Genomic DNA, 80,902 nt, shown 5'->3' with positions numbered 1-80,902 from the left:
AAAAAAAATGAAAAAAATTTTAAAAGAGGTAAAAAAACATAAATAGTACTCACTTTTGAACACTAAAAAAACCACAGAAATGCTAAGTGTGAAAGCATTTCTGTGGTTTTAACTGTCAAACATGAGATTATATCACAATGGAAAATGCAGGGGTATCATTTATTCAAAAGGATTGCAAACGTCTAGAATTTGTGTTAAGAATAATGAATAGCATAAAATTTGTTATACGATGAAAGAATGAAGTAGTTAATCAAATCCCTTTCTAAGAGAGCCGGTGGTGGTGTGAATCGGTAAATATTTGATGACGAATTACGTTCCGGAGTATTCCTTACGTTATTGATAGCGTAAGGACGGTGGCGACCGCCATCGTTATCAATACCAAGTGGCAATTGTATAATTGCAACAAGGGTGGTACCACGTGTATTCAAACTCGTCCCTTTTTTAGAGGGAGGAGTTTTTTGTATTTTTATAGCTTTTATTAACGATGAAGAAAGGAAAATGAAAATGGGTAGGATGGATATTTTACAAGATTTAGAAAACCGAGGTCTGATCCAGCAAACGACGGATCGTGAGGGTTTAGAGCAGCATTTAGCGAATCATCAAGTAACACTTTATTGTGGATTTGATCCAACGGCAGATAGTTTGCATATTGGACATCTGGTACCTTTGACCATGTTAAAACGATTTCAACAGGCAGGGCATCGACCAATAGCACTTGTCGGTGGGGGAACTGGTATGATTGGTGACCCAAGTGGGCGATCAAGTGAACGCTCTTTAAATGAGACCTCTGTCGTGCATGGATATGCGGAATCGATACGAAAACAGATTGATAAGCTGCTTCCTTTTGATGAAGATGAAAATCCGGTCGTGTCTAGAAATAACCATGATTGGTTAGCAAGTATGACGATAATTGATTTTTTACGTGATACTGGTAAGCATTTTGGAATCAATTACATGTTAGCAAAAGAATCTGTTTCGGCACGAATCGAACAGGGGATTACGTATACGGAATTTAGCTACATGATTTTGCAATCCTTGGACTACCTGAAATTATATGAGGAAGAAGGCTGTACCCTGCAAATTGGTGGTAGTGACCAGTGGGGAAATATCACAGCTGGCATGGAATTAATCCGTCGTTCACGCGGGGATGAATCGGAAGAAATCAAAGTATTTGGCTTAACTGTACCATTGATTACGAAAGCAGATGGAACTAAATTTGGTAAAACTGCAGGTGGTGCTGTTTGGCTTGATCCGAAGAAAACAACTCCATATGAATTTTATCAATTTTGGATTAATACAGATGATCGTGATGTCATGAAGTTTATTCGTTACTTTACGTTCCTATCTGATGAAGAAATGGAAGCTTTAGAGGTGGAGGTTGCTGAAAGGCCAGAGCAGCGCAAAGCGCAAAAACGATTAGCTGAAGAAATGGTTCGAACTGTCCACAGTGAAGCGGCATTACAACAAGCCCAAAAAATTACACAGGCCTTATTTAGCGGGGATATAGCCGCATTATCAGCAACAGAAATTGAACAGGGCTTTAAAGATGTTCCAACATTCACATTAGCAAAAGAAGACATCAGCTTGGTTGATTTGCTCGTTTCTGCCAAGATTTCTTCATCCAAGCGGCAGGCAAGGGAAGATATTCAAAATGGCGCGATTTATGTGAATGGGAACAGAAATCAAGAACTGGCACATGTGATAGGAGCAGAAGATCGGATGGATGATCGTTTTACCATCATTCGCCGCGGTAAAAAGAAATACTTCATGATTAAGTATGAATAAACACAAATAGATGATGCAATTCTAAAAACCGGTTTGGCGAATAGGCCTTATCGGTTTTTTGCATAATATTTTTAGGTTACTGCGAAATATTTACAACAAAAAAACCATCTTTGGTATGATGTATACCAAAGATGGTTTCGGATTCCCGCGTATCAACTACTTACGGGAGTAGAATTCAACGATAAGCTGTTCGTTAATTTCTGCTGGTAATTCAGAACGTTCTGGTAGGCGTGTGAATACACCTTCCACTTTGTCAGCATCAAATGTTAGATATTCAGGAATGAAGTTATTCACTTCAATTGCTTCTTTAACAATATCTAAGTTTCTTGCTTTTTCACGAAGACCAATAGTTTGGCCAGCTTTTAAACGGAAAGATGGGATATCTACGCGAGAACCATCAACCGTTACATGACCGTGGTTCACAAGCTGACGAGCTTGTCTGCGTGTACGAGCCAAGCCAAGGCGATAGACGATGTTGTCCAAACGTGATTCTAAAAGAACCATGAAGTTTTCACCGTGAACACCTTTCATTTTACCTGCTGTGTTGAACAAGTTACGGAATTGACGCTCGTTCAAACCATACATGTAACGAAGTTTTTGCTTTTCCTGAAGCTGTAAACCATATTCAGAAATCTTTCTGCGTTGGTTTGCTCCATGTTGCCCAGGAGCATAAGGGCGTTTATCTAGCTCTTTACCAGTGCCAGTTAGTGAAATGCCAAGACGACGTGATTTTTTCCAAACGGATCCAGTATAACGTGACATAAGACATTTCCTCCTTTTATTTTATTTGCATAAAATAAATCAACCGTGATTCCATACGTAGCACATTATGTCTTCCTGTACCATCGCTCCAGTAGCAGAGAGTTACACGATACACCTCTTGAAAGGCAATTTGCCCCAGCGAGGAACATACTGTTTACCAACGTAAGAAGCACATAGGCCACTTTCTATTATTTTACACAAAGAATAGTATATAATTTTTAACGACGAAAGTCAATGAATTGTTGAATAAAAGTAGATTTTAGATGCGTGAAATGAAGGTAGGGTATATGCTTATGTAATAGACCCCTGCGGTTTTGTTCATTAGCACCGCAGGGTTTGTCCATTATAGATGGGAGATAAGCATGTCGACAAATTGCTCTAAGTACTGCTGATCAACCTGATCAAATCTTTCCAGGCTGGGGCTGTCGATATCTAACACACCGAATGGTTTGCCTTGCACAATAATCGGTACAACGATTTCTGATCTACTGGCACTATCACAAGCGATATGTCCAGGAAAAGCTTGAACATCTGGAACGAGCTGTGTTTTTCGTTCCTTGATAGCTGTACCACAAACACCTCTTCCATTGGGGATACGTATACATGCAGGTAATCCTTGAAAGGGGCCTAATACAAGTTGTTCTTCTTTCCAAATATAGAATCCAACCCAGTTAACGTCTGTTAAGAAGGAATTCAGTAGTGCTGATGCATTGGATAGATTGGCAATAACATCTGTTTCACCATCTAATAAGGCATGAAGCTGCTTTAGCATGATTGGATAATCCTGTTCACGGTTCCCCGTATATGAAATGGTTTGAAACAAAATAATACATCCTTTCGTGAAATATGATTCGACAAAACATCGGTATTTGTCGACCGAATGATGCAGGAAATAAAGGTTCCATGTCGTATTTGTGATTATAGAAGGAGATGACATGTCATGACAATAAGTCCGACTAAACAAAAAGTAATGGATGCTGCATCATCCTTGTTCTATCAAAAAGGATTTCATGGTACTTCTGTTCGCGATATTGCTGAAAAGGCAGATGTCAATGTATCCTTGATAAGCTATTATTTTAAAGGAAAACAAGGTCTGCTGGAATTCGCGGTAACGAGTTACTATGAAGCTTATTTGAAAGAACTGGAAGATACTTGGAACGAATCCGTTGGTCAAACTGCATTTGAACAATTAAAAAAAATAATTTTCACTATTATACATTATAAGGCAAGTAACCACCAATTTTCTTGTTTCATTCATCGGGAGCTATCGTTGGATTCTATTTTTGTGAGAGAAATGGCGGTTACTTATTTGGCGAAGGAACACCACATTATTAGTAATGCATTCTTTCAAGCATTACGTGAAGCAAATCACGGGAACACAGATTACGACATTCTATTGCTACAGTTGAAAGGTATGATTGCAGCTCCATATATATTGGAAGATAATAGAAAGAACCAGCCATTTGATGACTATGGCAGAAATCAATTTGTTAACCGATATGTCAAAACAATTCACGACTGGCTAGGCTATTTAGTTAACCAGCAGATTACAATCTAAATAGGAAATGGTTGGCTGATTTTCCATTAAATATTACAGGTTTTTGAAAAGCTTATGAATCGCGCCATGACAGGAATCTATAAAATTGCATATTTCGTCATTTTTTTTATTAATTTTAGCAAAAATGGTGATGAACATGGTATCATAAGTATAATAATGAGGGAATTGTTCACATGGTATGCATATGCAAGTTGGTCGGCATACATGGAACACATGAAAGATAAAGAACCTCTTTCCGGAAAATCAGTTAGGAGGCAAAACATGACAGCATATATTATCGGATTTATTCTACTTATTATCACATTAATTATTATCGGACTCCTTTTACGGAAACGTATCTATGATCAGGTGGACCGCCTTGAAAATTGGAAAATGGAAATAATGAGTCGTAATATCGCTTCTGAATTATCACGAATCAAAGTATTGAACTTATCGGGTGAAACACAGGAAAAATTTGAATCATGGAAAGGCCGTTGGGACTTTATTCTCACGAAAGAGCTTCCAGATATCGAGGAATACTTATTTGATGCGGAGGACGCAGCAGACCATTATCGCATTCCGACAGCAAAAAAGACGCTGCAGACTATAAATGTGAAGTTAGAAACAGTAGAGAAGGACTTGGAAAAGATACTGTCTGAGTTAGAAGAATTGATTCACTCGGAAGAAACAAGCCGTAAAGAAATTGCTGAACTGCAACCGAACATAAAAGGATTGCGAAAACAAATTTCCCAAAATAGATATCAATATGGAAAAGCTGATGTTCGTTTTGAAGTGGAATTGGATGAGCTGGATCAAAAGCTTAATCGATACTTTGAATTAACGGAATCAGGGAACTACATAGAAGCTAAACATTTAGTTGATGAATTGAAAGAAAATCTCGATGAAACGAAAGTACATATCGAAGAATTTCCCGGCTTACTGAAATCTTGTAAGCATGAATTACCAGCACAGCTAGATGATTTATCTTCTGGGATGAAAACGATGAAAGAAGACGGATATCGAATTGAACATTTAGGCTTCGAAAATGAAATCAGTGGCTATCAACAGCGCCTTTTGGACTGTATTACAGCACTTGAAAAGGGTGAAGTGGAAACAGCGAAAGAAACAATTGAGGAAATTGACCACCGAACCGCTGAAATGTATGAGTTATTGGAAAAAGAGGCAGTTGCAAAAGGGTACATTGAATCCAATATGGCAAATTATGAACGTACATTGGATGAAATTGCGTCTACTTTTCAGGAAACAAAGGTGGAAGTGGAGACACTTCGTAAAACATATTATGTGGATGACCAGGATACGGAAAAGTATATTTCCTTAGAAAAAGAGATTAACTCCTTAAGGAAACAGCTGGAGGAATTAAAGGAGAAGCTGGAAGATTCGGATACCGCACATTCTGAATTACGTTCTATGGTAGAAAACGGTCTGGACCAGATGAAAGAAATCACCAAAAATCATGATGCCTTTAAAGATCGGATGTTAAATCTACGTAAGGATGAAATGGAAGCGAAGGAACGCGTGGCAAATATGCAGGATGAAATCAATGCGATTCATCGTCGTTTGCAAAAAAGTAATATTCCAGGTGTTCCAAGCTTCATATGGAATGCAATGGACGAAGCAATGGATAAAAACAATCGAGTCCTTGCTGCACTGGACAAGCAACCATTGGATATGGCAGAAGTCCAGCAGGCATTACGAGATGGTGCAGCTTCCATTGAACAGCTATCAGAGCAAACGGATATGATGTTAGATCAAGCATATTTAACAGAGCAAGTTATTCAATATGCGAATCGGTATCGGAGTAAATTCCCTTTACTCGCTGCAAAGCTTGAGGAATCAGAGCGTTTATTCCGCTCTTATGAATACGAACTTTCCTTGGAACATGCTGCAAAAGCAATTGAAGAGGTAGAACCAGGTGCATTGAAGCGAATTGAAGAATATCAGTTAGCATCTAGTGAAGGATAAGAATGGGAAGGGCTGTCTGGAGAAAAGATACATGTCATCTTTTCAAAGGTCAGCCTTTATTATTTGTATGAAATCCTTCTACGAAAGCCAAATACGATAGGTTTTGTCCCTGAGACATGGGCAGGTGAAGCTTTTAGAAGAAATAATGTAAGTGGGTTTGTTGCTTGCACATTTTTATAGGATTTATTATGATACAGGAATGAAATGAAACAGAACTGAAACGTATAATAATTAATTAGATAGATAACGTACAATCGGGTACGAATAAGGGGTTAAAGGTAATGATTTATTTAGATAATAGTGCTACAACTAAACCACATCCAGATGTGTTGAAAAGCTATGTCCAGGCATCAGAGCAATTTTTTGCTAATCCTTCATCTATCCATCAACTTGGTGGACAGGCGGAAAGGCTTCTGCTGCGAGCAAGACAGCAAGCTGCGGATATATTGCACGTACATGAGGATGAGATTATTTTTACCTCAGGCGGAACCGAAGGAAATAATATGGCAATCATGGGAGTGGCTATGCAGCATCAGAGAAGGGGAAAGCATATCATCACATCGGAAATAGAACATCCTTCCGTTTATGATGCATGTAAAGGGTTGGAACAGCTTGGATTTGAGATAACGGCTTTACCTGTCGATGCAAATGGCCAAGTAAGTGTAGAAGAAGTAAAAAAGTCTATTCGTAACGACACCATCCTAATCAGTATTATGCATGTGAATAATGAAATAGGCAGTATTCAACCCATTCAAGAGATTGCAGAAATTGCTGCTACACATCCCAAATTATTTTTTCATGTAGATGCTGTACAAGGATTAGGGAAGATTTCCTTAAATCTTTATCATCCAGGGATAGATATATGTACGCTATCGGGTCATAAAATACATGGAGTAAGAGGAACTGGTATGGTCTATGTAGCGCGGTCGACGAAGCTATTTCCCTTGTTACAGGGCGGTGGGCAGGAATACGGCAGACGATCTGGAACGGAAAATTTAGCCGGAAGTGTATCCATGGTGAAAGCCCTGCGCTTGATGATGGACCGTGAGAAAACAGACCTTGAACATCTTCGCATGCTTTATCAACAACTACGAACAAAACTAGAGCAAATCGATGGCGTGATGATTAACTCACCGATTGATGGCGCGCCACATATTTTGAATTGCTCCATTCCAGGACTGAAGCCGGAAGTCGTCATTCATGCTTTAGGTAAAAGAGATATTTATATTTCTACCAAATCAGCTTGTTCTTCTAAGCAATCGGATATTAGCAGGGTACTCGCAGCATGTGGATATTCAAGAGAGCGTGCATCCTCTGGGCTACGTATCAGTCTGTCTTATGACACAACAACGGAAGAAATTACGACTTTTATTGAAGCATTAAAGGAAGTTATTCAACATTTAAAAGAGATATTGGAGTAGATAACATGGAATTTGATCATTTATTAATTCGTTATGGGGAAATAGCCTTAAAAGGAAAAAATCAAAAAAAGTTTTTGGTAAGACTTCAAGAAAATATTCAGCATGCATTAAAAGATTATTCAGCAGTAAAAGTAAAGCGTACTCAAGGTAGAATGTTTGTACTATTGAATGGTCAGGATCCAGAACCGATTATGGAGCGATGTCAGCATATTTTTGGTATACACAGCTTTAGTCTTGCGATTAAGGTTGAAAATGATTTGAACCGAATCAAGGAAGCCGCATTATATGCTTTAAAGAATGCAAATCATCCAAACACCTTTAAGGTGACGGTAAGAAGGGTTAATAAAGGCTTCCCATACCGTTCACAGGAGCTATTACAGGAATTAGGTGCACATCTCCTGATGCATACGGACAATATAAAGGTAGATGTCCATCATCCAGATGTAGAAGTAAAGGTGGAAATCCGTGCAGAAGGAACATATATTACTTCAGGTCTAACATTTGGATTGGGCGGATTGCCAGTTCGTACAGGAGGTAAAACCCTGCTATTGCTTTCAGGTGGAATTGACAGTCCTGTTGCAGGATTTTTAGCGATGAAACGTGGTGTGGAAGTAGAAGCTGTTCACTTTCACTCTCCACCTTTTACAAGCGAGCGTGCAAAACAAAAGGTGATTGATTTGGCAGAAAAACTAACATACTATGGCTATCCGATTAAAATCCACCTCGTGCCATTTACAAAGCTACAGCAAAAAATATACCAAGAGATACCGGAAAGCTATGCGATTACCGTGATGCGTCGCATGATGATGCGTATTAGTGAAGCAATCTGTCGCAACCAGGATATACTGTCCATTACAACAGGTGAAAGTCTAGGACAAGTGGCAAGTCAGACGATGGAAAGCATGAATACGATTAATGAGGTTACGAATTATCCAATTTTACGGCCATTGATTGCCATGGATAAGGATGATATTATTCGGATTTCCAAGCAAATTGACACCTATGATATATCCATTCGTCCATTTGAGGATTGTTGTACGATTTTTGTTCCGAAAGCACCAAAGACAAACCCAAAGCGGAGTAAAGTGAATTATTTTGAAGATAAATTTGATTTTACCGATTTGTTGGAAGAGACCATGCAAGGGATTGAAACGATTGAGGCTGGTACAGATAAACAAGAAGAGGCTTTCCGGGACTTGCTTTAATAAGCAATGACCGTTATTCCAAACAAGCACCAAAAAAGACAACACTTACCAGTTATAATTCCCTTCCTTCTACACATTCTAAGTGTACCAAGGAGGTGATGAACATGGCTAATAACAACTCAAACCAAATCTTGGTTTCTGGAGCCGAGCAGGCTATCAACCAAATGAAGACAGAGATTGCTTCTGAATTTGGTGTACAACTTGGTGCCGATACGACCTCCCGTGCAAATGGTTCTGTTGGAGGAGAAATTACAAAACGTCTTGTTCACATGGCTATGCAAGGCATGCAAGGTCATCAATAATCTAAATAACAAATGGAAAAGGACTATTCCGGAAACGGAGTAGTCCTTTCATTCTATAGAAATGTGCGGCGTACACGATCCCAATATGAATTGTTTTTCAGTTTAACGGTTTTTACAATTTTATCACTTAATGTAACGGTGATATTCTTAATATTGCGGATAGAATATGCCTCATTATCTAAACCAATAATCGGATAATCATTCCCATCCTGAATCACATCAAGCTCTAATTTTCTACCTTTGCTTAAAATAAATGATGATCCCAATGTACGATATCGATTATTATTTAATGAAGCCAGCTCCGTAACCTGGAAACAGGGCAGTAATGGATCGATGACAGCTCCGCGGGTAGACTTATTGTATCCAGTACTACCAGTTGGCGTCGCAACAATTAAACCGTCCCCACGAAACGTTTCAAAAAACATATCATCAATTAATACGTCCATGACAATGGTTTTAATAATGACAGATCGAATACTTACTTCGTTTAAACAAGGATAGGTCATACCGCCATTTACCTGTACATCAATCACGGGAAACCTTCTGACTTCAAGCTCCTCATGTTGCATTGTATACAGCATTGAATCAAAGTTATCCAATTCAAAATCACAGTAGAGCCCAGACTCATCGGCTCTTGTAATACCTACATAGATGCAATCCTGCCGAAAACCGGTTTTTCGAACAGCCTGCAAAAACGCACCATCTCCGCCAATACTAATAACAATGGATGCATCATCCGAATGTTCAACAATGTTAAAATCATTCGTTTTCGCAGCATCAAATAAAGGGACAAGCTTTTTTTCCAATGCTTCATCTGGCTGATAGTAAAAATAAATATTTTTACGATTTGGCATACCGTCCCGCCTCCAATTATATAATCTTGACTTCATCGTACCATTATTCGAAGGGCATTCTCAATGATTAGCATATCGTTCTTCCATTGTTTTGTATGAAGTCCATGAATTCGTCACAAACTAGAAAACAAAATCATAATGGAGCGATAGGAGATGCTAATACTAATTGCAGGCTGCCTCTTGGTTATTTTGATGCTAATGATATTCTGCATGCTTTGGACGTCTGTTGATATTGAAATATCAATTACATTTGATCAAAACGAGCAGCAAGCTATAGTACATATCCGTTGGCTGGCTTTTTGTATTATGAAGAAACATTTTAGTTTAAAGGAAAAACAATCAAATCCAATTCAAGAACTAGCTTATTTGGTAGAGTCCAATCACCTACAGGATGTGAAGACAACAATCAATCATATACAGAAAAAAATATCGAATTGGTGGTCTTTAGCAATTCATTTGCAAAAAAACCTGACCATTCGTCATTTACATTGGTTCACCTATGCTGGTACAGGAGAAGGGTTATCCACAGGTATCCTCTGCGGATTGATTTGGTCTGTGATTGGTCCCATTCAAGCAGGGATGAAAACTTACAGAAATATCACCTGTAAACCGGAAATATCCTGTACACCTATTTTTCAAGCGCCTGTATTTGCGACGAAAATGGATTGTATGTTATCGATTCAAACAGCACAAGCTATACGTACAGCTTTTCAGTGGAGGAGTTGGATTAAAAAGCATCTTCGTTCTCCTGAGAGCGAATAAATTATAATGAGGAGGAGTCTAATGGAAGAACAAGAACATCCGATACAAGGGTTAATGACAACTGCAATGGAAAATATTAAAAGTATGGTAGAAGTGAATACAATAGTAGGGGAACCGGTGGAATCGCCTGATGGAAGTATGATTATTCCAGTCTCCAAAGTAGGGTTTGGATTCGCAGCAGGCGGAAGCGAATTCCAATCTCAGTCAACCCAGGAAGGCGACCAAGAATCTATCCTGCCGTTTGGTGGAGGAAGTGGTGGAGGTGTATCCATCACTCCAGTTGCATTTTTAATTGTTAATGACAAAGGTGTCAAGATGGTTCATTTAAATGAAAATACACATATATACGAAAAAATGCTGCACCTTGCTCCAAAGGCAATGGATAAGATACAGGAATTAATGAAAGAATCGAATACAAAGCAACCAACATCACGGAAGGATAGACATCAACATTTGGATAAATCAGATGATAATGAAGCGTTGAACTATGATATATAAGGGGTTAGATGATGGAGTCAAAAAAATGTCACACATAATGAATGTGGATTATTGGACATGTTTGTCTTTAAAATTCATAATAAAGATTGAAGACAATATGTATTGGGAGGAATGATCCAATGGTTCAAGTAACATTTCAAGAAAAACCTGTAACCTTGCTTGGTGAAGAAATTAAAGTTGGTGATCAAGCACCTGACTTCACTGTTCTTAGCAATGATTTGTCTGAGAAATCTCTTAAGGATTATGAGGGAAAAGTAAAACTCATTAGTGTAGTTCCTTCACTTGATACTGGAGTTTGTTCCGCACAAACAAAACGCTTTAATGAAGAGGCAGACAAACTTGATAACGTGCATGTATTAACCATTAGTATGGACTTGCCTTTTGCTCAAACGCGTTGGTGTGCAGCAAATGGTATTAAGAAATTGGATACACTTTCCGATCATCGAGATGCTGATTTCGGTGAAAAATATGGTGTATTAATTAAAGAACTTCGTTTACTAGCAAGAGCTATTTTTGTTGTTGATTCCAATAACAAAGTAACTTATGTAGAGTATGTAAAAGAAGTTACAACCCATCCAGATTATGATAAGGCGCTTGATGCAGCAGCTAAAGCTGAATAAATCTTACTATTCTCTCTTCTGATATTCGGAAGAGGGATTTTTCTTGAATTTTATTTTCAATTTGCAAGTACTTTACATGTTTAATTGTATGGCTAATCTAACTTTTTTGAATTGCAGTTTTACGTCATATATTATTCACATAATTGGTTAGCTATATTTTGTACACCTGCAGCTTGTTTTTGTTACAATAGAAGCGTTCATGGAGATTGGAGGAACGTTATGGAAAAAATGAAAGTGGATGTTTTATTTACTTGGTTAGATGAAACCACACAGCTTATTCAACAGCATATGGAAGAAACATACCTTGATAGTTTATCGATTACGCTTGAAACGTTATTTTTTCAGCAGGCTGCTGAAGATATGGATGATATACTGACCCATAAATTAGAATCAGCCTTAAAGAATATCCAATTAGATACGTACGAAAAGTTTGAAATACGAAAGGCCATTCAACTGGCAATATTAAAAGGGATGAAGGATTCCACGCAACAGCAACATTTAATGACACCGGAAACGATAGCAATGCTTATTGGCTATCTTACCAATAAATTAACAGCTAAAATGGATTCTATCCGATTGTTTGATCCAGCAAGCGGAACTGGAAATTTATTAACCATTGTCATGGAACAATTAGAACAACCAGTGCAGGCATTTGGTAGTGAAGTTGATCCTACATTAATACAATTGGCCGTATGGAATGCCAATCTCCAAAAAACTTCCATTGAATTCTTTCATCAAGATAGTTTAAGACCGTTTTTATTAGATCCGGTCGACGTTGTAGTAGCTGATCTTCCAGTTGGATATTATCCGGATGATGTGCGTGCGAGTGATTTTGAACTGAAAGCAGACGAAGGCCATTCCTATGCACATCATTTATTTATCGAGCAGAGCATGAATTATACGAAGGATGGTGGCTATCTTCTCTTTATCGCCCCTAACTTTTTATTTGATGATGATCAATCTGCGAAGCTTCATAAGTATATTCAAAAGCATGCTTATATTTCAGGGGTGTTACAGCTGCCGGAAACAGCATTTAAAGCTAAGGAAAATGCAAAGTGCATCGTAATATTGCAGAAAAAAGGGGAGCAAGTACAGGCACCAAAGCAACCGCTCCTTGTTCAGCTGCCTTCATTAAGTAATGCGCACGCAATGGAGGATATTTTAAGTAAAATGAATGACTGGTTTAACGAAAATACGAACAATTAAGGGAGTTGGAACAGCATGAGTTATGTATTGGCTATAAATGCAGGCAGCTCTTCCCTCAAATATCAGTTGATTGAGATGCCTAATGAAACAGTATTGGCTAAAGGTCTAATTGAACGGATTGGGCTTCCGGAATCCATCATTACATTGGAAATAGATGAGCAAAAAGATAAAAGAACGATAGATATACCGAATCATGAGGTTGCTGTTCAGTTGCTTCTTGATGATTTAACAAAGTCTGGCGTAATTGAAAGCCTAGATATGATTGACGCGGTTGGGCATCGTGTTGTCCATGGTGGCGAAATGTTTAGTGATTCTGTGAAAATTGATGATGAAGTAATGGAGCAGATTGATATCTTATCAGAGCTTGCCCCATTGCATAATCCAGCAAATTTAACTGGAATTAAAGCATTTAAAGAAATTTTACCGAATGTACCAATGGTTGCTGTGTTTGATACAGCATTTCACCAAACCATGCCAGAAGTATCTTATCTCTATAGTTTGCCAAGATCATATTATGAAAAATACGGGATTCGTAAATATGGATTTCATGGTACTTCCCATAAATATGTATCGCAGCGTGCATCAGAATTGCTTGGTATTCCATTGGAACAGCTGCGTTTGATCTCCTGCCATCTTGGAAATGGGGCAAGTGTAACAGCGATTGAAGGCGGAAAATCCATTGATACGTCTATGGGATTCACACCCCTTGCAGGTGTAACAATGGGTACGCGCTCTGGAAACATTGACCCTGCTTTAATTCCATATATTATGGAGAAGACCGGAAAAACTGCGGATGAAGTATTAGATGTATTGAATAAAGAAAGTGGTATGCTTGCATTATCTGGTTTCTCAAGTGATTTACGAGATATAGAGCAGCAGGCAGATCAAAATGAACGTGCAGATTTAGCGCTTAATGTGTTTGCCGCACGAATCCATAAATATCTCGGCTCCTATGCTGCAAGAATGTCAGGTTTGGATGCCATTATATTCACTGCAGGTGTTGGAGAAAATAGTGACACCATTCGCGCAAAAGTATTAAATGGTCTGGAATTTATGGGAGTATACTGGGACCCAGTTTTAAATAAAACACGTGGGAAAGAAGCATTCATTAACTATCCACATTCACCAGTAAAGGTCTTAATTATCCCGACGAATGAAGAAGTCATGATCGCTAGAGATACAATGCGTTTAATTTAATATGACGCGATGGGAGGGAGCTTCTATTGTCATATCAAACTCATAAAAACAAGCTGGACCATGTTTCCTGTCTCGTTATTACGGTTAGTGACACCCGTACTGTGGAAAATGATCGAAGTGGTCAATTAATGGTTTCCTTGTTGAAAAAAGCAGGTCACACCATCTATGATAAAAAGATTATTCCTGATGAGCAAGAAGCCATTCAGCAAGCAATCGAAACAGGATGTCAAAATTCCGAAATAGAAGTAATCTTAACCAATGGTGGCACCGGCGTAGCAAAACGGGATGTAACGATAGAGACTATGCGTCCATTATTGGATAAAGAAATCCCTGGTTTTGGAGAATTATTTAGATGGTTAAGCTACCGGGAGGATATCGGAACAGGAGCAATCATGTCACGAGCTGCAGCGGGAGTACGTGATGTGACGACCATTTTTTCACTACCAGGATCTACCGGTGCTGTAAGATTAGGGATGGAACGATTAATCCTTCCTGAAATTACACATATTGTATACGAAGCAAAGAAGCACTTGCTAAACTAACTGTATGATATAAAAAAACAAGCCTTTTCCAAATTCTTGGAAAAGGCTTGATTCATGTCTAACGTACAACCAATACATCACAATTGGCATAACGGGTAATACTTTCTGATACACTACCGATTAAAAAACGTTCCACTGCATTCATGCCAGTAGCTCCACAAATGATGAGATCGGCCTCAAAGGTCGTTGCAATGTTTTTAGCTATTTTTACTTTAGGAGAACCATATTCAACACACCGGACGATATTTTCTACTCCGGCTTCTTTTGCATTTTCTACAAAGCTGTCGACCAATTCTTTCGCGTGTTCCTCAGCACGTTCTGCGAGGGTACGGTCATAAGCCTCTACGGTAGCAAACGTACGAGAATCAACTACATGAGCGATGATAAGACGAGCCTGATTTCGTTTTGCGATGCTCAATGATTTGTTAAAAGCTTTTTCAGATGCTTCTGATCCATCAACTGCGATAACAATATTTTTGTATTCAAATGCATTCATTCGTCTCCACTCCTTTTTGATTCATCACTATTCTCTACCCTTTTATTATACATCATAATCCGTTTGAATTGGAAAAAGAAAACAGTCTGAAATACTGCACGTATACACAAACTAAGACAAGGAGGTGAACGTAATGGATCCGAAAAAAAGGCAACAAAAAGAGCTCATTGAAGATGAATCAGGCATTGCGGCAGTGCAAAATCAGCTCCTCGAAAGCTATCAAAGTGGTGTAGCTGAAGATCAGCTGCATCCAAATAAAGGTATCCATCATTTTAATAACATGAAAAAGTAATCAAGGCATTCCACATTCAAAAAATTGGATGTGGAGTGCTACATCATTTTGCAACTTGGAGAGATTTTGATACAATAGACATACTTTATCGTGCTAAATGGTTAAGCTAACCAAAGTGGAGGGGTTCTCAAATGAAAATTGGTGTGCCAAAGGAAATTTTAAACAATGAAAACAGAGTAGCAATGACTCCAGCAGGGGTGTTATCATTCCGAAATGCAAATCATGACATTTATGTAGAAACTGGCGCAGGACTTGGTGCAGGTTTTACGGATGAACAATATGAAGAAGTCGGTGCGATAATAGTTGATACACCAGAGGAAGCATGGAAGCAAGATATGGTGTTAAAGGTGAAAGAGCCATTACCAGAAGAATATCATTATTTTAGAGAAGGGCTTATTCTATTTACATATCTGCATCTTGCAGCTGAGCCAGAACTCACAAAAGTATTATTGGAAAAGAATGTTATATCGATTGCGTATGAAACCGTACAGTTGGATCAAGGTACCTTACCATTGCTTATTCCAATGAGTGAGGTTGCCGGTCGTATGGCGCCCCAAATTGGAGCACAGTTCTTGGAAAAACATTATGGTGGTAAAGGTGTGTTATTAGCTGGTATCCCTGGCGTGAAACGTGTAAAAATCACGATTATCGGTGGTGGGATTGTTGGGATGAATGCTGCAAAAATTGCAGTCGGTCTAGGTGCAGATGTTACCATTATTGATTTAAATCCAGAAAGACTTCGTCAGCTCGATGATATTTTTGGTTCGTCGTTGAGTACAATGATTTCCAACCCATTAAATATTGCAGAGGCTGTTGCAGCATCTGATCTTGTCATAGGGGCTGTGCTTATCCCTGGCGCTAAAGCACCAAAATTAGTAACAGAAGAAATGGTCAAAAGTATGTCTGAAGGATCTGTTGTCATCGATGTTGCAATTGATCAGGGGGGTATCTTTGAAACAAGTGACCGAATCACTACCCATGATGAACCGACACATGTGAAGCATGGCGTATTACATTATTCTGTGCCTAACATGCCTGGTGCCGTTCCACGAACAGCAACAATCGGATTAACCAATGCTACGGTACCTTATGCTTTGCAAATTGCTAACAAAGGATTTGAGCAAGCCTGTCAGGATAATCAAGCATTACAAAAGGGTATTAATACCATGCGTGGAAAAGTAACCAATCGTGGTGTTGCAGAAGCACATGGATTAACCTTTACTTCTGCAGAAGAATTATTATCATAAATACTTTTTATCGAAAGAGTCTGGGACAAAACCCAGTGAAATACAACAAAAAGAGTTTCAGTAAATTAATTTTTACTGGGACTCTTTTTCATTTTTTTAATCAGCTTCGTCACCCCATAAATCTACCGCCTTCCATGGGCCGGCCTCAAACAACAACCCCGTCTTTAGTCTGATTGCACAACTTTCGAAATAATCTATTTGCCTATTGTAAGTTATTTGAATAGGTGCTATAATTTATTCAATTTTCAATTCTGAGTAAACAACTAGGAATACTTAAATATAAAATGGAAGGGTGGATGTTTATGATCAGCGTATCAAATATACGGAAGAGCTATAAAGATACGGAAGTTTTAAAAGGCATCAGTTTCCAGGTAAATGATGGGGAAGTGGTAGCCATTATTGGTCCATCGGGATCTGGAAAATCGACACTTCTTCGTTGCTTGAATTTTTTGGAACAACCTGATTCTGGATATATCAAAATTGGTGAAGCAGCAGTGCATGCGAAACAATCCAATCGAACTACAGTAAATCAACTGCGATTACAAACGTCTATGGTGTTCCAGCATTACAATTTATTTAAAAATAAAACAGTGCTAGAAAATGTGACACATGGCTTAATTGTATCCAAGAAAATAAAGAAAGAGGCTGCAGAAAAGAAAGGAAGAGAATTACTAAAACAAGTCGGAGTCTTAGAAAAAGAAAATCAATATCCTATTGCCCTGTCTGGTGGACAACAGCAAAGGGTAGGAATTGCAAGAGCACTTGCTGTAAACCCGTATGCCATTCTTTTTGATGAACCAACCTCCTCACTGGACCCCGAGTGGGTTGGGGAAGTATTGCGAGTTATTACTAAGATTGCAAATAATAATAAAACGATGCTTATTGTGACACATGAAATGAATTTTGCTCGTGAGATTGCTGATCAAGTCATTTTTATGGCAGATGGCGTGATTGTCGAAAAAGGAACACCAGAAGAAATTTTTGATTTCCCAAAACAGGAGAGAACGAAGCAGTTTTTAAGGGAGTTTCATAGAAATACCTCTGAGCGAATGGATGCAGTCTATCCAATGGATTATATAAAGGAATTGGTACAGTAAAAAGCATGTAAATAAGGAGGGAATGATTGTGGGATACCAATTAGGAATATTGGATCAAAGTCCAATATTTGCAGGAAAGTCGGCAGAAGATGCTTTGCAAAGTACCATTCATTTGGCACAAAAAGCGGAGCAGTGGGGTTATGAACGTTTTTGGGTGGCAGAACATCATCAATCCCAGAATCTTGCTGGTACATCACCAGAAGTACTAATCTCTCATTTATTAGCAAAAACCACCACCATTAAGCTTGGCTCTGGTGGTGTGATGCTTCAGCATTATAGTCCATACAAGGTAACAGAAGATTTTCAACAGCTAACATTACTTTCACCTGGGAGAGTTGAACTTGGAATAGGAAAAGCGCCAGGTGGTTTTTCCTATTCAACAAGAGCATTACGTTATGGGGTCGGCAGTGATATTGAATTTGCTGAGCGATTTGCAGTACTCAATCAGCTGATACTGGATACATTGCCGGAACACCATCCATTATACGGGGCAAAAGCATTACCAAGACCAAAGGAAGAACTTCCAGTATTTTTATTGGGTGCCAGTCCAAATAGCGCACGGCTTGCAGCAGAACAGAAAACGAATTTCGTCTATGCATATTTCTTAAACAGTCAAAAGGATCATCTTCAGAAAACGTTGCAGGAATATCGAGTGATTTATCCAGCGGGCAAGTTTATGATTGCAATAGCAGTTTTTGCAGCTCCAACGCAGGAAGAAGCTGAACAGGAAGCGGCAGATTATAAAATATATAAAATCCATACCGAAAGTGGGCGTTCGATATCGGTCCAGTCTGTAAAACAAATCGAAATATATCGTGACCAGACAAATGAATCCTTTAAAGTCGAGGAACAGACAGTTGAGATGATTGCGGGCAGCTTAGAATCTGTGAAAACGAAGATCGATTATTTAGCAGCTACCCACCAAATAGATGAATTTATCATTCACACACCAATACGAAATGAAGCAAAGCGTCTTCAATCTTTTGCGTTATTAAGTAAGCTAACCAAAAAGGGTAAGGTCAGAAACTGATTACCTATTAAGAGAGGAGGAATTTCCTTGGATATTGATTTTCGTTACGTACTGCAAATTATCCCGGAATTACTACATTATGTGCCTATCACTTTATATTTAACAGTTGTTTCGATGGGGATTGCGATCATAATTGGCGTTATGCTATCTATCATTCTAGTAAATAAAGTACCTGTCTTACTTTCATTAGCAAAAGTATACATTTCATTTTTTAGAGGGACACCGGTGCTTGTACAACTGTTAATGATTTATTTTGGGCTTCCACAAATCTTTCCAGTATTGAATGAAGTCGGGGCAGGAGTAGCGGCAATTATTGCTTTTAGCCTAAATACCTCATCCTATTTAGCTGAAATATTTCGGGCAGGATTGGAGTCTGTGGATAAGGGTCAGGCAGAAGCAGCCACATCTGTCGGTATGAGTTATGCCCAAGCAATGAGAGGAATTGTTTTACCGCAAGCAGTTCGAAACGCACTGCCAGCAACAGGAAATATGTTTATCGGTTTAATCAAAAATTCTTCCCTAGCTTTTACGATTGGTGTTACGGAATTGTTGGCACAAGGGAAGATGATGGCATCTGCAAATTTGCGCTTTTTTGAAGCCTATCTAGCGGTGGGATTAATTTATTGGGTCATCACTTTTTTATATAGTCAACTGCAAGGATGGTATGAACAACGAATAAGTAAAGCCTATGTTACGTAGGGTTTTGAAAAATAAGGAGGAAAAAAATGAAAAAGCTGTTGTTATTTCTCATTGTATTATTGTTAGGCTTTGCTGCTGGTTGTGGTGAGAATGGAAAGGATAAAGATGTTGCTGGTGCTTCCGGGAAGAAGATTATCAGAGTAGGAGCAACACCAGATGGTTTTCCCACGTCTTATAAGGAAGACGGTGAAATGAAAGGATTTAGTGCAGATATCATTAAAGCGATTATTAAGGAAGCAGGTTATGAAATAGAATGGGTGCTAACGGATTGGAATGGCGTGTTAGCAAATTTACAATCTGGAAAAATAGATACAGCTTCCAATTTTGCTGCAACTGCTGAAAGAGGAAAGGATTATCAATTTACAGATCCTTACTACAGTTCTAAAGCGGTGATAGCTACGGCAGAAAATAACACGACGCTAAAAACAATTGAAGATACAAATGGAAAACAAATCGCTAGCATCATGGGCACAAATTTTGAAAATGTATTAAAGGAACATTATCCAGATGTAGAATACGAGCTTATAACGTATGAATCGAGTGATGTCGTCTACACGGACGTAGCATCAGGTAAAGTGGAAGGATTTGTATTTGGCAGAGAGCAGATCATGGCACAAATTAGCAAGAAAGGTCTTCCTTTACGCATTGTTGCAGAACCATTTGGCAGCCAGCCGGTGGCAATGCCATTTAAAAAAACAAAAGAAAATGATGTTTTAATCTCAGATCTCAATCAGGCAGCAAAAGCTTTGAAAAAAAACGGGAGGTTCTCAGAGATTTCTATGGAGTATTTCGGGGTGGATTTACTGGAGGATGAAGAATAATACAGAAAAGGAAGTGAAAAAATGTCAAAGAAAATGAAGCTGGGCATTCTCATTCAAGGGCCAGGCGGTCATATGAATTCCTGGAAATCAGAAGATGTGCCTGCAGATGGCAGTATTAATCTAGGCCATTATATCAATATAACCCAAAAAGCTGAACAGGCGGGACTGGATTTTGTGTTTATTGCAGATGGACTTCATATTAACGAGCAATCGATTCCCCACTTTTTAAATCGTTTTGAACCAATCACATTGTTATCAGCACTTGCAACTGTGTCCCAAAAGATAGGATTGGTCGGAACTGTATCCACCACCTATAGTGAGCCTTTTAATATTGCACGTCAATTCGCTTCATTAGATCATATATCAAATGGGCGTGCGGGCTGGAATGTCGTCACATCTCCACTTGAAGGAAGTGCGGCAAACTTTAATAAAGGGAATCATCCAGCACATGCCTTACGATATCAAATGGCGGACGAATATGTAGAGGTAGCAAAAGGATTATGGGATTCCTGGGAGGATGATGCATTTGTCCGAAATCGTGAAACAGGGGAGTTTTTTTCTGTTGATAAAATGCATCGTTTAAATCATCGGGGAGAGTTTTTTAATGTACAAGGGCCGTTAAATATTGCACGTTCCATTCAAGGCCAGCCCGTTATTTTTCAGGCAGGTGCATCTAAGACAGGAATCCGTTTTGCTGCCAAACACGGGGAAGCAATTTTCACTAATAAAACGACTTTAGCAGAGGCTCAAGAATATTACCGCTCCGTAAAGACCCAAGCTGCTAAACATGGCAGGAGCAGAGAAGAAATAGTAATATTGCCTGCATTATCTCCAATAATTGGGGCAACAGAAGAAGAAGCTCAAGCAACATATCAAGAAATAAAACATTTGATTCATATAAAGGAAGCATTACATTATTTAGGACGTTACTTTGATCATTTTGATTTTACACCATTTCCACTTGATGAACCATTTCCCGATATAGGGGAAGTTGGCAGGAACAGCTTTCAGTCGACTACGGATGAAATTAAACGGCTGGCAAGAGAGGAAGGTTTAACGCTTAGAGAAGTTGCTTTACGTGTGGCAACACCAAAAAGTGAATTTTTTGGTACGTATGAACAAGTTGCAGACAAAATGATGGAATGGATAGATAAAGAAGCGGCCGATGGATTTGTGATTAGTATGCATGTTTTAGGTCAACAATACGATGACTTCCTCCAACATGTGATACCAATCTTAATAGAAAAGGGTTATGTTGATCCAAGCTACCAAAAAGGCACATTGCGTGGTAACTTAGGGCTTTCATTTAAAGAAAATCGTTACCAGAAAAAAACAAAGCCTTCTCTTTGAATTGAACAGTTTTAAAAGAGAAATATAATGAAGCGAGGGATAAGGTTGGAAAGTAAACAGGAAATAATCGTCTGGTCAAAAGTAGGTTGCAGCTACTGTGATGAAATTAGATCATATCTAGAAGAAAAGGGCTTATCGTATCAAATCATTGATGTAACGCATCATGATGATCGAAGGGATATATTAGCAATAAAATATGGCATCCGGCATGTTCCAGTCGTTGAGATAGGTCAAAATAATGTGTATAAAGCAGTTACTGAAGTGGGCATTGAATATGTTGAAAAGGCATTAGCCGTAGTATTGAACAACTAAATAAGCTGGAAAGGGGGAAAGCAATGAAGTACATTGTGATTTTTTCGGGAAGTCCTTCCGCTTTATCAAGAACGGAACAAATGCTTTACTATTTGGGAAGAAGGGCTGAACAACAAGGATTTGCCGTAAAACACTTATCTGTTAAAGACGTGGAGGCAGAAGTATTACTTTCTGCCAACTTTAACCATGATAAAATAAAAGCAATTGCAACAGAATTAGAAGCAGCGGATGGTGTTATTATTGGATCACCAGTATATAAAGCTTCCTATTCTGGTGTGCTAAAAGCACTATTTGATCTATTGCCACCAGATATTTTAAAAGATACCTATGTCTTACCAGTCATGACAGGTGGAAGCACATCACATTTACTTGCATTGGAATATGCTTTAAAACCATTAATAGCTACTGTAAAAGGACATAATTTGAAAGGACTATACTTCCAGGATAGTGATATAGATAAAACAGCGGATAAATTGATAGTAAACGAAAACTTGCGACAGCGAACAGAGAGACAACTAGCATACTTTTTAGGAAAAATACAAGGACATCAAGATGAACCAATAAAAGTGGGACACAGGGCTAAACCCTGATTGTCCCACTTTTTTAATATTCATAATTTATTTTTATTCATGTTAGGACTAGCATTTCACCAAGCAAAATGTTTATAATCGATAATGTCCGCAATAAAGTCTAAAAATATACAATTCAACAAAGTTTCTCAATATTCAACCTTGTTGAATAATTAGCTTGAAAAAGAAGACAATGCTTATATTTCATGAAAAACCATTATTAAGTCTAACACAGAAAGGGCAATTGGGACAAACCCCAAACAGTTTGAAGGAGGTACGGATGCAACATGACAGAAGAAAAGATAGATCATGACAAAAATAGGACTTATGTGGAAGTAATAGGTGACACGGTTTATGGTAAGCATTTAATCATGACGATTACGATAAGTGTGTCTTTTAGTTTAATCGGATATTTTATTGGTAAACAAGTTTTCCCTTCAATCGCGCCAGCGGAAATGGTGAAATCCTATGCTTTATTATTAGGGATAGCGGGCAGCTTAATTGCTTTATTTATAAATACGCTGCTATTTAAGCCAAAGCGAACCTTAAATGAAGTTCCAAATACAAGTGATGAACTGGAAAATGTGTATAAACAACTTCATTTCGATATAGAGGAAGAACGGCAATCGATATTGGATGACCCAGTAATTGCGCAAGAGATGAAGGAACAGGGAATTTACAATATGTTTATGAAAGAAGAGGAGGATAAGCAAAAATGAGTGTTACCGTCATTGCGATTCTCCTGGCAGTATTGGCAGGAATCATCTTTACATTAATTGGGCTTGTCTCTGGTTCAGATGAGACTGCCATTCTCGTACCATCGACATTAATTGTTGTTTTACTTGGTGCGCCACCTGAAGCTGTTTTCGCATTTTTTATGTCGGCTATATTAGCCAAGCATTTAACCCACGCGATACCGACAGCATTAATGGGAGTACCCGGTGATACAACAGCTGCTCCAATGCTTGATCATGCTAACTTTATGAGACGAATTGGCTTGCCGCATATTGCACTTCGGAAAATGATTTCGGGCGGAATTATTGGTGCCTTTATCGCACTGCCGATTTCCCTGTTATTTGCTGTTTTCTTAAGCCAGTTTGGAGAATTTTTTCAAGAGAATGCAGGGATTATATTCACAGCTGCTGCTGTATTGATTGGTTATTTCTCAAAAGGTCGCTGGGCAAGCATTCTATTAATTGTACCATTGGCTATGGTCATTCAAGGACTTAACCTAGTAAGTACAACCATTTTAGGTAATAGTTTATCGATCAGCTTCTTTTTAGGAATTGCTATTGGACCAATGCTTACGGCTATCTTAATAGCAACATCTGATAGCGCTAGACCGATGATTGCGAGGAATAAACCGAACGAATATAAACTTGCCCCAGAGCAGAAGTCATGGTCTGGTTATTTTCCTAATCCATTTAAGGTGCTGACGAAAAAACAGACAGCATCAGTAGGTGGCACGTCGTTTATTTCTTCGTTGACCTTTGCACTCAGCCCAGTTGGAATGACATCTTTAATGGGCGAAATGGTCGGTTCCAGAGTAAAAGGCCAATATAAAAAAGCTACAACCAGTTTATCTACGATGAATGCTGTAACAGAGTCAACTTATGTAGCGGAAACGTTAATTCCTTTAATTGCTTTCGGAATTCCTCTTAGTCCAGTGGCAATCGGTCCAGCACAGGCCTTGTTTAATGCGCCACCTATTTTTACAACAGAGCCTGTCCATAATCTACATACGATGCTATCACCAGTAGATTTCCTAATTTATGGATTGATTGGATTAATTATTGCAGCGGTAATTGCATATCCGTTTTCAATGAATTATGCACGCAAAGCTACTGTCATTATATTAAAATATATCAATCAAGAAGCAATTATTGGTATGTTTATCGGCATTGTTAGCTTACTAGCATTTTATAAAGGTGGATTAGTTGGAATTGTTGTTACTTTTTCGATGGCGATGGTAGGCGGTTTGCTCAATCGTTTTCTAGGGGTTGGGGTAGGCGTGCAGTTCATGATATTTTATGGATCTGGATGGCTGATTTCCACCTTGTTAGGATTGTAAATATAAAAGAATAATATATTATTGCATATGAAGCAGGGTAGGGATGGGAACTGTAAAATGTTTTCAACTCTATCCTGCTTTCGCATCTATCACCTACAGTAGCCAAATCGTAATTGACACTAAATCCATCTGTCAATCTATTTTTTATAAGTGTCACAAATTAGAAAAAAATGTTTGACAAAAGTGTGAACGAGGTAAATAATATATGTAGGGAGGTCGTTTCAAATGAAATCACATGCAACCTTATTACAATTTATTAAATATATTTGTGGCACATTGGTACTATTGGGTATCGGTATATTTTCTTATGGGATTTACGTAAGCGATTACCAAGCATTAGTTGGTATAGGTGTAGGGGCAATTATGAGTGCTACATTTATTTGGATTATGGGGATTTTCCTTGCAGCAACGGAAGAAATGATCGGAAAAGGGAATAGAAGCATATCTTCATGAATGAAAATATGAAAAAAGCGAGTGGCCAAATGGTCACTCGCTTTTATATTAAAAGCAGCATATTTTAATTGAACATCTTACATCATATCCCAAACCATGGTAAGTAATGATCCAAATATCGTTACTAGTGCAATGAGAGCACTATAATATAAGGTGGTAAAAATGGTTCGCTTATCTTCACTCTCGCCTGCATGCATAAATAACACAAATTGCACGATTGCCTGAATAAAAGCAGTGATGAGCAATATGGTCATGCCTACTTTAAACGACATATCCATGAAGTAGACGCTTAGTGCTATAACGGTAAGCAGCAACGAGAAAATAAAGCCATTGACTTGCTTTATTGGAAATAGTTCCTTCATGTTACATCATTCCTTTCAAGTAGATAAAGCTGAAAATGAATATCCACATCACATCGAGAAAATGCCAGTACAAGGAATAAATAAAAGATTTATTGGCAGTTTCTAATGTTAAACCACGTTTTTTAATTTGCAGGAAGATGGCAATTCCCCAGAACAATCCAAAGGTAACATGCGCACCATGTGTTCCAAGTGTCGTTAACAAAATACCAGTAAAACCGCTTGTTTGCAGTGTTACGCCAATATGGTAGTAGTGAATAAACTCATAGATCTCCACACTTAAGAAGGTTGCACCAAGAACTAATGTAATAGCTAGGAACCAAAGTGTTGCTTTCGTTCGGTTCAAACGCATCGCATTAATTGCAAGTCCTATTGTAAAGCTACTTGTTAACAGTACAATGGTTTCAATTAGTACAGGTGTTATTTCGAAGATTTCTGCACCGCTTGGTCCACTACCAATCCGATTTTCATAAATAAAATAGGAGGTGAATAAGGTTGCGAATAGCATAATCTCTGCACCAAGGAAAATCCAAAAGCCTAATATATTCATTTCATTTTTATGTGTTCCATATTCGAGAGGCTTTGTTTGATCGATATTCACTTCGAATCACCTCCAAATTTTGCTTCCGTTTCTTTTATTTCTTGTTCTGAAATATAACGTCCCTGATCATTTTCAAACGAGCTGTATATCATACAAGCGAAGAACGCAACTGCCGCAATGATAACTGCTGGCCAAATGCTAAAGACAAATGAAAATCCGAAAACAAACAGAATACCGGCCATAATAATCGGAATGCCACTATTATTCGGCATGTGTATTTTACTTATTTTACCTTTAAATAGGTTGTGTTTCTTCTGTTTATGATCCCAGAACGCTTGGCTTGATTCCACTTCAGGTTCAATTGCGAAATTGTATGCTGGTACTGGATTATGTGTTGCCCATTCAAGTGACCGGCCATTCCATGGATCGTCGCCAATATTTCTAGGTGAATGCTTGAAACTATAGAACACGTTATAGGCAATTAGAATAAAGGCAATTGCAAATAGACCTGCGCCAACAAAGGCAATCATATTCATTGGGCCGAAACCAGTTGACTCGGAATATGTGTACATCCGACGAGCTTGCCCATCTAATCCAGTGAGATACATTGGGAAGAAAGCCAAGACGAAACCAATTACGTTAAACCAGAATGCCCATTTCCCAATTCTTTCATTTAATTTAAAGCCAAACATTTTTGGCCACCAATATGTGAGTCCCGCGAGCATCGCATAAACAACACCAGGAATAATCGTATTGTGGAAGTGTGCGACCAAGAACATTGTATTATGGTACTGATAGTCTGCACTTGCCATTGCAAGCATCACACCAGTAACACCACCAACTGTAAATAGTGGAATAAATGCTACGGAATAAAGCATTGGTACGGTAAACCTAATCTTTCCTTTCCACATCGTTAACAGCCAGTTAAATATTTTAATCCCGGTTGGAATGGCAATTGCCATCGTTGTAATAGAAAAAATACTGTTGGTTAATGCGCCCTGTCCCATCGTAAAGAAATGGTGTACCCATACGAAGAAGGAGAGAAGCGAAATTAATACCATCGAGCCTACCATAGATTTATATCCGTATAAATTACGCTGTGAGAAGGTTGAAATAATCTCACTATAAATTCCGAAAGCAGGCAGAATTAAGATGTAAACCTCCGGGTGTCCCCATACCCAAAATAGGTTAGCCCAGTACATATCCATTCCGCCACTCCCAGTCGTAAATAAAGCAGTACCGAATTGGCGGTCAAGTGTACCCATTAATAGTGCAACCGTCAAAACAGGGAAGGCAAAGATAATAATAACGTTTGTGATAAGAGCTGACCAAGTAAACATCGGCATCTTCATTAGCTTCATGCCAGGAGCTCTCATTTTAAAAATGGTCACAAGGAAGTTAATCCCTGTCATCAATGTACCAAGTCCAGATATTTGTAATGCCCACATATAATAGTTCACTCCGACAGTAGGGCTGAACTCATTACCTGCAAGTGGGAAATAATTCGTCCACCCAGCATCTGGTGAGCCACCAACGACAAATGAAATGTTAAATAACATCGCGCCGGCGAAGAACATCCAAAAACTAAGTGCATTTAGTCTTGGAAAAGCAACATCTCTTGCTCCAATTTGCAGTGGCACAATATAGTTCATTAAACCAATAACAAACGGCATTGCCATAAAGAAGATCATAACAACTCCGTGAGTCGTAAACACTTCATTATAATGTTGGGCGTTCAAAAACTCCATTTCCGGACTGGAAAGCTGTATACGCATCATCACTGCGTCTGCTCCCCCACGGAATAACATTAACAAAGCTGAAATTAAATACATGATCCCGATTCGTTTATGGTCTGTAGTAGTCAACCATTCATTCCATAAATAACCCCATTTTTTAAAATAGGTTAGACCAGCAACAATAGCGATGGAAACAACAACGATTGCAACCATGGATGCATATATCATTGGATCTGGATGGGGAAGGGCGAATCTCTCAAAAAATTCCATGTTTTATTACTCCTTTCGAGTAGCTTACGTGCAAAATAAAAGTAAGTGGTCTTGTCTTTATCTATTAATAAATATCGATTTTACTTAGATGATTTGTCTTTATTATTTTGTTCGTGTTCACTATGGTTTTTATCACTAGAATCGCCATGCTGATGGCCAGCATGTTCTCCTTCAGGTGCAGGCGAGAAATCTAAATGTGTACCTGTGAACGATAATTGACCAAGGTGTCCTGGTTGTAACAATTCATTAAATTTTTCTTCAGTGATAGGATCTTCTGTTTTTTTAATATCTTCTACCCATTTATCAAAGTCTTCCTGTGACAATGCGGTAGCATTAAATGTGTTCTCTGCAAAACCTTCACCACTAAAGTTTGCGTTTCTACCCATAAATTCTCCAGGAGCATCAGCTGCTAAATTAATTTTCGTAACCATATCTCCCATTGCGTATTTTTGACCTGCAAGTTGTGGAATCCAAAAACTAGTTATCGGTCCATAAGAATACAGTTTAAATTGTATGGAACGATTTGCAGGGAAAAATACATAGTTAACTGTTTCAATGTCCTGCTCCGGATAACTGAAATGCCATTTCCAGTTTGATGAGGAGGCATAAATGACAAGTGGCTCTTCGTCTTCATAACCTGCTGGTGTAGATTCAACTTGATAGGACGATATAACGGATACAACCGAGAGGAAAATGACGATTAATATAGGTATACCGATAATTGTACCTTCGACTACAGGATGACCTTCGATATGAGGTGGCTCATAATCCGCCGGCTGTTTGGATGCGCGATACTTGGAAAGAATAATAACAAGCAGCACGAGGACAGTAATCACAATAAATGACATAGAAATGATGGATATCCAGATAACATTAGAAGTTGTTTCTGCCTGTGGTCCTTTTGGATCCAAAACAAGTAAAGGCTCACAACCTGTTAGCACTGTGAAAATAGTGAAAACTAATGTTAAAAAGGCCCATTTTGCTTTCATGTAAATTCCCCTTTCTGTTTTAAATATCTGTATTTGGGTTAAAAAACTACAAAGTGGTTCAAATATCTTTCTATATTAATACCTGAAAAACAGAAATGCACATGTTTGAGAAACACTTCACAAAACGTTCAATAGTTTATGTAGATTTCGTGTATGAAGTTGCAATTTTATATTCGTTTATGAAAAATGGCTATTTTGGAGAATGGAGATTGGACTCTTGTTTACAGGCGAAAATAAAAAAAGTATTTTTCAGTCCATATGAAACCTTAGGGGAAGGACATTCGTACTACAGTAGAATAGAAAATAAATAAAAGCAGTTATAAGGAGGCTAAACAGATGTTTCAACTTTTTAAACGAGTAAAAACAATAGTCAGCTCCGAATTAAATGCCATGTTGGATAAGGCAGAAGATCCAGTTCATATGCTGGAACAATTTATGCGTAATATGGGAGAAGATATCCGGGATGCAGAAGCAGCTGTCGCAAAACAGATTGCTAGTGAAAAGATGTTGAAGCGAAAAGCGGATGATGCACAGGCAATGGTTGATAAAAGACAAAGCCAGGCAGAAAAAGCAATTGATGCCGGCAATGATGATTTAGCCAGACGTGCATTACAGGAAAAGAAGGATTATGAAAAACAAGCATTGATGTTAAAGGAGTCATGGGAGGAAGCAACCAAGGATTCTGAAACATTAAAGAATAAGCTATCTGAAATGAAAAAGGAATACCAGCAAATGCAGCTGAAAAAAGATTCCCTAAAAGCTCGTGCTGAAACAGCTAAAACACGCACTAAAATTAACCGTGCGATGTCTTCCATTGGTAGTGATGATTCGAAACAAGGCTTTGAGCGAATGGAAGAAAAAGTGCTTCGTTTTGAAGCAGAGGCAGATACAAGTGAAGAATTATCAGAGGCAAGTCGTTCCCTAGATGATGAAATTGCTAAATTAGATACGGATGTCGATGATGAAATTGTTGCATTAAAGAAAAAAATGGGTAAAGAATAAACCATGCAAATAGGGCATTCCTATGCTGCGCTTCCACCACTTTCTATCATGTAGTTGGAGCGCTGGTGTAGGATGTCTTTTTTAAATTTATAATGAACATATAATCCGCAAATCGCTTGTTTCAAGGATGATAGAAAACCTGGAAATTTGCATGAAAAAACCAGGTTATCCTGAAAGCTGAAATGGAGTAAGTTAGAGCATATTAATAAAATACACTGACGTGAAAAAGCATGTTCATTTCTCACAGATTAACTGGCTGTAAGATCCCCACATCAAGAATTTTTGTTGAAAAGGAGAATTGTAAGTGGGGTATCAACAGCCAGTAAAGGCCTGATTGGTTCAACTAACAATCAGTGGGAGAAGTGCGAAAAACCCCACTGATTGAAGTTTCACTTTATCACAGATTAACTGGCTGTAAGATCCCCACATCAAGAATTTTTGTTGAAAAGGAGAATTGTAAGTGGGGTATCAACAGCCAGTAAAGGCCTGATTGGTTCAACTAACAATCAGTGGGAGAAGTGCGAAAAACCCCACTGATTGAAGTTTCACTTTATCACAGATTAACTGGCTGTAAGATCCCCACATCAAGAATTTTTGTTGAAAAGGAGAATTGTAAGTGGGGTATCAACAGCCAGTAAAGACCTGATTGGTTCAACTAACAATCGGTGGGGGAAGAGCGAAAAACTCCCACAGATTGAAGTTTCACTTTATCACAGATTAACTGGCTGTAAGATCCCCACATCAAGAGTTTTTCTTGATAAATAGAATTGTAAGTGGGGTATCAACAGCCAGTAAAGGCCTGATTGGTTCAACTAACAATCAGTGGGGGAAGAGCGAAACCGCCCCACAGATTGAAGTTTCACTTTATACTTCCTTATGTTATAGCATTTCATTTTAAAAAAGAGGAATATAATCGTTCGTGTCGAACATTGTAATATGCACTTTTTTAGATGGAGGAATAAAGTGCTCCCAACTGACTCATCAATTGGTTGGATAATCAACAAATGAAAGGAATGAAGATTCTTGAAGGTTTCTTACCATGGACATTCTGTTGTAGCAATTGAAACAAATCAAATGAATCTGCTCATTGATCCGTTCTTATCAGGAAATGAAGCATGTGACTTGGACCCGGCGTCTGTCAAAGCGGATGTTATTTTATTAACGCATGGTCATAATGATCACGTTGGGGATACGGTGGAAATTGCGAAACGTAATCATTCGCTTGTGATTGCATTAAATGAGCTAGCCGTTTATTTAGGTCAACAAGGTTTAAAGACGCACGGAATGAATATCGGCGGAGCATATACTTTTGATTTTGGTACGGTTAAATTTACACAAGCATTTCATAGTTCATCATATGAAGAACCAGATGGAACTTTTGTATACACAGGGATGCCTGGAGGAATTTTGCTGACAATAGAGGGAAAAACGATTTATCATGTTGGTGATACAGGACTATTTTCTGACTTGAAATTAATTGGCGAACAAAATGATATTGATTTGGCATTTGTTCCAATTGGTGACAACTTCACAATGGGACCAGAAGATGCATTAATCGCTGCAGATTGGATTGGTGCAAAAATGGTTGTTCCTGTCCATTACAATACATTCCCAGTTATTAAACAGGATCCGGAAGCCTTTGCCAGTCGGGTGAAGACAGGTGAAGGAAAAGTGATGAAAATAGGTGATACGTTAGAATTATAACGATTGGTTGATGTATTGAACGACACCCGGTTGCAGTTTCCGGGTGTCGGTTATGATATGTTGATTGGAGCTGATGCGATGGATTGGTATTTCTTGTATAGTTTTATTTATGGATTATTATTTGGTTCTTTTTTTCTTGTTGTTGGTTTCCGTTTACCCCTGAGAAAACCCTTCCTTTGGGAACGATCTGCCTGTTGCCACTGTCACACCCCTTTGAAATTCTATGAGTTACTCCCAGTTCTTTCCTATATTATACAACGGGGAAGAAGCCGTTGCTGTAAAACCCACATCTCTGTACTATATCCATTCATGGAATTACTTACAGGTTCATTATATGCCTTTTGTTATATCAACATTGGAATCAAATGGGAATTGTTAGGTGCATTATTGCTCGTTTCGTTGTTAATGATTGTGCTTGTATCAGACCTGAAATTTATGGTTATCCCCAATCAACTGCTTCTATTTTTTTTACCATTTATAATACTGGTTGATAACATTATACTTAAAAAGCCATTTATGGACTCTTTCATTGGTGCTGCTGCAGGCTTTGGAGTAGTAGGCATGATGATTTTGATTAGTAATGGTGGAATGGGAGCGGGAGATATGAAGTTATTTGGCTTACTTGGATGGATGCTCGGGATGAAGCTCGTTCTTATGACCTTGTTTTTGGCATGTACCTTTGGTGCTGTAATTGGTGGGCTGCTATTATTAACAAGGAGGATAGATCGTCGTCAACCAGTTCCATTCGTACCTTATATCGCAATTGCCACAATCATCTCCTATTTTTACGGAAATCCATTATACATGTGGTATGCCTCCTTTTATTGATGCATGTAAGGATTTTCATTCCAGCTTTGTGTTGGGTTCTACAATTCCTATTTATTCATATAATTTTTAAGAAGGAGGTTGATTTTTATGCGGCATTATGCGGTATTACGCTTGTTATTGGCAGGATTTTTTCTTTATTTTGCTTGGCCATTCATTCCTTATGCAGCTACAGGAATTGAAAAAATATTTTGGGGCTGCTGGATTGGTTTATTCCTGCTCGTCGTCGGTGGAAATTTGGCAACGCTTTTACAAATGACGAACCCGCCAGTTATGGAACAGGAATATGAAAAGGAAAGAGAATCATATAATCTTTGAGTTCGTGATAAATCAACTGTATAATAAAATTTAAAATAATAACTAGTACAGTTGAAGGTCGGTGATTTTTGTGACGACAAAGCATGAACTGATTATCCAACATATTATTTCGCTTGAGGTCGGCAGCAAAATTTCTGTTCGACAAATTGCACGTACATTACATGTTAGTGAGGGCACAGCTTACCGTGCAATAAAAGAAGCAGAAAACCAAGGCTTAGTTAGTACGATTGAAAGAGTAGGCACGATACGAATTGAACGTAAGAAAAAAGAGAACTTTGAACGCCTTACCTTTGCTGAGGTAGTCAATATTATTGATGGACAAGTTCTCGGAGGTAGAGAAGGGCTTCATAAAACGCTAAATAAATTTCTAATCGGAGCAATGGAATTAGATGCAATGATGCGCTACACAGAAGCTGATTCTTTATTGATTGTTGGGAATCGCCTGGAGGCCCAAGAGTTAGCTTTAAACGAAGGTGCAGCTGTTTTAATTACTGGGGGCTTTGACACAGAGGATCATATTAAACAACTTGCAGATGAAAAAAAGTTGCCAATCATTTCTACAAGCTATGATACGTTTACAGTGGCAGCTATGATTAATCGGGCAATTTATGATCAGTTGATCAAAAAAGAAATTGTTTTTGTTGGTGATATTTTTACACCATTTCAACAGACGTATTATTTAAGAAAGAATGATCATGTTAGGGCTTGGTATGAGTTAAATGCAGATAGCAAGCATACAAGATATCCAGTAATAGATGATCATAATCGAATTGTTGGTATGGTTACTTCCAAAGATATTATTGGTGTGAGAGAAGATGCAATAATTGATTCCATTATGACGAAGAATCCGTTGGTCGTACAACAAAAAACTTCATTGGCTTATGTAGCACATATGATGGTTTGGGAGGGCATAGAGCTTGTCCCAGTTGTAGATCAGTCCAATACCCTGCGAGGTGTTATTTCTCGGCAGGACGTTATTAAAGCTTTACAGCAAATACAGCGTCAGCCACAAATCGGTGATACAATTGATGACATTGTTGCCAGTAATATGAAAGTAGAAGATGGAGAAGAAACGGTCTACCGAACAAAAGTTATTCCACAGATGACCAATCAGTTGGGTACGCTCTCCAATGGTGTTTTTACAGCTTTAATTACGGAAGCCAGCAGTCGTTTGTTATTGTATTTAAATAAGGGCGACTTTGTCGTAGAGAATTTAACAATCTACTTTATTAAACCGGTACCTATTGATAGTCAACTGGTAATTAAACCCGTTCTGTTAGAAGCTGGTAGGATTTATGCGAAGGTAGATGTAGAGGTATGGAATGATAGGAAGCTAGTTGGAAAAGGATTGATTATGGGTCAAATTATCGATCGATAGCGTGCTTAATCAAAACCAAATGTCGTAACCAGCAAATCACGACATTTGTGAAGCAGTAATAGTCCCCGATAATAAATAGAAAAAAGCTGGCGACAAGCCAGCTTTTGACGCGAATTATGGGTTTAATCGTTTCCACTCATTGCGGTAATGTTTTGTTTCTTTGAAGCCAAGATTGGCCTGCATACCACCTAGAATAAGGAATATGATACCAACTATTAAGGAGAATTTTGTTTCATAAAAGAAATATTGATTGATACCAAATATAAGTACAAACAATCCAAGACAAATACGTGATTTTGCATTGAAATATTTTTGTTCTAGTCCATCCTTTGTTCGTAGGATTGCAACCTTATAGTACACGAATAATACTAAAAAAAGTACAATTAAGATAGGAAATATGATAGTCATAGAATCTACTCCTGCTTATGTATAGTAAATGCTCCCTGTATATTGTAGCGTGTATGAACCCAATTTACCAGAATGTAATGCGTGAAGGAGTTAAGAATTTGCTTAGCTATTAACGATATCCGCTAATTAAAACAATTTTTTAGACGTAGAGGAGTTATGAAATGATACAAGAACAGATAATTGAAGAAATACGGAAACATCAAACGATTATTATTCATCGTCACGTTCGACCTGATCCAGATGCATTAGGATCGCAAGCTGGGTTAAAGGAATTAATTGTACAAGCATTTCCTGACAAAAATGTATTCTGTGTTGGCACCGAAGATCCGTCTCTATCTTTTTTAACACAAATGGATCATATCGACAATCAAGTATATCAGGATGCCCTTGTCATTGTTTGTGATACAGCGAATACAGATCGAATTGATGACACACGTTACACGCTTGGGGCCAAAATAATAAAAATTGACCATCATCCAAATGTAGATGTATATGGTGATATACAATGGGTAGATACAAATGCGAGTTCAACAAGTGAGATGATTTATGATTTGTATTTGTATGGAAAAGACACATACTTTCAGATGAATGAAACCATTGCCAGATTAATTTATGCTGGAATTGTTGGGGATACGGGACGATTTCTTTTCCCTAGTACAACGAAAAAAACATTTGAATATGCTGCAGGCTTAGTAGAATATCATTTTGATCGATCAGAAATTTATGATGGTATTTATAATGTAAAGCCCGAGATAGCCCGGCTAAAGGGGTATATTTTACAAAACTTTAAACTTTCTCCTGCTGGTGTCAGTTCGATTAAACTGACGAAAGCAAAGTTGGACGAGCTAGGAATAAATCCGTTAGAGACAGGTCATATCGTTGGTGTATTTGGAGATATTGAGGGTGTAAAGGCATGGGCGGTTTTTGTCGAGGAGGAAAATCTCATTCGGGTTCGTTTACGCTCTAAAGGTCCTGTGATTAATACCATTGCTGCTAAGTATAATGGTGGCGGACACCCGCTTGCTGCAGGTGCATCCATTTATGATTGGAAGGATTATGAGGCCATCATGCAGGAACTTGAAAATGCTTGTATACAAGAAAAATAAGAGCGATGCAGATTGACGAATCTGCATCGCTCTTTCTGTCATACGATTAACTTGATTTAGATGTGGGCAGGGGAATAAACCAGCAACCCTCCGGTGTTTCATCAAGTTGAACCTGTAAATCATATTTCACAATATCACGTTTCATTAAACGAATGAGCTCTTTGGACTCAGCATATGCTGAAATGCCATTTTTCAATTGTTCAATTTTTTGATCGCGAATGGTTCGATCATTTAATACAAACATGAAATCCACCCCTTTCCAAAGACATTCGATGAATTGGTATAGGCTTTTACCCTTTCAATAGGAATGCTCTACATACAGTGTATGCAATATGGGGGATAAATACAGCAGATTTTATAAAATTTCAATAAATGTTCACATTAGTTTGAAATTTTTGCGATAGCTTTCAATTTTATTTCTTTTGTGATTGCTAAGCGATTAATGGTTAAAGTATATGAAAAGTCATCGATACGATAGGTTTTATTTTCAATGGCTGCAATAATTAATTCATCACTTTCGGCAACAGTTTGCACATCCTGACCAATCAGATGGTCAATTTCTTCTTTTATCATTTCCTCGAGCTGGTAGATAATAAAGGTATCAAGGCGCAGACTTTCTGCATTTGATATAGATAGCGTTATACGTTTTATGGTTTCAGTTTTTTTTGATAACTCATCCAAATCCTCATTTGCCTTTAATAGGGCAGTATTTTGCTTCTTTGCGTCGGATAATTCTGTTCGTAGTCTCATATTATTAGCTAATAGATCTTCATACATTTTCCCATACATGAAAATGAGAACGCCATATGCAATTAAACTTCCAAAGAAGATTCCAATGATTATATATTGCCAAGTTGGTTTTTTATAGTATGGTGGTATATGCATTAGGTTACATCCTCCTGTGTAAACCATGATATAAGCAGAAGAGCTGCCTTTACGCCTCCCATTGCAGATAAAATAAGCAGTGCCTGTTTAAATAAATCTAAGGTTGATCCATCGAGCACCCCTTTTTCGAAATTGGCAATTGCATCAAAGGTGCCCCCAATTGCTGCAACAATCGCCCAAATTCGTAGGCTTCTTCCAATCCATCTCATTGCAGTCAATGGGGAATCTCCCGTAATAAAGGAACCGATACTACCTATAAGGCTACCACCAAGGACTACTCCGGCAGCTATAAAAAAGCAATGAATAAATGTCGCAATAAATCGCTCTTCCACGGTATTCACTCCCTAACTTGTCCAGCCAGTATCGATTGGTGGACAGTCTGTTTCATTACATTCTATGTATTAAAAAGAGCACTTATGAAGTAACAAAAGAGTATGAAGTCATGCAGAAGCTTGTTAGTTTAGATATAATGAAGTGAGAAGGTAAAAGGTGGGATCGTATGGGATTTACGCATTTACAAATAAGAAGTGGCTATAGCATGATGAATAGTGCGATTACACTTAGAAAACTTGTGGAACAGGCAAAACAACAACAGTTTCACGCACTTGCATTAACAGATGAACAGGTACTATATGGGGCCATTCCTTTTTATAAATTATGTAAGGAATATCAGATAAAGCCCATACTGGGTATGATTATGAAGGTAATCAATGATGACGGACGGATTGATCATTGTATTTTACTTGCAAAAAATAACGAAGGATTTAAACAGTTAATCCATTTGAGTTCTGACATAAAAATAAATCATTTACAAGGTATTTCCAAGTCTGAGCTTAAGAAAAATTGTAATGATTTAATTGGCATATTACCCATTAGTGAAAGTCATTTCCGTAAAGATTTATTAGAACAATCATTTAAAGATATACACATACAGCTTGCAGAATGGCAGAACATTTTTGCTCCAGGTGATTTCTATTTAGGTATTCAAGACCATGGACATGCTTGGGAGCGACAATTGAATGAAGTACTACATGCATATACAGAAGTATATTCAATTCCCGTGGCTGCGATACAGGATGTACGATACTTAAAAGAGCAAGATGTGGCTGCATTTGATGCCTTACAGGCGATGAAACATGGGGAACAATGGGATGGAAAACATATTTCCCAGGAACATAGACAACGTCATCTACGCAGTGCAGAGGAAATGAAAGAAAAGTTCGAAACCGTGTGGCCGGAAGCGCTAGAAGCGACGGAACAAATACAAGCATCCTGCCAGGTGAGCTTTCGTTTTGATGAAAAGCTACTACCACAATTTCCTCTACCTGATGGGGAAGATGGACATACCTATTTGGAAAAACTCTGTATAAAAAATGCTGCTCAAAAATATGGCGGAATATCAGAAGCCGTTCAATCAAGATTAAATTATGAGCTTGGTATTATTCAGTCAATGAATTATAGTGATTATTTTCTTATCGTTTGGGATTTCATTAAGTATGCAAAGAAACGTCATATTATGGTTGGTCCTGGTAGGGGATCCTCAGCAAGTTCGCTGGTTGCCTATGTGTTGGGAATTACAGAAGTAGATCCGCTTCAACACGAGCTTTTATTTGAACGATTCCTCAACCCTGAAAGAGTTTCAATGCCTGATATCGATATCGATTTTTCCGATTATCGTCGGGATGAAGTAATTGAATACGTACGAAACAAATATGGACAGGAACATGTAGCCCAAATTATTACATTTGGTACTTTTCAATCCCGTTCAATCCTACGGGAATTAATCAAAACAATGGATATTCACGCACAGGATGCCCGCTTTATATTAAAAGAAATGCCACAACAAACGAGTAAGCATATGACCGAAATTGTTAAAGCTTCGCCAGAATTAAAGCAATACATTCAGCAATCCGATCAGTTGAAATTATTATTTTCCGTTGCTGCGAAGTTGGAGGGGCTGCCACGGCATGCATCCACACATGCTGCAGGGGTGGTCATAAGCAGAGATCCATTAATGGACCATGTGCCATTAACGGCGGGAAGCAATGAAACGCATTTAACTCAATTTCCAATGAATGATCTGGAATCCTTAGGGCTGCTAAAATTTGACTTCCTTGGGTTACGAAACCTTACTTTATTGGAAAAAATAGTCCAACATATTTATCAGGCAGAAGGAAAAGAAATTGATTTACGTGCGCTGCCGGAATTCGATGAAGCTACTTTTGAATTATTGCGTCAAGGCAAAACGAACGGCGTGTTTCAACTGGAGTCTGAAGGTATGAAAGATGTGCTTATAAGACTAAAACCGAATGAATTTGCGGATATTGTAGCAGTAAATGCTTTATATCGTCCAGGTCCAATGGCTTTTATCCAAACATACATTGATCGAAAGCATGGTAAGGAATCTGTTCAGTATCCACATCCTGATTTGGAACAGATACTAAACTATTCGTACGGCGTGTTAATTTATCAAGAGCAAATCATGCAAATCGCAAATCGAATTGCGGGATATTCCATGGGTCAGGCAGATATTTTACGACGAGCAGTTAGTAAAAAGAATCAGGAGCTAATGGACACGCAAAAAGAAGCGTTTATTCAAGGGTGCAAGAATAACGGCTATGAACATCATATTGGTGAATCTTTGTTTGCTTGGATTGTAAAATTTTCAAATTACGGTTTTCCAAAAAGCCATGCCGTTGCCTATAGTAAAATATCGTATTCCTTGGCTTATTTAAAGGCGCATTATCCGACGTATTTTTATGCGGAATTGTTGAGTTCTGTATCCAACCAACTTGATAAAATACATGCTTATACGGCTGAAATGCGGGAAATGGGCATCCGGCTTCTTCCGCCCTCCATTAATAAGAGCTTCTCCAAGTATGCTGTTGAAGAGGAAGGAATTCGAATTGGCCTAGCTGCGATAAAAGGCGTTGGGAACCAGGTTGTAAAAGAGATTATTGCTGCAAGAAAGGATCGGCCATTTAAGGATTTATTTGATTTTTGTTTACGTGTATCAGGAAAATCAATAAATCGTGCAACCATCCAATTATTAATTACTGCAGGTGCTTTTGATGAAACCTATCCAAATCGTGCCAGTTTACTTGCTTCATTGGATCCAGCGTTAGAACAGGGAGAGTTATTCCGTGATTTTCAAGATCAATCCAGTTTGTTTGATCTGGACTTGGAAGCAAGCTATGTAGAAATTGAAGATTTTAGCCAAATGAAAAAACTAGCAGATGAAAAAGAATTACTTGGTATCTATTTGTCCAGCCACCCATTGAAATCACATCGAAAAGCTTTAAATAATCATGGTTTTATAGCTTTCTCTGAGGTAGGGAAGCAGGTTGGTAAACGTCGTGTTAAAACAGTGGCTATAATTGATAATATCAAGACCATTCGAACAAAGCGCGGTGAACCGATGGCGTTTCTTGTCGTGGCGGATGAATTTAAGGAAATGGAGGCGGTTATTTTTCCTGAATTGTATCGAAATAATAAAACATGGTTGGAAGAAGAAAAAATTGTTTCCATATTAGGTAGTCTAGAAATTCGTAATCATCGCGTGCAATGGCTGATCAACGAAATCCAACCATTTAACCCGGAAACCCTGTCGAAAGCAGCAAGAAGGGTATTTATTAAATTAGTAGACAAGGATCGTAATCAAGCATTAGCATTCATTCGCAAGATAGCTAACATGAATCCTGGTCCTGCACCAATTATTATTTATGATCAAGAAAAGAAGAGGACTTTTCAATTGTCCCGTGACTATCATATATCCGCAGACGAAAGCTCAATCAAAAAGCTGAAAGACTTCTTTGGAAACAAGTACGTTGTATTAGAGGATGGATAATCTCTTTTAACCGCATGGCTATAGAAACAGCGCAACAGATGCATGATTCCTTTACAGTCTATGTGCATCTGTTATAATAATAAAGTTAGTGGTCTGACCACTCTAGACGGACTTTTACTATAACGAGGAGTGAAGATTTGAAAAACTTACGCGATGAAGCATTGCATATGCATAAAGTACATCAAGGAAAGCTTTCCATACAGTCTAAGGTTCCTGTTCAAAATGCACAAGATCTAAGCCTTGCTTATTCACCGGGTGTTGCTGAGCCCTGTAAGGAGATTCATGATCGCGTGGAAACCGTTTACGACTATACCATGAAAGGAAATATGGTTGCTGTTATTAGTGACGGTTCCGCGGTTTTAGGACTAGGTAACATTGGACCTGAAGCTGCATTACCGGTAATGGAAGGTAAATCTGTCTTATTTAAAACCTTTGCAGGTGTTGATTCCTTTCCAATTTGTTTGGGAACCAATAATATAGATGAAATTGTACAGACGGTAAAACTGTTAGAGCCAACCTTTGGCGGAGTCAATTTAGAGGATATTGCTGCTCCGAACTGTTTTATTATTGAGGAGAGATTGAAGAAGGAAACGAACATCCCAATCTTTCATGATGACCAACATGGAACAGCTATTGTAACAGTCGCTGGTTTGATTAATGCTTTAAAGCTCGTTGGTAAGTCTTTTTCGGAAATTAAAGTAGTGGCAAATGGCGCAGGGGCTGCTGGAATTGCTATTATTCGATTATTATATAGTTTTGGTGTAAGGGATATCATCATGTGTGATTCTCGTGGAGCAATTTTTGAAGGAAGAACTTTTGGTATGAATGCTGTGAAAGACCAAGTTGCCAAACTGACAAATCTTTCTAATCAAGCAGGTTCTTTGGAGGAAGTGCTTGAGGGTGCAGATGTATTTATTGGTGTATCTGTTGGTGGTGCACTATCACAGCAGATGATTCAAAAAATGAATGATGATCCTATTATTTTTGCGATGGCCAATCCGGAACCTGAAGTCATGCCGGATGATGCAAAAGAGGCTGGAGCAAGAGTTATTGGTACGGGAAGATCTGATTTTCCTAACCAGGTGAACAATGTATTGGCTTTTCCTGGTATCTTCCGTGGTGCACTAGATGTTCGAGCTACAAGAATCAATGAGAAAATGAAAATTGCAGCGGCAAAAGCGATTGCTGGATTAATTGGTGAAGAAGAATTGCATGATGACTATGTCATTCCAGCACCATTTGATTCAAGAGTAGCGCCTGCAGTCGCGGCAAGTGTTGCGAAAGCAGCTATGGATTCAGGTGTTGCAAGAATACAGGTAGATCCTGATGAAATTGCGGAAAAAACACGGCGACTAACTCAAATTACGAATAAAGCATAAGTTTCATCTTACCCGCCATATTGGAGCGGGTATCCTTTTGGATGAAAATTTGCTAGTGTATAAAAATCTCTCTTATGATGTGCTGTGCATTAAAAAGGAGGGAATACAACGTTGTCTGTTAAACCAAGTCAAAAAGTATATCAGGAAGTGTTGGAAGAAATTCAAAAACAAATTGCTAAGAACCAATTGAAATCCGGGGATCGACTGCCTTCCGAACGGGAAATGGCAGAACAAATGTGTACAAGTCGTTCGTCTGTGCGGGAAGCTTTTCGTGCGCTTGAACTACTTGGGTTAATAGAAACCCGCGCCGGTGAAGGAACTTTCTTAAAGACCTATCAGCCTTATCAATCTGTTGAGCTTCTGTCATCTTTCATTTTAATCGATCACGATGTTCGACAAGATTTAAGTGAAACGAAACAACTACTTGAAAAAGAGGCTACGAAAATGGTTCAAGGTAAAATAGATGAATTGACACGCATGGAGTTGGAGAGACTGGTTGATGATTCGAGCCTGTCTACTCCAGAATTACAATACCATTTCTTTCATATTTTATTTGTGCGTACAAAAAATAAGCTATTATTAAAGATGTGGAATCTAATGGAACAATTCTCACAAACGATGGAAAACAACCATTATGATTTGAAGTTTTATAAGGAATTATTAGTAATATTAAAGGATTCTAATCCACTTGAACTGGAAGCATTATTTGCAGAGCAAAAAACTTTTGGTAAAATAAATGGTAATTGACGACAAAGGTTGACATCATTTGCAAATTCCATCGATTATAGTAAGGTTTGAGATGTATCTTGTGTCTGTATGACAGGACAAGCCAGAAGTATTTGTTTTAGCAAAGGGGGAATAAGCGTTGCAACTAAAAGATTTATTTAATAAGAAAAGAAAATATGCTGCACTTCCAAACGATAAATCAAAAAATGATATTCCGGAAGGGCTTATGAAAAAATGCAGTAGCTGTCATAAAATTTATTATCGTAAAGAAATGATGAAAAATATGAATGTTTGCCCAAATTGTGGCTTTCATCATCCGCTTACTGCATGGGAACGAATTAGTAGCTTATTTGATGATCATTCCTTTGAAGAATGGGATAAGCAGCTGATCACAAGCAATCCGCTTGGCTTCCCCGGCTATGAAGAAAAGATGGAGAAAGATCGTGAAAAAACTGGTTTAAATGAAGGGGTAGTAACTGGAAAAGGGAAAATTGATGGACATGTTACAGCATTCGCTGTGATGGATTCCGGTTTTAGAATGGGCAGCATGGGATCTGTAATAGGTGAAAAAATCGCCCGTGCGGTAGAAAATGCTAAAGCTGAATCAATTCCTTTTATAATCTTCACTGCTTCTGGTGGGGCCAGAATGCAAGAAGGAGTACTCAGTTTAATGCAAATGACAAAAACGTCTGTTGCGATTAAACGTTTTTCTACTGCGGGTGGATTGATGATCTCAGTTATGACCCATCCAACCACTGGCGGTGTTTCAGCTAGCTTCGCATCGATTGGTGACTATAACTTCGCTGAACCTGGTGCCTTAATTGGTTTTGCAGGGCGCAGAATTATTGAGCAAACCATTCGCGAAAAGCTTCCAAAAGACTTTCAAACTGCTGAATTTTTATTTAAGCATGGTCAGTTAGACCAAGTTGTGCACAGGCATGATATGAAGCAACTGCTTAGCACACTGCTTAAAATGCATGAGAAGGGAGCTCCGGCAAAATGAAGCAAGTACTAGAGTTCGAAAAACCAATCGTTAACTTAAAGGAAAAGATTGCTGAACTAAAGGAGTTCACCAAAAATAGTGAAATTGATCTAACGGAAGAAATTACGACGCTGGAAAAGCGATTGGCAACTTTAGAGAATGATATTTATGGTAATTTGAAACCGTGGGAACGTGTACAAATGGCCAGACATCAAGAACGACCAACAACATTAGATTACATTCATTTGATTTTTACCGATTTCATTGAATTCCATGGGGATCGTTTTTTTGGTGATGATGAAGCAATCGTATCTGGAATTGCATTTTATCACGATGAACCAATTACAGTTATTGGCCATCAACGTGGTAAAGATACAAAGGAAAACATTCGTCGTAACTTTGGAATGCCGCATCCGGAAGGGTATCGGAAGGCATTGAGACATATGAAACAAGCGGAGAAATTTAATCGCCCTATTATATGTTTTATCGATACAAAAGGCGCCTATCCTGGAAAAGCGGCCGAAGAACGAGGACAGAGTGAGGCCATTGCCCATAATTTAATGGAAATGGCCGGACTTACCGTACCGATTATATGTATTGTTATTGGTGAAGGTGGTAGCGGCGGTGCACTTGCACTTGGTGTCGGTGACCATATTCATATGTTGGAGAACTCTACTTACTCGGTTATTTCCCCTGAGGGAGCGGCGGCATTGCTTTGGAAGGATAGTGGTTTAGCGAAGCAAGCTGCTGAAACAATGAAAATTACAGCCTATGATTTACAAGAGCTAGGCGTTGTTGAGAAGATCATTCCGGAGCCTCTTGGTGGGGCTCATCGTGATGTGAAACAGCAGGCTGCCAGCATGGATAAGGTCATTCAGGCATCCCTTCAAGATTTAAAGGCACTTTCCGCTGAAGATTTGCTAGAGCAACGTTGGCATAAATATAAGCAAATAGGTGACTATAAGGAACTTAGTACATACTAACCTTTAGTCGGGGTTAAAGGCTGACATTAGTCGGCCTTTTCCATTTGTGTGTATTTTTTAACAATCCACCTGTATATGGTGATATTAATTGATATTTTAACGCAATGGGATTATCTTTGAATAGATAGCAATATTATCATTTAATTTATCATAAGATTTACCCTCAAAAATGGAATCACTTATCGCTATTAAAAATTAAAAATGAGTTCTCGAGGTGATAATAATGAAAAGAGTTGGTGTACTAACTAGTGGTGGCGATGCACCGGGAATGAATGCTGCCATCCGCGCTGTAACGAGGAAATGTATTTATCATAACCTGGAAGTGTATGGGATTAAGAATGGCTACCAGGGTTTAATTGATGGCAGTATTGAAAAATTAGAAATAGGATCTGTTGGTGATATTATTCAACGTGGAGGAACAAAGCTTTTCTCTGCACGGTGTGAAGAATTTAAAACAGATGAAGGACAACAAAAAGGTATAGACCAATTAAACAAATTCGGAATTGAAGGATTAATCGTAATTGGTGGCGACGGTAGCTTCCGCGGTGCCCAAATGCTGACAAGAAAAGGTTTCCCATGCATAGGTGTACCAGCAACTATTGATAATGATATTGCAGGAACAGACTTTACCATTGGTTTTGATACAGCATTGAATACGATTATTGAGGCCATTGACAAAATTCGTGACACAGCAACGTCACATGAAAGAACTTATGTGATTGAAGTCATGGGACGTGATGCAGGGGATCTTGCATTATGGTCAGGTTTAGCCGGTGGTGCAGAAAGTATTTTAATTCCTGAAGAACAGGATGATTTAGAGGATGTAGTTGTTCGATTACGACGCGGTCAAGAAAGAGGCAAGAAGCACAGTATTATCATTCTTGCAGAAGGCGTTGGCAGCGGTATTGAATTTGGTAAAAGAATTAAAGAAGCTACAAATTTGGAAACGAGGGTAACTGTACTTGGTCATATCCAACGTGGTGGACCGCCTACTGCATCTGATCGTGTACTTGCGAGCAGACTTGGAGCAAAAGCAGTAGACATGCTTTTGGCTGGTAAGGCAGGGAGAATGGTTGGTTTGGAGCGTAATGAATTAGTTGATCATTCTTTGGAAACCGTTTTTTCAAGTAAGCATAAAACAAATTTGGATATGTACAGCCTTTCCAAGGAATTATCGATATAATTATTGCTGCACAGGAGTTCAAATGATCTTGGCTCCTACTGCAGTACCCAATCTGTGACAAAATTTAGGAGGAGTAAGGCATGAGAAAAACCAAAATTGTATGTACAATTGGTCCAGCATCCGAGTCGATTGAAACATTAGAAAAACTCATCCAATCCGGTATGAATGTTGCTCGCTTGAACTTTTCACATGGCGATTATGAGGAACATGGCAACCGAATTAAAAATATTAGACAGGCTTGTGAAAATACAGGGAAAACAGTAGCGATTCTTTTGGATACCAAAGGACCTGAAATTCGTACGAAGAAATTTATAGATGGACAAGCAGAAATTATTCAAGGTAATGAAGTTACAATTTTAATGAAGGATGTAGAAGGAACAGCAGAACAATTTTCCATTACATATGATGGGCTTATTCATGATGTGCATATAGGCTCAAAGATTCTGCTGGACGATGGTTTAATTGAACTTGAAGTGACGGAAATTAATTTGGAAAATATGGAAATAAAAACGAAGGCATTGAATTCTGGTCAAATTAAAGATAATAAAGGAGTGAATGTTCCTTATGTGAAAGTTAATTTGCCGGGAATTACTGAAAAAGATGCAAATGATATCATTTTTGGTGTTGAGAATGATGTTGATTTTATCGCAGCCTCCTTTGTACGCCGTCCATCCGATGTACTGGAAATTAAAGAGTTATTGGAAAAGCATGATGCTTCCCATATTCAAATCATTCCAAAGATTGAGAACCAAGAAGGTGTCGATAATATCGATAGTATTCTAGAAGTGAGCGAAGGGATTATGGTAGCAAGAGGTGACTTAGGGGTAGAAATCCCTGCAGAGGATGTACCTCTCGTTCAAAAAGAATTAATCCGTAAATGTAATATAGCTGGAAAGCCGGTTATTACTGCAACCCAGATGCTGGACTCTATGCAAAGAAACCCACGTCCAACCCGTGCAGAAGCTTCTGACGTTGCGAATGCCATTTTCGATGGCACAGATGCCATCATGTTATCCGGTGAGACCGCTGCTGGAAACTATCCTGTAGAATCTGTACAAACGATGCGTAATATCGCAATTAAAACAGAAACAGGACTCGATCACAATCAAATTCTAAGAAAACAATCAAAATCGATTGATATGTCTATTACAGATGCTATTAGTCAATCTGTCACACACACGGCTAGAAATCTTTCTGTTAGCGCGATTATTACCCCAACAGAAAGTGGGCATACAGCGAGAATGATTTCCAAGTACCGACCACAAGCTCCAATTATCGCAGTAACATTTTCTGACAAGGTCAAGCGGCAGTTGTCACTTGTTTGGGGGGTGCATGCAGTAAATGGTTCAAAAGCTCATTCAACGGATGAAATGCTGGATATAGCAATTGACCGCGGTCTAAGCACAAACCTATTCAAGCGAGGCAGTAAGGTGATCATTACAGCCGGCGTGCCTGTTGGTGAGAGCGGTACTACAAATCTATTGAAGGTTCATATTATCGGTGATGTTATTGCCAAAGGACAAGGGATCGGCAGAAAAAGTGCATACGGAAAAGCGGTAGTTGTTAAAGATGCAAAAGAAGCATTAGAAAAAGTAAAACAAGATGATATTATCGTAACTTATGGTACGGATAGAGAAATGATGCCAGCAATTGAAAAAGCTAGCGGTCTGATTACGGTTGAAGGTGGATTAACATCACATGCAGCAGTAGTGGGATTAAGTCTTGGCATCCCAGTAATTGTGGGTGTAGAAGAAGCATTCGAAAAAATAACAAATGGTTTGGAAATCACAATTGATGGTTCAAAAGGTGATATTTATCAAGGACATGCAAGTGTTCTTTAAAGGACGACCATAAAACACAGATAAAGGAAGGGGCCTCCCTTCCTTTTGTTATACAACGTGGAAAGGTGTTGTTTGGATGATGCGTTGGTTATTATTGGCATTTTTGCTTATACCAGCAATAGAAATCGGATTGTTTATATGGATTGGTGGGATGATAGGACCATTATGGGTAGTTGTGCTAATATTCCTTACCGGATTCGCAGGTGTGGCACTAGCAAGGTCACAAGGCATAGAAACATGGAGACGTGCACAACAGCAAATTAATATGGGACAGGTACCAACCTATGAAATTGTAGATGGTATATGCATATTTGTTGGAGGCGTTTTACTATTTTCGCCTGGTTTTTTCACGGACACGCTGGGCTTGCTACTCATTATACCTTTTACTCGAATGCCGATTCATCGATATATGCTGCGGTTTCTTAAAAGAATGGCAGAAAACAGAGGTGGATTCTACTATCGACGGTGGTAGCTTCTGGATTATGTGTTTCCAATAATGATCCTTCGTATTAATTTTATTATACCGGCAGCGCGTATAACCTGAATGATAATGAGTAAAAATGGTGCTGCAATCACACCGGCTATCCCCCACAATTGAATGCCAATGAATAAAACAGCGAGAGCAACTAGTGGGTGAATACCAATATGGCTGGCTACGAGTTTTGGCTCTAGAATTTGTCGTATGATAATGATAATGGTATATAAAATGGACAATTTGATCGTGAGTGCATAACTACCGGTAATAAATAATACGATAATCCACGGAATAAAAATAAGTCCTGTTCCGACAAGCGGCAATAACTCGGCGATAGCCGTTATCATTGTAATGGTTAATGCATGTTTTATCCCAATAAGCTGTAATCCAACATAAATAATAAGAGCCGTGATGCAAATTAAAATCAACTGCGCCCTTATATAGCCATATAATGCTTTTTTAAAATGATACGTGATCTGTTGGCTGTATATTTTCAGCGATTTTGGCGTGAAAGCTGCAATCTGCTGGTGTAGCCTGTCCCAATCCAGCACCATAAGGAAGGTAGCAAGTAACATAAATATACCAACAGTGAAAGAAACAGGAATAAGTGAAAGGAAAGCCGGAATATTGGCGAATGTCTGCTTAAGCAGTTGAGAACCAACAGTTACGAGTGTTTGAATGAGTCTTTCAATTTGTTCCTGCAATAACTCCTGTTGTGTAGGCTGGAGGCCCCGAAAGATGGATGAGAGCTTTTCATATATGGGCAAGAAATGTATTTGAATAAATTGTTCAATATGGCTCATGAGAATCTGGTAATATAATGGTAAGTGCTCTGCCATATAGAGTGACCCGTCAATTATTTCCTTCATTACAATGAATAAAATCCCAGCCATTAACACAAATACGAATAATAATATGGTGAACGTTGCAATCACGCGAGGCAACTTCACTGTCTTTTCCAAATAGGTTACAGCCGGCTGCATTACCATGGCTAGCATACCAGCGATTATAAATGGATAGATATAAGGCAATAGGATCCAAACGATCCATCCGCAAATGATGAGTAAGCTGAAAACGGTAAGTCCTCTACCAATTCGTATGAAATACAACTTGTACATCTTCCCAACTCCAATTATGGTTTATCCATATATGCCTTTATACATGATATGAATACAAAAGACGTAATAGACATGTACAATGAGGAGGAAATAAATAAATGCATGTAAATGGGAATCTGTAAAAGAAATGAACCGAGAGAAAAAAATCAGCATGAAAATGACGATTTCGTGAAATTTTTATCGTATTTTGAACGCTTTCAATTCACATTGCGGGTAATTTACTCTATAATTGTTCATGGGGATGAACGCGTTATTTGATTTCGAGTATATTTACGGAATCTTATAACAATTTAATATTATATGTAATGTAGAATACATAGTAGAAAAAGGAGAGGGTTTGTTATGACAGCAACAAAAGGTCTCGAAGGGGTTATAGCAACTCAATCGTCAATTAGTTCGATTATCGATGATCAGCTAACATATGTTGGATACAAAATTGATGATTTAGCAGAGAACTCAAGCTTTGAGGAAGTGATTTATCTATTATGGAATCAAAAGCTTCCAACAGCTTCTGAATTAACACAGTTAAAGCAAGATCTAGCAGAAAATATGGAAGTACCTGAGGCAGTTTTCGATCATCTTCGTTCTTATGATCTGAAAAAAGTACATCCAATGGCTGCGTTAAGAACGGCTGTATCCCTTCTCGGTTTATATGATGAGGAGGCAGACGTAGTAGAGGATGAAGCAGTAAATAAGCGTAAAGCAATTCGACTGCAGGCAAAAATTTCTACAATCGTCGCAGCATTTTCTAGAATTCGTCAAGGGAAAGACCCAGTTCAACCCAAAAAAGACCTTGGATTTGCAGAAAATTTCCTTTATATGATGAATGGAAAAGAAGCAGAACCAATTGAAGTGGAAGCAATTAATAAAGCATTGGTACTACATGCAGATCATGAATTAAATGCATCTACGTTTACTGCACGTGTATGTGTGGCAACATTATCTGATATGTACTCTGGCGTAGTTGCTGCAATTGGTGCTTTAAAGGGACCGTTACATGGTGGTGCCAATGAACGTGTGATGGCAATGCTTGAAGAAATCGGCGAAGAAGAAAATGCCATTCCTTATATTAAAAAAGCACTAGAGAATAAAGAAAAAATTATGGGAATGGGACATCGTGTATATCGCAGTGGTGATCCACGTGCAAAGCATCTAAAGAAAATGTCCAATGAACTGACGAAGCTAAAAGGCGAAGAGAAATGGTACAACATGTCTGTTAAAATTGAAGATTACATTAAAGCGGAAAAAGGTCTGCCAGCGAATGTTGATTTTTATTCTGCATCTGTCTATCATTCATTAGGTATTGATGGAGATTTGTTTACACCTATTTTTGCAGTGAGCCGAATCTCAGGTTGGATTGCACATATTTTGGAGCAATATGCTAATAATCGTCTGATTCGCCCACGTGCAGAATATACAGGACCAGATACACAGGAATATGTTGCTATCGAAAACCGTAAATAATTCATGATATTCTATAGTAAACAACGATAGCCGGAGCAGTCCGGCTATTCTACAGCATGAATGTACTTGACAGCTTCATAATGATTAAGATTTCTAGATTTTTATTAACTTCACCATGAGGTGTGTTAAAATAGGACTTGAAAATTTTTAGGAGGATGTACAATGACACAAGGGGAAAAAATCACAGTAAATCAAGGGAAATTAAATGTTTCCAACAATCCAATTATTCCATTTATTGAAGGGGACGGAACTGGCCCGGACATCTGGGCTGCAGCCAGCCGTGTACTTGAAGCAGCGGTTGATAAAGCATACAATGGTGAGAAAAAAATTGTATGGAAAGAAGTATATGCAGGACAAAAAGCATTTGATAAAACAGGTGAATGGTTGCCACAGGATACATTAGACCAAATTGACGAATACAAAATTGCAATTAAAGGTCCATTAACAACTCCAATTGGCGGAGGATTCCGTTCATTAAACGTAGCATTACGCCAAGAGCTTGATTTATTTACTTGCTTACGTCCAGTACGCTACTTTGATGGTGTGCCATCTCCAGTGAAACGACCTGAAGATGTTGACATGGTTATTTTCCGTGAAAATACAGAAGATATTTATGCTGGAATCGAATGGGAAAAAGGTACAGACGATGTTAAAAAGGTTATTGATTTCTTGAAAAATGACATGAATGTTAAGAACATTCGTTTCCCGGAAACCTCTGGTATAGGTATTAAACCAGTTTCTGAAGAAGGTACAAAGCGCTTGGTTCGTTCTGCTATCGAGTATGCATTAACAGAAGGGCGTCGTAATGTAACTTTGGTTCACAAAGGTAATATTATGAAGTTTACAGAAGGTGCATTTAAGAAGTGGGGCTATGAAGTAGCTGAAGAAGAATTTGGAGATAAAGTATTTACATGGGCAGAATACGATCGCATCGTAGAAAAAGATGGTAAAGATGCTGCAAACAAAGCCCAGGATGAGGCAGAAGCAGCTGGAAAGATTATTGTGAAAGATGCTATTGCTGATATTTTCTTACAACAAATTTTGACTCGTCCAAAAGAATTTGATGTTGTTGCTACAATGAACCTAAATGGTGATTATATCTCAGATGCACTTGCTGCACAGGTTGGTGGAATTGGTATTGCCCCAGGAGCGAATATCAATTATGATACTGGTCACGCTATCTTTGAAGCTACACACGGTACTGCTCCAAAATATGCTGGTTTAGATAAAGTAAACCCATCATCTGTAATTCTTTCAGGCGTGCTTATGTTAGAGCACTTGGGATGGAGAGAAGCAGGAGACTTGATTACTAAAGCAATGGATAAGACAATTGCTTCGAAGGTTGTAACGTATGATTTTGCTCGTCTCATGGACGGTGCAACTGAAGTAAAATGCTCTGCTTTTGCTGATGAATTAATCAAGAATATGGGATAATTTAAAAAGGTGAAGGGGATGGTTCGGTGCGAATAAAGCGTAATAAGATTTCTGTAATTGGCTCTGGATTTACAGGTGCAACGACTGCACTAATGCTTGCTCAAAAAGAGCTAGGTGACGTCGTTCTCGTTGATATTCCTGATATGGAAAGTCCAACAAAAGGAAAAGCGCTGGATATGCTGGAGGCAAGCCCTGTTCAAGGATTTGATGCACGGATTACAGGTACGTCAAGTTATTTGGATACATCGGGTTCTGACATTGTTATTATCACTGCTGGTATAGCCCGTAAACCGGGTATGAGTCGTGATGATCTAGTAAATACCAATGCAAAAATTATGAAATCTGTCGCTAAAGAAATCGTAACGTATTCTCCTGATTGCTTTATTATTGTTTTAACGAATCCCGTTGATGCAATGACATACACAGTTTTTAAAGAAACAGGCTTTCCCAAAGAACGTGTTATTGGACAATCGGGTGTGCTGGATACAGCACGTTTTCGTACATTTGTTGCTGAGGAATTGAATATATCTGTAAAGGATATTTCCGGGTTTGTACTTGGTGGTCATGGCGATGATATGGTTCCACTTATTCGTTACACTTATGCTGGTTGTATTCCATTGGAAAAGCTAATTACCAAGGAACGCTTAGCCGCAATTGTGGAAAGAACAAGGAAAGGTGGCGGCGAAATCGTCAATCTACTTGGTAATGGAAGTGCGTATTATGCACCAGCAGCTTCCTTAACTATCATGGCCGAGGCGATTTTGAAAGATCAACGACGTATATTTCCATCGATTGCATATCTAGAAGGCGAATATGGCTATTCTGATATTTATCTCGGGGTCCCCACTATATTGGGTGGGAATGGAATTGAAAAAGTCATCGAGCTTGATTTGACCTCAGAAGAACAAGCTGCGTTGAATCAATCCGCAGATTCTGTGAAAAAGGTACTGAAAACACTGCGATAAAGGATGAAACTCCCTCATGGTATGTTACATGGGGGAGTTTTTTATTTTATTCACCTCATTCTTGGAATGGATTATCGCGTTCCATATAAACGTAATTAAAAATATATGTTATAATGGTAGCGCTTACAGTATGAATGAGGGGGTCTATTCCAATGATCGGTAAAAGAAGAAAATTGGGAAAGAAAATGGAGGACCTGAAAATAGGGGATTCCTACACGGGCAGCTATCGGATTGAAGATAAAGATTTATTACTCTATTTGGGTTTAACGAATGATGCAAATCCTTTATACATACAACATGACTATGCTTCGCAAACACCTTATGCATCTCCAATCGTTCCTTCTGTCATGTTATTTGGTATGGTATCATCTATTGTATCCATGCATTTGCCTGGGCCTGGAAGTCACATTGTAAAACATGAGATGGATTTTCCAAAACCTGTAAAGCATGAGTCGGAAATTAATTATACGATTGAAGTGATAGCAATTGATATGGAGAATCATCGTGCAGCCATGTCAGTAATTGGCTATGATCTGGATGGGGATGAAGTGATAAGTGGTAAACTATATGTGTCACCACCTTATGAACCAAAATCATTAACAGCTAGTTCACTTGAAAATTTCTTTTAAAACTTGATACCTTCTATAAAAATAGCTGAATGTAAAATTAATTTTACAATCAGCTATTTTTATTTCTTTCATAAACTGTTCATTGTACTATAAGATTAGAAGACAAATACGGAATAGGAATAGAGGGTATGAAATGGGACAGAAGATACTTGTTGTAGATGATGAAGCATCGATTGTAACGCTATTGACCTATAATTTAGAAAAGGCAGGTTTTCAAACGGATGCTGCTTATGATGGCAAGGAGGCTGTTCAAAAGACACTCGAACAGGAATATGATTTAATTTTACTCGATTTAATGTTACCTGAAATGGATGGCATGGAGGTATGTCATTATTTGCGGGAGAGTAATGTACATACTCCAATTATCATTTTGACAGCGAAGGATGATATGGTAGATAAGATAGCCGGCTTGGAAATAGGTGCAGATGATTATTTAACCAAGCCATTTAGCCCTAAAGAGGTCCTTGCACGTGTGAAGGCTATTCTAAGAAGGGTAAATCTGGTAAAAGAAACGACGGAATCTGTTTTGAAAATAGGTGAATTATACATTTATCCGGAAAAATATGAAGCAAAGTTAAATGGAGAAGAACTAAGCTTTACGAGAAAAGAATTTGAATTACTCATGTATTTGGCACGCCATAAAGAAAAAGTGCTTTCCAGAGACCAGCTTTTGCTTGCAGTATGGAATTATGATTTTGTAGGAGATTCTCGAATAGTAGATGTTCATATTAGCCATTTACGTGAGAAGATTGAGAATGATTCAAGACGCCCGCAATATATTAAAACGATACGAGGCTTAGGTTATAAGCTTGGGGAGCCTAAATCATTATGAAGCCATTATTTTCAAAACCACTTTCATCCTATACCTTGATTATTTTACTACTTGTTGGTGGGACAGGAATTATTCATGGTTTATTAACAGAGAACTACATCTTTTTAATTGCATTACAATGTATTGAATTTATTATATTAATTCTTGTCATGTCTCATGTATATCATCATTATATACATCCAATCCAAAAATCTGTTCACACGGTGGATGAACTGGTAAAAGGTAATTACCGTGCGCGTGTCCATCATCCAGCGCAAGGAAGTATCACAGATCTTGGGAACAAAATAAATATGCTGGCAAGAAGCCTGAGTGAATTTTCTATCCAGGAAGAGGTAAAAGCAAAACAATTATTGACAGTCATTAATAATATCGATAGCGGTCTTGCTTTAATCGATGAGAAAGGGTATATCCATCTTGTCAATCGAAAGTTCACGCAGTTATTTGGCGATACGATGAATGATTATGTGGGCTATTTATATTATGAAGTCATGGAAACGAGTGCCATTCATGAAACTGTACAGCGAATATTTCTATACGAAAAAAATATGAAGGATCATTTTACACTGCAAACTGCTGGTGATCAACGTCATTTTGAAATTGTTGGTGCACCTGTTTTTAATGAAAAAAATATATTAAAGGGAGCAGTGCTCGTATTTTATGATATTACCGAATATAAACGGTTAGAGCTGATGCGAAAGGACTTTGTTGCTAATGTGTCTCATGAGTTAAAAACACCTGTTACTTCTATTATGGGCTTTGCCGAAACCTTGTTAGAGGACGATACTGATGAAGAAACTAAACGACGCTTTTTAGAAATCATATACACGGAAAGTAAGCATTTACGGGTTTTAATTGATGATTTATTAACCTTATCCAAGCTGGAGCATGCAGACTACCATTTAAATGTCGAGCAATTAAAGCTTTCGGAGCTTCTGGATTCTATTGTGCCTGTCATCCAACATCTTGCAGATCATAAACAGATTAATTTTATCTGTGAAGTAGAGGAGAATATTAGCTGGTATACCGATCGGGAAAAGATGAAACAAGTGCTAAAAAATTTACTCGTTAATGCGATTAGTTATACACCTGAGAAAGGAACTGTTCGTTTGCGTGTGTTCTCCAATCAAGAACACATCTCTTTTGAGGTAAAGGACACTGGAATTGGTATTGCAGAAGAAGATTTACCAAGAATCTTCGAACGTTTTTATCGGGTTGACAAAGCGAGAAGTAGAAATACAGGAGGTACCGGATTAGGTCTTGCTATTGTGAAGCATATTGTCGAAGTTCATGGTGGCAATATTCGTGTTGAAAGTGATGTTGATGAAGGAACAAGTTTTCAAGTAATGCTGCCGAAACATCCCAATCGTAAATAAAGTGAAACCTCAATCGGTGGAGGTTTTTGCCCTTCCTCCACTGATTGTTAGTTGAACCAATCAGGCCTTTACTGGCTGTTGCTCCCCCCACTTACCATTCTTGCTATCAACAAAAACTCATGACGTGGGAGACTTACAGTCAGTTAATCGGTGGAAAACAGTGAAAAATATCTTTATTAAAATCTATAACCCTGAAGGTTAGTATGCGGCAGCTAACTTTCAGGGCATTTTTAGGTTAGAATCAATATAATTCAATGTAGCTAGAACAAGTATCAAACAGACTTTTATCATTGGAAATGATAATATTACTGTAAATCGAATGGAATAGGATAAGGAGGAACGTGCATGATTGATGTTGTCACAATCATTATTATTGTAATCGCTTATTTACCAATTACAATGAACTTCCAGAAACGAATTCGCCAATTAGAGGATGAAGTAGCATCATTACGAAAAAGACGATAATGGGCTAAGAGTTGCTTGCCATGTCATCTAGGTATAAATCATGCTAAAATATAAGAAGCTTGATGAATAGGGAGGACGATTCATTGTCTAAACAAAAGTTGGTATTAATCGATGGTAATAGTATTATATACCGGGCATTTTTTGCATTACCTTTATTAAATAATGATAAGGGTGTATTCACGAATGCAGTTTATGGCTTTACTACTATGTTATTGCGGATTTTAGAGGAGGAAAAGCCAACCCATATGCTCGTGGCATTTGATGCAGGTAAAACAACCTTTCGTCACAAGACTTATCAGGATTATAAAGGCGGAAGACAAAAAACACCACCAGAATTATCAGAACAGTTTCCGCTTGTACGGGAGCTTTTAGATGCATTTGATATTTCACGCTACGAACTGGATCAATATGAAGCAGATGATATTATTGGTACGTTAGCAAAACAAGGAGACGAAAAGAAATGGGATATTACCGTCATTTCAGGTGACAAGGATTTGCTGCAGCTCGTTACTGATCATGTCACAGTTCACGTTACCAAAAAAGGAATAAGTGAAATCGAAGCTTACACACCAGCATATTTGCAATCCAAAATGGAAATCAATCCAGATCAAATCATTGATATGAAGGCATTAATGGGAGATAGCTCCGATAATATTCCTGGCGTGCCTGGTATCGGGGAAAAGACGGCCATTAAATTACTTAAACAGTATAAAACATTAAATGAAGTATATGCACATGTGGAAGATATTAGCGGTAAAAAACTAAAAGAGAATCTGGAAACTTATAAAGATGATGCATTTATGAGTAAGGAATTGGCAACGATCAATTGTGAATCCCCAATTCAAATTGGCCTGGAAGACCTTACATTTTCTGGCTATGAGGATCAGAAAGTAAGCACAATTTTAAAAGATCTTGGCTTCCAATCACTGCTGAATCGCATAGCCGATGATGCGGGTGATATCGATGCGATGAATGAAGAATTATCGGAAATATCGTTTCGTGTTGTAGATGAAATTACTGCGGACATGCTGCCGGAAGAAGGGGCACTTTTTATTGAAATGCTAACAGATAATTATCATCAAGCTCCGATTGAAGGAATTGGTTTATCAGACGGCAAAAAGACCTATTTCATTCCAACAGATGTTGCTACAGGCTCTACACTATTTCGTGAATGGGCAGCAGACGCGCATAAACGTAAACGGGTGTTTGATGCGAAACAGGCATCGGTTAGCTTGTTGAATCAAGGAATTGAATTAAATGGTGTCGTATTTGATTTATTGCTTGCATCGTATTTATTGAATCCAGCCGATAATAATCACAGCATTCCGGCAATTGCAAAGCGACATGGTGGGGAACAGGCGCTTTATGATGAAGAAGTTTATGGAAAAGGTGCAAAACGGAAGGTGCCAGAACAGGCTATACTTGCAGAACATATTGCAAGGAAAACATTACTCCTATTACAACTATCAGATCGGTTAGAAGAGGAATTACAAGATAATGAACAAGCGGCATTACTGAAGGAACTTGAAATGCCATTGGCACAAATATTGGGAGTAATGGAGCATCAAGGTGTTTTAGTCGATGCAGAAAAACTCCATGCCATGGGAGATGATCTGAAAACACGACTCGCTCAAATTCAAAAAGATGTGTACGAGTTAGCTGGAGAAGAGTTTAATTTGAATTCACCAAAACAGCTTGGACCAATTTTATTTGAGAAGTTGGGGCTTCCTGTTATAAAGAAAACAAAAACAGGCTATTCCACCGCAGCAGATGTATTGGAACAGCTTGAGAAGGAGCATCCAATTATCCCGAAGATTTTATTGTATCGTCAGTTGGGAAAACTACAATCAACCTATATTGAAGGGCTACTGAAAGTGATTGATAAAGAAACGGGAAAAATCCACACTCGCTTTAATCAAGCTTTGACACAAACAGGACGTTTAAGCTCAATAGATCCCAACCTGCAAAATATTCCAATCCGTTTGGAAGAAGGAAGAAAAATTCGACAGGCATTCATTCCTTCAGAACCAGGATGGGTAATGTTTGCTGCTGATTATTCTCAAATCGAGCTTCGTGTACTGGCTCACATTGCTAATGATGAGAAGCTTGTCACGGCATTTAAAGAGGATGAAGATATTCATACGAAAACAGCAATGGATGTATTCCATGTTGAAAAAGATGCTGTAGATGGACAGATGCGACGAGCAGCAAAGGCAGTAAACTTTGGAATTGTATATGGAATTAGTGATTATGGTCTATCCCAAAATCTTGGAATTACACGGAAGGAAGCGAAGCAGTTTATTGAACGCTATTTTAATAGTTATCCTGGTGTAAAACAGTACATGGATGACATTGTTCAAGAAGCAAAGCATAAAGGCTTTGTCACGACCTTGATGAATCGAAGACGATACTTGCCAGATATTACGAGCAGGAACTTTAACTTGCGTAGTTTTGCAGAGCGTACAGCGATGAATACACCGATCCAAGGCAGTGCTGCAGATATCATCAAAAAGGCAATGATTGATCTTGATGCAAAACTAAAAGAAGAAAAGCTTGAGGCAAGAATTTTATTACAAGTGCATGATGAATTAATTTTAGAAGCGCCGAAAGAAGAAATAGAACAATTAAAAGAAATCGTCCCAGCAATTATGGAACATACAGTAGATTTAAATGTGCCATTAAAAGTAGATTATGCATATGGTGAAAGCTGGTTTGACGCAAAGTAAGGGGAAAAGAAAGCATGCCGGAATTACCAGAGGTAGAAACGATACGTCATACGTTAAAGCGATTTGTTGTCGGAAAAACGATAGAAAATGTACAGGTTTTTTGGCCAAAAATCATTAAGCAACCTGATGATGTAGAAGCATTCAAATTACTGTTACATGGACAAACAATTCATGATATAAAACGTAAAGGAAAGTTTTTACTATTTGAATTAGATGATTATTATTTAGTATCACATCTTAGAATGGAAGGAAAATATAGTGTCCATCCAAAAGTAGAAGCTATACCCAAGCATACGCATGTAATCTTTGCTTTATCCACAGGTGAGGAGCTGAGATACAATGACGTTCGGAAATTTGGCACGATGCATGTATTGGAAAAGAATCAGCTCTTCCAGGAAAAGCCATTGAATCATTTAGGGCCAGATCCATTTGATCCTGAATTTACTATAGATTACTTTTCGGAAAAGATAAAACGAACCAATCGAGTGATTAAAGCTGTTTTGCTTGATCAGACAGTGGTCGCCGGACTTGGAAATATTTATGTAGATGAAACATTATTTAAAGCAGGTGTCCATCCGTTGAAAAATGCAAATAAGCTTACCAAGGCAGAAATAGCTGCTATTCGTAAACAAGCGATTGCTACACTTAAGGATGCTGTTAAACAAGGTGGAACGACGATTCGCTCCTATGTCAATGGGCAAGGGGAGATGGGTATGTTTCAACAAGAGCTTAATGTGTATGCGCAGGAAAATACAGCCTGTAAAAATTGTGGCAGGACAATTATTAAGATGAAAGTTGGCGGTAGAGGGACACATGTTTGTCCAGGCTGCCAAAAACAGTAGTCCGAATAGGATAGATATGTAACCCAGGAGTGATGAACGTGACATTGATTATCGGTCTTACCGGTGGAATTGCCAGTGGAAAGAGTACAGTGGCGGCAATGTTTAAGGAATTGAACATTCCAGTTATTGATGCTGATGTTATAGCTCGGGAAGTGGTTGAACCGGGTGAAGATGCGTACGAAGCTATTTTACAACAGTTTGGAACAGATATATTAGCTGATGATCAAAAAAATATTAATCGTAAAAAGCTTGGTGATGTTATTTTTACAAATGAAGAAAAACGAAAACAGCTGAATGAAATTGTCCATCCAGCCGTTAGAAAACGAATGCTCGAACAACGTGACCAATGCGTGCAACAAGGAGTGCCATGTGTTGTACTGGACATTCCTCTACTATTTGAAAGTAAGTTGACGCATTTTGTAGATCGGATAGTTGTAGTTGCAGTAACGGAATCTGTGCAATTACAGCGGCTTCAGGAACGAAATGGATTTACAGAGGAAGAAGCCAAGAATCGAATAAACGCACAAATGCCATTGCAGGATAAAGTAAAACTAGCGGATGCAGTACTACAAAATGACGGTACAATAAACGAAACGAAAACACAGTTGCTTCATTTATTGAAACAATGGGAAGTAAATCATTGAAACTAAATTATTTTATAAATCCAGTGTACAGTTCTTAGTATACTGGATTTTTCGTATCTTGCTCGTCCATTAATTCAGAAAACATAATCTTATTTAATTATCAAATTTCAGATACAATTCTTTTTTCATTGTGTTATACTATAATCAGAAATTCGTTGTAAGAGTATAACACATTAGGAGGACTACGAATGAGAAAAACCCGAATTGCTATTAATGGATTTGGTAGAATTGGTCGAATGGTATTTCGCCAAGCAGCATTAGACAATCAATTGGAGGTTGTGGCAATCAATGCAAGCTATCCAGCGGAAACATTGGCCCATTTGATCAAGTATGATAGTGTTCATGGTGTTTTTAACGGTGAAATTAAAGCGCTTTCAAAAGGCTTGGAAGTGAATGGTAGGAAAGTAGATATTGTTAATTCAAGAGAACCACATTTACTTCCATGGAAAAAATATGATATTGATATCGTAATTGAAGCTACTGGTAAGTTTAATTCAAAAGATGCAGCTATGGCCCATATTGATGCTGGTGCTAAAAAGGTAATTATCACAGCTCCTGGAAAACAAGTTGATCAAACCATTGTAATGGGTGTTAATGAAGATAACTATGATGACCATCACGATGTTATTGTCTCGAATGCCTCTTGTACGACAAACTGTTTAGCACCTGTTGTAAAAGTTTTAGATGATGCTTTTACGGTTGAAAATGGTCTGATGACGACCGTTCATGCCTTTACCAATGATCAGAAGAATTTGGACAATCCACATAAGGATTTACGAAGAGCTAGAGGCTGTACACAATCCATTATTCCAACATCAACCGGAGCTGCAAAAGCACTAGCAGAAGTAATGCCACATTTACAGGGAAAGCTGCATGGTATGGCATTACGGGTACCAACTCCTAATGTTTCCTTGGTTGACTTGGTAATTGATGTTAAACAGCCCGTCACAGTAAAACAAGTGAATGAGGCCTTTCGAAAAGCAGCAGCGAATCAGATGAAGGGCATTCTATCTTATAGTGAAGACCCACTTGTATCCATTGATTACACCACAACCGTTTTTTCTGCAATTATAGATGGATTGTCAACAATGGTAATGGATGAGACAAAAATTAAAGTTCTTGCATGGTACGATAATGAATGGGGATACTCCGCAAGAGTTGTAGATTTGACAAAGTATATAGGTAATCACATTCATCAAGAACAAGCCAAAATATCTTAATATAAAGTATGTGAATTAAACTTTTAATTTAATATGCCGAGGCAGGCTCGTGGAACGCGGAGTAGATGGATGAAGCGACGAGGCTGATCAGAAAAATGTAAAGGAGTTCCAGTAAAAATTAATTTACTGAAGCTCCTTTTGTTGTGTTTCATTGGGTGTATCCCAGACTCAACTCAATGATGATAATTTCTCATGAACATGAAAACTTTTCATTCATTTGTATCCAATTGAAATAAAGTATTAAAAATGAAGTAAAATCCTTCCTTATTCGTCAAAGTCCGCAAATATATTATGGATTTGACAAAAAACATGATAGAATAATATACAATTAGGAAACATATATAGAAAATACATAGTTGAATCAATTGATGGAGTTGAGAGAATGTCTTTTCGTCATTTTGTACAAAAAAACTTTAATAACCATGCTGAATCTAGAGATGAGCATTGGAATAAAACTTTACAAACAAAATATTATAAAACAACAAAAGATAAAGCAATGGAAAGTTTAATTAGCTTATTCGAACGCTCGGAGAAATATAACTTGAACGCAGTATCCAAGGAACATGGTGAAATTAGCGTAACAATAAAAAAAGGAAAAAAGGCTTTTATTGTTGCAACTGTCATTATGGTTCGGCCATATCAAACGGCTATAGATTTTTCTGTTACAACAGAATCCATCATACCTTTTGATTTTGGTTACAGCACAAAAGTCATTCATCATTTATATGAGTTAGTTGGACGAGATTTACAAGTTTTGGATAAACGTTAAGCTTTAACGCAGGAATGGGGTTGAATTCCATGAGATGTTCCAATTGTCAATGTAAAAGTACAAAGGTGCTTGACTCAAGACCGATAGAGGAAGGCCGTTCAATTAGAAGAAGAAGAGAATGTGAACGTTGTGGTTTTCGTTTTACTACGTTTGAAAGAATTGAAGAAGTACCATTAATTGTTGTAAAAAAAGACGGTGCAAGACAGGAATTTAGTCGGGAAAAATTAATCCGTGGTTTGATTAAATCCTGTGAGAAGCGACCTGTTTCGATTGAAACGATGGAAACCTTGGCAATGGAAGTGGAGAGAGAAATAAGAAATAGTGGTGTGTCTGAAATTGATAGTAAGGAAATAGGGGAATTGGTAATGAAACGCCTGTCTGAGGTAGATGAAGTAGCCTATGTTCGTTTCGCCTCAGTATATCGACAGTTTAAAGATATTAGTGTGTTTCTAGATGAACTGAAAGACTTAATTGATTCTGAAAATCAGGACAGCAAAAAGAATTCTAGATGAGCCGTAATGTCAGGCTCATTTTATTTTACAACACTCCGAAGGGTAAAGGATGAATGTGATGAGACGGATTGGAAAAATATTGCCAGTAGATGGATATGCTGTGTGTTTAAAAGGGAGTTTACCAGTACATTATATAAAGTCCCTGACTCATTTATACCAACCGTTGATTGGTTCTCAAGCAATTATGCTATATCAAACCTTGTTACATGAACTGGAATTACAAGGGGATAAGATTCAAACCCACCATACTTTAATGAATTATTTATATCTTCCCTTGGATGAACTATATGAGGCGCGGGTTAAGCTTGAGGCAATTGGATTATTGAACACGTATGAAAAAGACCTAGACGGGAAGCGGCTATTTACGTATGAAATAAAGCCACCATTTTCGCCAACTGGTTTCCTGAATGATGCGATGTTATCACAGTTATTATTTCATCATCTAGGTAAAGATCGATATAAATTGGTACGAGAATTATTTGAAACGGATCAATTGCCTCAGCAAGGTGAAAATATTACCGCAGCCTTTAATGATGTTTTTACGACGATACACCCTACAATGGAACAGGTTTCTTCTATTGCTCATTATAGTAAGAATCAAGGTCCTGTAGTCGAACAAATTGATTTTAGCTGGATGGAACAAATGCTGAAACAACGTATGATTCCAACACAGTCTGTCTTAACAAAGGAAAACCGTCGAATTATTACGCAAATGATGTCTATATATCATTTGGCTACCCATGAAGTAGAAAAAACCATTCTCTGGGCACTTACGGATGAAAATAAATTAGATGTGGATGAATTTAAAGAGGCCTGTCACCATTTATTCCAGTCCAAACATGGCCAATCAGTGGTGAAACTCAATAGAAAACAAATTAATCTGTCAGACGAAAAGCCAATAATTGAAAAGGAAAGTACAAAAGAAGAACAGCTCATTCAACAGCTGGAAGTCATTTCTCCACGGCAATTACTAGCAGATTTATCAAGTGGTAATCAAGCATCTGAACAGGATATGAAGGTCATACGAGAGGTGATGACCTCCCAGGGTCTACCTTCTCCGGTAATGAATGTGTTAATTCATTATGTTTTATTGCAATCCAATATGAAATTGTCAAAGGCGTATTTAGAAAAAATCGCTAGTCACTGGTCGAGAGCAAATCTACAAACGGCTAAAGAAGCCATGGAGTTTGCGAAAATGGAAAAAAACAAATACCAAAAACAACAACGAACGAAAACATCTACCTATCGAAATTATAAACAAAAAGCACCCGAAGTTATTCCGGACTGGTTTAAAAATCGTGATAAAAAAGACCAGGTGATTCCTTCACAAGAGACAATAGACTTTGAAAAAGAACAAGCAGAAATTGCAGCGGCACTACAAGAATTCGCAAAAAATAACAATAATCATTTTCAGGGGTGAAGTGCATGAAACCGGTACAATCAACTTTACAAAAGTGGTTGGCGGAAAATAAGAATTTCCAAGAAAATTATGCAAAAATAAAAGCGGAAGTTCTACAGGATCCAGATATCAAAGAATTTTTACTCCATCACCCACAAATTAGCGATAAAGAAATCAATCGAAGTCTTATTAAACTATATGAATATAAGACACAATCTAAACAATGTGACCGTTGCAAATCGTTGCAAGATTGTCCTAATATGCTGAAGGGCTATTCACCGATTCTTCAAGTAGTAGGCGGGGAAATTCATTTGTCTTATGAGAAGTGCCATACGCGGATTGCATATGAAAAAGAACAGCAGCAGCAAAAGCTGATACAAAGTTTATATATGCCGAAAGATATTTTACAGGCAAGCATTCAAGATATCGATGGCTCGGAAAGAGGAACTGCAATTCAGGCGCTAATTAACTTTTTAAAACAATTAAAATCAGGGCTACCACGTAAAGGACTTTATCTACATGGGAAATTCGGTGTCGGAAAGACGTATCTACTTGGTGCGCTGGCAAATGAATTAAAAAAAGCTAATATCTCCTCCATGCTTATTTATATGCCAGAAATGGTTCGGGAAATTCGCGGTTCTTTGAAGGATGATTCCATTAATGAGAAAGTAGAATTCTTTAAAAAGGCAGATGTCCTTATGCTGGATGATATCGGTGCGGAGTTACAATCTGCATGGTTCCGCGATGAGATATTAGGTTCCATCCTGCAATATCGTATGATGGAAGGTTTGCCTGTGTTTTTCACTTCCAACTACACGTTGAATCAATTAGAAAGTCAGCTTGCATCGACTAAAGACGGCGTAGAGCAGGTCAAAGCAGGGAGAATTATAGAACGAATTAAACAAGTTAGCCGTGAAGTTTCTGTAGAAGGAAGTAATCGAAGAGAAAATGATTAATGAATGCATACAAAACTGTGCTTTTTTTTATGAGGCACAGTTTTTTATTTTATGATTTTCAAATTTTACATCCACAATCATATTTTGTCGTATTTCCACAAAGTGATTACTTTCCTGCGAATACACATTTTTTATACTTTTTGTCCATATAATGTATCAGTTTGTTTGGGATAAGGGTGATGTTGTTTGCTGGAGGTATATTTTGAATCTGATGCTGAAGCAATTGGTTTTTGTGAGTATTTATTTAGTTATAGCAAAAGAATAGAATTAAATTGGAAAACAAATGAAGATTGGGGGAATCGTATTCAAATTACAGGTGAATGGAGTACAGGCTCAAAGCAAGATCATGCTGCGACAGCCATGGCAGATGTATTCGAAGTCAATCGGTTAACACCGATGCTTGAGGAGATTATTTCAAATTGTTATTACTATACGAATGAAGATGAGATGGAACGGATCTTAGAGCTGACACACTGGCTACTAAAGAATGATGCGCCAACAACAATGGTTCCGGAAACAGAAATAAAACCATTGCAGCAATTATTTCATATTTTTTTGGATCATGTAAAACAGATGGAAACCATTCATTTTGATTCCATTGTGAAGTTTAGACTAGGAGTAGTAAAGGATCAATTGATACATTATGTAGGACTTGCTATTGATGAATTTAAAAGAGAAGAAGATCATCAAACATTCATCAATATGTTGAGAGAATATATTGAGAAAAAGAAATCTGGTTTTCCTGTTATTCATATCTTGCAAGGTGATCCATTTGCCTTCTTTAAGTCAAGTGGGAAACGGTTTAGTAATATGGAATTGCGCATGCTTATGCAACAAGAACCGCTCTATATGGTTGGATTGGATAGCAGTGAAATGAATCTAGCTCCATTAGTGGCAATGGCTCCAAATCAAATTAAGATTTATGGGGATAATCCCTCAGAACCCAAAACTTTAACCATCATAAATATCTTCCAAGAACGGGTATCCTTTCAATCATTGAATCAATTTCCGTTTCCTAATTATCGAAAAGTGTAGCAGAAGCTTGCATTATTAAAAATTTGATTTATAATATTACTTATATTATTTTTACAAACTATAGGTACTGACAAGGACATGATTATTTGTCAAACCGTGCTGTTTAGAGAGGGAAGTTCCCGGTGAAAGCTTCCTCAGCACAACGAATAATTACCACCTTGGAACCCTGCTTTCGAAACGAAGTAAAAAGCAGCGTCTCATCCGCGTTATGGATTTGAGATCCGTTATTGATGGATGCGGAAAATAGGGTGGAACCACGTGACCAACGCTCGTCCCTTTGCTTAAACAGCAGAGGGATGGGCGTTTTTTAATATGTCGAATCACTTTCGGACAATGGTAGTGCTCCCAAAGTGAAGTAAATACCGCTGGTTTGAGAAAAATAAAACGAATGAATAGAAGGAGTGTTATCAGATGGCAGATATTCAAATTGAGTTTCCAGATGGAGCAAGTAAAGGGTTTCCAAATGGAACAACCGGTGAAGAGATTGCTCAGTCCATTTCACCAGGCTTGCGAAAACAAGCTTTGGCTATCAAATTGGACGGCAAGGAAGTGGATCTAAGAACACCACTTTCACATGGTGGGAAGATTGAAATTATCACCTATAAACAGCCGGAAGGGATTGCGATTATGCGGCACTCCACTGCACATTTATTGGCTCAGGCTGTTAAACGCTTGTACAAGGATGTTCAGTTTGGCGTAGGTCCAGTCATTGAGGAAGGATTTTATTATGACATGGAAATGGAGCATAAAATTACACCTGAAGACTTGCCTAAGATTGAGAAGGAAATGCAGCGTATCATCGATGAAAATCTTGATATTGAACGTATAGCGGTATCACGTGAAGAAGCAAAACAAATGTTCCGTGACATTGGCGATCATCTCAAGTTAGAATTGATTGATGCAATCCCTGAAGATGAGCAAGTAACCATTTATAAACAAGGTGAATTTTTTGATTTATGTCGTGGCGTCCATGTACCTTCCACTAGTAAAATAAAGGCATTCAAATTATTAAGCATTTCTGGAGCTTATTGGCGAGGAGATAGTAATAATCAACAGCTACAACGTATTTACGGAACTGCATTTGAAAAGAAAAGTCAGGTCGATGACTATTTAAAATTACTTCAGGAGCGTAAAGAGCGAGACCATCGCAAGCTTGGCAAAGAGCTCGGAATTTTCACGGTGTCGCAAAAGGTTGGTCAAGGTTTACCACTATGGTTACCGAAAGGAGCAACAATTCGTCGCATTATCGAGCGCTATATTGTGGATATTGAAGAAAGACTTGGCTACGATCATGTATATACGCCTGTACTGGGTAGTATAGATTTATACAAAACGAGTGGTCATTTGGATCATTATAAGGATGACATGTTTCCTGAAATGAAAATGGATAATGAATCATTGGTGCTGCGTCCAATGAACTGCCCGCATCATATGATGGTATATAAAAATCAATTATACAGCTATCGTAATTTACCAGTTCGCATTGCTGAACTAGGCACCATGCACCGTTATGAAATGTCTGGTGCATTAGCAGGATTACAACGTGTACGCGCGATGACATTAAATGATGCGCATATTTTTGCAAGACCTGATCAATTGAAACAGGAATTTGTAAGAGCAGTGGAATTAATCCAAAGGGTATATAAAGATTTTGGTATCCATGATTTCTATTTCCGATTGTCTTACCGTGATCCTGACGATAAAGAAAAATATATCGATGATGATGAGATGTGGGATGTAGCGCAGTCCACTTTAAAAGAAACATTAGATGAAATGGGTCTCTCTTATGTAGAAGCAATTGGTGAAGCAGCATTCTACGGTCCGAAGCTGGATGTCCAAGTGAAAACTGCACTTGGGCATGATGAGACATTGTCCACTGTACAGCTAGATTATCAAGCTGCGGAAAAATTCGAATTAACCTATGTAGGGGAAGATGGCAAGGAACATCGTCCTGTTGTTATCCACCGTGGAATTGTTGGAACAATGGAGCGGTTCGTTGCATATCTACTTGAAGAATATAAGGGAGCCTTCCCGGTGTGGCTTGCACCTGTACAAGTTAAAGTAATTCCTGTATCACCAAAGATTCACCAGGATTATGCAAATCAGATTGTAGATGCATTAAGAGAAGAAGGAATCCGCGTGAATATAGATGATCGTGATGAAAAAATAGGCTATAAAATACGTGAAGCTCAAACGGAAAAAGTACCATTCTCCCTCGTATTAGGAGATCAAGAGATAAACGATAACACAGTTAACGTTAGACGCTATGGCCAACAGAAATCGGAAACGTTACCTTTTGCAGATTTTGTATCGCTGATTCAAGATGAGATTAAAACGAAAAAAAAATAAAGCATTGAATTATTGAGGCTGGTATACCCAGCCTCATATTGTATGTCCTTTCGTCTTACACCTTTATATGCTATAATAGTATGTGTACGAATTAATATACATTAAAGAAATGGTTGACAGCATTTGAAACACATGCTATATTTAAAAAGTTGAAAATGAATATGATCTGTGACAAGAAGAAGCACCCGCTTCTCACCTGTTCAACGCGTTCATGCAGTTGGCTGGTTTTAAAACATCTTTTGAATTACTTATCATAAGACGTGATATGTGGGTGCACTCGTGCGCTCACATTTTTTTTGGTAGTAAAGAAGTATAAACACTTCTTACTACATACGCGCAATGAAGGCTGTCGCTGAAACTAGGGTGACAACCGATTTTCTAAGCATGTTGTGGATTGATGGTTCATTCGTACAGCAGGATTGCTTGTCATTAAGATCAGTAAGAAAATATTTCGGAGGTGGCTGGCTATTAGCAAGGATATGAATGTCAATGAAAAGATTCGTGCAAGGGAAGTGCGTCTTATTGACTCAAACGGTGATCAGCTTGGTGTGAAGTCTCGACAAGAGGCATTGGATATTGCACAAACGAGAAATTTAGACCTCGTATTGGTTGCACCAAATGCGAAACCACCAGTAGGTCGTATTATGGATTACGGAAAATTCCGCTATGAACAGCAGAAGAAAGAAAAAGAAGCTCGTAAAAAACAGCGGATTATTAACGTGAAAGAAGTACGATTTACACCAGGAATTGGCGATCATGACTTTAACACAAAGTTGAGAAACGCCAGAAAGTTCATCGAAAATGGAGATAAAGTAAAGGCATCTGTCCGTTTCCGTGGTCGAGCAATTACGCATAAGGGACTTGGTCAAGAAGTATTAGACCGGTTAGCGGACGAAGTGAAAGACATTGCAACGGTAGAATCCAGACCAAAAATGGAAGGTCGTAATATGTTTATGATGCTTGCTCCAATTGTTGAAAAGTAATAAGTGTACTGTTATTTATTTCAGGCTTACAAGGAGGAAATCAATATGGCTAAAATGAAGACCCATAAAGGTTCTCAAAAACGTTTCAAAAGAACTGGTACAGGTAAACTAAAACGTGGACACGCTTATACAAGCCACATGTTTGCAAATAAATCACAAAAACAAAAGCGCAAGTTGCGTAAATCTGGAATGGTTTCCAGCGGTGATTTCAGACGTATTAAAAACATGCTTCCATAAGCTGGGAAGCCGATACTAAAATTTAGAAATACAATGAAACAATTTGTATTAGGAGGTAATTTCAATGGCACGTGTTAAAGGTGGTACAGTTACGCGCAGACGTCGTAAACGCGTTCTTAAACTGGCTAAAGGTTATTATGGTTCCAAAAGAACTTTATTTAAAACAGCAAAACAGCAGGTAATGAAATCAGGTCAATATGCATACCGTGATAGAAAGCAAAGAAAGCGTGAATTCCGCAAACTATGGATTACACGTATCAATGCAGCAGCACGTATGAATGATCTTTCCTACAACAAGCTAATGCATGGTTTGAAGCTTGCAGGTATTGAAATGAACCGTAAAATGCTTTCTGATCTTGCAGTGCATGATGAAAAAGCATTTGCACAGCTTGCTGAACAAGCAAAAGCTGCATTAAAATAATGACGATAAGACCAAATTAGTAATGCTTGCTAATTTGGTCTTTCTATATGTTGGGGGAATTTCATCATGAATACATCGGCGATACTCATGAATTATCTTGTAGCAATGAACATCATAGGGTTTTTTATCATGATGATGGATAAAAGAAGGGCAAGAAAAAAGAAATATCGAATAAGGGAGCGAACACTCTGGATCATCGCTTGCTGTGGTGGTGTATGGGGCGTGTTTTGTGGTATGTATGTATTCCGGCATAAAACAAAGCATCGTAGTTTTGTGATTGGGGTTCCATTGCTTGGAATGATTGAAGTAGCAATCTTCCTATACATATACTTGTCATAAAGGCTCGTCTCTTGTCATATACATAGCAGTGAATGTAGACATCATGATTGACAAGGAGGCGAAAAATGGAATTATTGGGCAGTTACATCTTTACATTTGTGGAGAACGGCGGTTTGCTGGCACCAATCTTATTTATTAGTTTTCATTTGCTGCGTCCACTATTCTTTCTTCCTGTCGTATTTATTTGTATTTCGGGGGGAATGTTGTTTGGAGCCTTAGCTGGAACGATATACTCTATTATAGGTATTACCCTGTCGAGTCTTCTCTTTTATATTGTCTTGCAAAGAACACCTAAAACGTTTCATAAGCTTACAAATGTAAGAAAAAGATTATTTGGAAAGAAAATGGAGCTGACTGCATCACAAATTTCAATGCTGCGTCTCGTTCCATTTATTCATTTTCATTTACTATCCCTTTGTTTAATAGAAATTTCCTCTAATTTTAAGGATTATACAAAATCCTCTATTGTAACGAATATTCCAGTTGCATTTATTTATACCTCAGTGGGCCAGCAATTGACCAATTTATCCCCGATTATGCTATCATTATTTCTTTGTTTATTATGTGTTTGTATTTATTTATTTCGTAAAAAAGAAAGTATTATCAAATGGAAGGAATTTTTTCAAGTTAGCACGTAAGAGCCTGAACTGGATATAACCTGGTAGTAAAACAACGCTCGGCATTGATGCAAAAATCCACTTATACATTCAAATGTATGAGTGGATTACTTGCATCGTTTTGGAGCATGTTCTACTAAGCATTTAATCATGGAAGTGAAATAGTATTCCAGGATGTTAATGATCATCTGTTAACAAAAGCTTGCTAATGGGATGCTTCCATTTAACGGTCGCATAAGGATATCGAATGAGAATCTCTTGTTCTAAAAAGTATAAATCTTCTCTTGTTAAACCCTGAAGCTCCATTGGATTATGGACAACGATATGAATATCAACGACTTCAAACGCTTCTTCCGTTGTCCCCAGGTATTTCTCACCTTCAAAGGAACATCCCTTGTACACAAATTGAATATTTTTCATACTGCTGTTGGGCTCATCTAAAAAAAAGAATTCATTTGTCGTCTTTGCCAGATTTAAACGTCTTCCTGGATTACGAAAGTATTGAAAGCATGTATACGCTATTAAAATCAACGATATAATAATCAGTATCCGAAATAAAACAACTACCATCATAACCATCCGTCTCCCCAAACAAGCATTTTTGAAATCGCATTACCTTACCATACGGTTTAAGATACAAATAGGTTTCACACATTTTAAAAAATAATGGTACAATGAATAAAAAACCGCAACAGTTGATATCATTATCGTGTTTATCGTGAGCTAAAGTTGCGAGAGATGAAGAAGAGGGTTGTTAATGAAGGATGTAAAAGTTCAATTCATTCATGAAGATGCAAAAATGCCATATCGTGCCAATCCTGGAGATGCTGGCCTCGATTTATTTTCAATTGAAACTAAAACAATTCCAGCTGGACAAGCCACGTTAATTAGAACGGGTATACAAATAGAGTTGCCAGCAGGAACTGAAGCACAAATACGTCCGAGGAGTGGCTTAGCACTAAAGCATTCCATTACGGTATTAAATAGCCCAGGAACAATAGATGAAGGATACCGTGGCGAAATAAAAATTATCTTAATCAATCATGGTACAGTAGATTTCGCGATAGAGAAGCATATGCGGATAGCTCAAATGGTCATTGCACCTGTGCTTCAGATTGATTTAATTCAGGCAAATACATTATCTGGATCAGCACGTGAAGCAGGGGGTTTTGGCTCTTCGGGAAAATAGTCTAAATAGACCAAAAGCTTGTTTAGATAAGCATTTTATGGTAAAAAGAATAAGTAGTGTTACATAATAAGGGAGGAAAAATTGCTTATGACAAAATTGGATGCAACATTAACCATGTTAAAGGATTTAACAGATGCGAAAGCAATTTCTGGTAACGAAAAAGAAGCCAGAGATGTTATGGAAGGTTATATAAAAGATTATGCGGATGAAGTATATACGGATAATCTTGGTAGCTTGATTGCTAAAAAAACTGGGAAGCAAGATGGTCCAAAAGTAATGGTAGCGGGCCACTTAGATGAGGTTGGATTTATGGTTACCCGCATCGATGATAAGGGATTCCTATATTTTCAAACGATTGGTGGCTGGTGGAGTCAAGTTATGCTGGCACAACGCGTTACCATTGTGACAGATAAAGGGGATGTAACAGGTGTAATCGGATCGAAGCCACCACATATCCTTTCACCAGAAGCACGTAAAAAACCTGTTGATATTAAAGATATGTTCATTGACATTGGAGCCTCCAGTAAAGAAGAAGCATTAGAATTCGGTGTGAAGCCCGGCAATTCAGTTGTTCCGTATTTTGAATTCACACCATTAAAAAATGAAAAAATGCTGCTTGCTAAGGCATGGGATAATCGAATTGGCTGTGCTATTGCGATTGAAGTACTAAAACAATTAAAAGATGTTGAACATCCAAACATTGTATATGGTGTGGGAACGATTCAAGAGGAAGTTGGATTACGTGGTGCACGAACGTCTGCACAGCTTATTCAACCAGACATAGGTTTTGGAGTAGACGTTGGTATTGCGGGAGACACACCAGGTATTACTGAACAGGAAGCTGATAGCAAGTTAGGCGATGGACCTCAGTTAATTTTATACGATGCATCGATGATTTCTCATAAAGGTGTGCGTGACCTAGTTGTACAAACTGCCGAAGAGCATCAAATCCCATTTCAATATTCAACGGTTCCTGGTGGTGGAACAGATTCAGGATCTATCCATTTGACAGCAAATGGCGTACCTTCGTTATCAATCACCATTGCAACACGTTATATTCATTCACATGCTGCAATCTTACATCGTGATGATTTTGAAAATGCTGTCAAGCTAATTGTCGAAACGATTAAAAAATTAGACCGTGAAACTGTACAGCAATTAATTTTAGCTTAAATAGATGACATGAAAAAGGAGCGGGTTTGGAAACCTGCTCCTTCCTTATTTTTGTTATTTTATGCTAAATAAGTGTTCATTACTTTTCTTACATAGTTCTGTGTTTCTTTAAAAGGCGGAATACCTTGATATTTATCGACATTTCCCGGACCTGCATTATACGCAGCAAGTGCGAGTTCTATATTACCATTATATTTTTTAAGCATTTGACTTAAGTATTTAGCTCCACCTTCAATATTTTGAGCTGGATCATATGGATTCATAACACCAAGCCCTCTGGCAGTAGCTGGCATAAGTTGCATCAAGCCTTGTGCGCCTGCATGACTTTTAGCATTAGGATTGTAATTCGATTCCATTTTAATAACTGAATGAATGAGCTTCGGGTCTAAATTATATTTCTGAGCGACAGAATCCACTATGGATTGAAATGCAGCAGGTGCAATGGTGTTGGATCTGCTTGTACGATTGACACCAGGTGCATGTTCCATGAACGGCAATGCAGAATAGGCATGAACAGTGTTTGTGCCCTGACTGCGGTCTATATCTATTTGCTGTAACTGTTTATTCATTACGGATGCTTGATTGATTTTATCCTGTAAAATTTGTCTGAATGCGATGTCCATGATGGGAGATGTATAGGATAAAGAATCACCTTTTGACATCATGATAGACATAGCCTGATTTTGTATTTGCATTTGAAAATCACGAATTTCCACGTTCAACACCACCTATAAGGACTATTTTACTACATAATGGAAAATAGGCAATAGGTAATGATTAAAATGCGATAATCTCTTTGTCTGTTTGTTTCAGTAGATTATAATAAAATGGATCTTCCCCAATACAAATAATACGATCACATATATGCCTAATCTCATCCATATCGTGTGAGGTATAGATAATAATTTTATCATTTTCTGTTGCAAGTTTACGTAAATAATTGCCAATTTCAGTTCTCGAACGCAGATCAATACCTACAGTTGGTTCATCAAGCAAAATAAGCGTCGGATCATGAATAAGGCTGATTGCAAGATTGAGTTTTCGCTTCATGCCACCAGATAGGGTGGATACTTTTTCCTTCCACTTGTCCAATTCCATGTCTTTACAAATTGCTTGTAAAGCAGATTTGTTCTTTTTCTTCCCCCAAGTAAGCTTTTCAAAAAAAACCATATTTTCTTCCACCGTGAAATGATCCCATATCGCAATATCCTGGGGGACAAAACCAATATGTTGGCGGATTTGTTTTTTTTGTGTAGTGGGGGAGAGATGATTCAGTGTAAAACTGCCCTTGGTTGGCTTGTTGATGGTTGCTAAAATACGCAGTAATGTCGATTTTCCAGCACCATTTTCACCAACAAGCCCTATGATTTCACCTGGGGAAGCTTGAAATGTAATGTCATTTAGTATGAGATGCTTTCCATATGTTTTACTAATATGATCAACTGTTAGCATGCAATCTCTCCTTTCCCGCATACCAGATTGCTATTCCGATTGCCAATAGTATGAAGCTGGCATAATGAATTTCTCCATTCATAACAGATTGTACTGGATTCCATTTTTCCAACCAAGGCAATCCGCCTGTAATCCCATCAATAGGTAGAATGGCACCACTAATGACAGCAATCATGAACGTAATAGCAAAAGCTAAACCAAAATATGCATATGCATTTTTGAAACAAGTTGCAAGCAAAAATGCGGTCATGATACAGGTTAGTTGAAATGTAAATAATACAATAAATAAATGAATAGACAAAGCTTCGTGAAGGACATAATGATATACCACCATCGTGAGTAGATTCATCCATCCTAAAAATATCGTATAAATAAACATATTACCTATTAAATAAGCCCGATGTGACATACGAAAGAAAGCAAATCGAGGGCCTACACCGGAAGTTCTTTCTTTGATGATCCAATCAAATAAGAAAAATGTTGCCAGTAAAGCCGCTATGGACCATAATCCCCAAACATTCCAGCTTACTAATTCTCCGCTCTCCATGGAATCCGCTTCCCCTAAATAAGTAAAAGAGGAGCGAAGTAAATTTTCGTCTTTTTGTATTGTTTGGCTTTTTCGAATCATATCTTCCACTGGCCATTGTTCTTGAACTCGATACCTTTCACCGATATCTTGTATGACCTTTACTGCACGGTATCTTCCAGCATCCTGTTGAACAATTGAAACGACCATTTCCTTTACTGGTGTATAAGCAAAAGACAGGTCGGAGTGATATCCTTCAATTAGCTGATTACGATTACCACGCATAATTTCTTCTTCGTAGCCATCTAAAATGATGAATACACTATCTAATTCATGTTTTTCTAATTGCTGTAGCGCAGCTGTCTTATCTAATTGTTGTACTCGAATAAAAGGAGCAGATTTTACTTCATCTAAAAAATCATTCGCTGTTGATGTATTTTCCTCCATCACGATGCCAATCGGTATTTTTGCATCATCTTGAACGTTGCTTGTACCCAATACGATACATATTGGAATGAGAAGGGGAATGATACTCCAGCATACAATACCAAGCCATTGTTTTTTCCATTGCATCATACGTGTATAGATAATTTGTTTCATTTTTGAGTCAGCTCCTTCCATAGGGAGGCAGCTGCCAATATACTTATAAACACACCAAGCATAAGTGATAGTGGTATGTAGTCTGCATACAATCTTTCATGCAGCAGTATTTCTTGTATCCAATGCAGTGCTTCATAAGAAAAAATATAAGAGAGCCATTGCTGAAGTGCTATTGGAAAATATAACACTGGAACGATAGCACCACTAGCTAAAATTAAAAAAGCAGCTACGATAAATTGTACAAGCAACCGAAATCTTTGTGATGTAATTAATACTTCAATAATTGCTAAAATAACTAGTAAACTAAGATTGTACAAGCATACAAGCAAGCCTAGTCTTGCACAGTCTTCTAAATAAAATGGAACACCAAGAAATCGTTGCAAACCAAATAATAATAGCAGTGAAAGGATAGTCACACAAACGAAGGTAACGAATATTCTTGCGCTAATTTGTTGAAGTGCATTAACACCATACAATTTCATTCGCTCTTTCATTCGATATGTATTTTCCTTATAAAGCATATTGTATAAAAGTAACATCCATATTGTAGTAATAACAAACCAGCCAGAGGCAACATAATAATGAAGAGGGGAGGCAGTAACAGCATTGGATAATTCATGTTCAATTGCTGCCTCATCCTTCGATAATGTATAAAACAAAAAATCCTTAAATTGTTCAAATAACATGTCATTTCGAGTTTCGGCATCCATATTTGTTTGCTTGGCATAATAATTAATCGTTAAAATATTGGCCTGAGAAGCGCCAATATGCCGGGCGGCACTGTTTACCATCTCTTTTACAAGTCTACTATTGATTGGTTCGTTCGGATTTCCAACAACCGGAAGCTCCACAGATACCCCATTATATAAATTGCTCGTGAAATTTTTGGGGAAGGTTATGGTAGCACTTAATTGATCATCGACAAGCCCTTGTTCTGCATCAGAAGCAGTCATCTGATCCATTTGAAAAAGCTCACCAAATTGTCCGGAATCTATTAATATTTTCATAATCATTTTAGTTTCTTGTGATTGATCCTGATCCACGATACCAACCTGAATGGGATCCTGTTTGGATGGTGTGAAGAAGGTCATAAGTATAATGGCAATAAGTGCAGTCATTACAATTGGATAAACGAAAAGAAAAGGAAGTGTTAGCCACTTCCTCCGAATTTGCTTGAAATTGTTTGCAATAAATAATCTCGTATGTTTGATGAAATGCATTGCAACACTTCCATTTCCTGTCGTAAAGTTACGCTATTAGAAGCCACCCATAGAGCCAAATAACCATTGCTGCATTTTAGGTGCAACTTCCATCTCAAAGTAGGATTTAAGTTCTTCTGGATTCATGCCGCCTAAATCTTTTACGTTGTCTTCTTTAGGAGCATCAACACCCTTGATGAGTTTCATGTCTTTTTTCAAGTTGAGAGAAAACATATCCTGGCTAATACCGTCTGCGTCAATAGCAAACTTATGATTTGAATTCATGTTATCTTTTTCATAAGTAGCATCACCACTCCAAATGAGTTTGCCGCCCATACCAGATTCCATGAATGAGAATTCACGATTGAATTCTTTTTTACCTTTCTTTTCCGTTTCTGTTCCATGATAAGAAACTTCAATTTCATCCATTGTTACTTTGATGGTATCTTCAGCTTTCCCATCTTTAGATGATAAATCGCCAGAAATATGGATGCTTCCATCATTGTATTGATCTGTAACATTAAAGTCATAGTCAAATACTTGTTTGTCTTTATCCAGCTTTTGTGTTCCAGTAATTTGAACACCAGCAACTGATTCTTCTGTAACACCCATTTTCAGGTTGAAGTCACGTTTAACAATTAATTTATCCTTTACCCAAATCGTAGAATTGATTCCGTCTGGGAAATGTGTGTCTTTAATACCTTCTTGTGCTTCTTTCATAGCTGTTTCAAATTCTTCGATAAAGGAATCAGCTTCTTCCTGTACCTGAGGTGGAATATTCGCAATTGGTAAACCAAACCCAAATTGCTGAAGCTGGAACTGCTCTTTAATAATTTCTTTTAATTTTTCGTCCTTTTCCATCTTTGCGAATACTTTCGTTAAAATATCTTTTACCTGATCTTCAGAAAGTGACATGGTAATCTTGTCTGCTTTAATGGAGTCTCCATCAACAGCTACTGTTTCTGAATCTTTTTTAAAGCTATCATCTGGTAATTCATTAAAAACCATTTCACCATATTCTTTTTTAAAGTACTCTACATCTTCTTCGGATAAGAGACCTGCTGTACTTTCAAAAAAAGCATTGAAGTCGACAGATTCTTCTCCGGTAAAGCTATATGGATCCAATGATTTTAATATTTTTCCAATGTCTTCCCCTTTTACTTGCATCATTTCATCAAGAAAAGGTAAATGTACCAATAATTTATCTGCTGTTAAGTGAACATCTAAATTTTCCAGCTCAATACCAGCAATATTTCCTTCGACTTTGGAGGACATAATCTTTTTATCCAAATCTGTTTGTGATGATAATACCAGCTTAGAGTTGTTGACCAATTGTTCTACGCTGAATAAACCGCCTGACATATTGTCAATACCTGATACATTTGCCGATAATTCCAACACGGATTCAGTTGGTTTTTCCTGTGTTTTTTCTGCCCAATCCAACTCTGATTCATAGCGATCTTTGAATGTATCGACAATATGCTCATAGGATTTTTGCTCCGCTTGGAAATAAGCCTCTTTCGGTGATAAATTTTTTAAGAATGCAAATGCTGCGGCACCGCCACCAATGATAAGTATGGCTGCAAGTAAAATTGGAATCAGCTTACTTTTCTTCTTTTGCGGTTGTTCTCCCTGTTGTGTTTCTACCATATTATTTTCCCCTCTCTCACATAAATGCTCCATCAAGCATATCTATGATGCTTCATTAGCAGTTTATACCCAATAAAGCACATGAATACATTTTATATCATTTTACAGATTAACCGTCAACTTCATGCGCATAGGCTGTTTGGCTGTTTGGGGTCTTATGGTCTATAAAATATCTTGAATTCAAGAGAATAATACAATACTAAAGTATGATGGAATAGGTATAATATTCCAAAAGAGTGGAAAAAGTGATTCGCATATCGTCTTTTCCTTTATTTATATAGTTCTTAATCATTATTTTATCTTGTTAACTCGACAATTGATAAAAGACAATATTTGTGAGCGATTATAAGAGGGAGAAGAAAGAGGAGGGACCACTTTTAGTTGATCAAGTGGCCACATTGTTATTTCTACATCGAGGAGGAAGTGGCTGATTTTACACCTTGTTCTAAATTGTCTACCATTTCCTTTTTTTCTTGTTCATCTGATGCCTTCCATATAAGTTCAAATAAATAGCCAAGTCCTGGCAACATTTTTTCTTCACCATTTTGAATGGCATCTACAATGGTTGCTTCTAGTTGTGAAGCATCATTTTCAGAAATATTGCTTAAAATCGCTTTACGCAGGTTTAAATCCATATGGCTCACCCTTTCCTTACATCGTAATGTGTGTCTTGGATAGTTTGACCAAAACTGCTATAAATATGTATGATGAAGGCATACTATAGTTGAATTGAGGTTACCAAATGATAACATCTATACAAAATGAGCATGTAAAGGCTTGGCGTAAGTTACATAAACGGAAATATCGTCAACAAACAAATACATTTCTCATCGAAGGATTTCATTTATTGGAAGAAGCATGGAAAAGTGATTGGGAAATAATTGAAGTGATGGTTCGGGAGGATATCATTTTGCCTGCGCTCTATCAATCAATTCCTGCTCATATGGTCACAGAGCAAGTGTTTCAGCATATTTCCCAAACACAACAACCTCAGGGTATTGCTGCTCTTGTTAAAATGAAACAGGAAAAAGTGGACAAATGGAGCCGCGTATTATTATTAGACGCGATTCAGGATCCGGGAAATGTTGGCACCATGATTCGTACTGCTGATGCTGCGGATTTTGACGCAGTTATTTTAGGAGAGGGAACGGTTGATTTATATAATGATAAAGTAATTCGGTCTACACAAGGATCAATTTTTCATATTCCTGTCTTACATCAACCATTGCAGGATGCGGTAAAACATTTAAAAGAAGATGGCTTCTCTGTATGGGCAGCTGTGCTGGAGGAATCAAAAGACTATCGTCAAGTACAGCATGCGGGAAAAACGGCTATTCTTATCGGTAATGAAGGTGCAGGAATACAACAATTGCTACAGCAAGAGGCAAGCGAAAGGGTCCATATTCCAATTCCAGGCCACGCAGAATCGTTAAACGCGAGCATTGCGGCAGCGATTTTGATGTACCATGTAATTGATTAATTAAGCGTATCCACCAACAAGCATCGAAACACATGGTTAGAGTAAAATGTTTATGGGAGAACATATACCTCATTTTTGATGTTGAAGTCGTAAGACTTTAACATCAAAAATGAGGGCAGCAAGCGGAGAGCGGTAGTAGTTGAAAGACATTTCAGATGAAAAAAAGGACCTTCTTTTGTATAGTTAAGTCTTCGACAACAACAACTATAGAAAGAGGTCCTCTAATGAAAGATATCATATCTACGCTTACAATGAA

At 38.0% G+C, this 80,902-nt stretch carries 82 protein-coding genes, 1 pseudogene and 2 other annotated features; of the genes and pseudogenes, 63 read left to right on the top strand and 20 right to left on the bottom strand.

Annotated features, from left to right (window positions below):
* Positions 1-220: 220 nt before the first annotated feature.
* Positions 221-441: a binding site (T-box leader), on the top strand.
* A 72-nt stretch (positions 442-513) separates the two neighbouring features.
* On the top strand, positions 514-1,785 hold the full coding sequence (gene tyrS, locus DX933_RS02385) for a tyrosine--tRNA ligase (protein WP_123314887.1): 1,272 nt from the start codon (positions 514-516) through the stop codon (positions 1,783-1,785).
* A gap of 156 nt (positions 1,786-1,941) precedes the next feature.
* Here tyrS and rpsD read toward each other — a convergent pair whose 3' ends face one another.
* Positions 1,942-2,547 (bottom strand): 30S ribosomal protein S4, encoded by a 606-nt coding sequence (rpsD, locus tag DX933_RS02380; protein WP_123314879.1) that lies wholly within the window; start codon positions 2,545-2,547, stop codon positions 1,942-1,944.
* 343 nt (positions 2,548-2,890) lie between these two features.
* Positions 2,891-3,370 carry a GAF domain-containing protein gene (locus tag DX933_RS02375; RefSeq protein ID WP_223805846.1) on the bottom strand — a complete coding sequence of 160 codons (480 nt, stop codon included), beginning with the start codon at positions 3,368-3,370 and terminating at the stop codon, positions 2,891-2,893.
* A 117-nt stretch (positions 3,371-3,487) separates the two neighbouring features.
* Between DX933_RS02375 and refZ the strand changes: the two genes are divergently transcribed.
* From refZ to DX933_RS02350, 5 genes are all read left to right on the top strand, one after another.
* Positions 3,488-4,105: a forespore capture DNA-binding protein RefZ gene (gene refZ, locus DX933_RS02370; RefSeq protein ID WP_123314878.1), complete on the top strand. Its 618-nt coding sequence runs from the start codon at positions 3,488-3,490 to the stop codon at positions 4,103-4,105.
* Positions 4,106-4,366: 261 nt separating this feature from the next.
* Positions 4,367-6,067 (top strand): septation ring formation regulator EzrA, encoded by a 1,701-nt coding sequence (gene ezrA, locus DX933_RS02365; protein ID WP_123314877.1) that lies wholly within the window; start codon positions 4,367-4,369, stop codon positions 6,065-6,067.
* A 281-nt stretch (positions 6,068-6,348) separates the two neighbouring features.
* Entirely contained in the window at positions 6,349-7,488 is a 1,140-nt protein-coding gene (locus tag DX933_RS02360) for a cysteine desulfurase family protein (protein WP_123314876.1), read from the top strand.
* Between the two features lie 5 nt (positions 7,489-7,493).
* Positions 7,494-8,693: a tRNA uracil 4-sulfurtransferase ThiI gene (gene thiI, locus DX933_RS02355; RefSeq protein ID WP_123314875.1), complete on the top strand. Its 1,200-nt coding sequence runs from the start codon at positions 7,494-7,496 to the stop codon at positions 8,691-8,693.
* A 104-nt stretch (positions 8,694-8,797) separates the two neighbouring features.
* Entirely contained in the window at positions 8,798-8,995 is a 198-nt protein-coding gene (locus DX933_RS02350; protein WP_123314874.1) for an alpha/beta-type small acid-soluble spore protein, read from the top strand.
* A gap of 53 nt (positions 8,996-9,048) precedes the next feature.
* On the opposite strand, the gene DX933_RS02345 is transcribed toward DX933_RS02350, so the two are convergent.
* Positions 9,049-9,849, bottom strand: a complete 801-nt coding sequence (locus tag DX933_RS02345; RefSeq protein WP_123314873.1) for an NAD kinase — start codon at positions 9,847-9,849, stop codon at positions 9,049-9,051.
* Between the two features lie 153 nt (positions 9,850-10,002).
* On the opposite strand from DX933_RS02345, the gene DX933_RS02340 reads away from it, so the two are divergent.
* From DX933_RS02340 to DX933_RS02315, 6 genes are all read left to right on the top strand, one after another.
* Entirely contained in the window at positions 10,003-10,611 is a 609-nt protein-coding gene (locus DX933_RS02340; RefSeq protein ID WP_123314872.1) for a DUF2953 domain-containing protein, read from the top strand.
* A gap of 21 nt (positions 10,612-10,632) precedes the next feature.
* The gene (gene ytfJ, locus DX933_RS02335) at positions 10,633-11,109 is read left to right on the top strand and encodes a GerW family sporulation protein (protein WP_123314871.1); all 477 of its coding nucleotides are present in this window, start codon (positions 10,633-10,635) and stop codon (positions 11,107-11,109) included.
* Positions 11,110-11,228: 119 nt separating this feature from the next.
* Positions 11,229-11,729 carry a thiol peroxidase gene (gene tpx, locus DX933_RS02330; RefSeq protein WP_123314870.1) on the top strand — a complete coding sequence of 167 codons (501 nt, stop codon included), beginning with the start codon at positions 11,229-11,231 and terminating at the stop codon, positions 11,727-11,729.
* 219 nt (positions 11,730-11,948) lie between these two features.
* Positions 11,949-12,935, top strand: a complete 987-nt coding sequence (locus DX933_RS02325; RefSeq protein ID WP_123314869.1) for a class I SAM-dependent methyltransferase — start codon at positions 11,949-11,951, stop codon at positions 12,933-12,935.
* Between the two features lie 15 nt (positions 12,936-12,950).
* On the top strand, positions 12,951-14,132 hold the full coding sequence (locus DX933_RS02320) for an acetate kinase (RefSeq protein WP_123314868.1): 1,182 nt from the start codon (positions 12,951-12,953) through the stop codon (positions 14,130-14,132).
* 26 nt (positions 14,133-14,158) lie between these two features.
* Entirely contained in the window at positions 14,159-14,674 is a 516-nt protein-coding gene (locus DX933_RS02315) for a MogA/MoaB family molybdenum cofactor biosynthesis protein (protein ID WP_123314867.1), read from the top strand.
* A 58-nt stretch (positions 14,675-14,732) separates the two neighbouring features.
* Here DX933_RS02315 and DX933_RS02310 read toward each other — a convergent pair whose 3' ends face one another.
* Complete coding sequence (locus DX933_RS02310; RefSeq protein WP_123314866.1) at positions 14,733-15,170, bottom strand: universal stress protein; 438 nt, start codon at positions 15,168-15,170, stop codon at positions 14,733-14,735.
* Positions 15,171-15,303: 133 nt separating this feature from the next.
* On the opposite strand from DX933_RS02310, the gene DX933_RS18330 reads away from it, so the two are divergent.
* The 12 genes from DX933_RS18330 (at position 15,304) to DX933_RS02255 (ending at position 25,111) form a co-directional block, all read left to right on the top strand.
* Complete coding sequence (locus DX933_RS18330) at positions 15,304-15,462, top strand: hypothetical protein (RefSeq protein ID WP_190279380.1); 159 nt, start codon at positions 15,304-15,306, stop codon at positions 15,460-15,462.
* A gap of 131 nt (positions 15,463-15,593) precedes the next feature.
* A complete protein-coding gene (gene ald / locus DX933_RS02305) occupies positions 15,594-16,709 on the top strand; it encodes an alanine dehydrogenase (protein ID WP_123314865.1) in 1,116 nt (371 codons plus the stop codon).
* 302 nt (positions 16,710-17,011) lie between these two features.
* Complete coding sequence (locus DX933_RS02300) at positions 17,012-17,806, top strand: amino acid ABC transporter ATP-binding protein (RefSeq protein WP_123314864.1); 795 nt, start codon at positions 17,012-17,014, stop codon at positions 17,804-17,806.
* A 22-nt stretch (positions 17,807-17,828) separates the two neighbouring features.
* Entirely contained in the window at positions 17,829-18,836 is a 1,008-nt protein-coding gene (locus tag DX933_RS02295) for an MsnO8 family LLM class oxidoreductase (protein WP_317843068.1), read from the top strand.
* Positions 18,837-18,863: 27 nt separating this feature from the next.
* Complete coding sequence (locus tag DX933_RS02290) at positions 18,864-19,535, top strand: amino acid ABC transporter permease (protein ID WP_123314862.1); 672 nt, start codon at positions 18,864-18,866, stop codon at positions 19,533-19,535.
* Positions 19,536-19,561: 26 nt separating this feature from the next.
* Complete coding sequence (locus DX933_RS02285) at positions 19,562-20,356, top strand: transporter substrate-binding domain-containing protein (protein ID WP_123314861.1); 795 nt, start codon at positions 19,562-19,564, stop codon at positions 20,354-20,356.
* Positions 20,357-20,377: 21 nt separating this feature from the next.
* A complete protein-coding gene (locus DX933_RS02280) occupies positions 20,378-21,706 on the top strand; it encodes an LLM class flavin-dependent oxidoreductase (protein ID WP_123314860.1) in 1,329 nt (442 codons plus the stop codon).
* Between the two features lie 27 nt (positions 21,707-21,733).
* On the top strand, positions 21,734-22,018 hold the full coding sequence (locus DX933_RS02275; RefSeq protein WP_123314859.1) for a glutaredoxin family protein: 285 nt from the start codon (positions 21,734-21,736) through the stop codon (positions 22,016-22,018).
* Positions 22,019-22,041: 23 nt separating this feature from the next.
* Positions 22,042-22,608: an NADPH-dependent FMN reductase gene (gene ssuE / locus DX933_RS02270; protein WP_123314858.1), complete on the top strand. Its 567-nt coding sequence runs from the start codon at positions 22,042-22,044 to the stop codon at positions 22,606-22,608.
* A gap of 266 nt (positions 22,609-22,874) precedes the next feature.
* Complete coding sequence (locus DX933_RS02265; protein WP_123314857.1) at positions 22,875-23,306, top strand: hypothetical protein; 432 nt, start codon at positions 22,875-22,877, stop codon at positions 23,304-23,306.
* The gene (locus DX933_RS02260) at positions 23,303-24,658 is read left to right on the top strand and encodes a tripartite tricarboxylate transporter permease (protein ID WP_123314856.1); all 1,356 of its coding nucleotides are present in this window, start codon (positions 23,303-23,305) and stop codon (positions 24,656-24,658) included. The genes DX933_RS02265 and DX933_RS02260 overlap by 4 nt, the downstream gene beginning before the upstream one ends.
* Positions 24,659-24,883: 225 nt before the next feature.
* Positions 24,884-25,111, top strand: coding sequence for a hypothetical protein (locus DX933_RS02255; RefSeq protein WP_123314855.1), 228 nt, complete (start codon positions 24,884-24,886; stop codon positions 25,109-25,111).
* Positions 25,112-25,188: 77 nt separating this feature from the next.
* On the opposite strand, the gene qoxD is transcribed toward DX933_RS02255, so the two are convergent.
* From qoxD to qoxA, 4 genes are all read right to left on the bottom strand, one after another.
* Positions 25,189-25,473 (bottom strand): cytochrome aa3 quinol oxidase subunit IV, encoded by a 285-nt coding sequence (qoxD, locus tag DX933_RS02250; RefSeq protein ID WP_123314854.1) that lies wholly within the window; start codon positions 25,471-25,473, stop codon positions 25,189-25,191.
* 1 nt (position 25,474) lies between these two features.
* Positions 25,475-26,020, bottom strand: coding sequence for a cytochrome c oxidase subunit 3 (locus DX933_RS02245; RefSeq protein WP_397315708.1), 546 nt, complete (start codon positions 26,018-26,020; stop codon positions 25,475-25,477).
* A gap of 47 nt (positions 26,021-26,067) precedes the next feature.
* Complete coding sequence (gene qoxB, locus DX933_RS02240; RefSeq protein ID WP_123314852.1) at positions 26,068-28,017, bottom strand: cytochrome aa3 quinol oxidase subunit I; 1,950 nt, start codon at positions 28,015-28,017, stop codon at positions 26,068-26,070.
* An 80-nt stretch (positions 28,018-28,097) separates the two neighbouring features.
* The gene (gene qoxA, locus DX933_RS02235; protein ID WP_123314851.1) at positions 28,098-29,006 is read right to left on the bottom strand and encodes a cytochrome aa3 quinol oxidase subunit II; all 909 of its coding nucleotides are present in this window, start codon (positions 29,004-29,006) and stop codon (positions 28,098-28,100) included.
* Between the two features lie 336 nt (positions 29,007-29,342).
* Between qoxA and DX933_RS02230 the strand changes: the two genes are divergently transcribed.
* From DX933_RS02230 to DX933_RS02210, 6 genes and pseudogenes are all read left to right on the top strand, one after another.
* Positions 29,343-30,008, top strand: coding sequence for a PspA/IM30 family protein (locus DX933_RS02230; protein WP_123314850.1), 666 nt, complete (start codon positions 29,343-29,345; stop codon positions 30,006-30,008).
* A gap of 1,023 nt (positions 30,009-31,031) precedes the next feature.
* On the top strand, positions 31,032-31,712 hold the full coding sequence (locus tag DX933_RS02225; protein ID WP_123314849.1) for a metal-dependent hydrolase: 681 nt from the start codon (positions 31,032-31,034) through the stop codon (positions 31,710-31,712).
* A 57-nt stretch (positions 31,713-31,769) separates the two neighbouring features.
* Positions 31,770-32,054: pseudogene (locus DX933_RS18555) on the top strand (prepilin peptidase); the annotation flags it as partial.
* 30 nt (positions 32,055-32,084) lie between these two features.
* Complete coding sequence (locus DX933_RS18550) at positions 32,085-32,540, top strand: prepilin peptidase (protein ID WP_223805848.1); 456 nt, start codon at positions 32,085-32,087, stop codon at positions 32,538-32,540.
* Between the two features lie 87 nt (positions 32,541-32,627).
* Positions 32,628-32,855: a hypothetical protein gene (locus DX933_RS02215; protein WP_123314848.1), complete on the top strand. Its 228-nt coding sequence runs from the start codon at positions 32,628-32,630 to the stop codon at positions 32,853-32,855.
* A 70-nt stretch (positions 32,856-32,925) separates the two neighbouring features.
* On the top strand, positions 32,926-34,233 hold the full coding sequence (locus DX933_RS02210; RefSeq protein ID WP_123314847.1) for a DRTGG domain-containing protein: 1,308 nt from the start codon (positions 32,926-32,928) through the stop codon (positions 34,231-34,233).
* A 114-nt stretch (positions 34,234-34,347) separates the two neighbouring features.
* Here DX933_RS02210 and DX933_RS02205 read toward each other — a convergent pair whose 3' ends face one another.
* Positions 34,348-34,641 (bottom strand): YtpI family protein, encoded by a 294-nt coding sequence (locus DX933_RS02205; protein ID WP_123314846.1) that lies wholly within the window; start codon positions 34,639-34,641, stop codon positions 34,348-34,350.
* 161 nt (positions 34,642-34,802) lie between these two features.
* Between DX933_RS02205 and DX933_RS02200 the strand changes: the two genes are divergently transcribed.
* Positions 34,803-35,747, top strand: coding sequence for a DHH family phosphoesterase (locus DX933_RS02200; protein ID WP_123314845.1), 945 nt, complete (start codon positions 34,803-34,805; stop codon positions 35,745-35,747).
* A 46-nt stretch (positions 35,748-35,793) separates the two neighbouring features.
* Here the strand turns inward: DX933_RS02200 and DX933_RS02195 are convergent, their stop codons facing one another.
* The 3 genes from DX933_RS02195 to DX933_RS02185 form a co-directional block, all read right to left on the bottom strand.
* Complete coding sequence (locus DX933_RS02195; protein ID WP_123314844.1) at positions 35,794-35,991, bottom strand: hypothetical protein; 198 nt, start codon at positions 35,989-35,991, stop codon at positions 35,794-35,796.
* Positions 35,992-36,128: 137 nt separating this feature from the next.
* Entirely contained in the window at positions 36,129-36,632 is a 504-nt protein-coding gene (gene ytrI, locus DX933_RS02190) for a sporulation membrane protein YtrI (RefSeq protein WP_123314843.1), read from the bottom strand.
* Positions 36,632-36,964 (bottom strand): YtrH family sporulation protein, encoded by a 333-nt coding sequence (locus DX933_RS02185; protein ID WP_123314842.1) that lies wholly within the window; start codon positions 36,962-36,964, stop codon positions 36,632-36,634. The genes ytrI and DX933_RS02185 overlap by 1 nt, the downstream gene beginning before the upstream one ends.
* A 167-nt stretch (positions 36,965-37,131) precedes the next feature.
* On the opposite strand from DX933_RS02185, the gene dnaE reads away from it, so the two are divergent.
* The 8 genes from dnaE (at position 37,132) to DX933_RS02145 (ending at position 48,045) form a co-directional block, all read left to right on the top strand.
* Positions 37,132-40,479: a DNA polymerase III subunit alpha gene (gene dnaE / locus DX933_RS02180; protein ID WP_123314841.1), complete on the top strand. Its 3,348-nt coding sequence runs from the start codon at positions 37,132-37,134 to the stop codon at positions 40,477-40,479.
* A gap of 137 nt (positions 40,480-40,616) precedes the next feature.
* Positions 40,617-41,858 (top strand): NAD(P)-dependent malic enzyme, encoded by a 1,242-nt coding sequence (locus tag DX933_RS02175; protein ID WP_317843067.1) that lies wholly within the window; start codon positions 40,617-40,619, stop codon positions 41,856-41,858.
* Positions 41,859-41,969: 111 nt separating this feature from the next.
* Entirely contained in the window at positions 41,970-42,605 is a 636-nt protein-coding gene (locus DX933_RS02170; RefSeq protein WP_123314840.1) for a FadR/GntR family transcriptional regulator, read from the top strand.
* A gap of 118 nt (positions 42,606-42,723) precedes the next feature.
* Positions 42,724-43,587: an acetyl-CoA carboxylase, carboxyltransferase subunit beta gene (gene accD, locus DX933_RS02165; protein WP_123314839.1), complete on the top strand. Its 864-nt coding sequence runs from the start codon at positions 42,724-42,726 to the stop codon at positions 43,585-43,587.
* On the top strand, positions 43,584-44,549 hold the full coding sequence (gene accA, locus DX933_RS02160; RefSeq protein WP_123314838.1) for an acetyl-CoA carboxylase carboxyl transferase subunit alpha: 966 nt from the start codon (positions 43,584-43,586) through the stop codon (positions 44,547-44,549). The genes accD and accA overlap by 4 nt, the downstream gene beginning before the upstream one ends.
* A gap of 223 nt (positions 44,550-44,772) precedes the next feature.
* On the top strand, positions 44,773-45,732 hold the full coding sequence (gene pfkA / locus DX933_RS02155; protein ID WP_123314837.1) for a 6-phosphofructokinase: 960 nt from the start codon (positions 44,773-44,775) through the stop codon (positions 45,730-45,732).
* 80 nt (positions 45,733-45,812) lie between these two features.
* Positions 45,813-47,573 carry a pyruvate kinase gene (gene pyk / locus DX933_RS02150; RefSeq protein ID WP_123314836.1) on the top strand — a complete coding sequence of 587 codons (1,761 nt, stop codon included), beginning with the start codon at positions 45,813-45,815 and terminating at the stop codon, positions 47,571-47,573.
* A gap of 76 nt (positions 47,574-47,649) precedes the next feature.
* The gene (locus DX933_RS02145; protein WP_317843066.1) at positions 47,650-48,045 is read left to right on the top strand and encodes an FxsA family protein; all 396 of its coding nucleotides are present in this window, start codon (positions 47,650-47,652) and stop codon (positions 48,043-48,045) included.
* An 8-nt stretch (positions 48,046-48,053) separates the two neighbouring features.
* On the opposite strand, the gene ytvI is transcribed toward DX933_RS02145, so the two are convergent.
* On the bottom strand, positions 48,054-49,166 hold the full coding sequence (gene ytvI / locus DX933_RS02140) for a sporulation integral membrane protein YtvI (RefSeq protein WP_123314835.1): 1,113 nt from the start codon (positions 49,164-49,166) through the stop codon (positions 48,054-48,056).
* Positions 49,167-49,508: 342 nt separating this feature from the next.
* Here ytvI and citZ point away from each other — a divergent pair, with 342 nt between their 5' ends.
* The 21 genes from citZ to DX933_RS02035 all read left to right on the top strand — a co-directional run bounded on the left by citZ (position 49,509) and on the right by DX933_RS02035 (position 71,398).
* The gene (gene citZ, locus DX933_RS02135; RefSeq protein ID WP_123314834.1) at positions 49,509-50,630 is read left to right on the top strand and encodes a citrate synthase; all 1,122 of its coding nucleotides are present in this window, start codon (positions 49,509-49,511) and stop codon (positions 50,628-50,630) included.
* 162 nt (positions 50,631-50,792) lie between these two features.
* A complete protein-coding gene (gene icd / locus DX933_RS02130; RefSeq protein ID WP_123314833.1) occupies positions 50,793-52,064 on the top strand; it encodes an NADP-dependent isocitrate dehydrogenase in 1,272 nt (423 codons plus the stop codon).
* A 26-nt stretch (positions 52,065-52,090) separates the two neighbouring features.
* Positions 52,091-53,029 carry a malate dehydrogenase gene (mdh, locus tag DX933_RS02125; RefSeq protein ID WP_123314832.1) on the top strand — a complete coding sequence of 313 codons (939 nt, stop codon included), beginning with the start codon at positions 52,091-52,093 and terminating at the stop codon, positions 53,027-53,029.
* Positions 53,030-53,181: 152 nt separating this feature from the next.
* Positions 53,182-53,658, top strand: coding sequence for a MaoC/PaaZ C-terminal domain-containing protein (locus DX933_RS02120; RefSeq protein WP_123314831.1), 477 nt, complete (start codon positions 53,182-53,184; stop codon positions 53,656-53,658).
* Positions 53,659-53,791: 133 nt separating this feature from the next.
* On the top strand, positions 53,792-54,490 hold the full coding sequence (locus DX933_RS02115) for a response regulator transcription factor (RefSeq protein ID WP_123314830.1): 699 nt from the start codon (positions 53,792-53,794) through the stop codon (positions 54,488-54,490).
* Positions 54,487-55,863, top strand: a complete 1,377-nt coding sequence (pnpS, locus tag DX933_RS02110; RefSeq protein ID WP_123314829.1) for a two-component system histidine kinase PnpS — start codon at positions 54,487-54,489, stop codon at positions 55,861-55,863. The genes DX933_RS02115 and pnpS overlap by 4 nt, the downstream gene beginning before the upstream one ends.
* Before the next feature lie 548 nt (positions 55,864-56,411).
* On the top strand, positions 56,412-59,054 hold the full coding sequence (gene polA / locus DX933_RS02105; RefSeq protein WP_223805845.1) for a DNA polymerase I: 2,643 nt from the start codon (positions 56,412-56,414) through the stop codon (positions 59,052-59,054).
* Positions 59,055-59,068: 14 nt separating this feature from the next.
* Positions 59,069-59,896, top strand: a complete 828-nt coding sequence (mutM, locus tag DX933_RS02100) for a DNA-formamidopyrimidine glycosylase (RefSeq protein ID WP_123314827.1) — start codon at positions 59,069-59,071, stop codon at positions 59,894-59,896.
* A gap of 38 nt (positions 59,897-59,934) precedes the next feature.
* Entirely contained in the window at positions 59,935-60,540 is a 606-nt protein-coding gene (coaE, locus tag DX933_RS02095; protein ID WP_123314826.1) for a dephospho-CoA kinase, read from the top strand.
* A 188-nt stretch (positions 60,541-60,728) separates the two neighbouring features.
* Positions 60,729-61,760 (top strand): glyceraldehyde-3-phosphate dehydrogenase, encoded by a 1,032-nt coding sequence (locus tag DX933_RS02090; protein WP_123314825.1) that lies wholly within the window; start codon positions 60,729-60,731, stop codon positions 61,758-61,760.
* A 382-nt stretch (positions 61,761-62,142) separates the two neighbouring features.
* Positions 62,143-62,529, top strand: a complete 387-nt coding sequence (locus DX933_RS02085) for a cytosolic protein (RefSeq protein ID WP_123314824.1) — start codon at positions 62,143-62,145, stop codon at positions 62,527-62,529.
* A 29-nt stretch (positions 62,530-62,558) separates the two neighbouring features.
* Positions 62,559-63,041: a transcriptional regulator NrdR gene (gene nrdR, locus DX933_RS02080; RefSeq protein ID WP_123314823.1), complete on the top strand. Its 483-nt coding sequence runs from the start codon at positions 62,559-62,561 to the stop codon at positions 63,039-63,041.
* A 58-nt stretch (positions 63,042-63,099) separates the two neighbouring features.
* The gene (locus tag DX933_RS02075; protein ID WP_123314822.1) at positions 63,100-64,461 is read left to right on the top strand and encodes a replication initiation and membrane attachment family protein; all 1,362 of its coding nucleotides are present in this window, start codon (positions 63,100-63,102) and stop codon (positions 64,459-64,461) included.
* 5 nt (positions 64,462-64,466) lie between these two features.
* A complete protein-coding gene (gene dnaI, locus DX933_RS02070; RefSeq protein ID WP_123314821.1) occupies positions 64,467-65,396 on the top strand; it encodes a primosomal protein DnaI in 930 nt (309 codons plus the stop codon).
* A 186-nt stretch (positions 65,397-65,582) separates the two neighbouring features.
* Positions 65,583-66,431, top strand: a complete 849-nt coding sequence (gene ytxC, locus DX933_RS02065) for a sporulation protein YtxC (protein WP_123314820.1) — start codon at positions 65,583-65,585, stop codon at positions 66,429-66,431.
* Between the two features lie 411 nt (positions 66,432-66,842).
* Entirely contained in the window at positions 66,843-68,780 is a 1,938-nt protein-coding gene (gene thrS / locus DX933_RS02060) for a threonine--tRNA ligase (RefSeq protein ID WP_123314819.1), read from the top strand.
* A gap of 167 nt (positions 68,781-68,947) precedes the next feature.
* Positions 68,948-69,083 (top strand) — a sequence feature (ribosomal protein L20 leader region).
* A 176-nt stretch (positions 69,084-69,259) separates the two neighbouring features.
* Complete coding sequence (infC, locus tag DX933_RS02055; protein WP_123314818.1) at positions 69,260-69,763, top strand: translation initiation factor IF-3; 504 nt, start codon at positions 69,260-69,262, stop codon at positions 69,761-69,763.
* A 45-nt stretch (positions 69,764-69,808) separates the two neighbouring features.
* Complete coding sequence (gene rpmI / locus DX933_RS02050; protein ID WP_123314817.1) at positions 69,809-70,000, top strand: 50S ribosomal protein L35; 192 nt, start codon at positions 69,809-69,811, stop codon at positions 69,998-70,000.
* 64 nt (positions 70,001-70,064) lie between these two features.
* Positions 70,065-70,421 (top strand): 50S ribosomal protein L20, encoded by a 357-nt coding sequence (gene rplT, locus DX933_RS02045; RefSeq protein WP_123314816.1) that lies wholly within the window; start codon positions 70,065-70,067, stop codon positions 70,419-70,421.
* Between the two features lie 66 nt (positions 70,422-70,487).
* Complete coding sequence (locus tag DX933_RS02040; RefSeq protein ID WP_123314815.1) at positions 70,488-70,760, top strand: DUF1294 domain-containing protein; 273 nt, start codon at positions 70,488-70,490, stop codon at positions 70,758-70,760.
* A gap of 65 nt (positions 70,761-70,825) precedes the next feature.
* Positions 70,826-71,398, top strand: a complete 573-nt coding sequence (locus DX933_RS02035) for a TVP38/TMEM64 family protein (RefSeq protein ID WP_123314814.1) — start codon at positions 70,826-70,828, stop codon at positions 71,396-71,398.
* Between the two features lie 156 nt (positions 71,399-71,554).
* Here the strand turns inward: DX933_RS02035 and DX933_RS02030 are convergent, their stop codons facing one another.
* Positions 71,555-71,950 (bottom strand): sigma-w pathway protein ysdB, encoded by a 396-nt coding sequence (locus DX933_RS02030; protein ID WP_317843065.1) that lies wholly within the window; start codon positions 71,948-71,950, stop codon positions 71,555-71,557.
* A gap of 184 nt (positions 71,951-72,134) precedes the next feature.
* Here DX933_RS02030 and dut point away from each other — a divergent pair, with 184 nt between their 5' ends.
* Both dut and DX933_RS02020 read left to right on the top strand, forming a co-directional pair.
* Complete coding sequence (dut, locus tag DX933_RS02025) at positions 72,135-72,566, top strand: dUTP diphosphatase (protein ID WP_123314813.1); 432 nt, start codon at positions 72,135-72,137, stop codon at positions 72,564-72,566.
* An 87-nt stretch (positions 72,567-72,653) separates the two neighbouring features.
* Positions 72,654-73,739, top strand: coding sequence for a M42 family metallopeptidase (locus DX933_RS02020; RefSeq protein ID WP_123314812.1), 1,086 nt, complete (start codon positions 72,654-72,656; stop codon positions 73,737-73,739).
* A gap of 59 nt (positions 73,740-73,798) precedes the next feature.
* Here DX933_RS02020 and DX933_RS02015 read toward each other — a convergent pair whose 3' ends face one another.
* The 6 genes from DX933_RS02015 to sspI all read right to left on the bottom strand — a co-directional run bounded on the left by DX933_RS02015 (position 73,799) and on the right by sspI (position 79,801).
* The gene (locus tag DX933_RS02015) at positions 73,799-74,455 is read right to left on the bottom strand and encodes a lytic transglycosylase domain-containing protein (protein WP_317843064.1); all 657 of its coding nucleotides are present in this window, start codon (positions 74,453-74,455) and stop codon (positions 73,799-73,801) included.
* 61 nt (positions 74,456-74,516) lie between these two features.
* On the bottom strand, positions 74,517-75,191 hold the full coding sequence (locus DX933_RS02010) for an ABC transporter ATP-binding protein (RefSeq protein WP_123314880.1): 675 nt from the start codon (positions 75,189-75,191) through the stop codon (positions 74,517-74,519).
* Positions 75,178-76,317, bottom strand: a complete 1,140-nt coding sequence (locus DX933_RS02005) for an ABC transporter permease (protein WP_190279379.1) — start codon at positions 76,315-76,317, stop codon at positions 75,178-75,180. Before DX933_RS02005 ends, DX933_RS02010 begins: the two co-directional genes overlap by 14 nt.
* Positions 76,314-77,537, bottom strand: coding sequence for an ABC transporter permease (locus DX933_RS02000; protein ID WP_123314810.1), 1,224 nt, complete (start codon positions 77,535-77,537; stop codon positions 76,314-76,316). Before DX933_RS02000 ends, DX933_RS02005 begins: the two co-directional genes overlap by 4 nt.
* Before the next feature lie 36 nt (positions 77,538-77,573).
* Positions 77,574-79,166: a flagellar basal body-associated FliL family protein gene (locus DX933_RS01995; protein ID WP_123314809.1), complete on the bottom strand. Its 1,593-nt coding sequence runs from the start codon at positions 79,164-79,166 to the stop codon at positions 77,574-77,576.
* A gap of 407 nt (positions 79,167-79,573) precedes the next feature.
* Positions 79,574-79,801, bottom strand: a complete 228-nt coding sequence (sspI, locus tag DX933_RS01990; RefSeq protein ID WP_123314808.1) for a small acid-soluble spore protein SspI — start codon at positions 79,799-79,801, stop codon at positions 79,574-79,576.
* A gap of 107 nt (positions 79,802-79,908) precedes the next feature.
* Here sspI and DX933_RS01985 point away from each other — a divergent pair, with 107 nt between their 5' ends.
* Entirely contained in the window at positions 79,909-80,646 is a 738-nt protein-coding gene (locus DX933_RS01985; protein WP_123314807.1) for a TrmH family RNA methyltransferase, read from the top strand.
* Positions 80,647-80,902 lie beyond the last annotated feature (256 nt).

The organism is Ornithinibacillus gellani, assembly GCF_003730295.1.
Lineage (GTDB): Bacteria > Bacillota > Bacilli > Bacillales > Amphibacillaceae > Ornithinibacillus_A > Ornithinibacillus_A gellani.
This window is presented reverse-complemented; position numbering and strand designations above follow the sequence as displayed.

What these genes read in the sequence shown, in the direction of transcription:
- tyrS (WP_123314887.1), top strand. Translation starts at nt 514, where the DNA reads ATGGATATTTTACAAGATTTAGAAAACCGAGGTCTGATCCAGCAAACG.
- rpsD (WP_123314879.1), bottom strand. Translation starts at nt 2,547, where the DNA reads ATGTCACGTTATACTGGATCCGTTTGGAAAAAATCACGTCGTCTTGGC.
- refZ (WP_123314878.1), top strand. Translation starts at nt 3,488, where the DNA reads ATGACAATAAGTCCGACTAAACAAAAAGTAATGGATGCTGCATCATCC.
- ezrA (WP_123314877.1), top strand. Translation starts at nt 4,367, where the DNA reads ATGACAGCATATATTATCGGATTTATTCTACTTATTATCACATTAATT.
- DX933_RS02360 (WP_123314876.1), top strand. Translation starts at nt 6,349, where the DNA reads ATGATTTATTTAGATAATAGTGCTACAACTAAACCACATCCAGATGTG.
- thiI (WP_123314875.1), top strand. Translation starts at nt 7,494, where the DNA reads ATGGAATTTGATCATTTATTAATTCGTTATGGGGAAATAGCCTTAAAA.
- DX933_RS02350 (WP_123314874.1), top strand. Translation starts at nt 8,798, where the DNA reads ATGGCTAATAACAACTCAAACCAAATCTTGGTTTCTGGAGCCGAGCAG.
- DX933_RS02345 (WP_123314873.1), bottom strand. Translation starts at nt 9,849, where the DNA reads ATGCCAAATCGTAAAAATATTTATTTTTACTATCAGCCAGATGAAGCA.
- DX933_RS02340 (WP_123314872.1), top strand. Translation starts at nt 10,003, where the DNA reads ATGCTAATACTAATTGCAGGCTGCCTCTTGGTTATTTTGATGCTAATG.
- ytfJ (WP_123314871.1), top strand. Translation starts at nt 10,633, where the DNA reads ATGGAAGAACAAGAACATCCGATACAAGGGTTAATGACAACTGCAATG.
- tpx (WP_123314870.1), top strand. Translation starts at nt 11,229, where the DNA reads ATGGTTCAAGTAACATTTCAAGAAAAACCTGTAACCTTGCTTGGTGAA.
- DX933_RS02325 (WP_123314869.1), top strand. Translation starts at nt 11,949, where the DNA reads ATGGAAAAAATGAAAGTGGATGTTTTATTTACTTGGTTAGATGAAACC.
- DX933_RS02320 (WP_123314868.1), top strand. Translation starts at nt 12,951, where the DNA reads ATGAGTTATGTATTGGCTATAAATGCAGGCAGCTCTTCCCTCAAATAT.
- DX933_RS02310 (WP_123314866.1), bottom strand. Translation starts at nt 15,170, where the DNA reads ATGAATGCATTTGAATACAAAAATATTGTTATCGCAGTTGATGGATCA.
- DX933_RS18330 (WP_190279380.1), top strand. Translation starts at nt 15,304, where the DNA reads ATGGATCCGAAAAAAAGGCAACAAAAAGAGCTCATTGAAGATGAATCA.
- ald (WP_123314865.1), top strand. Translation starts at nt 15,594, where the DNA reads ATGAAAATTGGTGTGCCAAAGGAAATTTTAAACAATGAAAACAGAGTA.
- DX933_RS02300 (WP_123314864.1), top strand. Translation starts at nt 17,012, where the DNA reads ATGATCAGCGTATCAAATATACGGAAGAGCTATAAAGATACGGAAGTT.
- DX933_RS02295 (WP_317843068.1), top strand. Translation starts at nt 17,829, where the DNA reads ATGATTGTGGGATACCAATTAGGAATATTGGATCAAAGTCCAATATTT.
- DX933_RS02285 (WP_123314861.1), top strand. Translation starts at nt 19,562, where the DNA reads ATGAAAAAGCTGTTGTTATTTCTCATTGTATTATTGTTAGGCTTTGCT.
- DX933_RS02280 (WP_123314860.1), top strand. Translation starts at nt 20,378, where the DNA reads ATGTCAAAGAAAATGAAGCTGGGCATTCTCATTCAAGGGCCAGGCGGT.
- DX933_RS02275 (WP_123314859.1), top strand. Translation starts at nt 21,734, where the DNA reads ATGAAGCGAGGGATAAGGTTGGAAAGTAAACAGGAAATAATCGTCTGG.
- ssuE (WP_123314858.1), top strand. Translation starts at nt 22,042, where the DNA reads ATGAAGTACATTGTGATTTTTTCGGGAAGTCCTTCCGCTTTATCAAGA.
- DX933_RS02265 (WP_123314857.1), top strand. Translation starts at nt 22,875, where the DNA reads ATGACAGAAGAAAAGATAGATCATGACAAAAATAGGACTTATGTGGAA.
- DX933_RS02260 (WP_123314856.1), top strand. Translation starts at nt 23,303, where the DNA reads ATGAGTGTTACCGTCATTGCGATTCTCCTGGCAGTATTGGCAGGAATC.
- DX933_RS02255 (WP_123314855.1), top strand. Translation starts at nt 24,884, where the DNA reads ATGAAATCACATGCAACCTTATTACAATTTATTAAATATATTTGTGGC.
- qoxD (WP_123314854.1), bottom strand. Translation starts at nt 25,473, where the DNA reads ATGAAGGAACTATTTCCAATAAAGCAAGTCAATGGCTTTATTTTCTCG.
- DX933_RS02245 (WP_397315708.1), bottom strand. Translation starts at nt 26,020, where the DNA reads ATGAATATATTAGGCTTTTGGATTTTCCTTGGTGCAGAGATTATGCTA.
- qoxB (WP_123314852.1), bottom strand. Translation starts at nt 28,017, where the DNA reads ATGGAATTTTTTGAGAGATTCGCCCTTCCCCATCCAGATCCAATGATA.
- qoxA (WP_123314851.1), bottom strand. Translation starts at nt 29,006, where the DNA reads ATGAAAGCAAAATGGGCCTTTTTAACATTAGTTTTCACTATTTTCACA.
- DX933_RS02230 (WP_123314850.1), top strand. Translation starts at nt 29,343, where the DNA reads ATGTTTCAACTTTTTAAACGAGTAAAAACAATAGTCAGCTCCGAATTA.
- DX933_RS02215 (WP_123314848.1), top strand. Translation starts at nt 32,628, where the DNA reads ATGCGGCATTATGCGGTATTACGCTTGTTATTGGCAGGATTTTTTCTT.
- DX933_RS02205 (WP_123314846.1), bottom strand. Translation starts at nt 34,641, where the DNA reads ATGACTATCATATTTCCTATCTTAATTGTACTTTTTTTAGTATTATTC.
- DX933_RS02200 (WP_123314845.1), top strand. Translation starts at nt 34,803, where the DNA reads ATGATACAAGAACAGATAATTGAAGAAATACGGAAACATCAAACGATT.
- DX933_RS02195 (WP_123314844.1), bottom strand. Translation starts at nt 35,991, where the DNA reads ATGTTTGTATTAAATGATCGAACCATTCGCGATCAAAAAATTGAACAA.
- ytrI (WP_123314843.1), bottom strand. Translation starts at nt 36,632, where the DNA reads ATGCATATACCACCATACTATAAAAAACCAACTTGGCAATATATAATC.
- dnaE (WP_123314841.1), top strand. Translation starts at nt 37,132, where the DNA reads ATGGGATTTACGCATTTACAAATAAGAAGTGGCTATAGCATGATGAAT.
- accA (WP_123314838.1), top strand. Translation starts at nt 43,584, where the DNA reads ATGAAGCAAGTACTAGAGTTCGAAAAACCAATCGTTAACTTAAAGGAA.
- pfkA (WP_123314837.1), top strand. Translation starts at nt 44,773, where the DNA reads ATGAAAAGAGTTGGTGTACTAACTAGTGGTGGCGATGCACCGGGAATG.
- pyk (WP_123314836.1), top strand. Translation starts at nt 45,813, where the DNA reads ATGAGAAAAACCAAAATTGTATGTACAATTGGTCCAGCATCCGAGTCG.
- DX933_RS02145 (WP_317843066.1), top strand. Translation starts at nt 47,650, where the DNA reads ATGATGCGTTGGTTATTATTGGCATTTTTGCTTATACCAGCAATAGAA.
- ytvI (WP_123314835.1), bottom strand. Translation starts at nt 49,166, where the DNA reads ATGTACAAGTTGTATTTCATACGAATTGGTAGAGGACTTACCGTTTTC.
- citZ (WP_123314834.1), top strand. Translation starts at nt 49,509, where the DNA reads ATGACAGCAACAAAAGGTCTCGAAGGGGTTATAGCAACTCAATCGTCA.
- icd (WP_123314833.1), top strand. Translation starts at nt 50,793, where the DNA reads ATGACACAAGGGGAAAAAATCACAGTAAATCAAGGGAAATTAAATGTT.
- DX933_RS02120 (WP_123314831.1), top strand. Translation starts at nt 53,182, where the DNA reads ATGATCGGTAAAAGAAGAAAATTGGGAAAGAAAATGGAGGACCTGAAA.
- DX933_RS02115 (WP_123314830.1), top strand. Translation starts at nt 53,792, where the DNA reads ATGGGACAGAAGATACTTGTTGTAGATGATGAAGCATCGATTGTAACG.
- pnpS (WP_123314829.1), top strand. Translation starts at nt 54,487, where the DNA reads ATGAAGCCATTATTTTCAAAACCACTTTCATCCTATACCTTGATTATT.
- mutM (WP_123314827.1), top strand. Translation starts at nt 59,069, where the DNA reads ATGCCGGAATTACCAGAGGTAGAAACGATACGTCATACGTTAAAGCGA.
- DX933_RS02090 (WP_123314825.1), top strand. Translation starts at nt 60,729, where the DNA reads ATGAGAAAAACCCGAATTGCTATTAATGGATTTGGTAGAATTGGTCGA.
- DX933_RS02085 (WP_123314824.1), top strand. Translation starts at nt 62,143, where the DNA reads ATGTCTTTTCGTCATTTTGTACAAAAAAACTTTAATAACCATGCTGAA.
- nrdR (WP_123314823.1), top strand. Translation starts at nt 62,559, where the DNA reads ATGAGATGTTCCAATTGTCAATGTAAAAGTACAAAGGTGCTTGACTCA.
- DX933_RS02075 (WP_123314822.1), top strand. Translation starts at nt 63,100, where the DNA reads ATGAGACGGATTGGAAAAATATTGCCAGTAGATGGATATGCTGTGTGT.
- dnaI (WP_123314821.1), top strand. Translation starts at nt 64,467, where the DNA reads ATGAAACCGGTACAATCAACTTTACAAAAGTGGTTGGCGGAAAATAAG.
- thrS (WP_123314819.1), top strand. Translation starts at nt 66,843, where the DNA reads ATGGCAGATATTCAAATTGAGTTTCCAGATGGAGCAAGTAAAGGGTTT.
- infC (WP_123314818.1), top strand. Translation starts at nt 69,260, where the DNA reads ATGAATGTCAATGAAAAGATTCGTGCAAGGGAAGTGCGTCTTATTGAC.
- rpmI (WP_123314817.1), top strand. Translation starts at nt 69,809, where the DNA reads ATGGCTAAAATGAAGACCCATAAAGGTTCTCAAAAACGTTTCAAAAGA.
- rplT (WP_123314816.1), top strand. Translation starts at nt 70,065, where the DNA reads ATGGCACGTGTTAAAGGTGGTACAGTTACGCGCAGACGTCGTAAACGC.
- DX933_RS02040 (WP_123314815.1), top strand. Translation starts at nt 70,488, where the DNA reads ATGAATACATCGGCGATACTCATGAATTATCTTGTAGCAATGAACATC.
- DX933_RS02035 (WP_123314814.1), top strand. Translation starts at nt 70,826, where the DNA reads ATGGAATTATTGGGCAGTTACATCTTTACATTTGTGGAGAACGGCGGT.
- DX933_RS02030 (WP_317843065.1), bottom strand. Translation starts at nt 71,950, where the DNA reads ATGATGGTAGTTGTTTTATTTCGGATACTGATTATTATATCGTTGATT.
- dut (WP_123314813.1), top strand. Translation starts at nt 72,135, where the DNA reads ATGAAGGATGTAAAAGTTCAATTCATTCATGAAGATGCAAAAATGCCA.
- DX933_RS02020 (WP_123314812.1), top strand. Translation starts at nt 72,654, where the DNA reads ATGACAAAATTGGATGCAACATTAACCATGTTAAAGGATTTAACAGAT.
- DX933_RS02010 (WP_123314880.1), bottom strand. Translation starts at nt 75,191, where the DNA reads ATGCTAACAGTTGATCATATTAGTAAAACATATGGAAAGCATCTCATA.
- DX933_RS02005 (WP_190279379.1), bottom strand. Translation starts at nt 76,317, where the DNA reads ATGAAACAAATTATCTATACACGTATGATGCAATGGAAAAAACAATGG.
- DX933_RS02000 (WP_123314810.1), bottom strand. Translation starts at nt 77,537, where the DNA reads ATGCATTTCATCAAACATACGAGATTATTTATTGCAAACAATTTCAAG.
- DX933_RS01995 (WP_123314809.1), bottom strand. Translation starts at nt 79,166, where the DNA reads ATGGTAGAAACACAACAGGGAGAACAACCGCAAAAGAAGAAAAGTAAG.
- sspI (WP_123314808.1), bottom strand. Translation starts at nt 79,801, where the DNA reads ATGGATTTAAACCTGCGTAAAGCGATTTTAAGCAATATTTCTGAAAAT.
- DX933_RS01985 (WP_123314807.1), top strand. Translation starts at nt 79,909, where the DNA reads ATGATAACATCTATACAAAATGAGCATGTAAAGGCTTGGCGTAAGTTA.